Here is a 113,889-nt window from a genome sequence, read left to right as displayed (position 1 = left end):
GCCAGCATCACCCCGGCGAGGCTGGCGAGGACGGAGCACAGGACGAAGGCCAGGATGGTCACCCGCCGCGTCCGGATGCCCGAGAGATAAGCCGCGGCCTCCGAATTGCCCATCCCGTAGAGCGCCTTGCCGAAGGCGGTGCGGGACAGCAGCCCGGCGGTCAGCAGCGACACCGCCGCCCAGACCAGCACCGCCACCGGCATGCCGGCGATCCGCTCCGCGCCCAGGAAGCGCATGGCGTCGGTGGCGGCGGTCTGCGGAGCGAAGCCGCCGGTCTGGGCGACCATCAGTCCGCGCAGCACGGCGTTGACGCCCAGTGTGAAGATCATGGACGGCACGCGCAGGTAGGCGACGCCGATCCCGTTCAGAAGCCCGACCGCCACGCCCACGGCCAGCCCCGCCGGCAAGGCCAGCGGCCCGCCCACCGCCGTGGCGGTCATGGCCGCGGCGGCCAGGGTCCAGGCCACGGACAGGTCGATGTGGCCGATCAGGATGACCAGCATCATCCCCGCCGCCACCAGCCCCAGGAAGGCACCGGTCTGCAACTGCTGGATCAGGTAGGCGGGGGACAGCAGCGTCGCCGCCCCTTGCGTCGCCAGCGTGTAGGCGGTGCCGACCGCCAGGATCACCAGCACGAAGCCGGCGGCGATCAGGATCGGCTTGGTGTCGGCCCTGAGGGCCAGGGGCGCGCCGGCGATCATCGGAACAGCTCCAGCCGGTTCCGGGTGCGGAGCGCCCGCAGCGCGCCCAGGCTGACCGCCGCCAGCAGCACCAGCCCCTCGACCAACGGCTGCATCAGCGGCGGGATGTCGAAGATGCGGAAGTTGAAGGAGATCGCCCGCAGCACCAGCGCCCCGATCACCGAGGCGACGGCCCCGCCCGTGCCGCCCAGCAGCGACGTCCCGCCGATCACCACCGCGGCGATGGAGTTCAGCGTGTAGGCCCCGGCCTGCGGGATGTCGGCGTTGCCGGTGGAGGTCTGGATCGCCAGGAACAGCCCGCCGACCCCGGCGAAGAAGCCCGCCATCGTGAAGGCCGCCAGCTTCGCCCGCGCGATCGGCAGCCCGGACATGAAGGCCGCCCCCTCCGCCGATCCCACGGCGTAGACCGTACGCCCGGTCAGCGTTCGCCGGAACGGCATCCAGACGCCGACCGCCACCAGGACCAGCAGCACCAGAGGCACCGGGATCCCGGCGATGGGCTGGAACCAGGGCGCCTGCCCGCCCCCAGATCCATCGCCAAAGAGGCCGTAGGTCTCCGCGAAGTCTCCGAGCGAATTGGTCATCGCCCAGGACAGGTCGGCGTCCAGCTTGCCGCCCGGCTTCGGCCGCAGGAACAGGGCGAGCCCGATGGCTATGGCCCCGGTCGCCAGCGTCGCAATGATCGGCTGGATGCGCCCGTAGACTACGACGCAGCCGTTGAGGAAGCCGAACGCCGTCCCGGCGGCGAGGCAGGCGAGAATGCCCAGCCCGATCTCCCCCGGTCCTCCCGCCACGAGGTGGCTGGCGAGGCAGTTCACCAGCGTCATGACCGCGCCCACCGACAGGTCGAGCCCGCCCAGGATCACCGGCACCGTCTGCGCCATGGCGACCAGCGCGATGGTGAAGACCTCATTGGCGTTCTGGATCAGCACCTGCTGGCTGAAGCCGCGGGGGTGGTACAGGTTGTAGACACCGTAGAAAAGGACGAAGAGCCCGATCGCCCCCAGCAGCCCCGCATTCTGCCGCAGCCGCAACGCGAGGGTGCCGCCACGGGCCGCGCGAGGAGCGGTGGAGAGCGCGGCGTCAGCCATGATGGGGCACCCTATTTCCCATGTTCAGCGCGCTTGCGACGATGGCCCGTTCGGTGATGGCGTCACCCTCCAGCTCGCGCACGATGCGCCCGTCGTACATCACGCTGACCCGGTCGCAGCAGCCGATCAGCTCGTCATAGTCCGTGGAGTAGAAGAGGATGGCCGCGCCGCCGTCGGCGAGGTCGCGCAGCAGCCGGTAAATCTCCTGCTTCGTGCCCACGTCGATGCCGCGCGTCGGGTCGTTCAGCAGGATCAGCCCCGGCCCCGTCATCAGCCACTTGGCGATGACGACCTTCTGCTGGTTGCCGCCGGACAGGGTGGAGACGGCGTCGTCCGCGTTGCCGATCTTGATCTGAAGCCGCCGCACCGCGTCGGCCACCGCCGCGCGTTCCTTCGCCCGGTCGATGACAAAGCCCTTGGACAGGGGCTTCAGCGAGGCCGCGACAAGATTGTCGGCAATGGACATGGGCAGCATCAGCCCTTCCGTCTTGCGGTCCTCCGGGATCAGGGCGAGCCCGCCGTCCTTGGCCTCCGCCGGGGATCCCGGGCGATGCGGGCGCCCGTCCACGGTCACCGTCCCGCCCACCCCCTTCAGCACGCCGAACAGGGCCAGCAGCACCTCCTTCTGCCCCTGCCCGTCCAGCCCGCCGAGCCCGACGATCTCGCCCGAACCGACGGAGAAGGACAGGCCCCTCAGCCGCTCGCCCCAGGACAGGTCGCGCACCTCCAGCCGCGGCTTCGGGCGGGAGCGGCGAGGCTTCGGCGGGTACTGGGCGGTGATCTCGCGGCCGATCATCAGCTCCACGATGCGGTCGGGGGAGCGGGCGCCCTTCGCGAAGGTCTCGATGTGGCGGCCGTTGCGGAAGACCGACAGCGTGTCGGCCAGCGCGTCGATCTCGTGCATGCGGTGGGAGATGTAGAGGATCGCCACGCCGTCGGCCTTCAGCCGCCGCAGCATGGCGTAGACCCGCTCCACATCAGCCGCGGTCAGGGCGGAGGTCGCCTCGTCCAGGATCAGCAGCCGCGGCTTCTTCGCCAACGCCTTGGCGATCTCCACCATCTGCCGCCGCGACAGCGGCAGGTCGCGCACGCGCAGCCGCGGATCCACATCCGCGCAGCCGATGGAGGCCAGCAACTCCTCCGCCCGGCGGCGCTGCGCCCGCCCGTCGATCAGGCCGAAGCGGCGCGGCGGGTCGGCCGCCAGAATGTTGTCCGCGACCGTCAGGTCGGGCATCAGCGACAGTTCCTGGAACACGCAAACCACGCCCGCCCGGTTGGCGGCGGCGGGGTTGGGAAAGGCGACCTCCCGTCCGTCCAGCCGCATCACGCCCTCGTCCGGCTGCACGACGCCGGAGACGATCTTGATCAGCGTGGACTTCCCGGCCCCGTTCTCCCCCAGCACGGCGTGGATCGACCCGCGCCCGCAGGCGAACGTCACCCCATCCAGCGCCCGCACGCCGCCGTAGCGCTTGGAAATGCCGGTGAGTGTGAGGAAGGGAGCGCGGGAGTCGGTTTGGATCACAGGGTGCACCGCTCACATTCGTGAAAGTCCCCTCTCCCCCCTGGGAAGAGGGTTAGGGTGAGGGGGTTGCGCTTTTGCCGGACGTCCCAGAGTCGCGAGACCCCCTCACCCTCCCCTCTCCCCAGGGGGGAGAGGGTTAAAAGCGCGCACCCGCTCACCGCACCGCCGCTATTTCACGTTCTGTGCATCCTTCGCCATGATCTCCGGCGCGGAGATGTTCACGCCGCAGGCCGGGAAGGCGTTGGCCGTGAAGAAGTTGTCGGTCAGGTCGGGCCAGTAGTTCACCCCCGCCTTCAGCGACGTGTAATCCTCCACCGGGATCGGGACGGAGATCAGCTGGGGCATCGGGTTGCCCTCCAGCGCCGCGAGCGCCGCCTTCATGGAGATGGCGACGAGGCCGGCCGACTGGCCGTAGGACAGGCCCTTCAGCCCGTCCTTGGCGTGCTCGGCGATCAGCTTGCGGTAGCCGTTCTCGGACTCGCCGGCCATGGGCACGAAGGGGTGCTTGGCGTCCATCATGGCGCGCACGGTGCCGGTGGAGCCGCCCTGGGTGAAGACCGCGTCGAACCGCCCGTGCACGGCCAGCGCGTCGGCGGTCGCCTTCTGGGAGGTGCCGTCGTCCCAGTTTCCGACGATCTCGATGATCTGGAACTTGGGTGCTTCCTTCTCCACCACCTCGCGGAAGCCCAGGTGGCGGTCACGGTCGACGGAGTTGCCGGGCAAGCCACGCACCTCCAGGATCTTGCCCTCGCGCTTGGACCCCAGCTCCTTCAGGATGTGGCGGCCGGCAATGCGGCCGATCTCCAGCTGGTCCTCGTTGACCTGCATCACCTTGTCGGTGTCCAGCACGTTGTCGAAGGGCACCACGACGACGTTGTTGCGGTCGGCCAACCGGATCACCCGGTCAAAGCCGTCGGGGGCGACCGCGATGGTGACGATGGCGTCGTAGCCCTGGTTGATGAAATCCTCCATGGCGCCCAGCTGCGCCGCCACGTCGGTGCCGGTGGAGACGACCTTCAGCTCCTTGATGCGCTCCTTCATGCCGGGCTGCTCGGCGTAGGCCTTGGCGGTCTGGATCATCTGGATGCGCCAGGTGTTGCCGACGAAGCCGTTGACGATGGCGACCCGGTAGGGTCCATCCTTCTTCGGCCACTGCATGTACTTCGTGTCCGCCTTCCACGGCTTGAAGCATTGCGGCTCCGGCCCCGGCCCGGAGGCCGTCTTGGGCGCGGCGACCGCGGCGGCGGTGGACAGCAGCAGGCCGGCAACCACGGCCGCCGGCAGACGCAGGCTGCGCATCATGGTGACTCCTCCCCGATTGAATGCCCTGATTGGATGGCCCTTTCCAGGCCTTTTCGTCCGCCCGGCGACGGCCGGTCCACTCCGGCGGTGCGCGGCGGATACAGGGGCAGTCTTCCAAATGTTAGACCGTCTATCAATCAGCCAATCGGATAGTTACGTTCTGGACCAACACCCATGTAAGCTGCGCGCACCGCCATCGCGTGAGGATGCCATGGGCCCGTTGACCGAGATTTTGGATCCGCGTTTCCGCCGGCTGGTCAACTCCAACGCGCGGCTCGACCTGCTCCACACCGGCTGCCGCTGGGCGGAGGGGCCGGCCTATTTCCCGGCGGGCCGTTATCTCGTCTGGAGCGACATCCCCAACGACCGCATGCTGCGCTACGACGAGACGACGGAGACGGTCGGGGTCTTCCGCTCCCCGTCCGGCTATTCCAACGGCAACACGGTGGACCGCGGGGGGAGGCTGGTGACCTGCGAGCACGGCAATCGGCGCGTCACCCGGACGGAGCATGACGGGACCGTCACCGTGCTGGCCGACCGGTACGAGGGCAAGCGGCTGAACAGCCCCAACGACGTCGTTGTCCGCTCCGACGGGACGATCTACTTCACCGACCCGGCCTACGGCATCGACAGCGACTATGAAGGGCACAAGGCGAAGAGCGAGATAGGCGCCTGCCACGTCTACCGGATCGACCCGCGCAGCGGTGCGGTGACCATCGCCGCGGACGACTTCGTGCGGCCGAACGGCCTCGCCTTCTCCGCGGACGAACGGACGCTCTACATCGCCGACACCGGGGCGACCCACGTCGCGGACGGGCCGCGGCACATCCGAACCTTCGCGGTTTCAGACAATGGCGGCCTGTCCGGCGGGGAGGTCTTCGCCACTTGCACCGCCGGCCTGTTCGACGGCTTCCGCCTGGACGAGGACGGGCGTATCTGGACCAGCGCCGGCGACGGCGTCCACTGCTACCACCCCGACGGCACGCTGATCGGCAGGGTCCGCGTGCCGGAGGTCGTGGCCAACGTCGTCTTCGGCGGTCCGAAGCGGAACCGCCTGTACATCTGCGCCACGACCTCCCTCTACGCCGTGCTGACCTGCGTCAACGGCGTGAAGACGTTTTAGGCGTCCGGGAAATCCGCCCCCAGGGAGGTGTCCTTCCAGGACTCAATCTCCTCCAAGGTCGTCTTCAGCTTGCCGGTCACGCCCTCGAAGGCCATGCGGCCGAGCACGAGGCGCAGTGGCGGCTTGTCCGACTGCACCGCCTTGATGATCGCTTCCGCCGCGCGCACCGGGTCGCCGGGCTGCTTGCCGCTGTAGCCGGAGATCTGCTTGCGCCGCGATCCCGCCGTCGCGTCATAGTCGTCGATGAAGGTCGCGGACTGCTTCAGCGAGCGGCCGGCCCAGTCGGTGCGGAACGGCCCGGGCTCGACGATCAGCACGCGCAGGCCGAGCGGCCCGACCTCCTTCGACAGCGATTCCGACAGGCCCTCCACCGCGAACTTGGTGGCGGCGTAGTAGCCGGAGCCGGGGAAGCCGATCATCCCGCCCTGGGAGGAAATGTTGACGATGCACCCCGTCCGTCGCGCGCGCATGCCCGGCAGCACGGCGCGGGTGACGGCGGCCAACCCGAAGACGTTGGTGTCGAACATGGCGCGGATTTCCGCGTCCTCGCCTTCCTCCACCGCCGACAGGTAGCCGTAGCCGGCGTTGTTCACCAGCACGTCGATGCGGCCGAAGGCCTGCTCCGCCGCGCGCACCGCGCCGTCGACTTGGCCCTGGTCCGTGACGTCCAGCCGGACGGCGAGGCCGCGGCCATCGTGCCCGGCCACGAGATCCTTCAGGGTGTCCGGATTGCGCGCGGTCGCCACGACCCGCCAGCCGCGCTCCAGCACGAGACGGGCGAGTTCCCGGCCGAAGCCGGTGGAACAGCCGGTGATGAACCAGACGGGGGTATCCGACCCGGTCGACGCCATGGGCTTTCTCCTGAAATCGGGATTGGAACGGGGGAATTGTCCGCTCAACCCGCCGAACGGCCAACCGTTGCAAAACCACAGCGGGCGCATCCCACCGCTGCGGTCTGCGCACGGCTGGAACTCGCCCACGCTGAATCGGAAGCGTTGCTTTATTCGTCGGTACGCCCATGATGCGCGCCGCAACGCAACACGCTGCAACGCAACACTAGGAGGGGGTTCGTGCTTTCCATCAAGGCCCAGAGCTTGGCCGGTCGGCGTAGCCGCGCCTTATGGCTTCAGCGAAGGCTGGACACCGGCCCGAACCAGCCGAGCCTTATCCTTGAGGAACCGCGCGCGCCACGCCGGTTCGACGCTTCCATCGGGTAACCCATGGCCGAAAGCCCTTCCCCCGCCACCCACGGCACGGCGAAGCTCCGCGCGCTGACACTCGGCGCTTTGGGGGTCGTGTACGGGGACATCGGCACCAGCCCGCTCTACACCCTGCGGGAATGCTTCACCCAGGGCGGTTTCGCGACGGACCCCGAAAGCACGCTGGGCATCCTGTCGCTGATCTTCTGGGCGCTGGTCGTCGTGGTGACGGTCAAGTACGTCATCTTCATCATGCGCGCCGACAACCAGGGCGAGGGCGGCATCCTGGCCCTGACCGCGCTGGCCTTGCGCGGCATGCGCCCCGGTCACCGCAAGACACGGGCGGTGATGGCCGCCGGCATCATCGGGGCGGCGCTGTTCTACGGCGACGCGGTCATCACCCCGGCCATCTCGGTGCTGAGCGCGGTGGAGGGGCTGACCGTCGTGACCCCGGTGTTCGACCGTTTCGTCCTGCCGATCACGCTGACCATCCTGGTGCTGCTGTTCGTCGTGCAGCGCTACGGCACCGCGCGGGTGGGCGCCCTGTTCGGGCCGGTGATGGTCGTCTGGTTCCTCGTGCTGGCGGCGCTCGGCCTCGCCCAGATCGTGCAGGAGCCGCAGGTGCTGGAGGCGCTGCTGCCGACCCACGCCGTCCGCATGCTGGCCGACCACGGCTGGCACGGATTCCTGCTGCTGGGCGCCGTCGTGCTGGCGGTCACGGGGGGCGAGGCGCTCTACGCCGACATGGGGCATTTCGGGCGCTTCCCGATCCGGATCGCCTGGTTCGGGCTGGTGCTGCCGTCGCTGCTGCTCTGCTACTTCGGCCAGGGCGCCCTGATCCTGCGCGAGCCGATCGCCATCGAGAACCCCTTCTTCCACCTCGCCCCGGACTGGGCGCAGCTGCCGCTCGTCGTGCTGGCGACCGCGGCCACGGTGATCGCCAGCCAAGCGGTGATCTCCGGCGCCTTCTCCATGACGCGGCAGGCCATGCACCTGCGCTACCTGCCGCGCATGCAGGTGCAGCACACGTCGGCCCACGAGATCGGGCAGATCTACCTGCCGGCGATCAACTGGTTCCTGCTGGTCGGCGTGGTGCTGCTGGTGATCATCTTCCAGTCCTCCACCAACCTCGCCGCCGCCTACGGCATCGCGGTGACCGGCACGATGGTGGCGACCACGGCGCTGGCCTACAAGGTGGCGCGCCGGCTCGGCCGCTGGCCGCTGGTCCCGGCGATCCTGGCGCTGGTCGGCTTCCTCAGCGTCGACCTCGCCTTCTTCGGGGCGAACCTGCTGAAGGTGGCCGACGGCGGCTGGTTCCCGCTGCTCGTCGCGGCGGCGGTGTTCGGGCTGATGATGACGTGGCGGCGCGGCCGCGTGGTGCTGCGCGAACGGCTGGCCGAGAGCGGCATGCCGATGGACCTGTTCCTCGACCGGGTCAAGGGCGGCTCCGTCCCCCGCGTTCCCGGCACCGCGGTGTTCCTGACCAGCAACACGCGCGGCCTGCCGCCGTCGCTTCTGCACAACCTGAAGCACAACAAGGTGCTGCACGAGCGGGTGGTCCTGCTGACCGTGGAGACGGAGGACGTGCCCTACGTCCCGGCGCCCGACCGTTTCCAGGTCACGCCCTACACGGCGGGCTTCTTCCGGGTGATCGCCCATTACGGCTTCATGGACGAGCCGGACATCCACAACGCCCTGCTGGAGCGCCGCATCCCCGGCCTGCCCTTCGACCCCATGGACACGACCTATTTCGTCAGCCGCGAGACGTTGATCCCCTCCAGCCAGCCGGACCTGCCGCGTTGGCAGGAGCTGGTCTTCATCGCCCTGTCCAAGCTGTCGGGCAGCGCGTCGGAGTATTTCCGCATCCCGCCCGGCCGCGTGGTCGAGCTGGGCATGCAGATCGAGATCTGACGGGCGATCCAACAAGAGTGAGGGGGTGGCCGGCGGTTCTTCCTAGTCCCCGGCCCTCCCCCGCCGGCTATCACCTTTTGCGAGTTGGTGCGCCGCCCCGCGATCGGCTAAATGGACGGGAATTGCCGCTTCGCGAATGGGGTTAGCCGACGATGTCCAAGCCTTTCCATGTGATCGTCGCCGAAGACGACCCGCTGATCGCGGTGACGATCGCGGAGACGCTGGAAGCCCGCGGCCACCGCGTCACCATCGGACGCAACGGTTTCGACGCCTACAAGATCGACGAGAAGGACCCGGCCGACATTCTGATCACCGACATCCGGATGCCGCACTTCGACGGGACCAGCCTGATCAACCGCATGCGCGAGCAGCGGCCCGAGCTGCCGATCCTGGTGACCACCGGCTACAGCGAGCAGCTTCCGGAGGAAGAGCCGGGCCAGCTTGCCGTCGTTCAGAAGCCCTTCACCGAGGACGCGCTGCTGCGCGCCTTCCAATCCCTGCTGGGCACTGCGTAGGCGCGACGGCTCGCCGGCCATCACCGCCGGCCGGCGAACTCCCCCGTCCGTTCGACCAGATCGTCGAGGTTGCGGCGGAACTGTTCCAGGGCGAATCCGGTGCCGAACAGCCGCCAGAGCGTTTCGGTCGGCAGATCCCGGGTCTGCTGCGCCCGCCGCATCGCGTCGATCGTCACCCGGTACTCGCCGATCGCGTCACCCATGGCACCCGCCATTTCACCGGACGGGCCGGCCGTGCTTCCCGCCGGCAGCGACTCGGACAAGCGCCGCAGCACGGCGGCGCCTGTGCGCGCCGCGGACACCCAGCTTTCCGCCGGTCCGGCGGGCAGGGCCTGATCGCCCAACTCCCCCACCGCGCGGCGGAGCATGACGACGTCGTGCCGCAGGCGCATCAGCGTGCGCAAAAGCGGTTCCGGGTCGGGCATGTCGGTCAGGCGGCTCCGCCGCTCGCGCGCCGCCTCCCCCACCAGCACCTCCAGCCGGTTCAGGCTCTGGCGCGTCCGGACCACCAGCGCGGTCATGCCGGCCTGGTCGCCGGGTGCTGCCAGCGTCTCCAGCTGGTCGGCCAGCAGCCCTGCAACCTCGCCCGCCGTGTCGAGGACCGACCGCGACGCGCGGGCCGGCACGACCAGCACCGACACGAGGATGGCGACCGCGCAGCCGAGCCCGACCTCCAGGATGCGGTCGGTCGCGAAGCCCAGCGGTCCCAGCGTCGTGCCGCTGGCGGACAGGAGGACGATGATGGCGGTGATCGGCGCGATCCGGAAACCGGCGGAGAAGGCGGCCATGAAGGACAGCGGCGCCACGGACAGGATCAGGGCCGCGGCCTGGGCCGGGGTGTCGTTGTGCGGGACCAGGAAGGCAACCGCGCTGCCGTAGACGGCGCCGAGCAGCGACCCCACGAACCGGTCGATCGCCGCCTTCAGCGACCCGCCGACGTTGCTTTGCGTGACGATCAGCGCCGTGATCACGGCCCAGAATCCCTGTGGCAGGCCGAACGCCTCGGCCAGCACGAAGGCCGCCAGGCTGGACGCCGTCATCCGCAGGGCATGCACCAGCTTTGAACGATTGCGGGACAGCCAGCGCGCCACCGGACCTCCGTCTTCCTGCAGTCCGCCTGCAGAGTGCCCGTGCGCCCCGTCCGGCGACAATGACTTTTGCGGAGGACTACTCCGCGTCGACTCTTGCGGAGGACTATTCCGCGTCGGCCATCAGGCGCCGGCCGGACGCGACGAAGCCGCCGCTGACGGTCGCCGCGACCGCGTCCCACAGCAGGCCCGGCTTGTCCAGGGCGATGTCGCACAGCCCCAGATAGATCGCCGCCGCAAGACCGATGTGCCCGCAGACGACCAGGCCCAGCCCGCAGCCCATGGCGGCGAGCAGCGGGGAGTTGGGCAAGGAAGGCTTGAACCGCGTTTCCAGCATGTCTGTTTCCCGTGTGCGCCTGTGAATGAGACTCCGCAAGTCCTCCTGATCCTGCGCTTGGCCTGTAACGGGATTGTGTCCGGCACCCCGGCCGTCGGTAACGAACTGTTACAGACGGGCCGGGACGGACGGGGTCGGCTCCGCTCAGCGGTTGGTCAGTTGCTCCAGCCGCTCCGGGTAGCGGTCGCCCTGCACGGGAATGGCGGACAGGGACTCCCCGATGGCGCGGAGGTCGTCGGCGGTTAGCGCGACGGTGGCGGCGCCCAGGTTCTCTTCCAGCCGGTGACGCTTCGTGGTGCCGGGGATCGGCACGATCCAGGGCTTTTGCGCCAGCAGCCAGGCGATGGCGATCTGGGCCGGCGTCGCCCCCTTGGCCGCCGCGATGGCGCCCAGCCGGTCGACGAGCGCCTGGTTCGCCTTGCGAGCCTCCGGCGAGAAGCGCGGGACGAGGTTGCGGAAGTCGTCACCGGCGAAGGTCGTCGTCTCGGTGATGGCGCCGGTGAGGAAGCCCTTGCCCAGCGGGCTGAAGGGGACGAAGCCGATCCCCAGTTCCTCCAGCACCGGCAGCACCTCTTCCTCCGGGCGGCGCCACCACAGCGAATACTCGCTCTGCACCGCGGTCACCGGCTGGACGGCGTGGGCGCGGCGGATCGTCGCCACGCCGGGCTCCGACAGGCCGAAATGCCGGACCTTGCCCGCCTGGATCAGGTCCTTCACCGCGCCCGCGACGTCCTCGATCGGAACGTTGGGATCCACGCGGTGCTGGTAGAACAGGTCGATGGTCTCGGTCCGCAGCCGCTTCAGCGAAGCCTCCGCCACCCGACGGATGCGCTCCGGCCGGCTGTCCAGGCCGCGTTGCGCGCCGCTGTCCGGGTCGATGTCGAAGCCGAACTTGGTCGCGATCACGACCCGGTCGCGGACGGGGGCCAGCGCCTCCCCCACCAGTTCCTCATTGGTGAAGGGGCCGTACACCTCCGCGGTGTCGAAGAAGGTGACGCCTCGCTCCACGGCCGCCCGGATCAGCGCGGTCATCTCCCGCCTGTCGCCGGCGGGGCCGTAGCCGAAGCTCATCCCCATGCAGCCGAGGCCGATGGCGGAGACCTCAAGGCCGCTTGTCCCAAGTGTGCGCTTTTGCATGTGTTCAACGTCCTTCAGGCGCGTCACTGCGCCGAATACTGTTCATCGGTGACTTGTTCCAGCCAGTCCACGGCCTTGCCGTCGAGCCGTTCCTGGATGGCGATGTGCGTCATGGCGGTGGTCGGCGCCGCGCCGTGCCAGTGCTTCTCGCCCGGCGGGAACCAGACCACGTCGCCCGGCCGGATCTCCTCGATGGGGCCGCCCCAGCGTTGCACCCGTCCGCAGCCGGCGGTGACGATCAGGGTCTGGCCCAGCGGGTGGGTGTGCCAAGCGGTGCGGGCGCCCGGCTCGAAGGTCACGCTGGCGCCGGCCACGCGGGCCGGGTCGTCCGCCTGGAACAGCGGGTCGATGCGGACGGTGCCGGTGAAATACTCGGCCGGACCTTTTCCGGACGGCTGCGAGCCACTTCTTTTGATGTCCATGATCGGAAACCCCTTTCCCGGCGGCGTCCGCCGCCCCTGTGTTCCTGCCGTGTGATCCTGGTTTCGCGATGGCCGTATCCCAAGGATTAACAGCCGCGGCATCCTGCGTTTAGATGCTAAAGTCGGCATGATCTTATAAGCAGAGCTAATGAATGCCCCGCGAGAACATCAACGACCTGTTGGCCTTCCTCGCCGTGGCGCGGGAGCGGAGTTTCACCCGCGCCGCGGCCAAGCTCGGCGTGTCGCAGTCGGCGCTCAGCCAGACCGTCCGCGGGCTGGAGGAGCGGCTGGGCCTGCGGCTGCTGACCCGCTCCACCCGCAGCGTCGCACCGACGGAGGCGGGGGAGCGCCTGCTGCTGAACGTGGGGCCGCGGTTCGAGGAGATTGAGGCCGAACTGGCCGCCCTCAGCGAACTGCGCGAGAAGCCCGCGGGCACCATCCGCATCACCACGGCGGAGCACGCCGCCGACACGATTCTCTGGCCGGCTCTGGAACGGCTGTTGCCGGAATACCCGGACATCAAGGTGGAGCTGATCATCGACTATGGCCTGACCGACATCGTCGCCGAGCGCTACGACGCCGGCGTTCGCCTCGGCGAACAGGTCGCAAAGGACATGATCGCGGTGCGCATCGGGCCGGACATGCGCATGGCGGTGGTCGGCGCGCCGTCCTATTTCGCCGCCCGCCCGCCGCCGAAGACCCCGCAGGATCTGATCGCGCACAACTGCATCAACCTGCGCCTGCCCACCTACGGCGGGCTGATGCCCTGGGAGTTCGAGAAGGGCGGCCGCGAGGTGAAGGTGCGCGTCGACGGGCAGCTGGTGCTGAACAACGCGTCGCGGATCCTCGGCGCCGCGCTGGGCGGCTTCGGCCTCGCCTACGTCCCGGAAGACCTCGCCGCACCTTATGTGGACACCGGGCGGCTGACGCGGGTCCTGGAGGGCTGGTGCGCGCCGTTTGCCGGCTACCACCTCTATTACCCGAGCCGCCGCCAGCCATCCCCCGCCTTCGCCCTGCTGGTCGAGGCCCTGCGCCACCGGGGGTGATGGGCGCGGTCAGCCGGGGTGCCACCCGCCGGCCTGCCGCCCTTTGAGTTCCCGCACCACCGACCCGAAGCAGGAGCGCACCTGGTCGCGGTCGTGCCTGAGTTCGATCGGGCGCAGCGTGAACAGGACGCTCGCCATCGCTTGGTAGAAGCGCATGTAGGACCAGTTGAGTCCGGCGCCCAGAACCGCGCCGGTGACCGGCACCGCCTGCACCGCGACCTTCGGCAGGATGGCGCCGGCGTAGCGCACGGCGACCCGCGCGACGATTTCCGCCAGTTCAGGCGCGCCGACGCGGGCTGCGAAGAAGGCGAGATCGGCATCGTCGTCGTTGTCCAGGGGTCCGCCGTAGGCGAAGGTTTCGATGCAGGTCGCCTGAACGCCGGGATCGCTGAGGTCGGCGCCCTTGGACCGGGCGACGTCGGCGATCGACCGCAGGATGGTGACCGTCGTCACCGGCAGTTCCACGAGGATCGCCGGCAGGCCGAGAAAGCCGCTGATGCCGCCCGACGCCGCGGCGGCGAGGCTGTACAGCCCTTGCGACGCATGGCGGCCGGCGTGGTTGTCCATGCCGCTGAGCGACACCCGCTGGGCGTAGTCGAGCGTGTCGCGGACCTTGCCGACGATGCCGTCCTTGACGCCCTCCGGGAGGCGGTTCAGCCCCTTCTCGATGGTGCCCCCCAGCGTGGCCATCACCCCCATCAGCGCGCCCTGGGCCGCCAGATACTCGGCCGCCGCCCGCTCCAGCGTTTCGTAGTCCGCGGGACTCAGCAAGGCGCAGGCGTTGGTCTGACGCGAAACGACGGCGCGTTCCAGCATGTGGTGTCTCCCCCGGTTCGTGACGCTGCACGTGTCCTGTGGTTAACAGCGCCGCCCGCCGGGCGGATCGCACGCCGTCCTATGTGGGGCTTTTGCTGGAGTTACGCACTGTTGGGGCGGCCGTAATTTTCCCGGCATCCTGCCCTGCGAGGATTGCGTATCTTGTATTTGGTATACCAGACTATAGTCACGCCATCAGATCAACGGAGACACATCATGACGACCACCACCCTCTCGCACGGCACCGTCCCGGCCTCCTCGCAGACGGGCCACTCCATCCGCGAGTTCCTGACCGCCTGGTTCAAGGCCACCCCGGTCTACATCGTCTACAGCATCCTCGCCCACTGATCCGCCTACAAACCGACGCTGTTCCGGCGCCGCGCACGCGGCGCGGGCCGACACCGAAAAACGGGCTGCGCTTCTGGCGCGGCCTGTTTTCGTTTTTGGATCAGCGACAATTCGCCGGTCGCCCGGTTCTTGCCGACGGCTCCGCACACCGCTAACATTTCGACAATTCTGGAAACGTCAACGCCGTCGCCGCAAGGACACCGTCATGGAACAGAAGCCCCTCCTGCCGGCGCCGACCGTAACACCCCTGATTGCGGAAGACCTGCCGTCGCTGGCCGAACTCCTCGCCGCGAATGGACTTCCCACCGGCGACCTCACGGCAGCGGGGCGGCGCTTCTGGCGTGTGGCGGACCGGGACGGGCTGCTCGGGTACGGCGGGCTGGAGGCCTATGGCGCGGACGGCCTGCTGCGCTCCGTCGTGGTTCCGGCCGAGCGGCGCGGCGGCGGTGCCGGACGCGCCGTCGCCGCCGCGGTGAGCGAGGAGGCCCGGCGCCTGGGCGTGGCGCGGCTCTGGCTGCTGACGATCGGTGCCGCCGGCTTCTTCGAAGGCCTGGGCTTCCGGCGCACCGACCGCAAGTCCGCCCCCGCGGACATCGCGTCAAGCGCGCAGTTCGCCGGCCTGTGTCCGGGCAGCGCCGTCTGCCTGCGCCGCGACTTGGTCCCGCCCGCTACGGCGATGTCCGGCCATCCAGCCGGTCGAGAATGACCTGAGCCTCCTTCAGGAGGGCGTCGCGCACCAGGGTGAGTTGCTGCACCGCGGATTGCGCTCTCCTAGCCCGGTCCTCCTCCAGCGCGATCCGTTCATCGATCCGCGTGATGTCCCGTTCGATGAACCGCAGGGATTCCCGGGCTTTTTCCTCGTCCTGGGTGTTCATGACGCTCCCCCCTGGAACGTTCAGCATTCTTATGCGGACAGTGTCCGCCACTTTGGACACCCGGACCAGATCCTGGGAGGGCTATCCCCTGCCCCCAATGGGCGGAGCGCGCCACAGAAGTGCGGCTACGGCCGTATGTTGACAGGCCGCCGGAATCGGTTTCTGATCGTTGAAAACACGCCAAGCCTTTAGCGCACGGCGATAAAGCACCATCGAAGTCAGGGACCGAAGTCACGGGCAACCCAATCAGTTTCGGACAAGACCCGGACACGATGGCGGGGGTTTTTCGTCACATGCCAGACAGACACTGCATGGGGGACATGGGACACTATGGTCTTTCGGCTCCTTGGACTTGCGACGGCCGCGGCGATCCTCGCCGGCGCCGGGTCGGCACCGGCCGCCACACTCACGATCGGAACCTCGGCTGAGCCCAGCTCGCTCGACCCGCACTACCACAACCTCGGCCCCAACACGCGCGCCCGCAAACATGTGTTCGAGTCGCTGGTGGGATTTGACGCCAAGATGCGGCTCCAGCCCGAACTGGCCGAAAGCTGGCGGGCAGTGGACGACACCACCTGGGAGTTCAAGCTGCGCAAGGATGTGAAGTTCCACGACGGCAGCCCCTTCACCGCGCAGGACTTCGTCTACACGGTCTGCCGCATCCCGAACGTCGCCAACAGCCCGTCCTCCTTCACGGTCTACACCAAGGGCATCGCCGCCATCGAGGTGCCGGACCCGCACACGCTGGTCATCAAGACCGGCAAGCCCTACCCGCTGCTGCCAGCGGAGCTGGCGACCTTCGGCATCATCTCCGCCAAGGCGGCGGGCGGCGAGCAGGTCACCTTCGACAAGGCGGGCTGCAAGGCCGACAGCTGGCCGACCTCGCAGGCCTTCAACGACGGCACGCTGATGATCGGCACTGGGCCGTTCAAGCACAAGGAATACGTCAAAGGCGGCCGGCAGGTGCTGGAGCGCAACCCCGATTACTGGGGACCGAAGCCCGCTTGGGATACGGTCGTCTTCCGCCCGATCACCAGCGATGGGCCGCGCGTCGCCGCCCTTCTGGCCGGCGACGTGGACATGATCGAAACGCCGCCGGTCCAGGACATGGAGCGGCTGAAGGGCACGCCCTCCGTCACGCTGGCCCAGGCGCAGTCGGCCCGCGTCATCTATCTGGCGCTAGGCGTGCAGGACACGCCGCCGACCATCACCGGCACCGACGGCAAGAACCCGCTGAAGGACGCCCGCGTGCGCGAGGCGCTGTCGCTGGCGGTGGACCGCGACGCCATCGTCAAGCGCGTGATGCAGGGCGTGGCGGAGCCGGCGAACCAGTTCCTGCCCGCCGGCTTCTTCGGCAACAACCCCGACGTCAAGGTCCACACCGACGCCGCCAAGGCCAAGAAGCTGCTGGAGGAGGCCGGCTACCCCAAGGGCTTCCAGCTGACGCTCGGCACGCCCAACGACCGCTACATCAACGACGACAAGGTCGCCCAGGCCGTCGCGCAGATGTTCACCCGCATCGGCGTGCAGACGAAGGTCGACGCGACCACCGCGAACGTCTTCTTCTCCAAGCGCAACAAGCAGGAATACAGCGTTTTCCTGGCCGGCTGGCAGGCGGATTCGGGCGAGATGTCGTCCCCGCTGAAGGCCCTGGTCGCCACGCCGATCAAGGACAAGGGCTACGGCACCACCAACTACACCAGCTGGTCCGACCCGGAATTCGACGGGATGCTGGACACGGCACTCGCCACCGTGGACGACGCCCAGCGCGAGAAGCTGCTTCAGGCGGCGGTGAAGCGCGCCATGGACGCCACCATCATTGTGCCGCTGCATTACGAGGTGACCGTCTGGGCCATGAAGAAGGGCCTGAGTTATGAGCCCCGCGCCGACCAGTACACGCTGGCCGCCAAGGTCGTCCCGGCGCAGCCATAGGGCTGCGCGGGATCCCCGTCCATGATCGTGTTCATCCTCCGGCGGCTGACGCAGAGCGCGGTCGTCATCGCGGCCATGGCGGTGCTGGTCTTCACCGGCATCTTCGCCATCGGCAACCCCATCGACGTGCTGATCAGCCCCGAGGCGGACGAGGTGGAGCGCGCGGCGGCCATCGCGCGCCTCGGCCTCGACCAGCCCATGCACGTGCAGTTCGCCCGCTTCGTGGAGAGCGCGGTGGGCGGCGACCTGGGCACCTCCTTCGTGCATGGGGTGCCGGCGCTCGGCCTCGTCCTGCAACGCTTCCCGGCGACGCTGGAGCTGGCGTTGGCCGCCATGCTGCTGGCGGTTCTGCTGGGCATCCCGCTTGGCCTGTGGGCCGGGCTGAAGCCGGACAGCGTGGCGGGGCGGGTCATCATGACCGGCTCGATCCTCGGCTTCTCGCTGCCCACCTTCTGGGTCGGCATGATGCTGATCATGGCCTTCGCCGTGCAGCTCGGCTGGCTGCCGGCGGGCGGGCGCGGCCAGACGGCGAGCCTGTTCGGCATCCAATGGAGCTTCCTGACCCGCGACGGACTGGCCCACCTGATCCTGCCGGCGATCAACCTCGCCACCTTCAAGCTGTCGCTGGTCATCCGGCTGGCGCGCGCCGGCACGCGGGAGGTCGCCTTGCAGGACTACGTGAAGTTCGCCCGCGCCAAGGGGCTGTCGCCCGCCCGCGTGGTCGGCGTGCACATCCTGAAGAACATCATGATCCCGGTCGTCACCGTGCTCGGCCTCGAACTCGGCAGCGTCATCGCCTTCTCGGTGGTGACGGAGTCGGTCTTCGCGTGGCCCGGCATGGGCAAGCTGCTGATCGAAAGCATCCTCCAGCTCGACCGGCCGGTGGTGGTCGCCTACCTGCTGCTGACGGTGCTGCTGTTCGTGGTGATCAACCTCGTGGTCGACCTGATCTACTCGATGCTCGACCCGCGCATCCGGCTGGGCGGGGGCCGGGCATGAGCGCCGCGCGGGAGGAATCCCCCCTCCGGCGGCTGGCGCGCGACTTCGCGCGCTCCCGCGTTGCGGTGGTTGGGCTTGCCGTGCTGGTGCTGGTGATGCTGGCCGCCGTCTTCGCCCAGCTCGTGGCGCCGCAGGATCCCTACGACCTCGCCCAGCTGGACATCATGGACAGCCTGCAGCCGCCGGGCACGGCTGGCGGGGCGGGCTGGACCTATTGGCTGGGCACCGACGACCAGGGGCGCGACCTGTGGTCGGCCATCGTCTTCGGCCTGCGCACCAGCCTGGAGGTGGGCATCCTGGCGACGCTGATCGCGCTGGCGGTCGGAGTGGCGGTCGGAATGCTCGCGGCCTACGCCGGGGGTGCGGTGGACGGCGCCATCATGCGGCTGGTCGACATCCAGCTGTCCTTCCCGGCGATCCTGATCGCACTGATCCTGCTGGCCCTGCTGGGCAAGGGGGTGGACAAGGTGATCGTCGCGCTGGCCGCCGTGCAGTGGGCCTATTACGCCCGCACGGTGCGCGGCTCCGCCCTGGTGGAGCGGCGCAAGGAGTATGTGGAGGCCGCGCGCTGCCTGGCATTGCCGCATTCCCGCATCATGCTGCGCCACCTGCTGCCCAACTGCCTGCCGCCGCTGATCGTGGTGGCGACCGTGCAGGTGGCCCACGCCATCGCGCTGGAGGCGACGCTGAGCTTCCTCGGCGTCGGCGTGCCGGTGACGGAGCCGTCGCTCGGCATGCTGATCGCGTCCGGCTACGGCTTCATGCTGTCCGGAAACTATTGGGTCAGCCTGTTCCCCGGCGTCGCCCTGCTGGTCGTCATCGTCGCGATCAATCTGGTCGGTGACCGGCTGCGCGACGTCCTGAACCCGCGCCTGAGCCATTGAGGGAGGGGAGGAAGCGCATGACCCAGCCCTTGCTGCGCGTCGAAAACCTGCAAACCCATTTCGCCACCCGCGCCGGCACTGTGAAGGCGGTGAACGGCGTCAGCTTCGACCTCAGGCGCGGCGAGATCCTGGGCCTCGTCGGCGAATCCGGGTCGGGCAAGTCGGTCACCGGCCAGTCGATCCTCGGCCTCGTCGATCTGCCCGGCCGGATCGTCGGCGGGCGCGTGCTGTTCGATGGGGAGGATCTGGTCACCGCCGGGGAGAAGCGGCTGCGCGCCATCCGCGGCCGGCGCATCGCCATGATCTTCCAGGACCCGATGATGACGCTGAACCCGGTGCTCAGCGTCGAGACCCAGATGGTCGAGGCGGTGCTGGCCCACGACAAGGTCGGGCGGGCCGAGGCGCGACGGCGGTCACGCGACGCGCTGGGCCGCGTCGGCATCGCGTCACCCGACGAACGGCTGGCCGCCTACCCGCACCAGTTCTCCGGCGGCATGCGCCAGCGCGTGGCCATCGCCATCGCCCTGCTGCATTCGCCGGACCTGATCCTGGCCGACGAGCCGACCACCGCGCTGGACGTCACGATCCAGGCGCAGATCCTGTTCGAGGTGCAGACCCTGTGCCGGGAGACCGGCACGGCGCTGCTGTGGGTCACCCACGACCTCGCCGTGGTGTCGGCGCTGGCCGACCGGGTGGCGGTGATGTACGCCGGCCGCATCGTGGAGACCGGGCCGATCGCCGACGTGATCCAGGCGCCGCGCCATCCCTACACCCGCGGCCTGCTGGATTCCGTGCCCAGCCGCAACCGGCGCGGCGTGCCGCTGCGCTCCATCCCCGGCATGGCGCCGTCTGCACTCGATCTGCCCCAGGGTTGCGCCTTCCAGCCGCGCTGCGGGCGCGCCGACGCCGCCTGCTCTGTGATGCCGGACCTTGCGCCGGACGCCCACGCGTGGCGCTGCTGGCACCCCCACGACGCGGACGCGCAGGGGGCTGCGGCATGACCCAGCCCATCCTCGCGGTCTCCGGCCTGTCCAAGCGGTTCGAACGGAAGCTGGACGTGGTCGAACGGTTCGCCCGCCGTCTCGGCGCCGCGGTGGACGACAGCGTGCTGCACGCGGTCAGCGGGGTTGACCTCACCGTCGCGGAGGGCGAGGTGGTCGGGTTGGTTGGCGAATCCGGCTGCGGCAAGAGCACGCTCGGCCGCATGGTCGCCGGCCTGCTGACGCCGAGCGACGGCGCGATCCACTGGCGCGGCACGGACCTGCGCGACCTCCCGCCCGCCGGACGGCACGAGGCGAACCTGAAGATCCAAATGGTCTTCCAGGATCCCATGGCCTCCCTCAACCCCCGCCTGCGCGTCGCCGACATCATCGGGGAGGCGCCGGTCGTGCACAGGCTGGTTCCGCGCCGGAATGCAGCCGAGGCGGTCGCGGAGATGATGCGCACGGTCGGGCTCGACCCCGGCTATATGCGCCGCTACCCGCACCAGTTCTCCGGCGGGCAGCGCCAGCGCATCGGCATCGCCCGCGCGCTGGCGGTGAAGCCGGACTTCCTGGTGTGCGACGAGTCCGTGGCGGCGCTCGACGTCTCGATCCAGGCGCAGATCATCAACCTGTTCATGCGCCTGCGCGAGGAACTGCGCCTCACCTACCTGTTCATCAGCCACGACCTGGGCGTCGTCCAGCACATCTCCGACCGCACGGCGATCATGTATCTCGGCCGCATCGTGGAGCTGGCCCCGACGCCGGAGCTGTTCGCGGCCCCCAACCACCCCTACGCCAAGGCCCTGCTCGACGAGGCGCCGCGCGTGACGCTGGAGAAGCGCCGCTTCGCCCCGATCCGCGGCGAGATCCCGTCCCCCCTGAACCCGCCGGCCGGTTGTCCCTTCCACCCGCGCTGCCCCCACGCTATGCCACGCTGCTCGCAGGAGCGGCCGGACTTGCGCGAGGTGGCGCCCGGGCGCTGGTCGGCCTGCCACTTGAACGACGCATTTTGAGGTATAGTCAGAGGATCATGAGCGACTGTTCCCCACGCACGCTGGCATTGCTCCGCGACCTCATCGCGTTCGACACGACCAGCCGCAACTCCAACCTCGACCTCATCCACTACATCCGCGACCACCTCGCGGCGCTGGGGGTGGAGAGCACGCTGGTCTTCGACGACACGCGGACCAAGGCCAACCTCTACGCCACCATCGGCCCGACCGACCGCGGCGGCATCTGCCTGTCCGGCCACACCGACGTGGTGCCGGTGGACGACCAGGACTGGTCGAGCGACCCCTTCACCCTGACGGAGCGCGACGGCAAGCTGTACGGGCGCGGCACCGCCGACATGAAGGGCTTCGTCGCCACCGCACTCGCCATGGCGCCGGACTTCCTGGCCGCCGAACTGAAGACCCCGATCCACTACGCTTTCTCCTACGACGAGGAGCTGGGCTGCATCGGCGTGCGTGGCCTGCTGGAGCGGCTGGCCGGCATGGCGGTCAAGCCGCGCTTCTGCATCGTGGGCGAGCCGACCAGCATGCAGGTGGTGGTCGGGCACAAGGGCAAGCTGTCGATGCGCTGCCACGTCCATGGGCACGCCTGCCATTCCTCCCTGGCGCCGCGCGGCGTGAACGCCGTGGAGTACGCGTCGGAGGTCGTCGCCTACCTGCGCCGCATGGGCCGCCGCTTCGCGCTGGAGGGGCCGTTCGACCCCGACTACGACGTGCCGCACACCACCGTGCACACCGGGGTGATCCAGGGCGGCACGGCGCGCAACATCGTCCCCACCGACTGCGCCTTCGAGTTCGAGTTCCGCCACATCGCCACCCACCCCGTCGCGCCCATGCTGGCCGAGGTGCAGGACTTCGCCCACAAGACGCTGGAGCCGGAGATGCGGGCGGTCCAGCCCGGCACCGGCTTCTCCTGGGCGCCCCTGTCGGAGGCCCCGGCGCTCGACACGCCGCCGGATCTGGACGACGTGGCGCTGGTCAAGCACCTCGTGGAGCGCAACGACCACGGCAAGGTCGCCTTCGGGACGGAAGGCGCGCTCTACACCAGCATGGCCGGCATCCCGGCGGTCGTCTGCGGCCCCGGCGACATCGACCAGGCCCACAAACCGGACGAGTTCGTGTCGCTCGACCAGCTGGCGAGGGCGGAACGGTTCCTGACGCGGCTGAAGGCGGCGGTGGTGGCCTGAGGTGTGGTTGGGGGACTGAGGGGAGTGGTTGCACTGAGCCCCCACCCCCCTTCACCCCAAATGCGCCAGCGCGCAGCGCCCCGCGGCCAGATCCCAAGCCGCACACCCCACGCTCTTGAACAAACGCGGCGCATCGGGGTCCACACGCCCCTCCAACGCATCGATCAGCGAACGCCCCTTGGCCCAGTCGAAGCCGGCCTGGATCAGGTCGCCGGCCTCATGCCGCCCGCCGGCGGGGTCGTCCAGGAACACTTCGCTTCCATGCACGGCGGTCGGGCCGTATTCCGCCATCTCCGGCTTGAAGGCACCGACGCCGACCAGCAGCCGGTCCGGGCGCGGGGTCTCGTCATAGACGGGCGTCAGGCTGGTGGTCAGCGTGATGACGACCTCGGCCGCCGGATCGACCGGGCCGGACGCCGGGCGCAGATCCAGCTCCAGCCCGGCATGATCGCGCACGAAGGCCTCCGCCCGGTCCAGCGCGCGGGTGTGCACGTCCACCCGGATGCCGGGATGAAGGGCGGCCAGCGCCTTGGCATGGTCGGAGGCCTGCTTACCGGCACCGATCAGCGCGACATGGCGCGGCGCGCTGCGGGCCAGAGTCCGGATCGCCAGCATCGACACCGCCGCGGTGCGCCGCCCGGTGACCGTCGGGCCGTCGAGGATCGCGCGCGGCGCGCCCGTCGCCGCGTCGTAGACGGCGACCACGCCGTGGATGGTCGGCAGTCCCAGCGCGCCGTTGCCCGGGCAGACGTTGACCAGCTTGTGGATGCCGATGTCCGACGCGGTGGCCGGCATGGACAGCAGAACGCCGTTGTTCGGCAACGGCAGCACCTGCCGTTCCGGGCTGGTGATCCGCCCGGCGGCGTAGTCGCGGGCTGCCTGGGCGACGGCGTCGCACAGCGGGCCGAAGGGCAGGCAGTCGGCGGTTTGCTCGGCGCTCAGCATGGACAGGGCGGCCGTGGCCATCGCGGTGAGTCTCCTGGAACGGACGATGCGGGAGGGGCGATTTAACGGGAAGGGAGGGATGATGTCGACCATCCCTTCCCTCATACCCGCCCCTCAGCTCATCGCGACGAGGCTGGCGTTGCCGCCGGCCGCGGCGGTGTTGACGCTGACCGAGCGCTCGTCCAGCAGCCAGTCGAGGACATAGTCCTCGGCACCGCCGCGCAGACCCTCGCTGGTGGCGGACTGGGCCAGCACGATCGGGCCGGGCAGCTCCGCCAGCCGGCGGTTGGCCGTCACGACCCGTTCCCCATCGCCTTCCACCAGCGCGGCGGCGAGCGGCCCGGCGGCGGTCCAGTCGCCGGTTACGGTCACGCGGCGAGCCAAAGCGGCGGGCAGGCCGCGCAGGATTCCAGCCAGGGCGGCCGGGACGTCCACCACCGCGTCGTTCCCCGTGGCGAAGACGGCGCCCAGTTGGAGCAGAAGGCCTGTTTCCGTCTGCGGCAGCAGCAGGACACGGCCACGCGGGTGCAGTTCGTAGAGGTTCCGCTCGCCGACCGGGCCGACCAGTTCCACGTTGGTGCCAAGCGCGCTGCGGTTCCGGTATTCGGAGCAGCGCTTGGCCTCCGCCGTCCGGCCCTGCTTGCGCAGCCAGTCGCTGTAGGCCTGGGCCGGGGCCAATTCGGCGTCGGCGCCGCGCGTCTCCAGCACCGCCTTCGGGCGGCGGCTGAGCAGGCGGGTCAGGTAGAGCGGGCCACCGGCCTTGGGGCCGGTGCCCGACAGGCCATGGCCGCCGAAGGGCTGCACGCCGACCACCGCGCCGATGGTGTTGCGGTTGACGTAGACGTTGCCGACCGCGATGCGCTCCGTCACACGCTCGATCGTCGCGTCGATGCGCGTGTGCAGGCCGAAGGTCAGGCCGTAACCGGTGGCGTTGATGGCGTCCACCAGACGGTCCAGGTCGTCGCGGCGGAAGCGGACGACGTGCAGCACCGGGCCGAAGACCTCGCGCTCCAGCTCCGCGATGCCGCCGATCTCGATCAGCGTCGGCGGGACGAAAGTGCCGTGCGCGGTTTCCGCCGGCAAGGGCAGCGCCTCGACCCGGCGGCCCTTGGCGCGCATCGCCGCGATGTGGCGCTCAATGCCGGCCTTGGCTTCCTCGGTGATCACCGGGCCGACGTCGGTCGCCAGACGGTCGGGGTTGCCGACGCGCAGCTCCTTCATGGCGCCCTTCAGCATGGCGAGCATGCGGTTGGCCACATCCTCCTGCAAACACAGCACGCGCAGGGCGGAGCAGCGCTGGCCGGCGCTGTCGAAGGCCGACGCGAGCACGTCGCCAACCACCTGCTCGGCGAGCGCGGAGCTGTCGACGATCATGGCGTTTTGCCCGCCCGTCTCCGCGATCAGCGGAATGGGCGCACCCTGCGGGGACAGGCGCCCGGCCAACTGCTTCTGGATCAGCCGCGCCACCTCGGTGGAGCCGGTGAACATCACCGCCCGCGTCCCGGCGTTCCCGACCAGGGCCGCGCCCACCTCCCCCGCGCCGGGCAGAAGCTGGAGCGCGCCGGCTGGCACGCCAGCGGCGTGCAGCAGGCGCACCGCCTCCGCCGCGATCAGGGGGGTTTCCTCCGCCGGCTTGGCGAGCACCGGGTTGCCGGCGGCCAGCGCCGCGGCGACCTGCCCCGCGAAAATGGCCAGCGGGAAGTTCCACGGGCTGATGCAGACCACCGGCCCGACCGGGCGGTGGGTGGCGTTGTCGAAGCGGTCACGGACCTGCGCGCCGTAGTAGCGCAGGAAGTCGATGGCCTCCCGCACCTCCGCGATGGCGTTGGGCAGGGACTTGCCGGCCTCCCGCACGATCAGGCCAAGCAGGGTCGGCATGCGCGCCTGCAACGCGTCGGCGGCGCGGAACAGGCAGGCGGCGCGCTCCGCCGGGGGCGTGGCGGCCCAAGCCGCGGCTGCGGCTTCGGCGTGGCGGAAGGCGACCTCGACCACCTCCGGCGTCGCCTCGATGACGGAGCCGACAACGTCGCGGCGGTCGGCCGGGTTCAGCACCGCCTTGGCCTCTCCGGCGCGCTCGCCGTCGGCCAGCAGGGGGGCGGCGGTCCAGGCGACGGCGGCGCTGGCGGTCAGGGCGTTGCCCAGCCGCTCCAGTTCCTGCTCGTTGGACAGGTCGAGGCCGGCGGAGTTCGCCCGCTCCGGCGCGTAGAGGTCGCGCGGGTTGGCGATCAGCGCGTGCGGCGCGCCCAGCGGCTGGATGGCGCGCGCCACCTCCACCGGGTCGGCGATCAGCTCCTCGACCGGCACGGCCTTGTCGGCGATGCGGTTGACGAAGGAGCTGTTGGCCCCGTTCTCCAGCAGGCGGCGGACCAGATAGGCCAGCAGAGTCTCGTGCGTGCCGACCGGCGCGTAGATGCGGCAGGGCCGCTTCAGCGGGCCGACCACCTCCGAGTAGAGCGGCTCACCCATGCCGTGCAGGCACTGGAACTCGTACTTGCCGACCTGGAAATCCGGTCCGGCCAACTCATAGATAGTGGCAAGCGTCTGGGCGTTGTGGGTGGCGAACTGCGGGAACACCGCGTCCGGGGCGCCCAGCAGCTTGCGCGCGCAGGCGACGTAGGACACGTCGGTGTAGACCTTGCGGGTGTAGACTGGGAAGTCGTCCAGACCGTCCAGCTGGGCGCGCTTGATCTCGGCGTCCCAATAGGCGCCCTTGACCAGCCGGACCATCAGCCGGTGGCCGCTGCGCCGCGCCAGGTCGATCAGGAAATCGATGACGTACGGGCAGCGCTTGCCGTAGGCTTGCACGACGAAACCGATGCCGTTCCACCCCGCCAGATCGGCGTCGAAGCACAGCGATTCCATCAGGTCGAGCGAGAGTTCCAGCCGGTCGGCCTCCTCCGCGTCGATGTTCAGGCCGATGTCGTAGCCCTTCGCCAGCAATGCCAGCGCCTTCACCCGCGGCAGCAGCTCGGCCATCACACGGTCGGCCTGCGCGCGCGAATATCGGGGGTGGATCGCCGACAGCTTGATGGAGATGCCCGGCCCCTCGTACACGCCGCGCCCGGCCGAGGCGTTGCCGATGGCGTGGATGGCGCGTTCGTAGTCGGCGTAGTAGCGGTCGGCGTCCGCGGCGGTCATCGCCGCCTCGCCCAGCATGTCGTAGGAGTAGCGGAAGCCTTCCGATTCCATCTTGCGGCTGTTGGCCAGCGCCTCCTGGATCGTCTGGCCGGTGACGAACTGCTCCCCCATCATGCGCATGGCGAAATCGACGCCGCGCCGGATCAGCGGTTCGCCACCCCTGGCGAGCATGCGGGTCAGCGCGGAGGACAGCGCCGGCTCGTCGACCGAGGCGGTCAGCCGGCCGGTGATCAGCAGGCCCCAGGTGGCGGCGTTGACGAACAGCGACGGGCTGTTGCCCAGATGCGCCTGCCAGTCGCCGCCCGCCAGCTTGTCGCGGATCAGGGCGTCGCGCGTGCCGGCGTCGGGGATGCGCAGCAGCGCCTCCGCCAGGCACATCAGCGCCAGCCCTTCCTGGCTCGACAGGCTGTATTCGTGGATCAGCCCCTCCACGCCGCGGCCGGGCGGCTTGGCGCGCAGCGCGGTGATCAGCTTGCGGGCCGTCTTCCGGGCCGCTTCGGCGACCGCGGGGGGAGGCGTCGCCTGGTCGAGCAGGAACGGCAGGCACTCGCCCTCCGGCCGGCGGTAGGCCGCCGTGATCGCGGCGCGCAGGTCGCTGGCCGGGCGGATCGGCGGCGCGAAGAGCGCGAAGGGCGGCGAACCGGCGATTGGGGTGCCGGCCTCCGCGCTCGTGGCCGAGGTCGTGGTCTGCGAGGGGGTCGTCATGCTGGTCATGGAGGTCGTTCGCCCTGTTCGGCAAGCCCGCATCAAGCCGGGGGAACGGCCGCCGGAACAGGCGCCGGTGACCCCCGAACGTCACAACAGAAGGCTAACGGCAAAGTTTCCGTGCTTCCATAACGACTTTCGCCGATTTTCCGTTATAACCGCGGACAACAATGTATTGAGGCGTCGGAATGACGGAGCTTGATAAATTCGACCGGCGGATCCTCGCGATCCTGCAGGTCGATGGCCGCGTATCGACGGTGGAGCTTGCCGAACGCGTCGGCCTGTCGCCAACCACGACGGGTGAACGCCTGCGGCGGTTGCAAAAAGATGGCTACATCACCGGTTTCGGCGCGCGGCTGGACCCGCACCGCCTGGGCTTCGGGCTGCTGGTCTTTGTCGAGGTGCTGCTCGACAAGACGACGCCGGACGTCTTCGACAAGTTCGCCCAGGCGGTGCGCGACATGCCGGAGGTGCTGGAATGCCACATGGTCGCCGGCGGGTTTGACTATCTGGTGAAGACCCGCGTGGCCGACATGGCCTCCTACCGGCGCTTCCTGGGCGACATCCTGCTGTCCCTGCCCGGCGTGCGGGAGACGCGCACCTACGCCGTGATGGAGGAGGTCAAGAACGACAGTCCCCTGCCGCTGTGATGCCCACGGTCCCGCACCGAGGGCATACCAAAGTGCTCTGGCCAAAGCGCTCCGGCCAAAGCACGCCGGCGAGTCCCTTGCTGTGTGCAACGAAGGGCTGGCACAGTGTCGGCCCCCATCGCGCAGAGGGTTTGGTGATGCAGCTTTCAGACGCCCTGAACCGGTTTCCCCGGGTTCCCCTGCTGGACGGACCGACGCCGATCCAGCGCCTGCACCGGCTTGAACAGGCGCTCGGGCCAGCCCTCGCGGGCGTCCGGCTGTCCATCAAGCGCGACGACCTGACGGCGCTTGGCGGCGGCGGCAACAAGCTTCGGAAGCTGGAATTCCTGGTCGGCGACGCCCGTGCCCAGGGGGCCGACACGATCATCGCCGTGGGCGGCGTGCAGTCCAACTTCGCGCGCCTCGCGGCGGCGACGGCGGCCACGCAGGGCATGGATTGCGAACTCGTCCTCGCGCCGCTCGTCCCACGGGCCGGCGACGAGTATGAGCGGAACGGCAACGTCCTGCTCGACAGCCTGTTCGGCGCGCGCATGCACACCCTCGCCCCGGGGATCGACGCCGCCGCCTTCGCGCAGGACCGGGCGGAGACGCTGCGCCGGGCCGGGCGGGTGCCCTATGTGGCGACGTTGGGGGGCTCCACGCCGGTCGGCTGCTTTGGATACGCGGCCTGTGCGCTGGAGGTGCAGGAGCAGTCCCGCGCGCTCGGCGAAACGTTCGCGGGCATCGTCCTTCCCAACGGCAGTTCGGGGACCCACGCCGGATTGGCGGCCGGCTTGAAGGCGCTCGGCGAAAATCCCGCCCTGGTCCGGGCGCACACCGTGCTCGCACCGGCGGAGGCCGCGCGGCAGGCCACCATCGACAAGGGCAACGCCACGCTCGACCTCCTGGGCGTTGGCGCACGCCTGGACGCGTCGGACATCGACGTGTCCGGCGGCCAGCGCGGGGAGGGCTATGGGGTGGTGACGGACGCGATGGTGGAGGCTGTCCGCCTCATGGCGGGGCGGGAGGGGGTGTTGCTCGACCCCGTGTACAGCGGCAAGGCGTTCGCCGGATTGCTGGCCGATGTCCGGTCGGGCCACTACCGGCCGGGCGACCATGTGCTGTTCCTTGCGACGGGCGGCGCGCCCGGCCTCTACGCCTACGCGAGCGCGTTCCTGAATGGCTGAACCTATGGAAGACAAATCCCGGCGGGAATGGACCGGCCGGTGCCTGGTCGAGGGCTACGCGCTGGGCCCGGTGATCCATTCCGACACCCCTCTCAGCTTCTGGGGCGGGGTCGATTCCTTCACGGGCACGGTCATCGACCGTCACCATCCGCTGAGCGGCCGATCCCTTGCCGGCGCGGTGCTGGCCATTCCCAGCGGGCGGGGGTCCTGCTCCGGAAGCGGCGTGATGCTGGAGCTGATCCTGAACGGGCATGGCCCGGCCGCGCTGGTGCTGGAGCGGCCGGACGACATCCTGACGCTCGGCGTGTTCGTCGCGGAGGAGATGTTCGGACGGTCCATTCCCGTCGTCGTGGCCGGACCCGACCAGTTCCCGCGGCTGGCCCAGGCGGGCTGGGTCGAGGTGGCGGGCGACACCCTGCGCCCATTGTCCGGGCCGGACGACGCGGCCGGGGCGCCGGCCGGAGCGGCCGTTCCGCTGGGCGCTCCGCCTGATGTCGCGCTGACGGAGGCCGATTGGGCGCTGCTGGAGGGGGTGGGCGGCCGGGCGGCACAGGTCGCCATGCGGATCATCCTGCGCATGGCCGCCTTCCACCGCGCCGCAGAACTGATCGACGTGCGCCAAGCCCACATCGACGGCTGCCTCTACACCGGGCCGGGCGGGCTGCGCTTCGCCCAACAGCTGCGCGACTGGGGCGGCCGGGTGCGCATCCCCACCAGCCTGAACGCCATCTCGGTCGATCGCCGCAACTGGCGCGACCAGGGTGTGGAGGCGGCGGTCGGCGAGCCGGCGAGCGCGCTGGCCGACGCCTATATCGCGATGGGCGCACGGCCGACCTTCACCTGCGCGCCCTATCAGCTGGACAGCGCCCCCCGCCGTGGCGACCAGATTGTCTGGGCGGAATCGAACGCGGTGGTCTACGCCAACAGCGTGCTGGGCGCTCGCACCATGAAATACCCGGACTATCTGGACATCTGCGTCGCCCTGACCGGCCGGGCGCCGCTGTCCGGATGCCATGTGGAGGGCAACCGCCGGGCGACGGTGCGGATCGACGTTCCGTTCCGCGCGGACTTCGACGAATCCTTCTACCCCTTGCTGGGGTATCAGGTCGGAGCGATGGCCGGCGACCGGATCCCGGTGATCGTCGGGCTGGAGACGGCCGGGCCGACCACCGACGACCTGAAGGCCTTCGGGGCGGCCTTCGCCACCACGTCGAGCGCGCCGATGTTCCACATCCTCGGCGTGACGCCCGAAGCGACGGCGCTGGACGCTGTGGTGGAGGACGCGGCCCCGACCTGCGCCGTGAGCCTTGCGGACCTGCGGGAGCGCTGGGCGGAGCTGAACAGCACGGCCGACTTGGGTGTCGATCTGGTGTCCCTCGGCAACCCGCATTTCTCGGACACGGAATTCGAACGGCTCGCCGCGCTCTGCCGGGGCCGGGCGAAGCATCCCGACGTTCAGCTCGTGGTCACCTGCGGCCGCGCCACGCAGGAGACGGTTGCCGCCCGCGGCCTCATCGCGGAGTTGGAGCGCTTCGGCGCCCGCACCGTCACGGACGTCTGCTGGTGCACAATCAGCGAGCCTCTGTTCCCCGCCGCGGCGCGCGTGGTGATGACGAACTCCGCGAAATACGCCCACTACGGGCCGGGCTTGAGCGGGCGCCCGGTCCGTTTCGGCAGTCTGGCGGCGTGCGTGGAGGCGGCTTGCACGGGACAGGCCACCGCACAGCCGCCGTCCTGGCTGTCGGTCAGCCGCCCCTCGGTACCGGAGTAGACGGGACCCGCTCAGCCTTCCGGCGTTTCGGCGGGTGTGGTCGGTTGCCAGGGGAAGGCGCCCATCGGGCCGATGCCGAGACGGTCGCGGGGAACGGCCACGTCGCTCTGCATGTACAGCGCGATCAGTTCGGCAAGCGAGCGCAGCGCGTCCTTGTGGATGCGCTCGTAGCCGTGGGAGCTGTCGATCCCGAAGCAGACGAGCGCGGTGCGGATGTCGTTGCCCGCCTCGATGGCTGCGGCGCTGTCGCACCGGTAGTAGCGGAAGACGTCGCGCTGGTGGTCGATGCCGTGGTCGCGGCACAGTTCCAACAGCTTGTGCGTCAGATGATAGTCGAACGGGCCGGAGCTGTCGGCCATGGCGACGGTCACGCCGAACTCGCGGCTGTTCTGGCCGGGCGCGGTGGTGCCGTTGTCGATGGTCACCATCTCCGCCACGTCCTGGTGCAGCACGGACGATGCGCCCGACCCGACCTCCTCGGAGATGGTCAGCAGCAGGTGGCAGTCCACCGGCAGCAGCGCCTGGCTGTCCAGGATGGACTTGGCGGCGCCGAACATCACAGCCACGCCGGCCTTGTCGTCCAGATGGCGGGAGTTGATGAAGCCGTTCGGGTTGAATTCCGGCTGCGGGTCGATGGCGACGAAGTCACCGACGTTGAAGCCGTGGACCAGCAGGTCCTCCTCCGTCGCGCAGCAGGCGTCGACGCGGATTTCCAGGTTGGTCCAGTCGACCGGCTGGGTATCGATTTCCGTGTTGAAGGTGTGGCCGGACGCCTTCAGCGGCAGGATGGTGCCGCGGTAGCTGCCCCGGTCGGTGAAGACGGTGCAGCGCGCCCCTTCGGCGAAGCGCGCCGACCAGGTGCCGATCGGCACCAGTTCCAGCCGGCCGTTGGCCTTCAGCATCTTGACCATGGCGCCCAGCGTGTCGACGTGGGCGACAATGGCGCGGTCCGGGCTTCGCCGGGCCCCGATCAGATCGGCGCGGATGGCCCCCCGTCGGGTCAGCTCGAAGGGGATGCCCAGGCGGCGGAACTCGTCGCCGCAGAAATGCACGATCTGGTCGGTGTAGCCGGTCGGGCTGGGGATTTCGAGCAGGCGGCGCAGGATGTCCGTGACGTAGTCCATGTCGATGACCGGGCGCGCGCCCGGCTCGGTTCCAGCCAAGGCCGTGGTCCGCGTCAAGCTTGACTGCTCCATGCCTGCTCCTTGAAGATCCATCTGAAAATCAGGGCGCCGAATAGGGGAAGAGAAGGTCGAGGAAGCGTTCGGCGGTGGGCTGGGGTTCGTGGTTGGCCAGGCCCGGCCGTTCGTTCGCCTCGATGATCACGTAGTCCGGACCCATCAGGTCCGGCACCAGCAGATCCAGCCCGACCACCGGGATGTCCAGCGCTCGGGCGGCTTCGACGGAGGCTTCTACCACGCGGTGGTGCAGGCGGTCGGTGATATCGTGGAGCGTACCTCCTGTGTGCAGGTTTGCCGTCTTGCGCACGGCCAGAACCTGTCCTTCCGGTAGAACGTCGTCCATGGAAAAGCCGGCGTCGCGCACGCAGCGCTCCGTCTCCTGGTCCATCGGGATGCGGCTTTCCCCGCCCGTGGCGGCAGCACGGCGGCGGCTCTGCGCTTCGATCAGCTGGGCGATGGTCCGGTCCCCGGTGCCCACCACCTCCGCCGGGCGGCGGACCGCGGCGGCGACCACGCGGTAGTCGATGACCAGGACGCGCACGTCGTGCCCGCGCACGAACTGCTCCATCAGCACCGTCTCGCAGATCGTTCGCGCCTTGTCGATCGCCCAGGACAGCGTGTTCGCGTCGCGCACGTCCACGGTGATGCCCTGCCCCTGCTCGCCGCGCGCCGGCTTCACGACAACGCTGCCGTGGCGTTCCAGGAAGGCGACGTTGTCGTCCATGCCGTTGGCGACCATCTGGTCCGGCACCGACAGGCCGGCCTTGACCATGGCGCGCCGCGTCACCGACTTGTCGTCGCAGCGGTAGAGCGCCACCGCCGAGGTCAGCTCGCTCAGGCTCTCCCGGCACAGGATGCTGCGCCCGCCGAAGCTGAGGCGGAACAGGTTCGCCTCCGCGTCCACGACCTCCACCCCGATGCCGCGGCGGCGCGCCTCGTTGATGATGATCATGGCGTAGGGGTTGAAGCCGGCGTCCACCGCCGGGCCGGCGTACAGCTTCTCGTTGATCGGGTTCTTGGTCTTCAGCGCGAAGACCGGCACCCGCTTGAAGCCCAGCTTTTCATAAAGTGCGATGGCGTTCTGGTTGTCGTGCAGGACGGACAAATCCATGAAGCTGCGGCCGCGCGCCCGGAAATGCTCGGCCAGCGCGCGCACCAGCGCCTCGCCAATGCCGGGATAGGCCGCCTGCGGGTCGACCGCGAGGCACCAGAGGGAGGAGCCGTTCTGCGGGTCCTTGAAGGCCCGCACATGGTCAACCCCGGTAACCGATCCGATGACGGCACCACTGACCGGGTCGGTGGCGATCAGGTGAGTCAGCACGCGGCTGTCGCGCTCCGCCCAATAGAATTCCGGATCCAGCGTGACCATGCCGCGCGCCGCGTAGATGCGGTTCACGGCGTCGGCGTCCTGCCGCCCGCGCGGCGCCTCGATGGTGAAGCCGCGGAGATCCTGGCTCGGCCGGAAGCCCGCCAGACGCAGGCGGTAGGTGTGCGAGGGGTCGAGGAACAGCTCGTTCGGCGCCTGGGACAGCGCGACGTGCGGATCCTCCAGGTAGAGCGCGATGTCCCGCCGCCCCGGCCGCTCCTGCCGCATGGCCTCGATCAGCGCCTGCACGTCCCCGAAGGTGTGCGCGAACAGAAGCCGGCCCCAGCCGCAGTCCACCGTCGCGCAGGGCATCGGCCCGGTGGCCCGCTGGCCGCGCGCCTTGTGCATCTCCGCGCCCTGCAACGCGGCCACGAGGACACGTTCGATGCGATAATTCGGACGAATGTGATTGTGCATCATCGTATGGCTTCAGATCCCATGGGTTTGCAGCCAGAACTCCAGCAAGGCGACCTGCCAGAGCTTCGACCCGCGCAAAGGCGTGATGTGGGTTTCCGGATCGGCCAGAAGACGGTCCAGGTAAGCCGGATTGAACAGCGCCCGTTCGCGCGCGGCCGGCTGGTTCAGCACGTCGCGCACCAGCTCCAGGTAGGGCCCGCGCAGGTATTTCAGCGCGGGCACGGGGAAATAGCCCTTGGGACGGTCGATGACTTCCGACGGAACGACCTTCCGGGCGGCTTCCTTCAGCACGTATTTGCCGCCGTCGCGCAGCTTCAGCTCCGCCGGCACGCGCGCCGCCAGTTCCACCAGATCGTGGTCCAGGAAGGGCACGCGGCCTTCCAGCCCCCAGGCCATGGTCATGTTGTCCACCCGCTTCACCGGGTCGTCGACCAGCATGACCGTGGTGTCGAGCCGCAACGCCTTGTCCACCGCGCGGTCCGCGCCCGGCCGGTTGAAATGGGCGGCGACGAAGGCGCGGCTGGCGTCCTCCCCGGCGAGGAAGCGCGGGTTCAGCGCCTCCGCCATCTCCGCGTGGTCGCGGTCGAAGAAGACCTTGGCGTAGGCGGACACAGGGTCCGTTGCGTCCATCATCGGCGGGTACCAGTGGTAGCCGGCGAAGATCTCGTCGGCGCCCTGCCCGCTCTGCACGACCTTCACGTGCTTGGACACCTCCTGCGACAGCAGGTAGAAGCCGATGGCGTCGTGGCTGACCATCGGTTCCGCCATGGCGCGGACGCAGTCGGCCAGCGCCGGCAGCGCGCGGCCGCTGTCGATGAACAGCTTGTGATGGTCGGTCCCGAAGCGTTCGGCGATCAGGTCGGAGTATTGGAACTCGTCGCCCTTCTCCTGCCCGACCGTCTCGAAGCCGATGGAGAAGGTTTGCAGGCCGCTCTGCCCCGCTTCCGCCAGCAGGGCCACGATGACGGAGCTGTCCAGGCCGCCCGACAACAGCACGCCGACCGGCACGTCGGCCACCAGCCGCCGCTCCACCGCCTTGCGCAGCGTGGCGAGCACGGCGTCCTGCCAATCCTGTTCGGACATGCGCTCGTCGCCGGGTTGCGGGGCGAAGACCGGCGCCCAGTAGGTCTCCTCCGTCCGCCGGCCATCCGGCTCCAGCGTCAGCAGCGTGGCCGGCGGCAGCTTGCGCACGCCCTTCAGGATGGTCAGCGGTGCCGGCACCACGGCGTGGAAGCTCATGTAATGGTGCAGCGCCACCGGGTCGATGTCGGTGTCCACGTCGCCGCCCGCGAGCAGCGCCGGCAGGGAGGAGGCGAAGCGCAGCCGTCCCGGCGTCTCGCTGAGGTACAGCGGCTTGATGCCCAGCCGGTCGCGGCACAGCACGACCTTTCCGCTGTCGCGTTCCCAGATCGCAAAGGCGAACATGCCGTACAGCCGCTCGACGAAGCGCGGGCCCCAGGCATGGTAGGCCTTCAGCAACACCTCGGTGTCGCCGTGCGAGAAGAACCGGTAGCCCCGGCCCTCCAGCTCCGCCCGCAGTTCGGGGTAGTTGTAGATGCAGCCGTTGAACACGATGCCGAGGCCGAGCGCCGGGTCGAGCATCGGCTGCTGCGAGGCCTCGGACAGGTCGATGATGCTGAGGCGCCGGTGACCGAAGGCGACGCGCCCGTGCGCGAAAACACCTTGTCCGTCCGGACCGCGCAGGGCCAGGGCTTCGGTCATGGAGCCGACCGCGGACGCCGAGGCCGGCCGTGAATCAAAGCGGATTTCCCCGCTGATGCCGCACATTGTGGGACTGGTCTCCGTCTTGGGGCTGGTGCCGGAGTGAAGGGGGGCGCCGCAACATCGAGAGAGGGCGGGCGGACGAACGGTGCCCTTCAAACAAGCGTCAGCGGCAATGGTTGCAGCCGCAGCAAAAGGCGGGCATAGCCGAAAAACAAAGAGGGGCCGCCGTTTCCGGCAGCCCCTCCATTGTCGATCCGCAATCCATCGGACTACGGCGCGTCTTTATCAGACGAGGGAACCCTTCGCGATGAAGGAGAACCCGGTCACAGCGCCCGACGGCAGCAGAGAAAGACAATGAGACACGAGATCACCTCCTTTCGGTTGTTGACGACTAACAGGCATATGGACAGCGGTGCGGCGGGCTACAAGCCTTTTTGCAGAAAAATACTGCCGTGATATTTTTGCGGCCCGCGCCGGTTTGAAAACATATCAGGCCACGGCCCGTTCTTCCCGCTGGTGGCGCAGGCGGGCGAGCGTCGCCGGCTCGATCGCGATCTGAAGGTGAGTGTGCCCTTCATCCTCGCGGCGGTCCAGCACCTCGCCATGGGCATAGAGCCAGGCGAGCGTCGCGCCGTCGGCGTGCGCCACGTCCATCTCCACCACCGCCCGGCCGGCGGTCATGCGGCGGTCGAGGATGCCGAACAGGTCGTCCAACCGCTCCCCGGTCGCCGCCGACACCGCGCAGGCGCTGTCGGACCGGTCGGTCCGGGCGAGGACGGAGGCGCGCTCCTCCCCATCCAGCCGGTCGATCTTGTTGGCGACCTCGATCACCCGCGGGTCGCGCTCGGGGTCGATGCCGAGGTCGCGCAGGATGGCCTCCACGTCGGCCTTTTGCGCCTCGCTGTCGGGATGCGCGATGTCGCGGACGTGCAGGATGATGTCCGCCGCCTGCACCTCTTCCAGCGTCGCGCGGAAGGCGGCGACCAGATGGGTCGGCAGGTCGGAGACGAAGCCCACCGTGTCGGACAGGATCACCTTGCGGCCCGACGGCAGAACCACCTGCCGCATGGTCGGGTCGAGCGTGGCGAACAGCAGGTCCTTGGCGAATACGTCCGCGCCGGCCATCCGGTTGAACAGCGTGGACTTGCCGGCGTTGGTGTAGCCGACCAGCGCCACGACCGGGTACGGCACCTTGGCGCGCGCCTTGCGGTGCAGGCCCCGGGTGCGGCGGACGTCCTCCAGCTCCTTTTTGATCTTGACGATTCGGTCGCCGATCATCCGGCGGTCCATTTCCAGCTGGCTTTCGCCGGGACCGCCGAGAAAGCCGAAGCCGCCGCGCTGCCGTTCCAAGTGGGTCCAGGACCGCACGAGGCGCGACTTCTGGTAGCTCAGCGCCGCCAGCTCAACCTGAAGCTGGCCTTCGTGGGTGCGGGCGCGGTCGCCGAAGATCTCCAGGATCAGGCCAGTCCGGTCGATGACCTTCGCCTCGAACGCCTTTTCCAGGTTGCGCTGCTGGACCGGGGTCAGCGCGTGGTCGACGATGACCAGATCGATGGCTTCGCCGGCTGCGCGCGCCTGCTCCAGCGCTTGCGCGTACTGCTCGATCGCCCCGCCGCCCAGGAGGGTGGCCGGGCGCGGCTGGTTGACCTTGACGACCGCGGCCTGAGCCACGTCCAGGTCGATGGCCGACGCGAGGCCCACCGCCTCCTCCAGCGAGGATTCGGGGCTGCGGTCCGACTCGGTCCCGCGCAGGACCGGGTGAAGAACAAGGGCGCGGCCCGAGGTGGACCGCGAGGTTTCGGTGTTCAGATGCGTGCCCATAAGGTTCCTTGGTCGTGCCCGCGCGTCAGGCGCGGGCCAGTTCGCGGCCCTTACCGGCCGCAGCAATCTGTTGCTCCCTGGCGCTCGCCACGACGGCCTTCTGGACCTTCTCGAAGGCGCGCACCTCCAACTGGCGGACGCGCTCGCGCGAGACATGGAAGTGCTGGCTCAGCTCCTCCAGGGTCAGCGGTTCCTCGCGCAGGCGGCGGGCGACCAGGATCTGCCGCTCGCGGTCGTCGAGCACGCCGAGGCCCAGCTTCAGGAACTGCTGGCGCCGCTGGCGCTCTTCCGCCTCGGCCAGATTGGCTTCCTGGTCCGGTCGGTCGTCGGCCAGCTGATCCTGCCACTCGCTGTCGCCGTCCTCCGCCAGGGTGGCGTTCAGCGAGCGGTCCATGCCCAGGCGGCGGTTCATCTCCACCACCTCGGCGGCCGGCACGTTCAGCTCCGTCGCGATGCTCTCCACCGCCTCCGGCGTCAGATCCCCGTTGTCGAGGTCGTTCATGCGGGCCTTCAGGCGGCGCAGGCTGAAGAACAGCTTCTTCTGCGCGCCGGTGGTGCCGATCTTCACCAGCGACCAGTTGTGCAGCACGTATTCCTGGATCGCCGCGCGGACCCACCAGCTGGCGTAGGTGGCGAAGCGGAAGCCCTTGTCGGGGTCGAACTTCTGTGCCGCCTGCATGACGCCGACGTTGCCCTCGGCGACCAAGTCCGACAGCGGCAGGCCATAGCCCTGGTAGCCCCGCGCCATCTTGAAGACGAGGCGCAGGTGGCTGCCGACCAGTTTGTCGAGCGCCGCCCGGTCCTGCCGATCGCGCCAGCGGATGGCGAGGTCGCGTTCCTGGTCGGGCGTCAGGTAGTCGTACTTCCGGGCTTCCTGCAGGTGCTGCTGCATCGGCTCGGTGAAAGCGATGTGGGATGCCATCGTTCTGTCTCTCCAAGCCGACCGGAAGGACGCCGCCGGGCTTTCCCGGCGGCGTCCTTCCGTATCGGTCTTCGTTGTGGTTGGTGCAGTGGGGTCGGTTCTCAAGGCCGGCATTCGACGCTGCCGGTGGGCGTGCATCGCGTGGATGCGGAAAACTGGTCTGCAGGAGCAGGGAACCTCCCCGGCCCCGCGGGCAGCGCCATGACCCGGGAGGAGATCACGGCTGCCGGCACGCCACGGGGCCGGAGAGGAGGGGAAAGGCGCGCTGTCCTCAGCGCCGCCGAACCGGAAATTTCTGGTCCTGGGTTGTAACTTTGAAGCGAAGCGTCGTCATTTGACCGCCGCAACAACTCTTATATAGAGCCAGCGCAACATCTTTCAAGACCCTGAGAAGCACAGGACTTCGATGCTTCTTGTGTTCCTGGCGCCGCGCACTTGACTTAAATAGGTGTTCGAAGGTCGCTTTTCAAGATCACGGCGCCCGAATTCAAGCCTTTCGGCCCTTGGCGGCTCAGCTCTTGTCGGCAGAATCCCGGGGGGAACGCGGAGATGGTGACAGGGCTGGGCGTGCGCAAGAGGGTGCCCGCCGAAAATTGATGCCCTCAGGGAGAATGGGCGGCCTGCCCCACTGTCGGAGCTTGGTTCGCTCGGGCCGGCCGCAAGCCCGCTTCAATGAGCCCTGACGATGCCATCACCCGCCGGTTTCCCGCAATCGCACATGCGGCTGGCGTCCACGCCCCGACGGGTGGCGCCGGCGCCATGTGGACTCCGCGCTTGGGGCAACAGTCGCCTCGACAGGGCCGCCCCGAGTGGCGATCCTCGTCCACCGAAAGTGGGGGATCAAACCACCAGCGTCGCGGCGATCGTGCACATGACCACACCGATGCCGACGTCCAGCACCCGCCACGCGCCGGGCCGCGCGAAGACGGGGCGCAGCAACCGCGCGCCGTAGCCCAGCGAAAAGAAGAACAGGAAGGAGGCCGTCATCGCGCCCAGCGCGAAGGCGTGCTTCCCCGCCGCGAACTGCGTGGATACGGAACCGACCAGCACCACCGTGTCGAGGTAAACGTGCGGGTTGAGCCAGGTCAGCGCCAGGCACGTCAGCAGCGTCGCGCCGAGCCCGGCTGGGACGGCCGCCGCCGGCGTCAGCGCTCCGCCCGAGCGAACGGCCGCCCGGAAGCTGCGCAGGCCGTAGACGAGGAGGAAGGCCGCACCCGCATAGCGGATCGCCGTTTCCAGCCACGGCACCCAGGCGCCGGCCTGGGCGAAACCACCGACCCCCGCCAGGATCAGCACGGCGTCGGACAGCGCACAGGTCAGGCAAACCGCCAGGACATGCTCGCCACGCAATCCCTGGCGGAGCACGAAGGCGTTCTGCGCCCCGATGGCGACGATCAGGCTGAGGCCCAGCAGCAGGCCGGGAACGAAGGCGGACAGCATGGCGGCCCTTTCCGGTTGCGAAGGCCATTCCGCTACCACGGCGGGCTGGATTAGAGTGCTTAAAGTATTTTCTGCGCGTTAAGGAGCGCTAATCCATGCTGGACTACGCCCTGCTCACCGCCCTGGCGGCGGTGATCCGCACCGGCAGCTTCGAACGGGCGGCTCAGCTGCTCCACGTCACCCCCTCGGCCGTGTCCCAGCGCGTGAAGCTTCTGGAGGAGCGGCTGGGGACGATCCTGGTGGTGCGAGGATCCCCCTGCACCGGCACGCCGGCCGGGCAACGGCTGTGCCAGCATGTGGAGCAGGTGTCGCTGCTGGAAAGCGAACTGCGCGACGAACTTCCCGGCATCCCACACGCCGGTCCGCCGGTGACGGTGCGCCTCGCGGTGAACGCGGACAGCCTCGCGACCTGGTTCGTCGCCGCCATGGCCGAAACGCCGGACTGCCTGTTCGACCTCGTCCTGGACGACCAGGAGCACAGCGCCGACTGGCTGCGCCGGGGCGAGGTCCTGGCCGCGGTGACCGCCAGCGCCAAGCCGGTGCAAGGCTGCGACAGCACGCCGCTCGGCGCCCTGCGCTACGTCGCGACCGCCAGCCCAGCCTTCGTCCGCCGGCACTTCCCCGAGGGGGTGGACTCCACATCGCTCGCCCGCGCGCCGCGCCTGACCTTCAACAGCAAGGACCGGCTGCAGGCGCTGTGGACGGAACGGGCGTTCGGAGCGGAGATCGCGTCGCCGACACACTGGCTTCCCTCGTCCCAGGCTTTTATCGACGCGGCGCTGGCCGGGCTCGGCTGGGGCATGAATCCGGAGATGCTGGTCACCGGGCACCTGCGCGACGGGCGGCTGGTCGCCCTGGTCCCGGACCAGCCGCTGGACGTGCCGCTGTTCTGGCAACGAAGCCGCATCGCAAGCCGGACGCTGGCCGACATCACGCGCGCTGTCCTCCGTACGGCCACCGCCTTGCTGCACCAGCCGGAGGGATAGAGGCTTGGCGGATTCAGCGCGATTCCAGAAAACGCTCTCGTCCGAGAATCATGCCTGAATTTAATAATATTACCCCTTATGGCGCCCAGATGTCTTTCAGCAACCCCAGCCGAACTAGCCTTTGATTGTAAGTGAAGCCAACGGCCGTTCGCACTATATGGAACGCCCATCAATCATCCGCATCGGCATAATCTTCGTGCGGATGAAAATTGGCCACTCACATACACGTCAGAGGAAGGGATATGGCCACCACTATCACTGGAAATACTGAAAAATATCAAAATGGCTCGTGGGTGGCCACCAACAACGTCTGGGACCCAGGAAACCTGGTCAACGGGAAGGATTTCAACCAAAGCATCACGTTCAACACCCCGGGATCGCCCAACGATACGGTAATGTCCTGGAGTTGGCCGTACGATTCGAGCAAGCCGCTCACCTACAATAATTTTCCCGTGAAATCCTACCCGACCCTGATCGTCGGCAAGAGCCCCTGGGAAAACACGCCTTCGACGTCGCAGAATTTCCCGGCGAAAGTCAGCGGCATCGACGATTTCAAGGTCAGCTACAGCTTCGGCCTCGTCGGCAACCAGAACCTCTACAACGTAGCGTTCAGCTTCTGGGTCGGACCGGATCCCTCCTCGGGCACGCAGGGCGTGGCCGACGAGATCATGGTCTGGGTGCACACCGGATTCTTCACGCCGGACGGCTCCGTGATCGGAAGCTTCAAGGATTCCAACGGCACCGCCCAGATCACCAACTCTTCGTCGGAAAAGCGGGGGTGGGAATACACCGCCTATCAATACAGCAAGGACGCGTTGAGCGGGACGATCGACGTCGGGGCCATCCTGAAGGACCTGACGGCGCGCGGCATCGTGGACAAGAACCAGTACCTGCTGGACATGGAGGTCGGCTCTGAAGTCGCGGCCGGCCGCGGCGGGTTGACGGTAAACTCGCTCAGCTACACCCTGAACAACCACTCGGACACGTCCAACCCCGGGACCGGGAGCGGCGGGACCGGGAGCGGGGGAACCACGCCGAACACCGGCACCGGTGGCACGACGCCCAGCACCGGGACGGGCGGAACCACGCCGGACACTGGAACCGGCGGGACCACGCCCAACACCGGAACGGGCGGCACCACGCCCAGCACGGGAACGGGCGGGACCACTCCGGACACCGGAACCGGCGGGACCACGCCCAACACCGGGACCGGCGGCACCAAACCGGACACCGGAACGGGTGGCACCGGGACGGGCTCCACGCCGAACACCGGTGGCGGTCCGGGAACGGGGACGGGAACGGGCACGCCCCCTGGGGATAGCCAGCCGAGCACAACGGGTGGCGATACGGGCGGGAATGCGGGCGGAACGCCGACATCCCCGATGTTTTCCATCACCGACCAGACGACCGGAACGCACAGGACGGCGCAGGCCGAAGCCTATAAGGGCCCGGTCGCGTCGCTCAAGAACCAGTTCATGGGCTCCGACGACAACGAGGCCGTGGTCGGCACCGCCGACAACGACTTCATCAACGCCAAGAGCGGCATGGACGCCATCGACGCCAAGGAAGGCGATGACGTGCTCGACGGGGGCACTGGGTCGAACTTCCTGACCGGCGGCGCCGGCACGGACACCTTCTTCGTCGATGGCCGCGGCGGCGACGTCACCTGGTCCACCATCACGGACCTGCAGCAGGGCGAGTGGGTCATCGCCTGGGGTTGGAAACCGGACGTGTCGACGCTGTCCTGGGCGGAGATGGAGGGAACCGGCGCGTCCAAGGGCGCCACGGCCCACATCGACCTCGACGGCAACGGCAGCGTCGATATGAGCATCACCTTCTCCGGCATGGCCTCGGGCGCCCTGATCCACCTCCCCGGCCAGACGGGCGATGCCAACTATCTCGCCTTCCAGGTTTCCTGATCCATGTGGTGGTCCGGCGTCGGCGCTCGCTCCGACGCCGGACCACGGCTGAGCGGCTTCATCGACTGAGAACGACTGGCAGAAGAGTCGCGTGTTGAGCTTGACCTGAGCCGTACGCCGACTATTCTTGTCGATGCGAAGACTTTCTAACCGATGCTCAAGCATTTCCAATCGATGGCCAGAGCTACTTTATGTCACGGCTATTTACATCGCTAACTTTATGTTAACCAAACATCTTATGACCTGATTAAGCATGTCGGCCCAACCTCCGGATGAACAGAGCCGAAGGTGGTACGAGGTCTGACATGGCAACCGACACAACTGGCCTTATGGACGTGACCTTTGCTGTGAACGCCTGGGGCGTTCCAGCGGGTGGCAAGTGGCCGCATTTCGTGCTGCGCCTCGACGGTGTGCAGATCGGGGAAGCAACGGTCGCATCGGCCAGCCAAACCCGATACACCTTCACAGCCCGCGTTCCGGCCGACCAAGCCCACAAGCTGCAATTGCAGTACGACAACGATGGTGCGGTGAACGGAGAGGACCGCAACCTTTTCATCAAGTCGTTCGAGGTGAACGGCGCCCCGATCCTCAGCATCGACCCGTCCGTCACTTACGACACCGGCGACATCGACGGTAAGAACGTCATCGCCGGGCAGACGGAAATGTACTGGCGCGGCGCACTGAACGTGGACATGCCCAAGACGCTGTTCGCCTCCGCCCCGCCCACCACGACGCCGGCTCCGGCCACCATGACCAGCACGATCGTGGTCAACGCGTCGGGCGTGTCGGCGAACGGCACCCCGCCGCACTTCAAGCTGCTGGTGGACGACAAGGTGGTCGGCGACGCCTGGGTGAACGCCAGCAGTTCCACGCCCTACAGCTTCAAGGTCGACGTGGACCCGAACGAGGCCCACAAGATCCAGGTCTGGTACGACAACGACGCCACGGTGAACGGCCAGGACCGCAACCTGTTCGTCCAGGGCATCAAGATCGACGGGCAGACGATCAAGTCGACCGACGCCATGGCCTCCTACGACAAGGGGCCGGTGGACGGCAAATTCGTGGTCGCCGGGCAGGAAGGCCTGTACTGGGGCGGCGCCCTGACCTTCGGCGTGCCGGAGGATTACTTCGGCGGCACCTACGTGCCCCCGCCCCCGCCGCCCCCGCCGCCGGTCCTGACCACGACGGACATCACCGTCACTGCCTGGGGCCAGTCAGCCGGCGGCGTGGCGCCGCACTTCAAGGTGCTGGTCGACGGCAAGATGATCGGCGACGGCCGCGCCACCTCCGGCAACCCGACCGCTTTCACCTTCAAGACCGACCTCGACGCGACGCAGGCGCACAAGGTCCAGATCTGGTACGACAACGACAGCACCGTGAACGGCCAGGACCGCAACCTGTACGTCAAGTCGGTGTCGATCAACGGCCACACCGTCAACGCGACCGACAGCATCGTCACCTACGACAAGGGTGCCGTGGACGGAAAGGACGTGGTCAAGGGGCAGGAAGGCCTGTACTGGGGCGGCGCGCTGAACGTCAACGCGTCGGCCGACCTGTTCAAGCCCGCCCCGCCGCCGCCGCCCGCACCGCCGAGCGCCCCGGCCTTCTACGTGGCCACCAACGGCAAGGACACGTGGTCGGGCAAGCTGGCCCAGCCGAACGCCGACGGCACCGACGGCCCCTTCGCCTCGCTGGAACACGCCCGCGACGCCATGCGGTCGAGCAACATCGACACGACCTACGTGCGCGAGGGCACCTACCACCTGATCAAGACGCTGGAACTGACGTCCCTCGACAACGGGCACAGCTTCCGCAACTACCCCGGTGAGACGCCCACCCTCAGCGGCGGGGAGGTCGTCAAGTCCTTCACCAACGAGGGCAACGGGATCTATTCGGCCAAGCTGTCCAGCCCGACCGACCTGGACCTGACCATCGGCGGCGTGCGCCAGCATCTGGCGGAAAAGGGCGCGTTCGACAACGCCGACCCGACGTCCGGCTGGTACTTCGCCGACGCCGGCAGCGGCGGCCCCAGTGGCTGGGCCATTCGCTACCACAGCGGCGACATCTCGTCAGCCGACCTGGCGCCCGGCACCAAGATTCAGGTGATGGACGCGGAACGGCTGTCCGACACGCTGACCGACGTGGTCAGCATCGACAACGCCAGCCGCCAGATCATCCTGAAGAACGGCGCCTCCCTGCCCTTCACCGAGGGCACGACCTACAAGCTGCTGAACAACGCGGCCTTCGTCAACCAGGCGGGCGAGTTCGCCTGGCGGTCGTCCGACGGCAAGCTGGTCTTCAAGCCGGCCGACGCGGCGCATTTCGCGCAGGACGGGGTCGAGGTCGCGCGGCTCGGCACGCTGATCCGCCTGAACGGGGCCAGCGGCGTGACGGTCGAGGGGCTGGGGTTCACCAACACCACGACCGGCGGCAACGCGCTGGAGCTGACCGGCGCCTCCAACAACCACATCGGCAACAACAGCTTCCTCAACGTCGGCACGGCGATCAAGCTGACGGCCGGGTCGTCGCACAACCTGATCGGCGGCAACGTCCTGGACCATCTGGCGGTCAACGGCATCGACCTGGACGGCCGCAGCAACGCCAACACCGTCTACGCCAACGACATCTCCCACATCGGCGAGGTGCGCAAGGCGGTGGCCGGCATCATCGGCACCGGCGTGGACGACAACCTGATCACCAACAACGACGTGGACGGCAGCGCGCGCTACGGCATCTCGCTGAAGAACTGGGACTCCACGAACATCAACCACAACAACGTCATCCAGTACAACCACGTCACCAACACCGGTCTGGAGACGGCGGACGGCGGGGGCATCGAGGTGCTGGGCCGGTCCGGCGTGGACACCGGCACCATCATTAAAGGCAACTGGGTGGAGAACGCCGGCGGCCTCGCCACCAGCAACACCGACCAGTGGCTGTACGGCCAGAAGGGCTTCGGCATCTACCTGGACGACATGACCGGCGGCGTCACCGTCACCGACAACTTCCTGAAGAACACCGGCTGGGCCGCGGTGCAGATCCACGGCGGCGACAACAACCTGGTGTCCAACAACGTCTCCATCATCGACGCCAACAACCACGACTTCATCCGCGTGGAGTGGGCGCCGGTGCACGGCGACGCGGGCCTGCCGCGCAACAACACCATCACCGGAAACATCATCAGCGGCACGCTGCCGCTCGACGACTACATGGAGCTGCTGACCGCCGGTGACCCGGTGATCGACAACAACCTGATCTTCAACCTGCCGAAATACGGCGACCACGACGTGATCGGAAAGCCGCTGTTCACCAACGCCTACTACGGCGACTATTCGCTGCAGGCGGGCTCCCCGGCGTTCGGCATGGGCATCCATGACCTGTCCTGGGCCAGGATGGGGCTGGGCGGCTACAGCGCGTCCGACGCGATGCCGCACTTCTGGGACGCGTAAGCTCTAACAGGATGCGGAAAAACGGGCCGATGCAGCGCCTTCGCCTCTGCTGAGGCTTGAAGATGGCGTTTTGAACGCCCGTTTTGGTCGGGATGGAGCGTTTTTCCTCGCTCCGAGGCTCCCGGAGCCGCCGTTCAGGCGGACTCCGGGCACGATTACGCTGCAGCCAGCAGCTTGGGCAGGCGGATCAGGTTGTAGGCGGCAGCGGTCAGGGTGAACATCCAGCCGACGCGAGCCGTGCCTCGGTGACGGGTCTTGCGCAGCCCGGCCGCTTTGATCCAACCGAACACCTCTTCGATCCGCTTGCGGATCCGAAGGCTGACGGCGTAGCCGGGGTGACGGGTGGTCCGGCCGTCGATCGCCGAGCGGCGGTTGCTGGTGTTCTGCGCGACATGCGGGGCGGCGCCCAACTCGCGCAGGTTCGCCACGAAATCCTTGGTGTCATAGGCCTTGTCGGCGGCCACCGTGATGCGGTGGCGCCCGGGAATGGCCTCGACCATGGAGACCGCCGCCTCGCGTTCGGCCAAGCCGGTGGCCGCGGTGAGCCGGACATCGACCACCAGGGCGTGGCGGTTCTCCATCAGCGCGTGGCCCATGAAGGCCAGTTTCGCCGGCTGCCCGTGGCCCTTGCGGTACAGCCGCGCCTCGGGATCGCTGGTCGAGGCGTGCGTTTCGTTGGACCGCTTCTCGCCATGGAAGTCGCGTTCACCGTTGCGCCCCGGGCCCGGCGGCTCGCCGCTGCCGTCCTTGGGCCGGAAGCTCTTCACCGAGGCCCACGCTTCGATCAACGTGCCGTCCACCGAGAAGTGCTCGTCCGACAACAACGCCTTGACCTTCGGCTGGCCCAGCACGGTGGCCAGGAACTTGGCCGCCACATCGCCGGCCAGCAGACGCTCACGGTTCTTGGTGAAGACCGTCACGTCCCACACCGGGGCATCCATCGACAGGCCGACGAACCAGCGGAACAGCAGATTGTAGTCCAACTGCTCCATCAACTGGCGTTCCGAACGCACCGAGTAGAAGGCCTGGAGCAGCAGCGCACGCAGCAGCTTCTCCGGCGGGATCGAAGGCCGTCCGATCTTCGAGTACAGACCCTCGAAGGCTGGCGACATCACCTCCAGCGCTTCATCCACGATGGCCCGGATCGCTCGCAGCGGGTGGGTGGCCGGAACCCGCGCCTCGCAACTTACGTAGCTGAACAGACCCTCGCTGCGTTCGTCCGAACCCCGCATCGTCCCCTCGCCGGCCGCTTTCTCCACGACCGGAGGGAATCACGACCGCCCGGCCGGGCAAAGCCTTTTTCCGCGTCCTGCTAAAGGAATACGGATCAAAGCACGGGCGGACTCTGTTCTTATGGGGTATCCCCCAGGGAAGGAGGTTCCGCCCGTGTTCCGTTGCCGCTCCCTGATCCGTCTTTCCTTGACTCTGTCGGCCCTGCTGGCCCTGACCACCGCTTGCGCCGATCCCGGCGCCGACGAGGCGCTCGCAGCGCAAAGCGCGCTGGTCGGCATGCCCAAGGGGACGCTGATGTCCTGCGCCGGCGTCCCGCAGCGCGAGACCGCCAGCGGCGCGCTGGAGTTCCTGACCTACCAGGCGGGTTCCGTCAGCTACTACGCCCCGCCGCCGCCCATCGGCTATCCATGGGGGGCGCCGGGTTGGCGGCACCGCGCGCTGGACTACGACCCATGGGACTATTACCCGCCGGTTCCCGGCGACGTGGTGGACCGGCGCTGCGAGGCGACCTTCACGCTGGACGGCGGCGTGGTCCGGCAGTTGGTCTACCGCGCATCGTCACAAGGCGCCTGCGCCGCCATCGTGCAGAATTGCTTGGCCCTCGTGCCGCAGCGCACCATATCGAGGGGCACCCCGCCGGGGTAAGGCACCGGAGCCGAGCCCGCATCGAACCCGACCGCATGAACCCGACCGCGATGAACCGTCTGAGACCCATGATGCGAGGCGCGCTGGTCGCGCTCGTCGCCGCCCTCGCCGTTCCGGCCGTCCTTCCCGCGCCAGCTGCGCGTGCGCAGGACGCGACCCTGTCGGACAACAAGCCGAAATTCGGACCGGACGCCGCGCCGATCACCCAGGACCGCGACTATCTGCGCCGGGCGGAGGCGCCGGACTTCTGGGCGCTGATGCCCTACTACGTGCCGCAGCAGACGGGCAGCGCCTGCTCCGTCGCCAGCGTGGCGATGATGATCAACGCGTTGCGCGGGCTGCCCACCTCCTCCACCGAGCGGCTGGTCACCCAGAACCGCGTGCTGAACGAAGTGGACGACGACGTCTGGAAGGCCGCCGTCGGGGAGAACGGCGACGGCGTGTCCTTCGCTGATTTTGAAACCTACGTTCGCCGCTCCGTCGCCGCCTTCGGCATGGACGCGGAGGTGGAGGTGTTCCGGCCCAAGGACAGCTCCCCGGAAACGCTGGCGGAGCTGCGCCGGATCCTGACCGAGAACGAGCGCAGCAGCCGCGACATCATCCTTTTGGCCTACGACCAGGGAACGCTGACGGGCGATGCCACCGTCGGACACATCGCGCCGCTCGGCGCCTACGATCCCCAGAGCCGCCGCGTGCTGGTCATGGACGTCGACCGGCTGTGGTACGTGCCCTATTGGTCCAGCGACGAGAAGCTGTTGGAGGCCATGGTGAAGCCGGACCGCTCCGACCCCACCGGCAGCGGCATGATCCGCGTGCGCCTGCGCGGCGGAATCGCCGAGCGCACCACACCCTGAGGGAACGCCGAGCGGCCCGCGACCAGTTGTCGCAATAAAATCAAGCGTTTGTCTCTGAGCGAACCGGAATCCGGCTAATCCTTAACCGGATTTCGGTTAAAGATCGACGTTGCGTGCACGGATAATCCGCGCGACGCACCGAACGGCTCATTTAATTTCGCTTTTTGCTGATATGCACCGGGGGTATTGCTGCATTGCGCAATACCAAGGCACTGCAAGAAGCGAAACGACCATGCCCGATGAACTCTACGAACGGGTGCTGACCCACCCCAAGTTCGCCGAGATGACGAAAAGCCGCGCGCGCTTCAGCTGGAGGCTCGCCCTGATCGTCCTGGCCGTCTATTACACCTTCGTCCTGGCCTCCGCCCTGGCCCCCGACCTGCTGGGGCGCCCGATCGCGGAGGGTATGACCTTTTCGGTCGGCCTGACCGCGGGCATCGTCATCACGATCTTCTGCTCCCTGATGACCGGCGTGTACGTGCTGCGCGCCAACGGGCGCTACGACGCCATGAACCGCGACCTGATCGAGGAGGTCAGCCGATGATCTCTCGCCTGATCATGCGCGGCGTCCCCGCCCTGCTCGCGGCCCTATTCGCCCCGGCGGCCTTCGCGGCCGGCGCCATCGACGGCGCCGTGGAGCAGCAGCCGGTGAACGTGACGGCCATCGTCATGTTCCTGACCTTCGTCGCCGGCACGCTGGGCATCACCTACTGGGCGTCCAAGCGGACCCGGTCGGCGTCGGACTTCTACACCGCCGGCGGCGGCATCAGCGGCTTCCAGAACGGGCTGGCCATCGCCGGCGACTACATGTCGGCGGCGGCCTTCCTCGGCCTGTCCGGCATGGTCTTCGCCAAGGGCTTCGACGGCGTGATCTACACGGTCGGCTTCCTGGTCGGCTGGCCGCTGATGCTGTTCCTGGTGGCGGAGCGGCTGCGCAACCTGGGCCGCTTCACCTTCGCCGACGTCGCCTCCTACCGGCTGGGCCAGACGCCCATCCGCTCGCTGGCTGCCGTCGGGTCGCTGACCGTCGTCTGCTTCTACCTGATCGCCCAGATGGTGGGCGCGGGCAAGCTGATCCAGCTGCTGTTCGGGCTGGACTACGCCTACGCGGTGGTGCTGGTCGGCGTGCTGATGATCCTCTACGTCACCTTCGGCGGCATGCTGGCCACGACCTGGGTGCAGATCATCAAGGCGGTGATGCTGCTGGGCGGCTGCACCGTGCTGGTCGGTCTGGCGCTGGCTCAGTTCGGCTTCAACCCGGAACTGCTGCTGCAGAAGGCCGTCGCCGCGCACAAGTCGGGCGTCGCCATCCTGCGCCCCAGCGCCGCCATGGCCGACCCGGTCGCCGCCATCTCGCTCAGCCTCGCACTGATGTGCGGACCGGCCGGACTGCCGCACATCCTGATGCGCTTCTTCACCGTTCCGGACGCCAGGGAAGCGCGCAAGTCGGTCGTCTACGCCACCGGCTTCATCGGCTATTTCTTCATCCTGACGGTGACCATCGGCCTGCTGGCCATCGTGATCGTCGGCTCCAACCCGGAATTCCTGGACAAGGCCGGCAAGATCCTGGGCGGCGGCAACATGGCGGCCATCCACCTGTCCAAGGCCATCGGCGGCAACATCTTCCTGGGCTTCATCTCGGCGGTCGCCTTCGCCACCATCCTGGCGGTGGTGTCGGGCCTGACCCTGGCCGGCGCGTCGGCGGTCAGCCACGACCTCTACGCCCGCGTCATTAAGAAGGGCAACGCGACCGAGGCGTCGGAGATGCGGGTGTCCCGCTTCGCCACGCTGGCGCTGGGCGTGATCGCCATCACGCTGGGCCTTGCGTTCGAGAACCAGAACATCGCCTTCATGGTCGGCTTGGCCTTCGGCCTCGCCTCCTCGGTGAACTTCCCGGTTCTGATCCTGTCGATCTTCTGGAAGGGCCTGACGACGCGCGGCGCCTTCATCGGCGGCTTCGCCGGGCTGGTCAGCTGCGTGTCCTTCGTGGTGCTGGGCCCGACCGTGTGGGTCAGCGTCTTCGGCTTCCCGCAGCCGATCTTCCCCTACGAGCACCCGGCCCTGTTCTCCATGGTGATCGCCTTCACCTCGACCTGGCTGTTCTCCGTCACCGACCGCAGCCCGCGCGCCGCGGCGGAGGCGAAGGCCTACGAGTATCAGCACATCCGCTCCGAAACCGGCCTCGGCGCCGCCCAGGCGGTCTCGCACTAAGCAGAAACTGTCCAGGCCCGCCGCACCTCGAAAGGGGAGCGGCGGGTTTGTCTTTTGCCCATCCCTCATTCGATCAGCATCGTTGAACCCAACCGGACGCCGCGCTGTTCAAGTGGGCACGGCTGTCCGGGAACCCCTTCGATGCATCGCCTTCGTCATCGCCTCGCGGCGACGTGCCTTTTCTCCGTTCTCCTTCCGGCCAATTTTTTTCCAGTGGCCGCCGGTGCCCAACAGCCACCCAATGCGCCGCCGCCCACGGTGATGACCGAGGTGGTGCGCGAGCGGGAGGTCACCCCGACGAGCGAGTTCATCGGCCGCGTCCAGGCGATCCAGGACTTCGACGCCCGCGCCCGCGTGGAGGGCTTCATCGAGCAGGTGGCCTTCCAGGAAGGGCAGAACGTCACCAAGGACACCCTGCTCTACGTCATCGAGCAGGCTCCCTACCAGGCGGCGGTGGACAGCGCCAAGGCCGACCTCGCCCGCGCCCAGGCCTCCCAGCGCGAGGCGCAGCGCGCCTTCCAGCGCGCGGAGGAGCTGCGGACCCGCGGCAACATCTCCCAGGCGGACGTCGATCAGGCCAGGGCCGCGCAGGAAACGGCGGAGGCCGACATCATGCAGGCCCAGGCCAAGTTGCGGCAGGCGGAGCTGAACCTCGGCTACACCCGCGTCACCTCGCCCATCGACGGGCGCATCGGCGCCACCGCGGTGACCGCGGGCGACCTCGTCAACCCGTCCAGCGGGTCGCTCGCCACCGTCGTGCAGCTCGACCCCATCTGGGTGGTCTTCTCGGTCAGCGACCGCGACCTGCTGAAGACGCAGCGTGCCTTCCCCGACCTGTCCCCCGCCCAGGCCGTCGACAAGTTCGTGCCCGCCCTGCGATTGGCCGACGGGTCGGAGTATGAGCAGAAGGGCAAGGTCTCTTTCGCCAGCAACCGCATCGACCCGCAGACCAGCACCATCCCGGTCTACGCCGACTTCGCCAATCCGAAGGCGCTGCTGCTGCCGGGCCAGTATGTGACGGTGCTGATCCGCCCGGCCGAGACCGAACGGCAGCCCGTGGTGCCCGTCGCCGCCATCCAGCAGGACCAGCAGGGCAGCTACGTCCTGGTGCTCGACCAGCAGAACCGGGTGCAGCGGCGGCCCATCGAGCCCGGGCCGCAGCTCGACCAGCAGATCGCCGTGCCCAAGGGGCTCCAGGCCGGGGAGACCATCGTGGTGGGCGGCGTGCAGAAGGTCCGCCCGGGCATGACCGTGCAGCCGGAGCCCGCAACGCAAAATCCGACGACTCAGGCCGCCGAACAGCCGAAGGGATAAGCCTCCATGTTCTCCGGCCTGTTCATCCGGCGCCCGAACCTTGCCATCGTCATCGCGCTGGTGGTGACCATCGCGGGCGCGCTGGCGATCCTGTTCATCCCCGTCGCGCAGTTCCCGCCGATCACGCCGCCGTCCGTGCAGGTCTCCGCCACCTACCCCGGCGCCAACGCGCAGGTCGTCGCCGACAGCGTCGCCGCCCCGATCGAGGCGCAGGTGAACGGCGTGGAGGGCATGCTCTACATGTCCTCCACCAGCACCGACACCGGCACCTACACCCTGTCGGTCACCTTCGCGCCGGGCACCGACCCGGACCTTGCCCAGATCAACGTGCAGAACCGCATGTCGCTGGCCACGCCGACCCTGCCGGTGGAGGTGTCGCGCCAGGGCGTGACGGTGCGCAAACAGTCGTCCAACATGCTGATGGCGGTGAACGTCTATTCAACCGGCGGCCAGTTCGACCCGATCTTCATCTCCAACTACGCCAGCATCAACCTGCGCGACGCCATCGCGCGCGTGCCCGGCGTCGGCGACGCGCAGGTGATGGGCGCCCTGACCTACGCCATGCGCGTCTGGATGGACCCGAACCGCATGGCCGCGCTGGGCATCGCCGCGACGGACGTGGTCACCGCGATCCAGAACCAGAACCTCCAGGCCTCGGCCGGGCAGATCGGCGCGCCGCCGGTGCCCGACGGGCAACAGCAGCAGCTGACCATCCTGGCCCGCGGCCGGCTGGACGACCCCAAGCAGTTCGCGAACATCATCGTCCGCACCAACGCGAACGGCGGCATCGTGCGGCTGGGCGACATCGGGCGGGTGGAACTGGGGGCGCAGAGCTACAGCTCCACCGCCAAGCTGGACGGCAACCCGGCGGCGACCCTGGTCGTCTACCAGTCGCCGGACGCCAACGCACTGGACGTCGCCAAGGCCGTGCGGGCGGAGCTGGATCGGCTGTCCGGCCGCTTCCCACAGGGGCTGGAATACGCGGTCGTCTTCGACACCACCAGCTTCGTCAGCGCGACCATCGAGGAGATCGTGCTGACGCTGGGCATCACATTCCTGCTGGTCGTGGTGGTCATCTACGTCTTCCTGCAGGACTGGCGGGCGACGATGATCCCGACTCTGGCGATCCCCGTGTCGATCATTGGCGTCTTCGCCGTGCTGCTGGCGCTCGGCTACAGCGCCAACACCATCACGCTGTTCGCGCTGGTGCTGGCCATCGGCCTGGTGGTGGACGACGCCATCGTGGTGGTGGAGAACGTCCGCCGCGTGATGGAGGAGCATCCGGACCAGCCCGCCCCATCCGCCAGCCGCCTCGCCATGGAGCAGGTGACCGGCGCCATCGTCGCCTCCACCCTGGTGCTGGCGGCGGTGTTCCTGCCGGTGGCCTTCCTGCCGGGCATCACCGGGCAGCTGTACCGGCAGTTCGCCGTGACCATCACCGCGTCCTTCCTGATCTCCGGCATGGTGTCGCTGACCCTGACGCCGGCGCTGTGCGGCCTGCTGCTGCGCCCGCCGGGCCGACCCTGGCGCCCGCTGGCCGCCTTCAACACGGGGCTGGACCGGGTGCGTGACCGTTACGGCAGTCTCGTCGGCTGGTTGTCGCGCAAGCTGGTGGTCGGGCTCGCCGTCTTCGCCCTGCTGACCGCCGGCGCCTTCCTGCTGCTGCGGTCCTTGCCCACCGCCTTCCTGCCGTCGGAGGACCAGGGATACTTCTTCGTCAACGTCCAGCTGCCGAGCGCCGCCTCGCTCGGCCGGACGGAGACGGTGATGGGCGACGTGTCCGACCGGCTGCGTGCGACGCCGGGTGTCGCCCACGTCATCACCATCGCCGGCTACAGCATCCTCAGCGGGGCCGCGTCCAACGTCGGCTTGCAGATCGTCGTGCTGAAGCCCTGGAGCGAGCGGCCGGCCGGCCAGTCGGTGGACGCGATCCTTGGCCGGCTGAGGCCACAATTCGCGGCCGTGCCGCAGGCGACCATCGCCGCCTTCAACCCGCCCTCCATCCCCGGCTTGGGCAGCACCGGCGGCTTCGACCTGCGCGTGCAGGCGCTGGGCGGGCAGACGCCGCAGCAGCTGGGCGCGGTTCTGCGCGGCCTGCTGGTCGCCGCCAACCAGGAGCCGCAACTGTCGGCGGTCTTCAGCACCTTCAGCCCCGACGTGCCGCACCTGTTCGTGGACCTGGACCGCACCAAGGCGGCGCTGCTCGGCGTCTCCCCCGGTGACGTCTTCACGACCTTGCAGGCGCACCTGGGGTCCCGCTACGTCAACGACTTCAACCTGTACGGCCGCGTCTTCCAGGTGCAGGTGCAGGACGCCGCGGAGTACCGGGACGAGGTGGCGGCCATCGACCAGCTCTACGTCCGCAGCGCGTCGGGGGAGATGGTGCCGCTGCGCAGCATCGTCAGCGTCCGCACCACGCTCGCCCCGGACAGCCTGATCCGTTACAACCAGTTCCTCTCCGCCTCGGTCAACGGCAACGCCGCACCCGGCGGCAGCTCCGGCCAGGCGCTGGCGGCGATGCAGGAGGTGGCGGGCCGCACCCTGCCCGCCGGCTACGCCACGGAATGGACCGGCCTGTCCTACCAGGAAAGCCGCATCGGCAACCAGACCATCGTCATCTTCGGGCTGGCGGTGATGTTCGGCTACCTGTTCCTAGTGGCGCAGTACGAGAACTGGCTGATCCCGCTGGCCGTGCTGCTGTCGGTCGCCATCGCGGTGCTGGGCGCCGGCATCGGCCTGACCATCGCCCGCATCGCCAACGACATCTACGCGCAGATCGGCCTGGTCCTGCTGGTCGGCCTTGCCGCCAAGAACGCCATCCTGATCGTCGAGTTCGCGCGGGAGCAGCGCGCCGCCGGCCATCCGGTCATCGAATCCGCCGTGATGGGCGCCCGCCAGCGCTTCCGCGCCGTGCTGATGACGGCGCTGGCCTTCATCCTGGGGGCGGTGCCCCTACTGATCGCCTCCGGCGCCGGCGGGGCGAGCCGCCGGTCCATCGGCACCACGGTGTTCAGCGGCATGACCGCGGCGACCCTGGTCGGCATCATCTTCGTGCCGGTCCTGTTCGTCGCCTTCCAACGTCTGACCGAACGCATCCGGCCAAGCCAGCACCGGCCGGAAGGCCGTGTGGAACCGACGCCTGCGGAGTGAGGCTTATCCCCTCTCCCCTCCGGGGAGAAGGAACTTAGGCGCCTACTTCACCTCCTGGCTGCTCAGGTCCGACGGGTTCTGCGAGCGCGTCGGCTCGTTCGGCTGGTCGGGTTCGCTGGCCAGCCAGTTCGGGCGGGGCATCTTGTTGCCCTGGAGGTCCGGCGGCGCGGCGCGCACGGCGGACAGCGCCTGCTGGAGTTCCGAGGACTGCGTCTCGCCGCTGGTGGTGGCTTTCGGCGTACGGACGCCCTGGGCGTTGGGCTCCGGCTCCTGGCTCTGCTTGACGGCGGGATCGTTGGCGAGCGCCCCCTTGGTCGCGTCCTGCGCAAAAGCTCCGAAGGGGGCGACGGACAGGGTGGCAGCGACCATCAGGACGGCCGCAATGGAAGGAATGGCACGCACTGGGGATCTCCTTAGGGCGACGGCGACGCTCTCCCTTCCCACAACACCGCAGGGCACCAAGTCTCTCAGCGAAGCGTTTCCATCATTATGCACATGTTTGACAGACCGACCCTGCCGCCCGTCTTCCACCCGCAGCCCGTCACCGACCGCGGTCCCTTCGACGCGGCCGTCGCGGAGGCCGCTGTTGGCGGCGAACCGGGCACGCTGTTCTGGACACCGCGCCGCGACCGGCTGGAGGCGGCGGTGGTGCTGGCCCCGGACCGGCCGCTGGCCGACACGCGCCACGTCGCCGCCGTGACCCTGGTCGCGCTGGCCGACGCGCTGGAGGCGCTGGGGCCGCCGAACCTCGCCATCGCCTTCGACCTCAACAGCCGGATCCTGGTCAACGGCGCCGCCGTGGGCGAGGTGGCCTTCGCCGCACCCCCCGGTGCCGCGGAGGAGGCCGTGCCGGACTGGGCTGTGGTCGGCGTCCGCGTCGACGTGCAGGGCGATCCCGACGACCCCGACCCCGGCCTGCACCCCGACCGCACCGCGCTGCGTGAGGAAGGATTTGGCGACCTGGACGCGCCCCGACTCCTGGAGAGCTTCGCGCACCACACGCTGTTCTGGATGGACGTGTGGGAGAACGACGGCTTCGAGCCCGTGCGGCGCGCTTGGCAAAACCGCGCGCCCGACCGGAGGGCGTCATGACGGCCGACCGTTCCGAAAAGCGCGCCATCGGCGTCGTCGTGGAGCGCCAGCGCATCGACAACCCCTGGGTGGACGCGCGCTGGCGGGTGATCGGCCTGCTTCCGGCCCTGCCCGACCGCGCGCCGTGGAGCGTGCTGCGGCAGGGGCCGGAGCGGACCGAGTTCTACGCCGGGGCGGCGGAGGTCGCCCTCCATCCGACGGAGGCCGAGAACTACCGCGACAACCTCGCCGGATCGCGCCCGTCGCTCTACGTCATCCTGCGGCGCTGTTCGGAGGAACCGGGGCTGCGGCTTCTCGCCGCCACGGTCGATCCCGGAGAGGTGGACGCCCATTCCGACGCGGGCGACGACCTGATCGAGGCGGTGCCCCTGCCCCCGGACATCGCGGCCTGGATGCAGGACTTCGTCACTGGGCATCTCGTCGAGCGCCCCTTCTACAAGCGGCAGCGCGACCGCCCCGACCCCGAGGCGATGGCCCGCCGAGTCCCCGTTACCTGCCAGAAGGACGACCGTCGCCATGAGCATGGCCAAGAGCATGGATGAGTCCGAAGGCTTCCTGTCCCGCTGGTCACGCCGGAAGCGCGAAGCGCGCGAGGAGGCACCGCCGCCTCTTCCCGCCGAGGATCCCGAAGACGTCGCGGAGCCAGCCGACGAAGACGCGCCCGCGGACAGCGCCGAACCGGTCTTCGACCCGGCCAGCCTTCCGCCGGTGGAAAGCCTGGGCGCCGACAGCGACTACACCGCCTTCCTCGCCCCGGAGGTGCCACAGGCGCTTCGGCTCCAGGCCCTGCGCAAGGCCTGGGTCAGCGACCCGGTCATCGCGAATTTCCGCGGCTTCGCCGAATATGACTGGGACTGCAACGCCCCCGGCTACGGCGCGCTGCTGCCCACCGACCGCATCCTGGACATGGTCGACAACATCCTGGGCAAGGACGAGCCCAAGGAGGACGAGTCTCCCTCTCCCCTCCGGGGAGAGGGTAGGGGTGAGGGGGTTGCGCGTTTGCCGGACGAACCAAACAGTCGGGACCCCCCTCACCCCGGCCCTCTCCCCAGGGGGGAGAGGGAGAGAGTCCCTTTCCGACGTACCACCAACGCCCAGCGCAAGCCGGGCTGCGCAACAATCGTCTCCGCCTTCTGTTGACGAGACATGAGCCGGGGCCAACCGGCCGCAAAAGGCGGTGCGATGCGGGGAGACGGCATGGCGGAACACGCCGAACACGGTCCTATGGACGACGTGGATGACGCGGACCGACTGCGCGCGCAGGTCTACACCCTGCTGGCGCAGCTTTTGGCGCGCCCGCCGTCGCGCGCGCTTCTCAACACCGTCGCCGGGTTGTCCGGGGACGGCACTTCGTTCGGCCGCGCCATCGGCGACCTCGCCACGCGCGCCGCGTCCATCGACGAACAGCAGGCCGGCCGCGAGTATTTCGACCTGCTCGTCGGCGTGACGCGGGGAGAACTGGTCCCCTTCGCCTCCTACTACCGCACCGGATTCCTGAACGATCGCCCGCTGGCCCGCCTGCGCGAGGACATGCAGGCGCTGGGCATCGAGCGCGCCGCAGATGTAGTGGAGCCGGAAGACCACATCGCCTCCATCGCGGAGATGATGGCGGCGCTGATCGACGGTTCCCTCGGGCCGCCGGACCTGCACCGGCAGAAACGCTTCTTCGACCGCCATCTCGCCCCTTGGGCCGGCCGCTTCTTCGCCGACCTGGAGACCGCGGAGGCGGCGAACCTCTACCGGCCGGTCGGGACGATCGGCCGTCTGTTCCTGGACATTGAAGCCGACGCCTTCGCGATGCTTGCGCACGCGGCCGGCGCACTTGACGAGCGGGAGGGCACCAGCCATGCGCCGTGACGACACCCCAAAACCCAACACGAGCAAAACGGAAAAGCCCGGAATCGAACGCCGCAACCTGCTGAAAGGGCTGGGCATCGGCGCGGCGGGCGTGGCCGCGGCCACGCTCGCGAACACGACCGCCCCGGCCGAGGCGGCGACGGAGTCCCGGCAGGACCAGCTGAAGTCCCGCTACCAGGACAACGCCCACGTCGAGCGCTTCTACGCCCTGAATCGCCTTTAGTAACCGCCTGTTCCAAACGCCGCCTGTTCCAAACGAGGGTCCCGCCATGCTCGTCAAGCGCTCCACCGGAAAGCCCGCCCGCGGTTCGCTCGCCCGCAGCCTCGCGTCCGGACTGGCGGCCGGTCTCGGCGCGACCGTGGACCGCCGCGGCTTCCTCAAAAGCTCCGGCCTTGCGGCGGGCGGCATGGCAGCGCTGAGCGCGCTGCCGGCCACCATGATCCGCAAGGCGGAGGCCGGGCCGATGGTCCCCAATGTGGAGGTCGTCACCCGCAAGAACGTCTGCACCCACTGCTCCGTCGGCTGCACGGTGATTGCGGAGGTGCAGAACGGCGTCTGGACCGGGCAGGAGCCGGGCTGGGAAAGCCCGATCAGCCAGGGCGCCCACTGCGCCAAGGGTGCGTCGGTGCGCGAACTGACCAAGGGCGAGCGGCGGCTGAAATACCCGCTGAAGCTGGTGGACGGGCAGTGGCAGCGCATCTCCTGGGATCAGGCGGTCGAGGAGATCGGCAACCAGCTTCTGGACATCCGCAAGCAGTCGGGGCCGGACGCCGTCTTTTGGCTGGGGTCGGCCAAGTTCACCAACGAGGCGTCCTACCTGTTCCGCAAGCTGGCGGCCTTCTGGGGGACCAACAACGTCGATCACCAGGCGCGCATCTGCCACAGCACCACGGTCGCCGGCGTGGCGAACACCTGGGGCTACGGCGCCATGACCAACAGCTACAACGACATCCAGAACGCCAAGGCGCTGCTGTTCATCGGCGGCAACCCGGCGGAGGCGCACCCCGTCTCCATGCCGCACGCGCTGCGCGGAAAGGAGCGCAACCGCGCCCCCTACATCGTCATCGACCCGCGCTTCACCCGCACCGCCGCCCACGCAACCGAATACGTCCGCATCCGCCCGGGCACGGACATCCCCATGACCTGGGGCATCCTGTGGCACATCTTCGAGAACGGCTGGGAGGACAAGGAGTTCATCCGCCAACGCGTCTACGGCATGGACGAGGTCCGTGCCGAAGTGAAGAAGTGGGACCCCGCGACGGTGGAACGCGTCACCGGCGTGCCCGGCGAGCAGGTCAAGCGGGTGGCGGAGCTGATCTCCAAGAACCGGCCCTCCACGGTGATCTGGTGCATGGGCATCACGCAGAAGACGACCGGCACGGCCAACGTGCGCGCGCTGTCGATCCTCCAGCTGGCGCTCGGCAACATCGGCGTGGCCGGCGGCGGGGCCAACATTTACCGCGGCCACTGCAACGTGCAGGGCGCCACGGACCTTGGGCTCGACGTCTCCACCCTTCCCTCCTACTACGGGCTGGCCGAGGGGGCATGGAAGCATTTCTGCCGCGCCTGGGACGTGGACTACGACTGGATGAAGGCCCGTTTCACCTCCAAGGAGCTGATGGAGGCCAAAGGCATCCCGACCACCCGCTGGTTCGACGCCGTCACCTACAAGCCGGAGGACATCGAGCAGCCCTCCCCGCTGAAGGCGATGTTCGTCATGGGCCACGGCGGCAACACCGTCACCCGCATGCCGGAGATGCTGAAGGGGCTGGAGAAGCTGTCGCTGCTGGTCGTCGCCGACCCGCACCCGACGACCTTCGCCTCCTTCAAGCAGCGGCGCAACGGCACCTACCTGCTGCCGGCCTGCACGTCGTTTGAGACCGACGGGTCGCGCACCTGCTCCAACCGCTCCCTCCAGTGGGGCGAGAAGGTGGTGGAGCCGATCTTCGAATCGAAGGACGACTACACCATCATGTACCTGATGGCGAAGAAGTTCGGCTTCGCCGACGAGATGTTCAAGCACATCTCGGTCGAGAACACACGCCCCGTGCCGGAGGACATCCTGCGGGAGATCAACCGCAGCTGCATCTCCACCGGCTACACCGGCCAGTCGCCGGAGCGGCTGAAAATGCACATGAAGCAGCAGGCCGACTTCGACAAGATCACCATGCGGGCGTCCGATGGTCCCTGCAAAGGCGACTATTACGGCCTGCCCTGGCCCAGTTGGGGCCATCCGGAGCTGCGGCATCCGGGCTGCGGCATCCTTTACGACACGTCCAAGCATGTGATGGACGGCGGCGGCGTGTTCCGCGCCCGCTTCGGCGTGGAGCGCAACGGCGTCAGCCTGCTGGCCGACGGTTCCTATTCCCAGGGGTCGGAGATCCAGGACGGCTATCCGGAATTCACCATGGCCATGCTGAAGAAGCTGGGCTGGGACAAGGACCTGACGCCGGAAGAGGCGCGCGTCATCCAGGCCATCGGCGGCGACAAGCCGGACGAGGTGAGCTGGCAGACGGACCTGTCCATGGGCATCATTCGCGTGGCGATGAAGCACGGCTGCGTGCCGCACGGCAACGCCAAGGCGCGCTGCGTGGCCTGGAACCTGCCCGACCCGGTTCCGGTGCACCGCGAGCCGATCTATTCCCCGCGGCCGGAGCTGGTGAAGGAGTACCCGGCCATTCCGGACCGGCGCGACTTCCGCCTGCCGCAACTCGCCCGTTCGCTCCAGTCCAAGATCGCCGAGAGCGACCTGCGCCAGCGCTTCCCCTTCATCCTCACCTCCGGCCGTCTGGTCGAGTATGAGGGCGGCGGCGAGGAGACACGGTCCAACCCGTGGCTGGCCGAGTTGCAACAGACCATGTTTGCGGAGATCAACCCGAAGGACGCCGAACGGCTGGGCATCCGCAACGGCGCGATGGTCTGGGTCTACGGGCCGGAGAACGACGCCAAGGCGAAGGTCATGGCCCAGGTCACCGAACGGATCGGCGTCGGCACCGTCTTCATGCCCTTCCATTTCTCCGGCTACTGGCAGGGAGAAAGTTTGCGCGGGAACTACCCGCCGGGCACGGACCCCATTGTCCTGGGCGAGGCCGCCAACAGCGTGACGACCTACGGCTACGACCCTGTGACCTTCATGCAGGAAACCAAGGTGACGCTGTGCCGCGTTGAACCAGCGTGAGCGGATGGCCGGCGTAAGCGGACGGGAGGAGAAGGACAGACCATGGCCCGCATGAAGTTCCTGTGCGACGCGGAACGCTGCATCGAGTGCAACGCCTGCGTCACCGCCTGCAAGAACGAACACGAGATCCCCTGGGGCATGAACCGGCGCCGGTTGATCACGCTGAAGGACGGCGTGCCCGGCGAGCGGTCCATCTCCATGGCCTGCATGCACTGCAACGACCCGCCCTGCGCCGGCGTCTGCCCGGTGGATTGCTTCTACCAGACGGCGGACGGGGTGGTGCTGCACAACAAGGACCTGTGCATCGGCTGCGGCTACTGCTTCTACGCCTGCCCCTTCGGCGCGCCGCAGTACCCGCAGACCACCAATTTCGGCAGCCGCGGCAAGATGGACAAATGCACCTTCTGCACCGGCGGCCCGGAGGTCGACAACTCGCCGGAGGAATACCAGAAATACGGCTCCAACCGGCTGGCCGAGGGCAAGCTGCCGCTGTGCGCCGAGATGTGCTCCACCCGCGCGCTGATGGCCGGCGACGGCGACGTCCTGGCCGACATCTACCAGGAACGCTCACTCCGCCGCGGCTACGGCTCCGGCGCCTACGGCTGGTCGACGGCCTACGGCAACGCCGATAAAGGCCGCGCCTTCGGCCCCGGCGCATCGGGCACCAAGGGCAGCTGACCTCAAATCCCCTCTCCCCTCCGGGGAGAGGGTTAGGGTGAGGGGGCGCCCGCAGGGCGTCAACGCAGCCTCTTTGCAGGGCTTTTCCGGCCTACGGCCGCCCCCTCGTCCCAACCCTTCTCCCACACGGGGGAGAAGGGCTCAAAGAACAGGGAAGGACGCGACATGACGAGGCACCACCGCCACCTTCTGATCCACCTGCTCGTCCTGGCGGTGCTGGTGCTGGCCGCGCCCGCGGTCCGGGCGCAGCTGTACCAGAATCCGGTCAACCCGCCGGCCACCAAGGAGCAGGTCCCGCTCTACCAGCCGCAGGAAAAGCTGGTCGGCACGGTCAGCATCCCCGACGAGAAGCTGTCCGTGCTCGTCCAGCCGGAGGGGCGGGAGTGGCGCGAGTTCCGGTCCTACTGGCTGCGGGTCGTCGCCGGCACGCTGGCGCTGGGCATGCTGGCGGCGCTGACGCTGTTCTACCTGTTCCGCGGCACCATCCGCATCTCCAAGGGGCGGTCCGGCCGCTGGGTGCCGCGCTTCGGCGGGTTCGACCGGTTCGCCCACTGGACGACGGCGGTCAGCTTCCTGATCATGGCGATCACCGGCCTGATCATCACCTTCGGGCGGCCGTTGCTGATCCCGTTGATCGGGCATGAGGCCTTCACCAGCACGGCCTACGCCAGCACCTTCCTGCACAACTTCTTCGCCATCCCCTTCACGCTGGGGCTGATCCTGATCTTCGTCATCTGGATTCGCGACAACCTGCCGGAAAAGGCCGACCTCGTCTGGCTGCGGACCCTGGGCGGCGTCCTGAACAAGGCCGGCGAGCATCCGGAGGCCGGGCGCTTCAACGCCGGGCAGAAGCTGATCTTCTGGGCGGTCGTGTTCGGCGGCTTCGCCCTGGCGGTCAGCGGCGTGCTGCTGATGCTGCCCTTCTCGGTCACCGGAATCGGCGGCATGCAGATCCTGCACGTGCTGCACGGCCTGATCGCATCGCTGATGATCGCGGTGATCATCGCGCACATCTACATCGGCACGATCGGGATGGAAGGCGCCTTCGACGCCATGGGCCGCGGCGTGGTCGACGAGAACTGGGCCAAGGAGCACCACAGCCGCTGGTACGAGGAGCAGATCCTTGCCATGCGCGCCAACGACGGTCGTCCGGTCCACCACCGCGCGGCGGAGTAAAGCGGTGGAGTGACGCAGCGGAGAAACAAAACAACCACAGAGGCACGGAGACACAGAGAAAACAAACTCTGTGTCTCCGTGCCTCTGTGGTGAATTTTCTAGCCGTTTTTGGGCTTTTCCGCCAGCCGCTCCTCGTTCGGCGGACCCATGAAGTCGCGGTATTCGACGGTGTTTTCCTTGCCGATCCGCGCGCTGGGGGTGGCGAAGGCGTTCTCCGCCATGCGGCTGAAGCCCCCTTGCAGCACCACGCTGGCGCCAATGGCCAGCACGACGGCGAAAATGACGGCGATTCCGAACGCTTTCATCGCTTCTCCTCCTGCCCCGGTCAGAGCAACGGTTTTCTCGTCAACACGCCGGACCGGGGACAGGTTTCAAAGCGACGTTCACGCCTCCGGGGCGGCCGTCGTCCGGGCCGGGGCGCCGGCCCCGGCGCCGATGCCGGACATGCCGCGCGCCGCCTCGGTCGTGGCGCCCTCGCCCCTGGCGATGCGGGTGTAGAGCGCCAGCGCCTGCCCCACGACCTGGTCCATGTTGTAGTAACGATAGGTCGCCAGCCGCCCGACGAATTGAACGTTCGGCGTGGCGTCGGCGAGCGCCTGGTATTTCCGGTAGAGTTCCGCGTTCTCCGGCTTCGGCACGGGGTAGTAGGGATCGCCCTCGGCCGAGGGGAACTCGTAGGTCAGGCTGGTCTTGGCGTGGGTCTGCCCGGTCAGGTGCTTGTATTCGGTGATGCGGGTGTAGGGCACGTCCTCGCCGGGGTAGTTCACCACGCCCACGGGCTGGAACCATTCCCGGTCCACCGTCTCGTGCTGGAACTTCAGGGAGCGGTAGGGCAGCTTGCCGAAGCGGTAATCGAAATACTCGTCCACTGGGCCGCTGAAGATCAGGTTGCGGTGTTGCACCTCGCGCGCGACGTCGCGGTAGTCGGCGTTCAGCATGATTGTAATGTTGGGATGGTCCAGCATGTTCTCGAACATGCGCGTGTAGCCGTGCAGCGGCATGTTCTGGAAGCTGTCGCCGAAATAGCGGTCGTCGTCGTTGGTGCGCGTCGGCACGCGGGAGGTCACCGACTTGTCGAGATCCGACGGGTCGAGACCCCATTGCTTGCGCGTGTAGCCGCGGAAGAACTTCTCGTACAGCTCCCGCCCCACGGCACCCACCACCACGTCTTCCGACGTGCGGATCTCCGCCACCGGTTCGGCGCGCGCCTTCAGGAAGGCGGCCACGCCCGCCTCGTCCAGGTCGAGACCATAGAGGCGATTGACGGTCGTCCGGTTGATCGGGATGGGGACCAGCTGTTCGTCCACCCGCGCCAGAACCCGGTGCTCGTAGGGCCGCCACTTGGTGAAACGCGACAGGTAGTCCACGACCTGCTGGGCGTTGGTGTGGAAGATGTGCGGGCCGTAGCGGTGAATCAGCAGGCCGTCGTCGTTGTGGTGGTCGTAGGCGTTGCCGCCGATGTGCGGGCGCCGGTCGATCAGAAGCACCCGCTTGCCCAGCCCCGCCGCCAGCCGTTCGGCCAGCACGCTGCCGGCGAAGCCCGCCCCGACGATCAGGTAATCGAACCCCGCCGGCCCTTCCGGACGGCGCACGTAAGCCGGAGCGGCGGCCGGTACCGGCGTCCCGGCCCCGGTGTCGAAATCGCGCATTCGGTCTGCCCTCTTCTGCGAGCCAAGCTCGGCATCGGGGCAAACCGTGCGGCGCCCCGTTCATTCGCATGCGCAGCGAACGGCGGAAGGCGGCGGAGGGTTCCGGTCGGAAGGCGCGTCGTCTCGGGGTACTCCCCCGCGGGAAAAACCTCTTACGGAGTAGTTGAGGCCGTTGCTTCGGCCGGCCGGGTGCTGTCCCGGACCACCAGCTCGCAGTCCAGGCGGTGATGCGGCTGCGCCGGGTCCCCGCCGTCGAGGCGGCGGAGGATCTGCGCGGCGGCCAACTGCCCGATCTCCCGCTGGGGCGGGCGGACGGTGGACAGCGGCGGGATGCAGGCGGCGCTGAAGGTCAGGTCGCCGAAGCCGATCACCGCGATGTCGTCCGGCACGCTGAGCCCGCGCCGGTTCGCCTCGAACAGCACGCCGAGCGCCATGGCGTCGTTGGAACAGACCACCCCGTCGATGTCCGGATGGAGCGCGAACACCTCGTCGATCAGCCAGATGCCCACGGGGGTGGAAGCGGTGTCGGGCGCCGTGAAGGAGATGGGCTCGTGCAGGCCGCGACGGCGCACCTCGTCCTCATAGCCGTCGGTGCGGCTGCGCACGCGCATGTCCTGGTGCACGGCGGCGCCGATGTAGGCGACCTTGCGGCTGCCCTGGTCATAGAGGTGGCTGGCCTGCCGCCGCCCGACCTCGAAGTGGGAGAAGCCGACGGTCATGTCCACTGCCGGGAACTGGGCGGAGGGGATGTCCCACATCTCCACCACCGGGATGCCGCTGGAGCGCAGCATGGCCCGGGTGCGGTCGGTGTGGTGCAGGCCGGTGGAGACCACCGCGGCCGGCGACCAGGCGAGGAAGGCGCGGATCAGCTCCTCCTCCCGCTCCGGGTCAAACTCGCTGACGCCCAGCAGGGTCTGGTAGTGCGCCGCCTGGAAGGCGCTCTGCAGCGTGTTGTAGGTCTCCGCGAAGAAGGAGTTGGTGATGGAGGGCAGGATGACGCCGACCGTGCGGCTCTTGGCGGCGGCGAGGCTGCCGGCGACGAGGTTCGGCACATAGCCCAGCTCGTCGATCACAGCGCGGACGCGGGTCGCCAGCTCCTCCGACACGGCTTCCGGCTTGCGCAGGTAGAGCGACACGGTGCTGGGCGACACGCCGGCGGCGTTCGCCACGTCGGTCATGGTCAGGCGCTGGGTCGCGCGGCGCGTCTTCTTGCGCTGAGGCCGGAGCGGCGAATGCGGCGGTGTCTTGGGCGGAGGTGGAGCCATTCTCGTCCTTCCCTGCGGCGGGCGGTGCCGCTTGGCGAAACAGTATGATAGCACAGCCTTGGCGCCAAAGGGGAATTCGCCCCGGTTGCAATCCTGACCATCATAAAACCGCGTCAGGACTCCGCCGGATCAGGTCGTTGCGGACATTGTCCACGAAGAAGTCGATGAAGGCGCGGATCTTCGCCGGCAACAGGTTGCGGTGCGGGTAGAGCACGGCCAGCGCCACCGGCTCCGGCGGCAGGTGGGGCAGCACGACGCGCAGGTCGCCGCTGCGCAGGTGGTCGGCCACCTCCCACACCGGCTTCAGCGCGATCCCCTCCCCCGCCAGCGCCCAGGCGGTCAGCACATCGCCGTCGTCGGCGTCGAACTGGCCGGACACCGGCAGGGTCATCGGCCCGTGCGGGGTCTGCAAGGTCCACTGGAACTGCTGGGATCCGGGGAAGCGCAGCAGCAGGCAATGGTGGGACAGCAGATCCTCCGCCCGTTCCGGCACGCCGCGCCGCTCCAGATAGGCGGGGGCGGCGCAGAGCACGCGGGGCAGGTCGCAGACCTTGCGCGCCATGAAGCTGCTGTCCTTCAGCACCGCCATGCGGATGGCGACGTCCGTCGCCTCGCGCAGCAGGTCCAGCAGATGGTCGGACAGGCGAAGCCGAACCTCCACCTGCGGATGCAGCGCGCGGAAGCGCGGCACCATCGGCGCCAGGATGTGTCGCCCGAAGCCCAACGGCGCCGTCACGCGCAGGCTGCCCACCGGCGCCCCGCCGATGGCGGCGACGCTGCTCTCCGCCCGCTCCGCGGCGTCCAGCACCTCCAGGCAATGCTCGAAGAAGACCTTGCCGGCCTCGGTGAACTGCACCTGCCGGGTGGTGCGGTTCAGCAGCCGGGCGTTCAGATGCTCCTCCAGGCTTTGCAGCCGGTGGCTGACCACCGCCGGCGACAGGCGTAGGCTGCGCCCGGCCGCCGACAGGCTGCCCAGCTCCACCACCCGCACGAACACCCGCATGTTCTCCAGCAGAGCCACGGCACGTCCCTATACAAAGTCCCTTCTCCCCCCTGGGGAGAAGGTTAGGATGAGGGGGCGGCCGTAGGCCGGAAACGCACGCTCATTGCAGTGCTTGGACGCCCTTGCAGGGCGCCCCCTCACCCTGACCCTCTCCCCGCTTTCGGCGGACCAGAGGTCCGCCTGTCGCGTCAGCGCAAACTTCGTTTGCGCGTGAGCAGGGAGGAGTGGGGAATTCCACCGACCATCCCACCTTTGCGTTTTTTTTGAAAGTGCTGGTGCGCGCATCCGCTTCCCTGCCGCACCGCCGCAACCGTACAGTTTGCGATGGACACCAACGCGCATGAGGGGGCCGGGACGCGATGGAGCTGATCGTCTGGGAATGGGTCAACTTTCTGGTGCGCTGGCTGCACGTGGTCACGGCCATCGCGTGGATCGGCTCAAGCTTCTACTTCATCCATCTGGACGCCAGCTTGCGCAAGCGCGAGGGCCTGCCGCCCGGCGTGGCGGGGGAGGCGTGGCAGGTGCATGGCGGCGGCTTCTACCACATGGCCAAATACATGGTCGCCCCAGCGGAGCTGCCGGAGAAGCTGACCTGGTTCAAGTGGGAAAGCTACGCCACCTGGCTCAGCGGCTTTTGCCTGCTGGCGGTTCTGTACTACCACGGGGCCAACCTGTTCCTCGTCGACCCGGCGGTGCTGGACATCCCCTGGTGGGGCGCGATCCTGATCAGCCTGGGCGCGTTGGGGCTCGGCTGGCACGTCTACGACCGGCTGTGCAAGTCGCCGCTGGGCAAGGACGACGTGAAGCTGGCGGCGGCGGGCTTCGTCTTCCTGGTGTTGGTCGCCTGGGGTCTCAGCCACGTCTTCAGCGGGCGGGCGGCCATGCTGCACGTCGGCGCGCTGATCGGCACCATCATGTCGGCCAACGTCTTCCGGCTGATCATCCCGAACCAGCGCAAAGCGGTGGCCGCCATGCTGCGGGGGGAGACACCCGACCCGGCGCTCGGCAAGCAGGCCAAGCAGCGGTCGCTGCACAACAACTACCTGACCTTGCCGGTCGTCTTCCTGATGATCAGCAACCACTACCCGCTGGCCTTCGGCACGCGCTTCAGCTGGCTGATCGTCGCCATCGTGCTGGTGGTGGGGGCGGTCATCCGCCACTTCTTCAATTCCCGCCACGCCGGCAAGCCGACCCCCTGGTGGACCTGGGGCGTGGCCGCCGCGGGCATGGCCGCCGTGGTGGCGCTGAGCACGCTGGGCCCCAAGGACGGCAGCGACACCGCCGCGGTGCCGGCCCGCGCCGACTTCGCCCAGGTGGAGGAGGTGGTCGCCAGCCGGTGCAGCATGTGCCACGCCGCGACGCCGGTGTGGGAGGGCATCGGCGAGGCGCCGCGAGGCGTCCGGCTCGACAGCCCGGAGGACATCCGCCGCCACGCCGGCCAGATCCGCGCCTGGGCGGTGCTGTCCAACGCCATGCCGCCCGGCAACGTCACCCAGATCACGCCGGAGGAGCGCAGGCTCCTCGCGGCCTGGACCGAACAGACCGCCGATCAGCTGCCCCGGTAGGTGGAGTAGCTGTAGGGGGAGATCAGCAGCGGCACGTGATAGTGCTGGTCCGTCCGGGCGATGCCGAAGCGGATCGGCACCACGTCGAGGAAGGCGGGCTCCCCCAGGTCGACGCCCAGCCCGCGGAAATAGGCGCCGGCTTCGAACACCAGCTCGTAGACGCCGGGCGTCAGGTCGGCCCCGGCGAGCAACGGCCCGTCGCAGCGGCCGTCGGCGTTGGTGCGGACCTGAAGCAGCCGGTCGCGCCGGTCGCCCTCCAGCCGGTACAGCGTCACGGCCATCCCGGCCCCCGGCCGCCCATGCGTCGTGTCGAGAACATGCGTCGTCAAACGCCCGCCATCCGCCATGATGCCCCTCCTAGTTCTTGTGCCGTCATGATCTCACCACAGAGACACGGAGACACAGAGGGGTGGTTTCTCTGTGTCTCCGTGTCTCTGTGGTGATCCCCCTCGCCTTTATACCCCCCACCCCGCCTGCCCCGAACCGGTCCTGCCCAAAAAGACTTTCAAACGGATCGAAAAAGCGGAACGCCGCGATTGCGGGTATGCTGCGCAGGATGGGCGTAACAGGGAACCGATGATGCGACCAAGCGAGATGGACCGGGCGGCCTTCGTCGCCCGCTTCGGCGGCGTGTTCGAGCACGCGCCCTGGATCGCCGAACAGGCATGGGAACAGCGGGCGAACACCGCCGAGGGCCTGCACGCCGCCATGGTGAAGGTGCTGCGCGCCGCCGACCACGACACGAAGCTCGCCTTGCTGAACGGCCACCCCGACCTCGCCGGAAAGCTGGCGGTAACCGGCGGCATGACCGCCGACAGCACGGCGGAGCAGGCCAGCGCCGGGCTCGACCGCTGCACGCCGGAGGAGTTCCAGCGCTTCACCGCGCTGAACGACGCCTACAAGGCGCGCTTCGGCTTCCCCTTCATCATGGCGGTCAAGGGCCGCAGCCGCGCCGAAATCCTGGAGGCGTTCGAACGCCGCATCCACAACAGCCCGGAGGAGGAGTTCGAAACCGCCCTGGCCCAGGTCGAGCGCATCACCCTCCTCCGCCTCAAGGACCTGCTTCCATGACCGAACTCGGAACCGCCCTGATGGAGCGGCTGGACGCGCTCGCCGCCCACAGCCAGGACTCTTCAGACCAGGGTGGGCGCGCGCTGACCCGCCTGTTCCTGTCGGCGCAGCACAAGGCTGCCGCCGATCAGGTCGCGGCCTGGATGAAGGACGCCGGCATGGCCGTCCACCTCGATCCCATCGCCACGGTGGTCGGCCGCTACGAGGGCGCCACGCCCGGCGCGCCGGCGCTGCTGCTGGGGTCGCACATCGACACGGTGCGCAACGCCGGCAAGTATGACGGGAACCTGGGCGTGCTCGCCGCCATCGCCGCGGTGGCGGAGCTGAACCGGCTGGGCGAGCGTCTGCCCTTCGCGATCGAGGTGCTGGCCTTCGGCGACGAGGAGGGCGTGCGCTTCCCCCACACCCTGACCGGCAGCCGCGCCATCGTCGGCCGCTTCGACGCCGATGCGCTGGAGGGCCGCGACCGCGAGGGCGTGCGCATGGCCGACGCGCTGCGCGCCTTCGGCGGCGACCCGGACTCCATCGCCTCCGTCACGCGCAAGCCGGGCGAGGCGCTGGCCTTCGTCGAGCTGCACATCGAGCAGGGCCCGGTGCTGGAGGCGGAAGGCCTGCCCATCGGCATCGTCACGGCGATCAACGGCGCGTCGCGCTTCTCCGTCCGGGTGCGCGGCGTGGCCGGCCACGCCGGGACGGTGCCCATGGGTCACCGCCGCGACGCGCTGGTCGCCGCGGCGGAAATGGTGCTGGCGGTGGAGCGCATTGCCTCCTCCATCGCCAACCTCGTCGCCACGGTCGGCCGGATCGAGGCAAAGCCCGGCGCCGTCAACGTCATCCCCGGCGAGGTCGTCTTCACCATGGACGTCCGCGCGCCGGAGGATTTCGTCCGCGACGCCGCCTGCACCGCCATCCGCACGGAGCTGGAGGGCATCGCCGCACGACGCGGCGTGGCCATGACCATCGAAGGCACCCACAACGATGCGGCCGCCGTCTGCTCCCCCGCCATCATCGAGCGGATCGAGGCCGCCATCCGCCGCGCCGGCATCCGCCCGCTGCATCTGCCGAGCGGTGCCGGGCACGACGCCATGTCGTTCGCAGGCGCGCTGCCGATGGGCATGCTGTTCGTCCGCTGCAAGGGCGGCATCAGCCACAACCCCGCCGAATCCATCACCGTGGAGGACGCCGACCTGTCGGTGCGCATCCTCCTCGACCTCCTCCGCCACTTCGACCACGAGACCCTCCGAGCATGACCGAGTCCTCCCAACAGGCCGTCCGCGACTTTCTGGCCCACACCCGCGAGGACCAGGTCCGCTTCCTGGCCGAGCTGGTCAAGGTGCCCTCCGACAACCCGGCCGGCGACTGCGCCCCCCACGCGGAGCGCGCCGCGGAGCTGCTGGAAGCCATGGGCCTGACCGTGGAGCGGCACCCCGTCCCCGCCGACCTCGTGCGCGCCAACGGCATGGTCAGTGCCACCAACCTGATCGTCCGCCGCCGTTTCGGCGACGGCCCCACCGTGGCGCTGAACGCGCATGGCGACGTGGTCCCGCCGGGCGAGGGCTGGACCCGCGATCCCTACGGGGCGGAGGTGGTGGACGGCTGGATGTACGGCCGCGGCGTCGCCGTGTCGAAGTCCGATTTCGTCACCTACACCTACGCCCTGCTGGCGCTGGAGAAGGCCGGGCTGGACCGCGGCACGGTGGAACTGCACCTGACCTACGATGAGGAGGCGGGCGGCGAGATCGGGCCGAAGTGGCTGCTGGACGAGGGGCTGACCAAGCCCGACTATGCCCTCGCCGCCGGCTTCAGCTACGCCGTGGTCACCGCGCACAACGGCTGCCTCCACCTGGAAATCGAGGTCACCGGCAAGTCCGCCCACGCCGCCCTGCCGATGACCGGCATCGACGCACTGGAGGCGACCACCGCTATCCTGAACGCGCTGTACGAGCACCGCAAGGCGTTCCCCGCCACGGTGTCGGCGGTGGCCGGCATCGGCTCCCCCCAGCTGACCGTTGGGCTGATCAAGGGCGGCATCAACACCAACGTGGTCCCCGACCGCGTCACCCTGCGGCTCGACCGCCGCATGATCCCGGAGGAGAACCCGGAGACGGTGGAGGCGTCCTTGCGCGCCGTCATCGCCGAGGCAGCCAAGGCCTTTCCCAAGGCCCGCGTTGAGGTGCGCCGCATCCTGCTGGCCCGCCCGCTGACTCCGCTGGCGGGCACGGACCGGATCGCTGGCGTGCTCTGCGCCCACGCCAGCCGGATCATGGGGGAGCCGGTGGAAACCAAAGGTGTGCCGCTCTACACCGACGCGCGCCACTATTCCGACGCGGGCGTTCCCATCGCCCTGTTTGGCGCCGGCCCGCACACGATCGAGGAAGCCAACGCCCACCGCGCCGACGAGCGCCTGCCCCTGTCCGACCTGCACAAGGCGACGGAGGTGGTGGCCCTGTCGCTGCTGGACCTGTTGGCGCAGGGCTGACGTTCCCACCTTATAAGAATGTTGCGCTCCCTCGCGGGGGCGCCAAACCAGGATGTCCGAACGGTGATCATCGAAAGCGATCTGAAGCTCGACTTCAAGGACGTGCTGATCCGCCCGAAACGCAGCACGCTGCAAAGCCGCAGCGAGGTGGACGTCGACCGCACGTTCAAGTTCCTGCACACCGGCGGGGAATGGACGGGCTTCCCGCTGATCGCGGCCAACATGGACGTGGTCGGCACCATGGCGATGGCGAAGGCGTTGTCGCGCTTCGGCGCCATGACGGCGCTGCACAAGCACTACCCGGCCGAGGATCTCGTCGCCTTCTTCCGCGACACGGATACGACGAACGTCTTCTATTCGCTGGGCACGACAGAGGCCGACTACGACAAGTTCCAGCACGTGAAGGCCAAGGCCCCGGTGGGCAAGGTCTGCCTGGACGTCGCCAACGGCTACACGGAGCGCTTCGTGCGCTTCATCGGCCGCATGCGGACGGAGAACCCGGATCTCGTCATCATGGCCGGCAACGTCGTCACCGGCGACATGACGGAGGCGCTGCTGCTGGCCGGGGCCGACATCGTGAAGGTCGGCATCGGGCCGGGGTCGGTCTGCACCACCCGCAAGATGACCGGCGTCGGCTACCCGCAGCTGTCCGCCATCATCGAATGCGCCGACGCTGCGCACGGGCTGAAGGGCCAGGTCTGCGGCGATGGCGGCTGCACGGTGCCGGGCGACGTGTCCAAGGCCTATGGCGCTGGCGCGGACTTCGTCATGCTCGGCGGCATGCTGGCCGGCCACGACGAGTGCGAGGGCGACCTCCGCTACGAGGAGCGCGACGGCCAGCGCGTGCCCGTCGCCATGACCTTCTACGGCATGTCGTCGGACACGGCGATGAAGAAGTACGCGGGCGGCGTCGCCGCCTACCGCGCGTCGGAGGGCAAGACCGTCGACGTCCCCTACCACGGCCCGGTGGAAGGCACGATGCAGGAGATCATGGGCGGCGTGCGCAGCATGATGACCTACATCGGCGCCACCAAGCTGAAGGAAGTCGCCAAGCGCACCACCTTCATCCGCGTCGGAGCCCAGCTGAACACGGTCTTCGGGGGGTAGGATCTTCCAAACCCTCTCCCGCCCCCGGCGGGAGAGGGAGCTTCAGCGGAATTTCATTCGAAAATCCCAACATTGTCGCTGGTCCACGTTTCGTTCCCTTGCTTCCTTGCGCCCCTTCCTGGTTGATGCAGCAGGAGAAGGCTCATGGACGGAACGGCGGTCATCCGCGCCACCCTGCCGACGCTGCCGGCGACCCCCGGCGTCTACCGGATGATCGGGGCGGACGGGCGCATCCTCTACGTCGGCAAGGCGAAGAACTTGAAACGCCGGGTGGCCAGCTACACCCGGACCGAGGGGCTGCCCCACCGCACCCGGCGCATGGTCGGGCTGACCCGCTCCATGGAGTTCGTCACCACCCACACGGAGGCCGAGGCGCTTCTGCTGGAGGCGAACCTGATCCGCACGCTGCTGCCGCCCTTCAACGTGCTGGTGAAGGACGACCGCTCCTTCTCCTACATCGTTCTGGGCCAAGGGCACGAGTATCCGCGGCTGATGCACCATCGCGGCAGCGCGAACCGCAACGGCAGCCGCCGCAAGGGCGACCTGTTCGGCCCATATGCCTCCCCCGCGCTGGTCGGCATGACCATCGCGGCGCTTCAGCGCGCCTTCCTGTTGCGCACCTGCGACGACGTCACCTTCACCTCGCGCACCCGCCCCTGCCTGCAGCACCAGATCAAGCGCTGCTCAGCCCCTTGCGTCGGGCGCGTCTCGCCGGAGGACTACGCCGCTCAGATGCAGGGCGTGCGCGACGTGCTGAGCGGGCGCAGCGCCGCCGTGCAGGAGGAGTTCGCCCGCCACATGATGGACTGCGCCGACCGGCTGGCCTATGAGGACGCCGCGCGCTGGCGCGACCGCATCCGCGCGCTGACCGCGCTGCAAAGCCGCCAGGACATCAACCTGGAAAACGTGCTGGAGGACGCCGACGTGCTGGCCGTGCATGCGGAGGGCGGGACCGCCTGCGTGCAGGCCTTCTTCTTCCGCGGCGGGCGCAACCAGGGCACCCGCGCCTTCTTCCCGAAACATGACCACGATGAAGTTGACGCGGCGATCCTGACCGCCTTCGCCGCGCAGCTCTACGAGGACACGCCGCCCCCGGCCCGAGTCCTGCTCAGCCACGACATCCCCGACCGCGCGCTGCTGGCGGAGGCGCTGACGCTGGGCGCCGGCCATCGGGTGGAGGTGGAGGTTCCGCAGCGCGGCCCCAAGCGCCGCGTCGTGGAGCACGCCCTGACCAACGCCCGCGAGGCACACGGCCGCCGCATGGCGGAGCGCTCCGCCCAGGGGAAGCTGCTGGCCGGGGTGGCGCGCGCCTTCGGCCTGCCCGGCCTGCCCGCCCGTATCGAGATCTACGATAACTCCCACATCCAGGGCGCCTTTCCGGTCGGCGCCATGGTCGTGGCGGGGCCGGAGGGCTTCCAGCGCAACGCCTATCGCCGCTTCCACATCAAGGACCCGGCCGCCGCGGGCGACGATTTCGCCATGCTGCGGGAGGTGCTGACCCGCCGCTTCGGCCGCGCGCTGAAGGAGGATCCGGAGCGCAAGGACGGCCAGTGGCCCGACCTCGTGCTGATCGACGGCGGCCTGGGCCAGTTGAACGCCGCGCGCGCGGTGCTGGCGGAGCTGGGCGTCGAGGGCGTGGCGCTGGCCGCCATCGCCAAGGGGCCGGACCGCGACGCCGGCCGCGAGCGCTTCTTCCTGCCCGACCGCGAGCCCTTCCGGCTGGAGCCCAACGACCCGGTCCTCTACTTCCTGCAACGGCTGCGCGACGAGGCGCACAAGACCGCCATCGACGCCCACCGCACCCGCCGCCTGAAGGCGATGGAGCACACCCGCATCGACGGCATCCCCGGCATCGGCCCGGCGCGCAAGAAGGCCCTGCTGCACCATTTCGGCAGCTCCACTGCGGTGGCCGCCGCCGGCCTGAAGGATCTGGAACTGGCCCCCGGCATCAGCGCCGCCGTGGCGCGGCGGGTGTATGAGTTCTTTCACGGATAGGCTCCGGTTGCCCCCACCCTAACCCTCCCCCGCTTCGCAGGGGAGGGAACTGCCGCCGCTTTCCCCGCAAGTCTTTCTACCTCCCCTGCGAAGCGGGGGAGGGTCGGGGTGGGGGCGCCCGCTCAACCACTTCCCACAAATCACCCCACCCTGTGACCCAGTCCACAGCGCCCCGCGCCCTGTCCGCTTATTGTCTCTTCATCGAACACATGGAGCCCGACGCCGACACCAGCATCCAGACTTTCCGATCCGTCTTCTTTGCCTCCCGTCCCCGCAACTTCCGGTCGGCAGTTTCCTGCCGGCCGGCTTCTTTTTTGCGCACCGGCGATATTCCGCAGACACCGATGCGGGTGACGCGCGGCAGGGCTGCGTCGGCGGCAAACATGCTTAGCGTTTCCTTAACCGGCCGCGCCCATCTTGCGCCGCACCGCAACAGACCGACACCGAGCAAGGCGCCTGACCATGGGCCAGAAGACCATCAAGCTTTCCGACAAGACCGGCTACCGCGAGATCGAACTCGAGAGCCTGCCGCGCAACGTTCGTGCCGCCGTCGCCGACATGGCCGACAAGAACCCGGTCGCGAACATCCTCGTGGACCAGATGGGCATGCTCTACCGCATCCACCTGTCCGAGCCGGCCAACATTTACCTGGACGTGCTCGCGGTCGCCTGACCGACGCTTCCTCCGGTGACGAAAGAACGGCGGCGCACGGGTTGCGCCGCCGTTTCCGTTCCGGTAGGATGGCCGTTATGAGAACAAAAGCAGAACTTTTGAAGACGCCGGATCCCGAGGCGCCACCGCCCGGCATCCGGATCACCAGCGGCCGGACCAAGGACGAGATCGGGCGCGTCCACCACGCCGACGGCGTCTGGACCGCCTTTGCGCGCGACGCGGATGGATGCTATCGCGCGCTCGGCGGCCATCCGGACTTCGCCGCAGCGCTGTCCGCCATTCCCGACGCGCCTGCTCCGGAGGAGCGGGAGGTGCCCAAGGCGGCCGCTCCCAAGCTCCGGCGCCCGACCGCGTCCGCGGCACCCCAGCCCGAAGCCAAGCGGCCCGCAGCCAAACGCGCTCCCACGCCCGCCCAGCCGGTCGCGGCTCCTGCGCCCGCAGTCCAAGCGAACAAGGTCCAAGCGAGCAAGGTCCAGGCGAGCACGCTTCAGGTGGGCAAGGCTCAGTCCGGCAAGCCGAAAGCGGTGCGGTCCAGGGCGGCCTGAGGCACCGTTTCCCCGAAGCCGGACAGGATCGCACGGGCGTGCCCCGGCGGCAGGCCGGTCAGGCGGGCGATGTCGCCGGCGTCGAGACCGTGCTGGTCGGCGGCGCGGCGGATGCGGCTGATGGTGTCGAGCTTGCTGCGGCGGCGCTGGTCACGGGATTCGCTGTGCATGATGTGCTCCGTTCCAAGGTCTGGCATTCCAAGGTCGGGGAAGGCGGAACTCAGTGCGGGCGCCCTTCCAGGCGGCGCAGCGCCTGGTCGAGCGTGGTCAGTGGCAGCAGGAAGACGGTGCCGCCCAGGATCGCCCGGACGTCTTCGACGTCGAGGCTGGTGATCTCGGCGATGCGGCGCTCATCCAGGCCGCGGTCTTCGGCGATCAGCGTAATCCAGCCCGCGAGCGTCCGGGCCTGCGCCATTTGCGCGCGGTCCATCAGCGTCGAAAAGCCCCCGGAAATGGGAGTGGCTTTGTCGCAAGGGGTCAGCATGGGCTCCTCCCAAAGAGCGGTGTCTGCTTTTTTGGGATATGGTGCCCCTCCTCCGCCAGCCGCACAATCAGGCCAACGGCCTACAGCCCATCGGTAGAAAGACCGAGTGGCGCGCCGTCCCACCCGTTGCGTCACGCCCCCACCCAGCGCCGCGTCGGGCCGGTGTCCACGTGGATGAAGTTGCGCTGCGGATAGCAGCCCGCCCCGCCGTCGCCGAAGGACAGGGCGCAGCGGTACAGGTCCGCCGTCCGCCGCCCGGACAGCCGCAGGTCCACGGCCTTGCCTTGCAGATGAAGGCTGGCCGCCGCGGCCCCCTTGGTGTGGCGGTTGGTGTCCAGGGACCGGAAGGCCGACAGCACCTCGAAGGGCTTGCTGCTGTCCAGCTTCTCCTGCATTTCCCAAAGCCGATGGAGCAGGGCCAGGTCGATGCGCCGGCAGACGTCGCTGTTGTGGTCGCGCAGAACCCAGTCGATGCGCGCCAGTGCCTCGGCCACCGGACGCCCCTCGGCCCAGTACACGCCGCTGAAACTCTCGCCGGTCTGGCAGTGGTAGAGCCGCACGGTCCGTTCCGGCTCAGGCTCCCAGGCGGCGGCCGGACGGCTGCGCGTCACACCCAGCGCGACCATGGCGCCGAGCCCCAGAATTCCGCGGCGCGAGAGGCCCGGTTGGGGGACGCCGGCGGGTGGACAGGCGGGCCTGAGGGGGGGAATACGGGAAAGGTCTTCGAACGACATGTCCTCACCAGCCAATTGGTTCACGGATGCCGCAACAGGGAAAAGCGCGAATCGTCGGCGTCCGTCCCAAATCCTTCCCCATCACCGCCACGCGTGGTTGACCGATGAGCCATGCGTGCCTCCCAACCATGTGGCGGGTGCCGGTCCGACGGTCATAAGGATTGAATGGGTGGCAGCTGCACCGTCACGCGGCGTTTCCGACCTGTGGTGTCGGCCAACGCTCATCACCCGCAAGGGGCCTGTCCAGCAAGGTATGTACGGTAGCTTACCACCCGACCGATCAAGGGGGATTTTACCACGCACAGGTGGGTATTAGCTATTTTGGATGGGTTGAAAACTCATACAAATGGATAGGTCAGCTTTTTTCGCAGTAACGGTCAGCATAGACGCAGACGAATGGTAGACAGCCAGCATGCGTGATGGAAGAATGCCGCCCGTCCGACACAAACCACATCGGCCGAAGGGTTTCCTGAATCTTGCCCTGAATCATGACTTGTCTTCGGGAGATGACCGGATGATCGAGGGCGCGCCCCCTGCGCAGGATTGGACCCCGGAAGAAGCCGCCATCCGTGCGCAGCTCGCCCGCATTCTCGCCAGCGACCGTTTCGACGCCTCAGAGCGCAACCGCCGCTTCCTGCGCTACGTGGTCGAGGAGTGCCTGGCCGGCCGCACCCAGCAGATCAAGGCCTACAGCATTGCGGTCAGCGTCTTCAACCGCGAGCCCAGCTTCGACCCGCAATCCGATCCCATCGTGCGGCTTGAGGCCGGACGCCTGCGGCGCAGCCTGGAGCACTATTACCTGACGGCCGGGCGTAACGACTCGATCCGCATCGTCGTTCCGAAGGGCGGCTACGTCCCCCACTTCGAGCCCACCGGCCTGACGCCGGAGGAGGAGCCGCCGGCCCCCCAGCCCTCCCCGCCCCCCGCCGGCAACCCCGCGCCATCGGCCATGGAGGATGTACCGCGGCGCTGGCCGGCGAAGCAGCCGTTGTTCGCCGCTGGCCTGACCGCCGGACTTGCCGTCCTGGCGGTGCTTGGTGCGGGCGCGCTGTACGGCGTTGCCACACCGTCCGGCACAGGAACCGACGAAGCTGTGGCGCTAGCCGCGGCCAAACACCCTGTGGCCGACCGCGCCTTCGTCGCAGTGGGAGCGCAGCACGGCACCGGTGTCACCATCGCGCCGTTCCGCACGATCGGCTCGCCCACCGAAGCGAACGCCCTGGCGTCGGTGCTGACCGACGAGATCGTGCGCAGCCTGACCGCGCAGACCGAGCTTCCCGTCCGCCTGGAACCGGCGCGGCCCGATGGCACCGCTGCGGCGGCTACCGGCCAGGATCTCCGCCTCGCCGGCAGTTTGCAGGACGGGGACGGACACACCCGCGTCATCGTCCACCTGACGGACGAGGCGACCGGCGACGTCCTGTGGTCGGAACGGTTCGAACAGCCCCCGCCCCACCGGGCATCCGCTCTCGTCCAGGCGCTCGCCGCCGGCATCACCGCTCCATTGACCGACCCGCAGGGTCCGCTGATCCAGGCGGTGTCCGCCCGCCTGAGGACGAAACCCGCGGCGGCCTTGGTGCCCCGCGAATGCGCCTTCCTGGCGACCGAGCGGCGGAACCACAGCCCGGAGGAGCGCCGGGTCCTGGGTGCGTGCCTGGAAAAGGGCGCATCCGAACGGAGCCTGAGCACCAACGAGGCGGCGCGGCTCTGGTCCGCCCTCTCCTACCTCTACGCCGACGAACATCGCTTCGAAGCGGAGGCGGTCCGCGGCGGGAAAGGGAACCCCGCCGCAGACCGGGCGCTCGACCGCGCCCTGGCCGCCGCGACGCGGGCGACGGAACTGGCGCCGAACGGCCTGCGCCCCCTGACCGCGCTCTACACGGCCTATTGTCTGCGGCGGCAATACGACCTGTGCTTCGCCGCGGGCGACAAGGCGCTGAAGCTGGCGCCGGATGACCCCAAGGTGCTGGGCGACCTCGGCCTCTGGCATGTGGAAGCCGGCGATCCGCTCCGCGGCATGGCGCTGATGGACCACGCGATGGAGCGCGATCCGTCGCAGGCCGGTCGCCTGCTGCCCGCCTACGGCGTCGCGCGCCAGCGCGTGGGTGGCCCGGATGGCAATCCGGATGGCGGCAACACCGATCACACGAGCGCCATGCGCGGCGACGTGACGAGCGCGGCGCCGGCGCAGGTGGCCCTGGCGGTGGCCTTCGTGCAGTCCGGCCGGATCGACGAGGCGCGGGAGGCCGCGACCAAGGCACTGGCCGCCGACCCGGATTTTGCCGAGCGCTCCGCCCGCGACCAACGCAACCGTCCCCTGCCCCCGGACCTGGACGCCACCATCCGCAACAGCTTCGCGGTGCTAGGCTTGGCTCGCTGAACCGTACCGTGGAACCAACGAAAAAGCCCGGCGACCGCGTGTCGCCGGGCTTTTTCGTTGGAGCCTTGTTTTCTCATACGACGTCGTATGAGACCGAAGCGTCGCAACGACGGTCAGCCAGTGCCCGGCTGGGCGGAGCTGTCATCCTCCTCCGCACGCTTGCGCAACTCCTCGGCCGACAGGCCAGCCGGGGTGGCATCCTGGAGCGTGCCGTCGCCGGGAGTCTTGGTCTTGTCCTCGCGCGGGGAGTCGGCCTGGGGCTTGTCGCTCATTCAATCCCTCCGCTTTTGCTTTGTGGAATGACAACGCTCACGCGGCGCGCAGGGTCCGCATCACCGTTTCAAGGGCGACCCGCCCGGCGCCTTCCACCGCGTCGGCGGTGGTGCCGTGGAAGCGGGAGAAGGCGTTGGCCATCATCCCGACTATCGTGTCGGACCCACAGCCCATCACGTCCAGCGCGTCGCGCGCCCAGGCGTAGTGCCGCGCTTCGTCGTCGGCGTGACGGCGGAGCACGGCGGCCACGTCCGGACCGTGCGGGCGGGCGGCGTGGCGGGCGTATTTTTCCTGCGACTGCCATTCGTTCGACAGGAAGGCCAACAGCACGGCGCGGTCACCGCCGGGGGCACCCGCTGCCTGCACCGCCAGCTTGAAGAAGCCCGTGGGCACATGCGGCAACAGCAGCGGAATGCCGTTGCGGTCGCGGATCAGCGCCGACAACGCCTCCACATGCCGCTCATGGTCGGCCCGGTGGGCGCGCAGGTCGTCCCGCAGCACCGGGTCGCGCAGCGACGCGATGGCGATGGAGTAGGCGGGCAGGGCGTCGTGTTCCAGCTGCAGCAGGTCGGTCAACTCCGCCTGCAACGCTGCGGGGTCCGGAACGTTCAGGTCATTCACCGCAGAGCCGGGCATCAGGCGCATCATGTCCGGTCATTCCGCTGCTTGCCGGCGTTGGTCGTCGGCGCGTGGACGCTGCCGGTGGTCGCGGAGTCCACACCGGGGCCGACATCGAGATCCTCCGGTTCCTCGTTCCCAGCGTCGAGTGCGCGGGCCTCCGGGCTACCTTCGCCGACCGACAGGCTCCGCTCGCCGGGGCGGGCGCCCGGCCCCTCGACGTTCTGGAAGCCGGCCTTCTCCTCGTCAACGGAAAGGCCTTCGCGCGTGGATCGAATGTCGAGCGGTTCGTCGCGCTGATCGCCGTGTCGCTTGTCGGAACTCATACCGGGCCTCCTCGCTTGTGGTCGAAACAAGTGCCTGCCCGTCCCAACAGGACGTTGCATCGGCGCGTTCCGCCGAAAGGACATGGCGGGCCTTGTCGGCACCGCCCCGCCTGCACACATAGTCGCGTTCATAGGGGGCCTCGTTCGTAGCGCCGCGCAGAATGTTGACCCCGCCGCTCAGGCAATCCTTGACCGCACCCGGGCGGTTCCGTAGGGACTGAGGGCCAAAGGCGGGACATCGCGGATGCCCCCGCTACGACCGACACCCCTTCACGCAGCACGGCCGCCCCGGCGGCCCGAACGGACAGCGTCATGCTCAACGCCACTCTCCCCACCGACGCCCAAGCAGACACCGTCATGCCGACGGCGGCGGACATCTTCTCCCACCCAAAGTTCCGGGCCCCGGAATTTCGGACGGGGGAGCGCGAGCCGGCGCCCTTCCTGCCGATGTCGCGGGCGGAGATGGACCGGCTGGGCTGGGACAGCTGCGACATTATCGTGGTGACGGGCGACGCCTACATCGACCACCCCAGCTTCGGCATGGCGATCATCGGCCGCCTGCTGGAGGCGCAGGGCTACCGCGTCGGCATCATCGCCCAGCCGGACTGGAGCAGCGCGGAACCGTTCAAGGCGCTGGGCAAGCCGAACCTGTTCTTCGGGGTGACCGGCGGCAACATGGACAGCATGGTGAACCGCTACACCTCGGACCGCCGCCTGCGCCACAACGACAGCTACACCCCGAACGACGAGGGCGGGAAGCGCCCGGACCGCGCGGTGATCGTCTACAGCCAGCGCTGCCGCGAGGCCTACAAGGACGTGCCCATCGTGCTGGGCGGCATCGAGGCATCCCTGCGCCGCATCGCCCAGTACGACCATTGGAGCGAGAAGGTCCGCCGTTCCGTCCTGGTGGACGCCAAGGCCGACATCCTCTGCTACGGCAACGCGGAGCGCGCCATCGTCGACGTCGCCCGCCGCATCGCCGCCGGGGACAAGGCCCGGGAGATCGACGACATCCGCGGCACGGCCATCATCCGCAACGCGGTGCCCGAGGGCTGGGCGGTCATCGATAGCAGCAGCATCGACGAGCTGACCCCGGCCACGCCGCGCGCCGCCGGTGCCGACCACACCGTCGTGCGCCTGCCCGCCTACGAGCAGGTCAGCGCCGACAAGCTGCTCTACGCCCATGCGTCGCGCGTGCTGCACCAGGAAAGCAACCCCGGCAACGCCCGCGCGCTGGTCCAGCGCCACGGCGACAAGGACCTATGGCTGACCCCGCCGCCGATCCCGCTGACCACGGCGGAGATGGACGGCGTCTATGGCCTGCCCTACGCCCGCGCGCCGCACCCGTCCTACGGCGACGCGCGCATCCCTGCGTGGGAGATGATCCGCTTCTCGGTCAACATCATGCGCGGCTGCTTCGGCGGCTGCTCCTTCTGCTCCATCACCGAGCATGAGGGCCGCATCATCCAGAGCCGGTCGGAGGGGTCGATCCTCAAGGAGATCGAGGAGATGCGCGACAAGGTGAAGGGCTTCACCGGCGTCGTCTCCGACCTGGGCGGGCCGACCGCCAACATGTACCGCATGGCCTGCAAGGACAAGGCGATCGAGGCGGTCTGCCGCCGCCCGTCCTGCGTCTATCCGGACATCTGCAAGAACCTGAACACCGACCACAGCTCGCTGATCCAGCTGTACCGCAAGGCGCGCGCCATCCCCGGCGTGCGGAAGATCAACATCGCCTCGGGCCTGCGCTACGACCTCGCCGTCCGCAGCCCGGAGTATGTGAAGGAACTGGTGACCCACCACGTCGGCGGCTACCTGAAGATCGCGCCGGAGCACACCGAGACTGGCCCGCTGTCCAAGATGATGAAGCCGGGCATCGGTACCTACGACCGCTTCAAGGAGATGTTCGAGAAGGCGGCGAAGGCGGCCGGCAAGAAGCTGTACCTGATCCCTTACTTCATCGCCGCCCACCCCGGCACCACGGACGAGGACATGATGAACCTCGCCCTGTGGCTGAAGCGGAACGGCTTCAAGGCCGACCAGGTGCAGACCTTCCTGCCCACGCCCATGGCCCAGGCAACGGCCATGTACCACAGCGACCGCAACCCGCTGCGCCCGATCCGCCGCGAGGGCTCGGAGGAGGTCTTCTCGGCCAAGGGCCTGAAGCAGCGCCGTCTGCACAAGGCCTTCCTGCGCTACCACGACCCGGAGAACTGGCCGGTCCTGCGCGACGCCCTGAAGCGCATGGGCCGCACCGACCTGATCGGCCCGGCCGAGCATCAACTGGTCCCGGCATGGCAGCCCACGGGCGGGGCCGCACGGGCGGCGAAGCCGGCGCCGGGCAAAACCTTCTACACGCAACAGGCCGGCAAGGGCCGGCGGACGGCGCCGGGGGGCGGGAAGCCGGGACCAGGGAAGACGGGCGCGCGGCGAGGCTGAGCTTCTGTTACGCTTGCCCCCACCCCGACCGTCCCCCGCTGGGCAGGGGAGGGAGCTAAGCTTCGCGGGAAAGCGGCGGCAGTCCCCTCCCCCGCCCAGCGGGGGAGGGTTAGGGTGGGGGAAACCGTGACCGACTCAAAGACCTCTCACCACCCCGGCGCCCTCATGCGCGCCGAAGCCCTCTCCACCCCCGACCGCATCGCGGCGCAGCTCCGCGCGAACGGCCAAGCCTACGCTGATCTTGCAACGCTCCTCCGCAACCGCCCGCCGGCCTTTGCGGTCTCCGTCGCGCGTGGAAGCTCCGGCCATGCCGCGGGCTACGCCCGCGCCCTGTTCGAGACGGCGCTCGGCCTTGTCACCGCACCGGCGGCTCCGTCGGCGGTCACGCTGTACGGGGCGCGGCTGCGCCTGAAGGACGCCCTCGTCCTCGCCATCTCTCAATCCGGCGAAAGCCCCGACCTCGTCACCGTGGTCGAGCGGGCGCGCGCCGACGGTGCCCTGACGCTGGCGCTGGTCAACGAGGTGGAGTCTCCCCTCACCCAGGCCGCCGAACATTGCCTGGCCTTGTACGCTGGGCCGGAGCAGTCCGTCGCCGCGACCAAAAGCTTCCTGTGCAGCCTGTCCGCCGCCGCGTCCCTGGTGGCCGCCTGGAAGCCCGACGCAGAGCTTGAAACGGCGCTGACCGCCTTGCCCGACCGGTTGCGCGAGGCCGCCGCACGCGACTGGTCGGTGGCGTTACCAATTCTGCGTGACGCGCGGTCGCTGCTGGTGGTCGGGCGCGGCTACGGCTTTCCCGTGGCGCAGGAGATGGCGACCAAGCTGAAGGAAACCTGCACGCTGCACGCCGAGGCGCTGAGCGCGGCGGACCTATTGCACGGACCCGTGGCGCTGGTCCACGACGCCTTGCCGGTGCTGCTGGTCGCCCTGCCGGACGCGACCTTGCCCGGTGTTCTGGAGTTGGCAAAGCGCCTGCGCGGGCAGGGCGCCCACCTGCTGGTGGCCTCGCCGGTGGCCGACGCGCTGGACCTCGCCCACACGCCGCTGCCCTTGCCGGCCCCGCTGCACCCGATGCTGGACCCGCTGGCAGCGGTGCAGGCCTTCTACCCGCTGGCCGCGGATGCAGCGCTCGCCCGCGGCCTTGACCCCGACCGTCCACCCAGCCTGAGCAAGGTCACGCGGACGGTCTAGCGGACGTCGTCAGCAGCCGTACTCAGCAACCGTTCAGCGCGCGGATGCGCTCGATCAGCGGACGCCCGCCGTCGCGGCGGGAAAGGGACACCTCGGCCGCACCTTCGCAGACCCGGCCGTTGGCGTAGACGTAGTGGTAGCGCACGCGGGCGGCGTCGGTGCCCATCGGCTCGGCGGCGATCAGGCGCAGCGGCTCGCGCATGTTGGCGTAATAGCGGCTCATGGAGCCGACCTCGTAGGCGCCGCTGTTGCGCTTTTCCGGAACCAGGAAGCCGTTGGCCCGCGCGCCGTCGGCCTGGGCCAGCGCCTCGTAGAAGCCGCGCACCGTGTCCATTCCGTCGCCCGGAGCGGAGCGGGGAGGGGCCGTCACCGCCGCGGGAACTGGCGCCGGGGCCGGGGCAGGGCGTACGGCCTTGAGCGCCTCCGCGGGCGGACGCGGCGGCTGGGGAATTTGGGCCGGGTCAGCCTTCGCGGTCGGCTGCGGGATGGGCGCAGGCGCGGTCGCGGCGGGCGGCTGACCCGGCCGCACCACCACCGGAGGAGCCGCCTGGGTCCGGACCGGAGCCGGAACCGGGGGCTGCGCCTGCGGCGGGGGTGATGGCGGGGGCGTGACCGGCGTCGGAGCGGCCACGGCCGGAGCGGCGGGAACGGGAGCCGGGGCGGGGGCGGGGGCGACCTTGGCCGGTGGGGTCCCGGCGTTCGGCGTCAGGCGGATCGGACCGTTCGCAGCACCGGCCTCTGCCGCCTTCTGGCTGCGGCCGCGATAGCAGTCGTCCCGCTCGGCGGCCGACTTCAGCGGCTCGCAGCGGGCGACGCGCTCGATGCAGGCTTGGCGCAGGTCGTCGACGGTAATGTTCTCGCAGTGGGGCGGCGCCGCCTGGGCCACGCCGGTCACCCAAACGCCGGTCATGCCAGCAAGCCCCATCAGCACCATTCGCATCGAACGGTTCGCCATAGCCTCCTCCTGTCGTGCAGGAACAAGTCCATAGCAAAGCTGAGGCTTCGGGAGGGTTGCGGTGATTGGCCCCCAGGCTTGCTTTAAGACCATGCCGGAACTAGCGTATCACCCATGATCCGCCAGATTAAGATCCCCCACGCCGTTCTCCTGGAAGAACCACGGGACGGCGTTCCCCAGACCAGCGAATTGCTGTTCGGCGAGACCTTCACCATTCTCGACCGCGACGGCGACTGGTTGAAGGCCGAATGCCGGATCGACGGCTACACCGGCTGGCTTGCGCCCGGCGTCGCGCACGCCGAGCCGACCGCCCCGACCCACCGCGTCCGCGGCCGGACGGCCAACCTGCACCCGGCCCCCACCCACAAGGCGGTGCCGGTCGCGACCCTCAGCTTCGGCAGCCTCGTAACGGTGGCGGAGGAGAACGAGGCCGGCTGGTGCCGCCTTAATGACGGGCTGTGGGTCTTCAGCAAGCAGCTGGAGCCGGTCGCCCGCCCGCTGGACACCGTCCCCGTGGAGACCGCCCTGCGCTTCCTGGAGACGCCCTACGTCTGGGGCGGGCGGAGCGGGTTCGGCATCGACTGCTCGGGCCTCGTGAAGGTGGCGCTGCAGGCCTCCGGGATCGTTACCCGGCATTCCAGCGGCTTCCAGCGCAACGACGACCGGCTGGGGCCGATGCTGTCGGAAGACGGTCAAGGTGTCGATTACCAGCGCGGCGACATCGTGTTCTTCCCCGGCCATGTCGGGATCATGCTGGACGGCAGCACGCTGCTGCACGCCACCGTCTTCACCATGTCCGTGGTGATCGAGCCGCTGTCCGACGTCGCCGCCCGTGCCGAGCGCATCACCGGGGTCCGCCGGCCGGCTTTGTAACGCAACAGCCGGGGGATCACCACAGAGACACGGAGACACAGGGCGGATTCAAGCGGTCGTCGCAACAGCCTCTTCCCGTCCTCCCTTATCGATGGATTGGAGCAGTTCGTCCAGCGCCTCGGCTGGAGTTTTCCAGCCAAGGGTTTTGCGGGGTCTGGTGTTCAGGGCAAGTGCGATGGCCGCCAGGGTGTCGGCGTCATGCACGGCGAGGTCGGTGCCCTTGGGGAAGTACTGACGCAGCAGCCCATTGGTGTTCTCGTTCGTGCCGCGCTGCCACGGACTGCGCGGATCGCAGAAGTAGACGCAAAGCCCGGTGTCGATCCGGATATGGGCGTGTTGGGCCATCTCCGCCCCCTGATCCCAAGTCAGCGACCGGCGGAGCTGTGCGGGCAAGGTTGCGATCGTGCGCGCGATGGCGTCGCGGACGGCCTCGGCACCATGGCCGGCAAGCGCCGGCCCATTCTTGACCCGTGGTCCACTGGCGTGCCCCGGCATCGGGGGCAGATGCAGCAGCATCGTGAACCGTGTCGTCCGTTCCACCAAGGTGCCGATCGCCGAGCCGCCCAGGCCGATGATGAGATCGCCCTCCCAGTGTCCCGGCACCGCCCGATCCGCCACCTCCGTCGGGCGTTGGCTGATCATGATCTCCGGCGTGATGAAGGATTTGCCCCGTTTGCGGGTCCGCGCCATCGGAACGCGCAGGGTCCGTCCGGTCCGCAGGCAGGCGGTAAGCTCGCGACGCAATGCTCCTCGGCCTTGAATGAACAGGGCCTGATAAATGGCCTCATGGCTGATGCGCATCGTCGGGTCCTCCGGAAAATCGAGCCGCAGGCGTCGGGCGATCTGTTCGGGGCTCCACGCCTTGGCCCACCGCCGGTCCTGCCGACGCCCATGGCGGCGAGCTTTCCAGGTCACGGCCGGCCCAGGGATCGCCACGCCGTCCGGGGCAACCACCGTGCCGGCCAGACGCTCTTGCACGTAGTCGCGCAGGACTGGATTGACTACGAGCTTGGCCGGTTTGGGCCGGCGCGCCGAACGGTCGGCGTGCCACTGCGCGGTCGTCGCCCGATACTCCAACCCGCCCGAGCGGGTGGCGGCATTGCGCCGCAGTTCCCGGGAAATGGTCGAGGCCGCTCGCCCCAGCTGGCGAGCGATCTCCCGCACGCCGAGCCCCTGGGCACGCCGCAACGCGATCTCCTCCCGCTCCGCAAACTGCAAGTACCGTCCCGACGGCGGCTTCGCCGATGACGCAAACTTCGCTGGTGGCATACCCCCGGCCTCTCGGAACCACCGTGTTCCCACCGCGGGCGACACGCTTGCCAGAGATGCCGCATCCTCGCTCGCTTGTCCCGTCGCGATCGCCGCCCAGAACCGCCGACAATCCTCCCGCCGTGCCGAAGGGGGCCGGCCAGGTGACCGCAGAGGAGCCCGCCCAGATCGATCCGATCGCCGCTTCTGCTTCTTCATCGCAACCTCCTTCACCAGGCTGTTGCGACGACCGCTTGAATCCGCCCAGAGTTTTCCGGTCAATGGGACGCAACAATCCTCTGTGTCTCTGTGCCTCTGTGGTGAATCCCCCCGCCGGATCGCGCGTCCTCCGGCATCCGCACGCCCAGGGCGTCGCCCACCATCAGCAGGGTCGGGCCGTCGCCCGCCGGGACGCCGTGTTCCGCCATGGCGCCCAAGGTGGTCCAGTGGTGGCGCTCGTCGGGGCGGCAGCCGTTCTCCACAGCCAGCACCGGCGTTTCGGCGGACAGGCCGCCCGCCGTCAGCCCTCGCCCGACGCGCCGGGCTTGGTCGCGCCCCATGTAGATCGCCAGCGTCCCCTTCGGGTCGGCCAGCCGCGCCCAGTCGGGCTCGGTCGCGTCGCCCTCCCGCGCGTGGGCGGTGACGAAGGTGACGGCGCGCGAGACGCCGCGCTTCGTCAGCGAGATGCCGGCGCTGGAGGCGCAGCCGAGCGCCGCGGTTATGCCGGGGATGACGGAGACGGTTATGCCTGCCGCCTCCAAATGCTCGATCTCCTCGCCGGCGCGGCCGAAGATCATCGGGTCGCCGCCCTTCAGCCGGACGACGCGCCGCCCGGTGCGGGCGTGGGACTCGATCAGTGCGTTGATCGCCTCCTGCCCGTGCGAATGCTTGCCGGATCGCTTGCCGACGCAGACCAGCTCCGCCCTCGGCCGCGCCAGGGCGAGGATCCCAACGCCGACGAGGTGGTCGTAGAGGATCACCTCCGCCTGGGCGATGGCTTTGGCCGCGGCGACGGTCAGCAGGTCCGGGTCGCCCGGCCCGGCGCCGACCAGCGTGACGTGCGGCCGGCGCGCCGTCACCTCTGGAATCGCGCGGGTGACGCGCCGGGCGGTGTGCGGGCGAAGGACGGACTCGATCCGTTCGCGCAAGGCCACGATGAAGTTGAAACGCTTTCCCTCGGACGAGGAGGCGAGTCCGTCAAGCCACGTGGCAACGCTGGGCATCGGCGATGATCTCCTTGATCTCGGGAATGCAGGATCCGCAGTTGGTCCCGGCCTTCAGGGCCTGCCCGACCTCCTGAACGGTGGTCAGCCGCTGGCTCTGGAGCGCCGCTATGATGCGGGTGATGCCCACACCGAAGCAGGAGCAGACCGTCCGCCCCTCGTCCAGCACCGGCACCGGGGACCGGCCGGAGAGCAGGGCGCGGCGGGCGGGCGCGTCCATCGCCTCCGCCGACAGCAGGTCGACCAGCCAGCCTCGGCCGGGCAGCCCGCCCGACGCGGACAGGAACAGGCAAGCCTCCAGCCGGTCGTGGGTCAGCCAGGCGCGGCGGAGCACGCCGCGCGCGCCGTCGCTGTAGTCGACCGTCGCCCCTTTGAGGTCGAAGGTGAACTCGTCGGGGGAGGGGAGGGCGCCGTCACCGGCCAGCTCAATCAGGTGGCCGCCGGGAACGGCGCGGCGCGCCCAGTAGCCCCCGTGGGTGGGCTCCACCGGCTGCCGGGCGATCAGGAAACCGGTCCAGGCGGTGGCCCCGGCTGTGATGTAGGGCTCCACCGTCACGGGCATGCGCTTCAGGTCGGGCTGGCCGGAGAACGGATCCACCGCGTTGTCGTCGATCAGCCGACCGATGACGCAGGATCCGGTGAAACGGTCGGTCCAGTGCATGGGCAGGAAGGCCTCGCCCGGGCGCTGCGCCTCCGTCACGCGGACGCGGGCCAGCGCGGTGCCCACCGGCGTCGTGGCGCGGGCCAAGCCGCCGTCGGTCAGCCCGCGCGCCTCCGCGTCACGCGGGTGGACGTCCAGGACGGGCTCCGGCGCGTTGGAGGACAGGCGCGGCGACAGGCCGGTGCGGGTCATGGTGTGCCACTGGTCGCGCGAGCGGCCGGTGTTCAAAATCAGCGAACCGGGCGCCACGGCACGGGGCAGGGCGCGCGTGGTCACCGGCACGAAGCGCGCCCGCCCGTCCGCCGTGAAGAAGCGCCCGTCGGTGTAGAGGCGCCGCGTCGGCTCGCTTCCAACCCGCCGCGGCCACGGCGCGGGGGACAGCGTTTCAAATTCAGCGTCGGAAATCCCGGCGAGACCGCCGATGTCGAAGGCGCGGCTTCCGTCGTTCTCGAAGCCGGACAGGGCGGCGTGCTCGCGGAACACGTCGGCCGGTGTCTCGTAGGGGAAAGCGTCGCCAAAGCCCATGGCGCGGGCGACCTGGGTCATGATCCACCAGTCGGGCTTCGCCTCGCCGCTGAAGGGCCGGAAAGGCCGCTGGCGGGAGATCGTGCGATCGGAGTTGGTGACCGTGCCGTCCTTCTCGCTCCAGCCCGCCGCAGGCAGGCGGATGTGGGCGAGGCGCCCGGTGTCGGTGTCGGCGATGCAGTCGGAAACGATGACCGTCTCGCATTTGGCCAGCGCCCGGCGCACGCGGGCAGCGTCGGGCATGCTGACGGCGGGGTTGGTCGCCATCACCCACACAGCGTGCACCGTGCCGTCCTCGACAGCACGGAACAGGTCCACAGCCTTCAGACCGGGCTTGGCGGCCATGTTCGGCGCGTTCCAGAAGCGGCGGACGCGGTCCACCGACTCCGGCTCGAACCCCATATGCGCGGCCAGCTGGTTGGCGAGCCCGCCGACCTCGCGCCCACCCATGGCGTTGGGCTGGCCGGTGACGGAGAAGGGGCCCATGCCCGGCGCGCCGATGCGGCCGGTCAGGAAATGCGCGTTCAGGATCGTGTTGACCGTGTCCGTCCCCTGGGACGACTGGTTCACGCCCTGGGAATAGACCGTGACGACGCGGCTGGTCGTTGCGAATTCAGCGTAGAAGGCGGCGACCTCCTCGACCGACAGGCCGCAGACGGCGGCGACATGCTCCGGCGAGGGTGCGTCGGCGCGGGCGGCGTCCAGCGCGTCCTTCAGGCCGGAGGTGTGCTCCGCGACGAAGCGGGCGTCCAGCGTGCCGGTGTCGGCCAGATGGACCAGCAGGCCGTTGAACAGCGTGGCGTCGGTGCCGGGCTTCAGCGCCAAGTGCCGGTCGGCGCCGTCCACCGCCGCGGTGCGGCGCGGGTCCACCACGACGATGCGCGTTCCGCGCGCTTTTTTTCCTGCGAGCACACGTTGATGGAGAATCGGGTGGCACCACGCGAGATTGGATCCGACCAGCACGATCAGGTCGGCAAGCTCGACATCCTCGTAGGTTACCGGGACCGCGTCCGCCCCGAAGCCGCGCTTGTGCCCCGCCACGCTCGACGCCATACATAGGCGTGAATTCGTATCGATGTTGGCGGTTCCTAGGAATCCCTTCACCAACTTGTTGGCGACGTAATAATCCTCGGTCAAGAGCTGACCGGAGACGTAGAAGGCGACCGAGTCCGGCCCGTGCCGCCGGATGGTGTCGGACAGCCGCCCGGCCACCGCCGCGATCGCCTCCTCCCAGCCGACGCGCCGGCCATTGATGGTGGGGTGGAGCAGGCGTTCCCCCAGCCCCAGCGTATCCGGCAGGTTCGCCCCCTTGGAGCAGAGGCGCCCCCGGTTGGCGGGATGCTCCGGGTCACCGCGCACGGCGACGGAGCCATCCTCCGCCACCATCGCCAGCACCCCGCAGCCCACCCCGCAATAAGGGCAGGTGGTGCGCACGGTTTGTCCCCTCTCCCCCCCGGGGAGAGGGTTAGGGTGAGGGGGTCCGGCGTTTGCCGAACTCTCATGTCCCCCGACATCCCCCTCACCCCGACCCTCTCCCCGGGGGGGAAAGGGAGATTGGTGCAGTCCCTCACTCATGCGCGCAGCCTCCGCTCCGGAAGCCCGCCAGCCCGAGCTGGACCACGCCGTTCACGACGCGCACCGGGCAATGGCCGGCGCAGCCCTCGTCTGGGCCGACCGCTTCGCCGCTGGCGAGGTCGATCACCCAGTTGTGCAACGGGCAGGTGACGCGGGCGCCGTGCACGATGCCCTGCGACAGGGGGCCGCCGCTGTGCGGGCAGCGGTCCTCCAGCGCGAAGACCTCGTCCTTCAGCGTGCGGAACAGGGCGATCTCGCCGGCCGGCGTGCGCACCACGCGCGAGCCCTGGCGCGGAATGTCCTCGACCGACCCAACCGAAACCCAAGAAATCTGCTGGTCCATGGTTCGTTACCCCACCTGAGCGAGCGGCGTGAATTCGTGACGGTCGACCGCCCCGCTGGCCCGCTCGGCCCAGGGGTCGTCCTGCGAGAAGCTCTGCGAGAAGAGGAAGCGCGCGTTCAGCGCCTTGCGGCCTTCCGGGTCGTCCACGAGGCGCGTCTTGACGTAGTCGAGCCCAACCCGCTCCAGCCACGGCGCGGTGCGCTCCAGGTAGCGCGCCTCCTCGCGGTACAGCTGCATGTAGGCCCCGGTGTATTCCATCACCTCGGCCTCCGTTTCGACCTTGCACAGCAGGTCGCAGGCCCGGACGTGCATGCCGCCGTTGCCGCCGACGTGCAGCTCGTAGCCGCTGTCGACGCACACCACGCCGAGGTCCTTGATCGTGGCCTCCGCGCAGTTGCGCGGGCAGCCCGAGACGGCCAGCTTCACCTTGTGCGGCGTCCAGGTGCCCCAGGTCAGCCGCTCCAGCTGCACCCCCAGGCCGGTCGAGTCCTGTGTGCCGAAGCGGCACCATTCGGAGCCGACGCAGGTCTTCACCGTGCGCAGCCCCTTGGCGTAGGCGTGGCCCGACACCATGCCCGCCGCGTTCAGGTCCGCCCACACCGCGGGCAGGTCCTCCTTCTTCACGCCGAACAGGTCGATGCGCTGCCCGCCGGTCACCTTCACCGTGGGGATGGCGAACTTGTCCACCACGTCGGCGATGGCGCGGAGTTCTTGGGCGGTGGTCAGCCCGCCCCACATGCGCGGCACCACCGAGTAGGTGCCGTCCTTCTGGATGTTGGCGTGCATCCGCTCGTTGACGAAGCGCGAGCGACCGTCGTCCTTGTAGTCCCCCGGCCACTGGCACAGCAGGTAGTAGTTCAGGGCCGGGCGGCAGTGGTGGCAGCCGTCGGGCGTGCGCCACTCCAGCCGCTGCATCACGTCGGGGATGCTCTTCAGCTCCAGCGTGGCGATGGCCCGGCGCACCTCGTCGTGGGTGCGGTCGGTGCACTTGCACAGCGGCTTGGCCTTGCTCTCACCCGCGTAGCCGTCGCCCAGCGTCAGGGCGAGGATCTGCTCGACCTGCCCGGTGCAGCTGCCGCAGGACGCCGAGGCCTTGGTGTGGGCGCGCACCTCGTCCAGGCTCGACAGGCCCTTCTCGGTGATCGCCTTGACGATGGTGCCCTTGCACACGCCGTTGCAGCCGCAGATCTCCGCCGTGTCGGGGAGTGCTGCAACGGCGGCATTAGGGTTTGCCGCACCGTCCGCGCCGAAGCCCTGGCCGAAGATGAGGGTGTCGCGGACGGCGGTGACGTCCTCGCCGTCCTTGAGCATCTGGAAGTACCAGGCGCCGTCCTTGGTGTCGCCGTACAGCACCGCGCCGAGGATGCGGCTGTCCTTGACCACGATGCGCTTGTAGACGCCGCGCGCGGCGTCGCGGAACACGATGTCCTCGCAGTCCTTGCCGCCGGAGAAATCACCGGCCGAAAACACGTCCACGCCGGTGACCTTCAGCTTGGTCGAGGTGACCGAGCCGGTGTAGGCGCTGTCCACACCGCCCGCGAGGCGGTCGGCGGCGACCTTGGCCATCTCGAACAGCGGGGCGACGAGGCCGTAGGTCAGGCCGCGGTGCTCCACGCACTCGCCCACGGCCAGGATGGCCGGGTCCGACGTGGTCATGGCGTCGTCGACCTGCACGCCGCGGCCGCAGGCGAGACCGGCCGCCTTGCCGAGTTCGGTGTTGGGGCGGATGCCCACGGCCATGACCACGAGGTCGGCCGGCAGCTCCTGCCCATCTTTTAGGCGTACGCCGGTCACGCAGGAATTGCCCAGAATTTCGGCAGTGTCGGCGCCGGTCAGCACGGTGATGCCGCGACGCTCCAGTTCGTGCTGCAGCAGCGCCCCGGCCGAGCGGTCGAGCTGGCGTTCCATCAGCGTGGGCATCAGGTGCACCACGGTGACCTCCATGCCTTTGACCTTCAGGCCGTTCGCGGCCTCCAGCCCGAGCAGGCCGCCGCCGATGACCACCGCACGCCCGCCCTTGCCGGCGGCCTCCAGCATCATCTCTACGTCGGCGAGGTCGCGGAAGCCGACGACGCCGGGCAGGTCGGCGCCGGGCACCGGGATGATGAAGGGGGTCGAGCCGGTGGCGAGCAGCAGCTTGTCATACCCGACGGTGCGGCCGGACATGGCGGTGACCGTGCGCTTGGCGCGGTCGATGGTTTCGACCTTGTCGCCGGTCAGCAGCGTAATGCCGTTGGCCTCATACCAGGCGCGGTCGTTGAGGACGATCTGCTCAAACGTCTTTTCCCCGGCCAGCACGGGGGAGAGCATGATGCGGTTGTAGTTGGGGTGCGGCTCGGCGCCGAAGACGGTGATCTCAAAGCGGCTCGGCGCCTTGGCCAGCAGATCCTCCAGCGTGCGGATGCCGGCCATCCCGTTGCCGACGACGACCAGACGCTCGCGCAGTCCCTGTGATGCGTGGTTCTCTTGCATGCTCGTGCCCTTGCAGGATGGCCGAAAAAGAAAGGCGCCCGAAACCGCCGGGACCCGCTGAGGATCCCAAGGTCTCGGACGCCGTTGTCCGGGGTGGTTCGTCGGTGAACCGGCAGGCGACGCCGTTGCCGCTGCCCTGATCTGCCCTCCTTCTGGCAAGCCGCGTGCCAAATCCGGCACCAAGGTATGAAGAAAGTATGAGAGTGGCGGATTGCCTGGGCTTTGCCGGCACCGCTCACGGTATGGGCCGGGTGGTGTGTCAGGTTTCCGACACACGCGTTTGGCTCTGATCGAACAAAAAGCAGTCCAAAAGCCGACAAATTGTGCAGCGCATTACGACCATGGTCTTGACCTTGGCTTTTTGCCGATTCCGGCCGCGCCCATGAAAGGCAAGCCTTTGGGACCGCTTTCTGCCCCGGCTATGGCCTTTGGCATGGTCCTTGCGAGACGAACGGCGGGACGCGTCGACGGTGGTGCGTTCCACTCCCACGCCCAAGGTTGGGCCCCACGGCAACGTCGCTGATCCGGTTCCGACAGCCCCTTGATCCGGCTGGAGGCCCTTCACGGCGCATCGCTGAAAGGGGCTCGGAATCGCGGTCGGCGTGGCCCCTGGGGCTCGGAAGAGAGATGGAGCGACCGACGTGATCCGACTTTCCGCCTCCCACCGCACTGCCTGTTTTTTCACCGCTGCTGCCATTGCCCTTTCCTTGGGCAGCGTGCAGGCCGCTCCGCTGAACGTTGAGAAGGACCAGCTGAAGCTGGGCTTCATCAAGCTGACCGACATGGCCCCGCTGGCCATCGCCGCCGAAAAGGGCTTCTTCGAGGACGAAGGCCTGTCGGTGACGCTGGAGCCGCAGGCCAACTGGAAGGTCCTGCTGGACCGCGTCATCTCCGGCGAGCTGGACGGCGCCCACATGCTGGCCGGCCAGCCGCTGGGTGCGACCATCGGTTACGGCACCCAGGCCAACGTGGTCACCGCCTTCTCCATGGACCTGAACGGCAACGGCATCACCGTGTCGAACGAGGTGTGGGAACGAATGAAGGCCGGCCTGCCGAAGGGCGCGGACGGCAAGCCCGCCCACCCGATCAAGGCCGACGCGCTGAAGCCGGTCATCGCCCAGTACCGGGCGGAGGGCAAGCCCTTCACCATGGGCATGGTCTTCCCGGTCTCCACCCACAATTACGAGCTTCGCTACTGGCTGGCCGCCGGGGGCATCAATCCGGGCTTCTACGCGCCGACCGACGTGTCCGGGCAGATCCAGGCCGACGCGCTGCTGTCCGTGACCCCGCCGCCGCAGATGCCGGCGACGCTGGAGGCCGGGACCATCTTCGGCTACGCGGTGGGCGAGCCGTGGAACCAGGCGGCCGTCATGAAGGGCATCGGCGTCCCCGTGATCGCCGACCCCGACATTTGGAAGAACAAGCCGGAGAAGGTCTTCGGCGTGACCGAGGGCTGGGCCGCCAAGAACCCGAACACCCATCTGGCGGTCGTCAAGGCGCTGATCCGCGCCGCCCAGTGGCTGGACGAGAACAACAACGCCAACCGCGCCGAGGCGGTGAAGATCCTGGCGAAGTCCGAATATGTCGGCGCCGACGCCAAGGTCATCGCCAACTCCATGACCGGCACCTTCGAGTATGAGAAGGGCGACAAGCGGTCGGTCCCCGACTTCAACGTCTTCTTCCGCTACAACGCCACCTATCCCTTCTATTCGGACGCCATCTGGTACCTGACGCAGATGCGCCGCTGGGGCCAGATCGCCGAGGCCAAGCCGGACGGCTGGTACGCGGAGATGGCCCGCAAGGTCTACAAGCCCGACGTCTACCTGAAGGCCGCCAAGCTGCTGGTCGAGGAAGGCAAGGCGAAGGAGGCCGATTTCCCCTGGACCAGCGACGGCTACAAGCCGGTGGACAGCGGCTTCATCGACGGCATCGCCTACGACGGCCGCAAGCCCAACGACTACCTGTCGAAGCTGAGCATCGGCCTGAAGGGCGCCCAGAAGGTCGAAGGCGGCCAGGTGGTCGGCGCCGCCCAGGTTGGCGGTTGAGGCACGGACGGACGGAAAGGACAACCATCATGACCAGCGTTTCCGAAGCCGCCGCCCTGTCCTCCGCCGAGGCGCTGCGCGCCCAGCGCAAGGCCCGCCGGGCGCACGCCCTCAACCGCGCCGCATCGACGCTCCAGATCGTCGGGCTCGGCTGGCTCAGCCCGCTGCTGCGTCTGGCGGCTGGCGAGAACCCACGCCAGCAGGGGCTGGAGCTGTGGCGCCAGGCCGGCGTGCCGATGACCGCTCTGTTCCTGTTCGTCGCCGCCTGGGCTTGGCTGGCGCCACAGGTGCACACCAGCCTGGGCGCCGTCCCCGGCCCGGCCGAAGTGTGGGAGCAGGCGGGCAACCTCGCCGCCGACCACCGCACCGAACGCGCCAAGGAGGCCGCCTTCTACGACCGGCAAGCCAAGCGCAACGCCGAAATCCTGGCGAAGGACCCGAAGGCGGAGGTGAAGACCCGCCCCTACGCCGGCAAGCCCACCTACCTGGACCAGATCCTGACCAGCCTGAAGACGGTCTTCACCGGCTTCCTGCTGGGCGCCCTGGTGGCGGTGCCGCTGGGTGTGGCCTGCGGCCTGTCGCGCACGGTGAACGCGGCCATGAACCCGCTGATCCAGATCTTCAAGCCGGTGTCGCCGCTCGCCTGGCTGCCGCTGGTCACCATGGTGGTCAGCGCCACCATCTCCAGCGACAACCCGACCTTCGAGAAGTCCTTCCTGACCTCGGCCATCACGGTCACGCTCTGCTCGCTGTGGCCGACGCTGATCAACACGGCGGTCGGCGTGTCGTCCATCGACAAGGACCTGATGAACGTCGGGAAGGTGCTTCAGCTCTCCGCTCCGACGATGGTGCGGCGCCTCGTGCTGCCGTCGGCGCTGCCCTACATCTTCACCGGCCTGCGGCTTTCGCTGGGCGTGGGCTGGATGGTGCTGATCGCGGCGGAGATGCTGGCCCAGAACCCCGGCCTGGGCAAGTTCGTGTGGGACGAGTTCCAGAACGGGTCCTCCACCTCGCTCGCCAAGATCATGGTCGCGGTGTTCACCATCGGCCTGATCGGCTTCCTGCTCGACCGCGTCATGCTGGCCTTCCAGGCCGCCGTGTCGCACAGCAGCACCCGCTGAGGAGGAACCGGCCATGGCGACCACCGGTAAGGCGATCCTCGAACTGAAGAACGTCTCCAAGTCCTACGGCACGACGAACGTGCTCCGCGCCATCGACCTGTCCATCGCGGAGGGGGAGTTCGTCGCCATCGTCGGCTTCTCCGGCTCCGGCAAGACCACGCTGGTCAACCTGATGGGCGGCCTCGCCGAAGCTGATACGGGCGAGGTGCTGTTCCGCGGCAAGCCGGTGCGCGGGCCGGGGCCGGAGCGTGGCATCGTGTTCCAGAACTATTCCCTCATGCCTTGGCTCAGCGTGAAGGACAACGTGGCGCTGGCCGTGGACAGCGTGCACAAGGCGAAGGCCGGGGCGGAGCGCGGGGCGCTGACCCGCCGCGCGGTGGAGACGGTCGGCCTCGGCCACGCCACCGACCGCCGGCCGAAGGAGCTGTCGGGCGGCATGCGGCAGCGCGTCGGTTTCGCGCGCGCGCTGGCCATGACGCCGGATATGCTGCTGCTGGACGAGCCGCTGTCGGCGCTGGACGCGCTGACCCGCGCCAAGCTGCAGGACGAGATCGAGGCGATCTGGCGCAAGGACCGCAAGACGGTCGTGCTGATCACCAACGACGTGGACGAGGCCATCCTGCTGGCCGACCGCATCATCCCGCTGACGCCGGGCCCGGGCGCCACGCTCGGCCCCGCCTTCACGGTGGAGCTGCCGCGGCCGCGCGACCGCACCGCCGTCAACCACGACCCGGACTTCAAGCGCTTGCGCGCCGAGGTCACCGCCTATCTGATGGAGGCCGGCGTCGCCCGCGCCGCCGCCGCCACGGACGACGATTTCTCGCTGCCCGCGCTGAAGCCGGTCACCGCCTCCCCGGCGCCGAAGGCCTATCTGGCCTCGCTGACCCAGGGCCTTGTCGACGACCGCTACGTCGAGTTCAGCCGCGTCACCAAGACCTACCCGACGCCGAAGGGGCCGCTGACCGTCGTCGACGGCTTCGACCTGAAGATGCGCAAGGGGGAGTTCATCTCGCTGATCGGCCATTCCGGCTGCGGCAAGTCCACCGTGCTGTCCATGGTCGCCGGCCTGACCGAACTGTCCAGCGGCGGCATCATCCTGGACGGCAAGGAGGTGACCGGCGCCGGCCCCGACCGCGCGGTGGTGTTCCAGGCGCCCAGCCTGTTCCCCTGGCTGACGGCGGCGGAGAACGTCATGCTGGGCGTCGACCGCGTCTACCCCCACGCCAGCAAGGCGGAGCGCAACGACATCGTCCGCTACTACCTGTCGCGCGTCGGCCTCGGCAACGCCATGGACAAGAAGGCGGCAGAGCTGTCCAACGGCATGAAGCAGCGCGTGGGCATCGCGCGGGCTTTCGCCCTGTCGCCGAAACTGCTGCTTTTGGACGAGCCTTTCGGCATGCTGGACAGCCTGACCCGCTGGGAGCTGCAGGAGGTGCTGATGGAGGTGTGGGCGCGCACCCAGGTCACCGCCATCTGCGTCACCCACGACGTGGACGAGGCGATTCTGCTGGCCGACCGGGTGGTGATGATGTCGAACGGGCCGAACGCCCGCATCGGCCACATCCTCAACGTGGACATACCGCAGCCGCGGACCCGGCAGGCCCTGCTGGAGCATCCCCGCTACTACGCCTACCGGGAAGAGCTGCTGAACTTCCTGGAAGGCGGTCACCACGGCACGGCGAAGGCGGCGTAACGAGAAGGCGGCGATCCCACATGGCGAACAAGACCCTGAGCATCCTGGTGGCCGGCCCCGACTCCGCGAGCACGCGCCCGCTCGTGGAGGGGCTGACGGAGGGGGTGTCGGGAACCGGTAACATCAGGGTCACCGCCGTGGAGGGATTCGCCGACCTGACCGCCCGCGCGGCGGCGCTGGCCCCGGACGCGGTCGTCGCAGCACTGGGCGACGCCGACCGCACCACGCTGGACGGTCTGTTCCGGCTGGCCCGGTCCGGCGGCTGCGCCGTCGTCCTGTTCGCCGACCGGGCCGAGCCCGGGGTCACGGCCGCGGCGGTGGAGGCCGGCGTCGCCTCCTTCGTGGTGGACGGGCTGCGCCCCGACCGCGTGCGGCCCATCGTCGACACCGCCCTGTCGCGCTTCGCTGCTTTTGAAACGCTGAAACGCGAACGCGACGAAGCGCGCACCCAGCTCGCCGAGCGCAAGCTGATCGAGCGCGCCAAGGGCATCCTGATGCAGCAGAAGTCCCTGACCGAGGAGCAGGCCTACACTGCGCTCCGCAAGGCCGCGATGCGCCAGGGCCGCCGCATCGCCGACATCGCCCAGAGCATCATAACGGCGTCTCAGATCGAGTTCTGACGCCGGGGGCGTACGGCGAAGCCTTTTGTTTCAGGGGCTTACGCTGAAGATGATACGGAATGGTAAGTTTGCTTCCGACACCTGTAAGGCATCATCTGTGCGCCACGCACCGGACATTGCTTTAGGGGTTTGAAGCCACAACAGTGTGCCAGACCCCCAGACTCGCCACAAGCGGCTCTCTTCAAGCCCTCTCCCCGGAGGGGAGAAGGAATGGGCCTCACAATCCTCCTGCCCCGGGTCGGCCTGCGTCGGTTATGATTCTCGACCACCAGGGCAGAGGGGATGCAAAGCCAGGATGCTGATCCGACAGGGTGAACACCGGGGGACCGCGGCGGACCGCAAGCTCGCTTGGTCGCTGGCCGGCATCGCCGGCGCGCTCAACGCCGCGGGCTTTTACGCCGCTGGGCTCTATTCGTCGCACATGACCGGCACCGTCTCGACCATGGCCGACCATCTGGCGCTCGGCAACCTCGGCGCCTTCGGCGTCGCGCTGGCGGTGGTGGGCACCTTCGTCGCCGGGGCGGTCGTCTCCACCCTGCTGATCAACGCCGGCCACCGCCGCGGCCTGTCGGCCATCTACGCCTACAGCGTGTTCCTGGAAGCGGTGCTGCTGGCCGGGCTGGGCGCCGCCGATTTGTGGCTGCACGAGTTGCGCGGCCCGACGCTGGTCATGGGTCTGAGCTTCCTGATGGGCTTGCAGAACGCGGTGGTGACGCGCATCTCCAACGCCCGCGTCCGCACCACCCACGTCACGGGCATGATCACCGACATCGGCATCGAACTCGGCAACCTGCTGGACGTCCCCGGCCACCGGACCGACCCGGAGCTGGTTCGAAGCACGATCGACAAGCTGAAGACCCATGTGCCGACTGTCCTGTCCTTCTTCGGCGGCGGCGTGTTCGGCGTGCTGGGCTACAGCGTCGGCGGGCCGATGCTGTTCGTGACGTTGGCGCTCATCCTCGCCGGCTTCGCCGCGCCAGTGATCGTGACCCAGTGGCGGGCCGCCGCGTAACCTCCGGCGTTTCAAATTCAGCGTTGCCCTGCGAGCGTCCATGGAACCCAGCGAAGGCCCCATTCCCGATATCGTCGCACCGAACCTCGACGTGCTGTTCGTCGGCTTCAACCCCGGCACGCGCTCCGGCGCGCTTGGGCACAATTACGCCGGCCGCGGCAACCAATTCTGGCGCCTGCTCGCCGAGGCCGGGCTGACGCCGCGCCTTCTCCGGCCGGAGGAGGACCGGCTGCTTCCGGAATTCGGGCTTGGATCGACCAACCTCGTCGCGCGGGCCACGACGAGCGCGGCCGATCTCAGCCGGGCGGAACTGCGCGGCGGCGTGCCGCGCCTGCGCGCCCTGGTCGCCGAGCTGCGGCCGCGCGTCATCGCCTACACAGGAAAAGGCGTCTATCTGGCCGCCGCGGATGTGGACTGGGCGGAGTGGGGCATGCAGCCGACCAGCCTGTTCAACGGCCCGATCGACGTCGTGCTGCCGTCGCCAAGCGGGCTCGCCCGGCTGCCCTTCGCCGAGAAGCTGCGCTGGTTCTGTGAGGTGCGGCGGGTGATCGACGGCGCCCGCGCTTGACGCCCGCTATTGACGTTCAGCGCTGACGTCAGCGGGCGCCGTTACAAATTCAGCGTTGCCAAAAGTTCAGGCCAACAGCTCGTCCAACAGGGCGTGGAGGCGGCGCAGTTCCTGCCATTGCGCCTCGTCAAGTTGCTTACGGTGGGCGCGCAGGTCCCCGACGTCGACGGATGAGAAGTCCTTGGCGATCTTGTGCACCGCCGACACGAGGCGGACGACGGGCGGCGGCGCGTCCTTGGCCTCCGCCTTCGCGGGCTCAGCGCCGCCGGCCTGCGCCTTCTTCGCCTCGCGCAGCGCCTTGACGGTGCCGCCGTCCTTCACGGCGTCCCACAAGCGGCGTTGCGTGGCGGCGTCGTCCACCGCGGCGATCTCCGTCAGGATGCTTTTGGGCACCGAACGGTAGCGCGTTTCAAATTCAGCGATGATTTCGGTGGGCAGGCGGAGCAGCGACAGGGTGCGCGTCACCTCCGCCTGGCTGCGGCCGATCACCTGCCCCAGCGCTTCGTGCGTGTACTCGTGCCGCTCGATCAGCCGGGCGAAGGCGCGGGCAAGCTCCATGGCGTCAAGGTCGACGCGCTGGATGTTCTCGATCAGCGCCAGCTCGTCCGGGTCGCCGTCGGTAACGATGGCGAAGACGGTCTGGCGCCCGGCCAGCCCGCAGGCGCGCAAGCGCCGCTCCCCGGCGATCAGGCGGTAGTCGCCGTCGCCGATGTCCTGCACCAGGACCGGCTGCTTCAGCCCGTGCCGGGCGATGGAGTTCGCCAGTTCCTGCAGCGCCTGCTCGTCGAAATGACGGCGCGGCTGGTCCGGGTTCGGGTGCACACGGTCGAGATCGACCTCGATCAGGCGCGGGAAATCGGCCGACAGCCCGAACAGGGCGTCGCCGCCGCGCTGCGCCGCCTTGTCGAAAATGCGGGTGCTGGTCCGTTCGAGCTTACGAGACATGGGCGGTTTCCGCAGTCTGAAGGTGGGCGGCCAGTTCGCGGGCGAGTTCGCCGTAGGCCTGCACGCTGTTGGAGTTCGGGTCGGCCTCGATGGCCGGGCGGCCGGCGCCCGACGCCTGGGCGAAGAGCGTGGCGCGGGGCACGGCCGGCAGCACACGGGTGCGCCCCTCGTAATGCTCCTGGATCTCGCGCAGGCTCGCCTGATCTTGCGTCAAGCGGGAGGAGAACATGGTCGGCAGGATGCCGAAGATGTTCAGCGACGGGTTGGAACGCCGCCGGATCTTGGCAATCGTTTCCAGCAGCAGCGGCACGCCCAGCCCGGCGAACACCTCTGTCTGCACCGGGATCAGCACGAGGTCGCTGGCGGCGAGCGCGTTGATGGTCAGAAGGCCGAGGTTGGGCGGGCAGTCGATCACGATGACGTCGTAACGGTTCCGCACCTCGGCCAGCTTCTCCTTCAAGACCAGGGAGTTGTCCGGCTCCGCCACCAGCTCCGTCTCTGCCGCGGCGAGCCCGATGCTGGAGGGTGCCAGCATCACCATTCCGCCGCACACCGGCTGGAGGATGCTGTCGAAGGACGCGCCGCCGCGCACCACATTATAGAGACCCTTGCGGTGCGTCTCGATCTCACCGGGGTCGAGGCCCATGTGGACGGTCGCGTTGCCCTGGGGGTCGCTGTCCAGCAGCATGACCTTCAGCCCCAGCGTCGACAGCGCGTAGGACAGGTTGACCGCCGTCGTCGTCTTGCCGACGCCACCCTTCTGATTCGCCACGGCCACCACCGCCCGCCGCAGCTTCGGCCCGGCGGCGAGCCCGCCGGCGGTTTGGGGCACTGCGGCCATGCCACCCTGGCCGGCCAGGAATCCGGCGACCTGCTGGGGGATTCGCTCCGCCCCGCTTTCCCACCGGCTGATTCGCGACCGGTCGTAGCGACGGTTCAGCGCGCCATTGAGCCATGTCGCAAAGCTCAACTGATCCTCACCGCGCCGTTCGCGGATGGCGCGCAGTTCTTCCCCGTTCATCGGGCCTCCGGCTTCGATCTGGTTCATTCCTTTTTACTGACGTGACGCAACTGGTCAAGACGAAGCGTGTCGGCTTGCGTCAATTGCACCGCAGCCCAGTGCTCATGCGACGTCGTATGGGACGCAAGTCATAGGAGTTGCCCGATCACCGGCGGTCGGCGGTGTCCGGTTTATCCGTTGCTGAATCGCTCCGATTAGGGTGGTGGTGTGCCCATATTCGCCCGCGTTACCAATTCAGCGTTGGTTCGGGTGGACCATCCCGAGTCGGGCCTTGATGCGCCTGGATTCTCATGTTGCAAATTCTGCGCGCTGTCCCGATTCGCTGAATTTCGGGCCTGTTTCAAAATCAGCGCGAGACTCGGCGAGTCGCCTAAGCCCTGGAAAACCAACCACTTTCGAGTCGAGCGTTACCAATTCTGCGTTGGATCCGAGTCGTCGTCGTTTCAAACTCAGCGACGGAATCGGCGGAATTAGGACTGCCCTGTGACAGCCCGAAAAGCCCCTTGGACCTCCGATCGCTGGTCCGTGACCGGCAAACGTTGCGTTTTCAGCGAAAGAGGGTCGCGCCAACGCCCGTGCGACTGGTCTAACAGGGGAATCTATCGGGACTCATATAGGACATGGTTGCGAGTTCAGCGTGGATAACCGCCTTTTGCGACTCATCTTCAGCGAGGATGAGCGAGTCCCCGTTGCGACTTCGGCGCGCCCTTCGTTGCGGAGTCAGCGAGCCGTTCCGGCTGGAATCGTCCGGCGCGATTCCAACTCAGCGTGGAAAACGCCGTGGACCTGTGGACAGACGCCGATCCGCGGGCCGGTTCCAGGCAGGGTTGGCGGAGCCAACGCTGATTTTGAAACGCCGGCGGACCGTCCGGCGGGCGCGTTGCGGGCTGGACGACCAATCCGGCCCTGCTGTCCGCTCGGGGCGGGAGAGGCTCCGACGGCCCTTCCCCGGGGCTCATCGCTGAAGTTGAATCGGAATCTGCACGTTCCGTTGCGACTTCAGCGATTCTTGGGATGGACGCGCTTCACAGCCACCACATTTTGTGTTCTCTGGAATGACGGGAACGTGACAGAAAGAGGCCGGAGGGTGTCCATGGCGAAAATCCACGAGCAGCTGACCTTGGAAGGGTTCGAGGCGGTTCTGGCCCGCACCGAAGACCCCAAGGAGCGCCGCCGTGTGATCATGGCTCACGAGGCGCTGTCCAACGAGATGGACGCGATCGGGTACCTGCACGCCGGTTTCTGCCAAGCGTCGCTGCCGCACCGCAAGCCGAAGGACGAGACGGCCCCCTGGGTCCGCAACAACGGCAAGTACCAGCTGGTCGTGCGCCCTGGTATCCTGCCGCTGCGCGACGGCACCGTGCTGGACGTCGGCGTTCCCTATGGCGCCAAGGCGCGCCTGATCATGATCTACCTGCAGACCGAGGCGCGCAAGACCCGCAGCGCCCACGTCGACTTGGGGCCGAGCATGAGCGCGTGGCTGCGCCGGCTGGGCTTGGCGCCGACGGGTGGGGAGCGCGGCAACTACAAGCCGGTGCGCGAGCAGGTGCTGCGAATCGCCCGAAGCGAGTTCACGCTGCGCACGACCACCGGCCCGTCCACGGCGGAGATCTCCGACCAGCGCCTGATCGACGGCATCAAGCTGTGGCGCGACGAGGAGGACACGCCCGACCTCTTCCGCACCGGTGGCGAATGGGTGCGGTTCGTGCGCTTGACCCAGAGCTTCTTCGAGCACCTGATGGAGCATGCCGTTCCGCTGGACGAGCACGCCATCGCCAAGCTGAAGAACTCGGCGCTGGCGCTCGACGCCTATGTCTGGCTGGTGCACCGCCTGCATCGCCTGGACAAGCAGACGCTGGTGCCCTGGCACGCCCTGTCGCAGCATTTCGGCTCGGTCAGCGAACACCGCGTGCTCGCCTTCCGCCTGAAGGAAGCGCTGAAGGACGTCATGGCCGTCTATCCGGACGCCAACATCGAGCCCACCTCCAAGGGCCTCGTGCTGCGCCCGTCGGCCCCGGCCGTTCCCTCCAACAAGCATCTGGTGCTGCGCCCCGTCCGAGGCTGAGGCCGTACGGGAGCCGGCAGGGCGGTGGAGAGCCGCCACCCTGCCAATGCCCTGTCGCTGATCGCTTCCGCCGCTGTGGTCAGCGCCCCGATCAGCGCCGCGTGATCGAATCGGTGTCGGCGGTGCGCAGGGTCGCCGGCGCGTTCATGTCGCCCACCACACCGGTCGTCCGCGTGTCGTACGCATCCCGCGAGCCCGCTCCGGACATGGATCCCGATACCCCCGCCGAACTGGTCCTGGTGGTGGAAGCGGCGGACCCCAGTGCGGCGTCGGGGACGCCCGACTCCATCATTCCACCCATCATCTGGCGGACGCGCAGGTTGTTCTGCACGTGGCGGGCACCGGACACGGATTCGGCGAGGTCCTCGGCCCGATGCTTCGCGCGCCGGTCCTCGACGCTGCCGGACAGGGTGACCTCGGAACCGCTGACCGTCACCTCGATGTCGGAGGCGTCGAGGTAGGGATCGTCGGTCAGGCGATCGTTGATGTCCTCGCGGATGCGCTCGTCGGACCGGGTGTAGCCCTTGGGTCCGCGGCCCCGATGGTGCTGGGCACCCGAATCGCCGCGCCAGGCGTCCATGCGCCGCCGCCGCTCCGCATCGTCGTCCCCGAACCAGGACGCCATCTCGTCGCCGGCCCGTTCCAGGAAGCCCCGGTCGCCACTGCGCTGGTTGCCGCCGTAATGGCCACCGCGGCCGTAGTCGTAGTCGGACCGGTCGTAGCCCATGCGGCCGAAATCACCGCGTCCCCAGCCTTCCCGCCTGTTGTCGTCGCGCCCCCGATCGTCGCGCTGCCACTCGTCCTGACCCCAGCGGTCGCGGTCTCCGCGCGCGTACTGGCGCATGTCGTTCAGCATGTCGCGCCCATAATCGCGGTGCCGGCCGAGGTCGCGCACGTCGCGCTCTCCCCGGTTCCAGCCGCGCTCCTCAACGTCGTTCCTCCACCAGCGTTCGTCGCGTGCCATGTGACACCCCCTCCAAAAGGTGCGAAGGCCGCCCCGTTCGGCGACCATCCGGTCAACATGCTTTCGGCGAGGGCGGTTCCTTCACCGCGCCGCCGTTACCCAGCCCGCCGGCCCCGAGAACACACATACACTCGTCGCGGAATTGAGTTGTCCGACGGCGGTTCAACCGCGCATTATACGCGCCGCGCAGAAGGCAACGTTTCAGGCGGGGCGCCGATGACAAGCTCGATCGATGATGACAAGTTTCCGGCGCGCGCCGTCGTCTACATCGAAGCGACCTGGGGGAAGGTCACCTACACGGGATCCGGCTTCCTGGTCGGGCGCAACGATGTCGTCACGGCGTCGCACGTCGTGTACAACGCGAGCCTGGGCGGCAAGCCCAGCAGCATCAAGATCTACCCGTCCTACAACCCCACGAAATCGGACAACAAATCCTACGGCGTCGCCAAGGCGCAGTTCTTCACGAACTTCGACCCGGACTCCGACGGCAAGCTGATCAGCGGTGATTTCTACCGGAACACGCAGGCCGGGTCGGAGATCGACGCGGCGCTGCTGACCCTGTCGGACCCGATCGGCGACACCTACGGATATTTCGGCATCGATTGGAATTTCGCCGGCGGCAGCGTGGGCGTCCTTGGGTTTCCGGCGAAGTACGGCCGGCACGAGACTTTCGACGCCGGAACCGTCCGCAAATCGAGCGTCGATTCCGTCTACTACGTGAACGCGGATCTGGAGATCAATCCCGGCAACTCCGGCGGGCCGATCTTCTACGACAATGGCAGCGGACCCTTCGCCATCGGCATCGTGTCCACCGCGATCGCGGCGACCTCGCTCGGCGGGCAGGCCAGCTGGCTGAAGGCGGCGATCACGGCGAACGACAGCTTCATCAACGCCAGCGTGCCTGCGCAGACCAACGGACGGACGGCGCTGGTGAGCGACATCGTCTCGTCGCGGGAGGTCCAGATGGACCTCTATGTCGGCACGGTGACCACGCTCAAGAACCAGTACATCGGGTCAAAGTCGGACGAGTCGGTCAGCGGAACTGACAACGGCGACTTCATGAACCTCCTCGACGGCAACGACGCGGCCGATGGGAAGGGTGGCAACGATGTCCTTGACGGCGGCCTGGGCTCGAACTTCCTGACCGGAGGGGCCGGAACCGACACCTTCTTCGTCGACGGACGCGGCAGCGGCGTGACTTGGTCGACGATCACCGATTTCGAACCGAACGAGTGGGCCACCGCCTGGGGCTGGCGCCCAGGCGTCTCGACGATCACCTGGGAAGCCATGAAGGGAACCCCCGGCTTCGAGGGCGCCACCGCGCACATCGATTTCGACCGGAACGGGACCATCGACGCCAGCATCACATTCACCGGAAAGGCGGTCGGGTCGATCGTCACCATGCCGGGCCAAGTCGGCACCGACAGCTATCTGGCCTTCCGCCTAGCCTGAGGGCGGCGGCCGTCCGGGACCGGCCGGCACCGCGCCGAAGGGGCCCGCTATGGGCGCGGTTGCGCGGCCGCGTCCCTCAGGTTGCTTTCCGACAGGGGGATGACGGTGCGGGCAAGCTCCGTGCTGGTCATCCAGTTCGGGTGCTCCCGGGACTCGCAGGACGCGGACCGCAGGCGGACGACGAGATCCTGGGTGAGCGGACGATCCCAGTTGAAGACGACGCAGCGCTCCCCAGAGGAGCCGCGCGTCTCGCCGTCCCGTTCCGCGGCGTAGTTTCCATGCTCGCTGCCGGCACCGTTGCCGTAGTTCAGCGGCAGGCCGGCCCGTGGTGCGGTCATGCACCCAGGCAACGCCAGCGCAAGCCCGGCAATGCCGCACGCGACCACACGTTTCATGGCGCATTCCCCGATTCGTCGACGTCCTGCGCCCAGCGTCGGAGGCGAGTGCGGCATTTCTGCGGCGAATGGTTGCGCAAATTCCGGCGCATCAACGAAACTGGCCATGACGATCGCCACCGGCACGCCATGATTGACGCGTCGGCGGTGAGTGCGCCCGTGCCGATCACAGCGGCAGAAGCGCCTCCCGCTCCATGGGCCCGGATGCCGTGCCGTCCGTCGCCACCGCGGCGCCGGCCATGGTCCCGTTCGTCACCGAAACGCTGCTGCGCCCGCCGCCGAGCGGCATCACCCGGACCTGGACGCCGATCCGCTCCACCAGCGCTGGCACGTGGCTGATCACCCCGACCTGCCGCCCCGTCGCCTGCAAGGCTTCCAGGCAGGACAAAGCGAGGTCCAGGCTGTCGGGGTCGAGCGTGCCGAACCCCTCATCAATGAACAGCGTGCCGATCCCGCCGCCGCCGCTGCCTCCGGCCATGGCCGACAGGCCGAGCGCCAGGGCGAGCGATACCAGGAACATCTCGCCGCCCGACAGGCTGTGCACGCCGCGGCGTTCGTCGCCCATCTCGCCGTCCACCACCTGAATCTCCAGGTCGGCCCCGGCCACCCGTTCCAGCCGGTAGCGCCGGGCGAGATCCCCCAGGTAGCGGTTGGCTTGCACCAGCAGCAGGTCGAGGCTGAGGCTCTGCGCGAAGTTGCGGAACTTCATGCCGTCGCGGGACCCGATGAGCTGGGCCATCGTCGCCCACAGGGCGTGCGTCTTGCGCTGCGCCTCCACCCTGTGGAGCACGTCGACGAGCCGCGCCCGGTTCTCCGTGTCGGCGCGCAGCCGCGCCTGCGCCTCGCCCAGCCGCCCGCGCGCCTCCTGCAGGACGGAGGAGGTTACGGCGACGGCCATCGCGGCCTCCTCAGCGGTGCCGGCGGGAGCGCTGGTCGCCCGGTGCTCCTCCCGCAGGCGGGTCCGCTCCGCCGCCAGCAACGCCGCGTCGCGTTGCGCCGTGCCGAGGTCGGCGAGCGCCTTTTCCTCGGCCGTCAGCCACTCCTCGCCGCGGGCGAGGTGTGCGCGGGCCTCTTCCACCGTCATCGAGCGCGTCGTCGCCGCATCGGCCAGGGCCGCCGCTGCGGCACCTGCCGCGTCGGCGCACCGCCGTGCGGTCTCGCTGCGCGTGGCGTGGTCCTGCCGGGCGGCCGACAGCCGGCCCACCGCGTCCTGCCGGGCGATGGTGGCCTTGTTCACCAGAGCGTCAGCCCGCACGCGCGCGTCGGCCAGCTCCTTCTTCACGTCCGCCACCGCCCGGCCGCCGAGCAGGCCGGCACGGGCTTCACGCAGGGCGCGGAGTTCGCCGGCCAAGCCGTCGGCGCGCCGACGGGCGGTGTCCTCCGCGTGCCGGGCGCCGTCGGACTCCACCGTTTTGGCGGCGACTTGCCGGTCCAGGGCTTCGCCGTCGCGGACGGCCTTGGCGTGCGCCTCGCGCTGGGCCAGGAAGCCCACCACCCGTGCGCCGGTTGCAACCCGCAGCGCCTGCGGATCGGTGCGGAGCGCCGCCTCCCACCCCTCAAGCGCCGCGAAGGGCACCGCAAGTTCCGTCCGAGCGTCCTCCAGGCCGCGCGCGGCTTGGTCGCGCGCGGCGGTGGCGAGATCCACGGCGTGGCGGGCCGCGTCGCGCTGCCGGGTCAGCGCCTCGATGGCTTGGTTGACGTCGGCCAGGGCGGCGTCCTGCGCCCGGCACTCCTCAATGGCGGCGTCGAACCGTCCCTTGTGGTCGAGCGCCACGGCCTCGTCGCGGCCGACCTCGGCCCGTTCGGCGTCCACCGTGGCCAGCCGCGTGACGACCTCCTCCACCGCCGGTTCGACGGGCAGATCCGCTTCGCTTGCACGGTTCGTCCAGCGGTCCAAAAGGTCCCGCCGTTCCCGCCGCAGCGACTCGAGAGTCCGCTCCAGACCGGCGACCCGCTCGCGCGCGGACCGTGCGGAGGCCTCTTGGGCGCCATGGGCCTTCACCAGATCGGTCACTTCCGTGCGCAGGGCGGCGACGCGATCCTCCTGGTCGTCGGCTAGCTGGGCGAGTGGAGAGGCGTCCGCCCAAGGATGCTGAGTCGATCCGCAGACCGGGCAGGCGTCGCCCTCCACCAGCTGCGCCCGCAGGGTCCTCACATCCTCGCGGCGCGCCAGGTGCAGGCGGCGCAAGGTGGCCTCGGCCTCCCCCAGCACGGCCCTGGTCCGGTCCAGCGCCGCCCGGGCCTCTCCGGCCAGGGCGTCGGACTGGGCCGCCGCGTCCCCGTGCCGGCTGTGTTCCGCCTCCGCCTCGGCGATCTGCGTCGCGACGCGGCCAGCGCCCTCGGCCAAGCGCGCAAGCGCCGCCAGCGCGTCGCGGCGCTCCGACAACGCGGTGCGGCGGCGGCGGATGTCGTCGAGCGCGACCACCGGTTCGGCGCGCAGCGCGGCCACGCGCGCCTGCGCCGCATCGCGCTTCGCCTGCGCCTCCGTGCGCGCCTCGCCCTTCCGGACAAGTGCGTCCTCATGCGCTGCGGCATCCTTCGTGCAGCGGCGTTGCCGGTCCTCCGCGTCGCGGTGTGCCCGCAGCGTGTCGCCGCAGCGGGCCAGAAGCGCGTCCCACCGCGCCCACTGCTCGGCCACCGGCGCGAACGGCGCCTGATCGGCCAGCCAGCGCTCCCGATCCGCGGCGTCCCGCCGGGCGGCGTCCAGCGCCACCTGCAACGCCGAACCCTCCTTCGCCAGGACGGCGACCCGCTCCTTGGCCCGCTCGACGTCGGCCAGCGCCTCCCCGGTCTGCGACGATAGGGTGGCGATCTGGGCGTCCAGCGCGGCGGCGCGCTCGATGTCCGGGTCCGCCTCCTCTTGGGCGAGGCAGGCCGACTCGAAGGCCGCCCGCGCCTCCGCGTGCCGTTCGGCGGCCTGTTCCAGCGCTTGCTGCGTCTCCGCGGCCGTGGCCTCGGCGCGCGCCAGGGCGTCCCGCGCGTCCACGGACTCCCGCGCGCACCGGTCGGCCTCGGCCAGCAGGGCGCGCAAGGGCTGCAACCCGCGCAGCAGGGCGGCCTCCCGCCGGCGGGGTTCGGCCTCCTGCCAGACCCGGTCGGCCTCCACTGCTTGGGCCGTGGCCGCCGCCTCCGAGGCAGCCAGTTGGCCGTCGCGCTCGTGCCACGCCACGGCGGCGCGCGCGACGTCCAGCGCCGCTTCCTCCCGGTGGACGGCTACGGTCGCGGCGATGGCCTCGGTCTCCAGGGTTGCGCGCTCGGTCTCGCCCAGCACGCCGATGCCGTCGCACTGCGCCTCCAGCGCCTCCAGCGCGCGCTGCTCCGCGACGTTGCGCTCGTGCGCGGCGATGGACAGGCGCGAGTAGATCTCGGTTCCCGTCAACAGCTCCAGGAGCGCCGACCGCTCCCTCGCTGGCGCCTTGAGGAAGGTCGCGAAGTCGCCCTGCGCCAGCAGCACGGCGCGCCGGAATTGCTCGAAGCTGAGGCCCAGCCGGGTGGCGATCTCCTCCAGCACGCTGGTCTTGCCGTCGCCGAACCGCTTGGTGCCGTCCAGGCTCGACAGGCTCATCGCCTGCTTCTGAAGCTGCCCGCGCGCGTTCTGCCGCGCCCGCCGCAACTCCCAGCGCGCCCGGTAGGCGGAACCATCGATGCCGACAAAGTCCACCTCGGCCCAGCCCGACCCGGCGCCGCGCCGCAGGATGGTGCGGACGTCCGTGGTCAGGATGGCGTCCGGGTCGCCGTCGCGGCCCAACTGCACGCCCCGCCCGTCCGGCAGGCGCGGCATCTTGTCGAACAGGGCGAGGCACAGTGCGTCGAGGATGGTGCTCTTGCCCGCCCCGGTCGGGCCGGTGATGGCGAACAGGCCGGCGTTCCGCAAGGGGCCGTGGTCGAGGTCGACGGCGAAGCTGCCGTCCAGGCTGGCCAGGTTGCAGCCGCGCACCGCGAGGATTCGCATCACGCACCCTCCTGCACGGTGGTCACCAACTCTTGGAACGCGGCGAGCAGTGCCGGGTCGGGGTCTCCGTCGTGGCTGCGTCGGTAGAGGCGTTGGAAGACGTCCTCCGGGGCAAGGTCCGCCAACTCCATCTGCGGGGCCGTCTCGGCCAGCGCTTCGCCATGGCCGGTCAGGCGCACCGCCAGCTTCACCAGCCGCGCGGGACGCCCGGCCAGCGCCGCCGCGACCTCCTCGCGGAGCGCCGGGCGCGGTTCCGCCAGCTCCACCGACACTTCCACGAACGGCCAAGCCTCGCGCGGCAGGCCATCTTCCAGCTCCAGTGCGCGCAAGGCAGCCAGAGCCTCCTCCGGCGGAGCGAATCGGCCGCCGCCGGGCACGCGTTGCACGGTGACGAAGCGCGGCACCCGCAAAGCCTCCTGCGCGACCAGACGCCCGTCGGCGATCTCGGCGAGCACGACTTGGTGCGGATAGGACTCCTCGTCGATCGCCAGCGGAAGCGGCGACCCGCTGTAGCGCACCCCCTCGCGCCCGCCCACCGCCTGCGCGCGGTGCAGATGGCCCAGCGCCACATAGGCGGCGTCCTCCGGAAAGACGTCCACCGGCAGGGCGTGCAGGTTGCCGCCGAGGATCTTGCGCTCGCTCAGCTCCGACAGCGCCCCGTCGCGCATATAGCAGTGACCGGTCAGGACCAGCGCCTCTCCCGGCCGGCACCGCTGCCGGCCAGCGTCGATGGCCGCGGCGTAAATACGGCGAACGCCCTCGATCAAAGGATCGGTAGCGTCCTCGGTCTCCGCGGGCGGCAAATCGGCGGGGCGGAGGTAAGGCACCGCCACGCAATGGGCTGCGACGCGTCCCGCCTCATCACGCAGGGGAAACAGCAGGCGGTCTGGCGTGAAGGCGCCGTCCTCCCCGAACGGCAACCCACCGACCACATGCACCCCCAGTTCCCT

At 68.9% G+C, this 113,889-nt stretch carries 97 protein-coding genes (2 of these 97 running past the window's edge); 52 read left to right on the top strand and 45 right to left on the bottom strand.

The features are described 5' to 3' along the window. The 4 genes from M2351_RS44305 to M2351_RS44290 form a co-directional block, all read right to left on the bottom strand. A protein-coding gene (locus M2351_RS44305; protein ID WP_264662302.1) for an ABC transporter permease crosses the window boundary here: on the bottom strand, positions 1–701 show its 5' portion. 262 nt of this gene lie to the left of the window's left edge; 701 of the gene's 963 nt are visible here — the first part of the coding sequence; the start codon lies at positions 699–701; its stop codon lies off the left edge, out of view. After that, positions 698–1,792, bottom strand: a complete 1,095-nt coding sequence (locus M2351_RS44300; RefSeq protein ID WP_264662301.1) for an ABC transporter permease — start codon at positions 1,790–1,792, stop codon at positions 698–700. The genes M2351_RS44305 and M2351_RS44300 overlap by 4 nt, the downstream gene beginning before the upstream one ends. Next, positions 1,785–3,314, bottom strand: a complete 1,530-nt coding sequence (locus tag M2351_RS44295; protein WP_264662300.1) for a sugar ABC transporter ATP-binding protein — start codon at positions 3,312–3,314, stop codon at positions 1,785–1,787. The genes M2351_RS44300 and M2351_RS44295 overlap by 8 nt, the downstream gene beginning before the upstream one ends. 168 nt (positions 3,315–3,482) lie before the next feature. Then, positions 3,483–4,616: a sugar ABC transporter substrate-binding protein gene (locus tag M2351_RS44290; RefSeq protein ID WP_264662299.1), complete on the bottom strand. Its 1,134-nt coding sequence runs from the start codon at positions 4,614–4,616 to the stop codon at positions 3,483–3,485. A gap of 211 nt (positions 4,617–4,827) precedes the next feature. On the opposite strand from M2351_RS44290, the gene M2351_RS44285 reads away from it, so the two are divergent. Next, positions 4,828–5,739, top strand: coding sequence for an SMP-30/gluconolactonase/LRE family protein (locus M2351_RS44285; RefSeq protein WP_264662298.1), 912 nt, complete (start codon positions 4,828–4,830; stop codon positions 5,737–5,739). Here M2351_RS44285 and M2351_RS44280 read toward each other — a convergent pair. After that, positions 5,736–6,590: an oxidoreductase gene (locus tag M2351_RS44280; protein WP_264662297.1), complete on the bottom strand. Its 855-nt coding sequence runs from the start codon at positions 6,588–6,590 to the stop codon at positions 5,736–5,738. The two genes, M2351_RS44285 and M2351_RS44280, sit on opposite strands and share 4 nt — an antisense overlap. Positions 6,591–6,959: 369 nt before the next feature. Here M2351_RS44280 and M2351_RS44275 point away from each other — a divergent pair, with 369 nt between their 5' ends. Continuing rightward, positions 6,960–8,849, top strand: a complete 1,890-nt coding sequence (locus M2351_RS44275) for a potassium transporter Kup (protein ID WP_264662296.1) — start codon at positions 6,960–6,962, stop codon at positions 8,847–8,849. A 152-nt stretch (positions 8,850–9,001) separates the two neighbouring features. Next, positions 9,002–9,364, top strand: a complete 363-nt coding sequence (locus M2351_RS44270) for a response regulator (RefSeq protein ID WP_264662295.1) — start codon at positions 9,002–9,004, stop codon at positions 9,362–9,364. A gap of 20 nt (positions 9,365–9,384) precedes the next feature. Here the strand turns inward: M2351_RS44270 and M2351_RS44265 are convergent, their stop codons facing one another. From M2351_RS44265 to M2351_RS44250, 4 genes are all read right to left on the bottom strand, one after another. Next, a complete protein-coding gene (locus M2351_RS44265) occupies positions 9,385–10,419 on the bottom strand; it encodes an FUSC family protein (protein WP_264662462.1) in 1,035 nt (344 codons plus the stop codon). 139 nt (positions 10,420–10,558) lie between these two features. Further along, complete coding sequence (locus tag M2351_RS44260; protein WP_264662294.1) at positions 10,559–10,789, bottom strand: hypothetical protein; 231 nt, start codon at positions 10,787–10,789, stop codon at positions 10,559–10,561. Positions 10,790–10,933: 144 nt separating this feature from the next. Continuing rightward, on the bottom strand, positions 10,934–11,926 hold the full coding sequence (locus tag M2351_RS44255; protein ID WP_264662293.1) for an aldo/keto reductase: 993 nt from the start codon (positions 11,924–11,926) through the stop codon (positions 10,934–10,936). Positions 11,927–11,949: 23 nt separating this feature from the next. Then, on the bottom strand, positions 11,950–12,348 hold the full coding sequence (locus M2351_RS44250; protein WP_264662292.1) for a (R)-mandelonitrile lyase: 399 nt from the start codon (positions 12,346–12,348) through the stop codon (positions 11,950–11,952). Between the two features lie 152 nt (positions 12,349–12,500). Here M2351_RS44250 and M2351_RS44245 point away from each other — a divergent pair, with 152 nt between their 5' ends. After that, positions 12,501–13,394: a LysR family transcriptional regulator gene (locus M2351_RS44245; protein WP_264662291.1), complete on the top strand. Its 894-nt coding sequence runs from the start codon at positions 12,501–12,503 to the stop codon at positions 13,392–13,394. Between the two features lie 9 nt (positions 13,395–13,403). Here M2351_RS44245 and M2351_RS44240 read toward each other — a convergent pair whose 3' ends face one another. Next, positions 13,404–14,210 (bottom strand): EcsC family protein, encoded by an 807-nt coding sequence (locus tag M2351_RS44240; RefSeq protein WP_264662290.1) that lies wholly within the window; start codon positions 14,208–14,210, stop codon positions 13,404–13,406. A gap of 216 nt (positions 14,211–14,426) precedes the next feature. Here M2351_RS44240 and M2351_RS44235 point away from each other — a divergent pair, with 216 nt between their 5' ends. Together M2351_RS44235 and arsN2 are read left to right on the top strand one after the other, a co-directional pair. After that, positions 14,427–14,558, top strand: a complete 132-nt coding sequence (locus M2351_RS44235) for a hypothetical protein (protein ID WP_264662289.1) — start codon at positions 14,427–14,429, stop codon at positions 14,556–14,558. 205 nt (positions 14,559–14,763) lie between these two features. After that, entirely contained in the window at positions 14,764–15,264 is a 501-nt protein-coding gene (gene arsN2, locus M2351_RS44230; RefSeq protein ID WP_264662288.1) for an arsenic resistance N-acetyltransferase ArsN2, read from the top strand. On the opposite strand, the gene M2351_RS44225 is transcribed toward arsN2, so the two are convergent. Further along, entirely contained in the window at positions 15,227–15,433 is a 207-nt protein-coding gene (locus M2351_RS44225; protein ID WP_264662287.1) for a hypothetical protein, read from the bottom strand. The genes arsN2 and M2351_RS44225 overlap by 38 nt on opposite strands. Positions 15,434–15,763: 330 nt before the next feature. On the opposite strand from M2351_RS44225, the gene M2351_RS44220 reads away from it, so the two are divergent. Genes M2351_RS44220 through argE form a run of 6 tightly spaced genes read left to right on the top strand, consistent with a single transcriptional unit; the run spans position 15,764 to position 22,428 of the window. Next, entirely contained in the window at positions 15,764–17,365 is a 1,602-nt protein-coding gene (locus M2351_RS44220; protein ID WP_264662286.1) for an ABC transporter substrate-binding protein, read from the top strand. Between the two features lie 21 nt (positions 17,366–17,386). Then, positions 17,387–18,364, top strand: coding sequence for an ABC transporter permease (locus tag M2351_RS44215; RefSeq protein ID WP_264662285.1), 978 nt, complete (start codon positions 17,387–17,389; stop codon positions 18,362–18,364). Further along, the gene (locus M2351_RS44210) at positions 18,361–19,248 is read left to right on the top strand and encodes an ABC transporter permease (protein WP_264662284.1); all 888 of its coding nucleotides are present in this window, start codon (positions 18,361–18,363) and stop codon (positions 19,246–19,248) included. Before M2351_RS44215 ends, M2351_RS44210 begins: the two co-directional genes overlap by 4 nt. A gap of 17 nt (positions 19,249–19,265) precedes the next feature. Further along, complete coding sequence (locus tag M2351_RS44205) at positions 19,266–20,249, top strand: ABC transporter ATP-binding protein (protein ID WP_264662283.1); 984 nt, start codon at positions 19,266–19,268, stop codon at positions 20,247–20,249. Beyond that, positions 20,246–21,244, top strand: coding sequence for an ABC transporter ATP-binding protein (locus tag M2351_RS44200; protein WP_264662282.1), 999 nt, complete (start codon positions 20,246–20,248; stop codon positions 21,242–21,244). The genes M2351_RS44205 and M2351_RS44200 overlap by 4 nt, the downstream gene beginning before the upstream one ends. A 17-nt stretch (positions 21,245–21,261) precedes the next feature. Beyond that, positions 21,262–22,428, top strand: coding sequence for an acetylornithine deacetylase (argE, locus tag M2351_RS44195; protein ID WP_264662281.1), 1,167 nt, complete (start codon positions 21,262–21,264; stop codon positions 22,426–22,428). 51 nt (positions 22,429–22,479) lie between these two features. Here the strand turns inward: argE and lhpI (M2351_RS44190) are convergent, their stop codons facing one another. Both lhpI (M2351_RS44190) and putA read right to left on the bottom strand, forming a co-directional pair. Further along, on the bottom strand, positions 22,480–23,394 hold the full coding sequence (gene lhpI / locus M2351_RS44190) for a bifunctional Delta(1)-pyrroline-2-carboxylate/Delta(1)-piperideine-2-carboxylate reductase (RefSeq protein ID WP_264662280.1): 915 nt from the start codon (positions 23,392–23,394) through the stop codon (positions 22,480–22,482). 93 nt (positions 23,395–23,487) lie between these two features. After that, positions 23,488–27,225 (bottom strand): trifunctional transcriptional regulator/proline dehydrogenase/L-glutamate gamma-semialdehyde dehydrogenase, encoded by a 3,738-nt coding sequence (putA, locus tag M2351_RS44185; RefSeq protein WP_264662279.1) that lies wholly within the window; start codon positions 27,223–27,225, stop codon positions 23,488–23,490. 179 nt (positions 27,226–27,404) lie between these two features. Between putA and M2351_RS44180 the strand changes: the two genes are divergently transcribed. The 3 genes from M2351_RS44180 (at position 27,405) to lhpI (M2351_RS44170) (ending at position 30,803) form a co-directional block, all read left to right on the top strand. Continuing rightward, entirely contained in the window at positions 27,405–27,866 is a 462-nt protein-coding gene (locus M2351_RS44180; protein WP_209770032.1) for an Lrp/AsnC ligand binding domain-containing protein, read from the top strand. Between the two features lie 137 nt (positions 27,867–28,003). Further along, positions 28,004–29,032 carry a D-cysteine desulfhydrase family protein gene (locus M2351_RS44175; RefSeq protein ID WP_264662278.1) on the top strand — a complete coding sequence of 343 codons (1,029 nt, stop codon included), beginning with the start codon at positions 28,004–28,006 and terminating at the stop codon, positions 29,030–29,032. 4 nt (positions 29,033–29,036) lie between these two features. Continuing rightward, complete coding sequence (gene lhpI / locus M2351_RS44170; protein WP_264662277.1) at positions 29,037–30,803, top strand: cis-3-hydroxy-L-proline dehydratase; 1,767 nt, start codon at positions 29,037–29,039, stop codon at positions 30,801–30,803. 11 nt (positions 30,804–30,814) lie between these two features. On the opposite strand, the gene M2351_RS44165 is transcribed toward lhpI (M2351_RS44170), so the two are convergent. The 6 genes from M2351_RS44165 to M2351_RS44140 form a co-directional block, all read right to left on the bottom strand. After that, entirely contained in the window at positions 30,815–31,999 is a 1,185-nt protein-coding gene (locus tag M2351_RS44165; RefSeq protein WP_264662276.1) for an osmoprotectant NAGGN system M42 family peptidase, read from the bottom strand. A gap of 28 nt (positions 32,000–32,027) precedes the next feature. Further along, positions 32,028–33,770, bottom strand: a complete 1,743-nt coding sequence (gene ngg, locus M2351_RS44160; RefSeq protein ID WP_264662275.1) for an N-acetylglutaminylglutamine synthetase — start codon at positions 33,768–33,770, stop codon at positions 32,028–32,030. Positions 33,771–33,779: 9 nt separating this feature from the next. Then, positions 33,780–35,555 carry an N-acetylglutaminylglutamine amidotransferase gene (locus M2351_RS44155; RefSeq protein WP_264662274.1) on the bottom strand — a complete coding sequence of 592 codons (1,776 nt, stop codon included), beginning with the start codon at positions 35,553–35,555 and terminating at the stop codon, positions 33,780–33,782. Positions 35,556–35,981: 426 nt separating this feature from the next. Further along, on the bottom strand, positions 35,982–37,313 hold the full coding sequence (hflX, locus tag M2351_RS44150; protein WP_264662273.1) for a GTPase HflX: 1,332 nt from the start codon (positions 37,311–37,313) through the stop codon (positions 35,982–35,984). Between the two features lie 25 nt (positions 37,314–37,338). Then, the gene (locus M2351_RS44145) at positions 37,339–38,235 is read right to left on the bottom strand and encodes an RNA polymerase factor sigma-32 (RefSeq protein WP_264662272.1); all 897 of its coding nucleotides are present in this window, start codon (positions 38,233–38,235) and stop codon (positions 37,339–37,341) included. An 840-nt stretch (positions 38,236–39,075) separates the two neighbouring features. Further along, the gene (locus M2351_RS44140; RefSeq protein WP_264662271.1) at positions 39,076–39,675 is read right to left on the bottom strand and encodes a LysE/ArgO family amino acid transporter; all 600 of its coding nucleotides are present in this window, start codon (positions 39,673–39,675) and stop codon (positions 39,076–39,078) included. A 95-nt stretch (positions 39,676–39,770) separates the two neighbouring features. Between M2351_RS44140 and M2351_RS44135 the strand changes: the two genes are divergently transcribed. From M2351_RS44135 to M2351_RS44125, 3 genes are all read left to right on the top strand, one after another. Then, positions 39,771–40,661, top strand: coding sequence for a LysR family transcriptional regulator ArgP (locus M2351_RS44135; protein WP_264662270.1), 891 nt, complete (start codon positions 39,771–39,773; stop codon positions 40,659–40,661). 395 nt (positions 40,662–41,056) lie between these two features. After that, a complete protein-coding gene (locus tag M2351_RS44130) occupies positions 41,057–42,580 on the top strand; it encodes a GH12 family glycosyl hydrolase domain-containing protein (RefSeq protein WP_264662269.1) in 1,524 nt (507 codons plus the stop codon). Positions 42,581–42,885: 305 nt separating this feature from the next. Next, positions 42,886–46,029 carry a carbohydrate-binding domain-containing protein gene (locus M2351_RS44125; protein WP_264662268.1) on the top strand — a complete coding sequence of 1,048 codons (3,144 nt, stop codon included), beginning with the start codon at positions 42,886–42,888 and terminating at the stop codon, positions 46,027–46,029. A gap of 155 nt (positions 46,030–46,184) precedes the next feature. Here the strand turns inward: M2351_RS44125 and M2351_RS44120 are convergent, their stop codons facing one another. Then, complete coding sequence (locus tag M2351_RS44120) at positions 46,185–47,261, bottom strand: IS5 family transposase (RefSeq protein WP_264656639.1); 1,077 nt, start codon at positions 47,259–47,261, stop codon at positions 46,185–46,187. A 154-nt stretch (positions 47,262–47,415) separates the two neighbouring features. On the opposite strand from M2351_RS44120, the gene M2351_RS44115 reads away from it, so the two are divergent. From M2351_RS44115 to M2351_RS44090, 6 genes are all read left to right on the top strand, one after another. Further along, a complete protein-coding gene (locus M2351_RS44115) occupies positions 47,416–47,907 on the top strand; it encodes a hypothetical protein (protein ID WP_264662267.1) in 492 nt (163 codons plus the stop codon). 68 nt (positions 47,908–47,975) lie between these two features. Then, positions 47,976–48,761, top strand: a complete 786-nt coding sequence (locus M2351_RS44110; RefSeq protein WP_264662266.1) for a phytochelatin synthase family protein — start codon at positions 47,976–47,978, stop codon at positions 48,759–48,761. Positions 48,762–48,993: 232 nt separating this feature from the next. Further along, on the top strand, positions 48,994–49,305 hold the full coding sequence (locus tag M2351_RS44105; protein ID WP_264662265.1) for a DUF485 domain-containing protein: 312 nt from the start codon (positions 48,994–48,996) through the stop codon (positions 49,303–49,305). Beyond that, positions 49,302–50,972: a cation acetate symporter gene (locus M2351_RS44100; RefSeq protein ID WP_406567506.1), complete on the top strand. Its 1,671-nt coding sequence runs from the start codon at positions 49,302–49,304 to the stop codon at positions 50,970–50,972. The genes M2351_RS44105 and M2351_RS44100 overlap by 4 nt, the downstream gene beginning before the upstream one ends. Before the next feature lie 261 nt (positions 50,973–51,233). Continuing rightward, positions 51,234–52,286: an efflux RND transporter periplasmic adaptor subunit gene (locus M2351_RS44095; RefSeq protein ID WP_264662264.1), complete on the top strand. Its 1,053-nt coding sequence runs from the start codon at positions 51,234–51,236 to the stop codon at positions 52,284–52,286. A 6-nt stretch (positions 52,287–52,292) separates the two neighbouring features. After that, entirely contained in the window at positions 52,293–55,436 is a 3,144-nt protein-coding gene (locus tag M2351_RS44090) for an efflux RND transporter permease subunit (RefSeq protein WP_264662263.1), read from the top strand. Between the two features lie 42 nt (positions 55,437–55,478). Here M2351_RS44090 and M2351_RS44085 read toward each other — a convergent pair whose 3' ends face one another. Beyond that, a complete protein-coding gene (locus M2351_RS44085; RefSeq protein WP_264662262.1) occupies positions 55,479–55,838 on the bottom strand; it encodes a hypothetical protein in 360 nt (119 codons plus the stop codon). 93 nt (positions 55,839–55,931) lie between these two features. Here M2351_RS44085 and M2351_RS44080 point away from each other — a divergent pair, with 93 nt between their 5' ends. The 8 genes from M2351_RS44080 to M2351_RS44045 all read left to right on the top strand — a co-directional run bounded on the left by M2351_RS44080 (position 55,932) and on the right by M2351_RS44045 (position 63,418). Beyond that, complete coding sequence (locus tag M2351_RS44080; protein ID WP_264662261.1) at positions 55,932–56,528, top strand: biotin/lipoate--protein ligase family protein; 597 nt, start codon at positions 55,932–55,934, stop codon at positions 56,526–56,528. Then, positions 56,525–57,070, top strand: a complete 546-nt coding sequence (locus tag M2351_RS44075) for a DUF3305 domain-containing protein (protein ID WP_264662260.1) — start codon at positions 56,525–56,527, stop codon at positions 57,068–57,070. Before M2351_RS44080 ends, M2351_RS44075 begins: the two co-directional genes overlap by 4 nt. Then, positions 57,045–57,668, top strand: a complete 624-nt coding sequence (locus M2351_RS44070; RefSeq protein WP_264662259.1) for a DUF3306 domain-containing protein — start codon at positions 57,045–57,047, stop codon at positions 57,666–57,668. The genes M2351_RS44075 and M2351_RS44070 overlap by 26 nt, the downstream gene beginning before the upstream one ends. Positions 57,669–57,725: 57 nt before the next feature. Beyond that, the gene (locus M2351_RS44065; protein ID WP_264662258.1) at positions 57,726–58,385 is read left to right on the top strand and encodes a TorD/DmsD family molecular chaperone; all 660 of its coding nucleotides are present in this window, start codon (positions 57,726–57,728) and stop codon (positions 58,383–58,385) included. Beyond that, positions 58,375–58,608: a twin-arginine translocation signal domain-containing protein gene (locus tag M2351_RS44060; RefSeq protein WP_264662257.1), complete on the top strand. Its 234-nt coding sequence runs from the start codon at positions 58,375–58,377 to the stop codon at positions 58,606–58,608. The genes M2351_RS44065 and M2351_RS44060 overlap by 11 nt, the downstream gene beginning before the upstream one ends. Before the next feature lie 46 nt (positions 58,609–58,654). Beyond that, positions 58,655–61,564, top strand: coding sequence for a formate dehydrogenase subunit alpha (locus tag M2351_RS44055; protein ID WP_264662256.1), 2,910 nt, complete (start codon positions 58,655–58,657; stop codon positions 61,562–61,564). Between the two features lie 42 nt (positions 61,565–61,606). Further along, positions 61,607–62,242 (top strand): formate dehydrogenase FDH3 subunit beta, encoded by a 636-nt coding sequence (fdh3B, locus tag M2351_RS44050; RefSeq protein WP_264662255.1) that lies wholly within the window; start codon positions 61,607–61,609, stop codon positions 62,240–62,242. Positions 62,243–62,407: 165 nt separating this feature from the next. Beyond that, entirely contained in the window at positions 62,408–63,418 is a 1,011-nt protein-coding gene (locus tag M2351_RS44045; RefSeq protein WP_264662254.1) for a formate dehydrogenase subunit gamma, read from the top strand. A gap of 98 nt (positions 63,419–63,516) precedes the next feature. On the opposite strand, the gene M2351_RS44040 is transcribed toward M2351_RS44045, so the two are convergent. The 4 genes from M2351_RS44040 to M2351_RS44025 all read right to left on the bottom strand — a co-directional run bounded on the left by M2351_RS44040 (position 63,517) and on the right by M2351_RS44025 (position 67,353). Then, the gene (locus tag M2351_RS44040; protein WP_264662253.1) at positions 63,517–63,723 is read right to left on the bottom strand and encodes a hypothetical protein; all 207 of its coding nucleotides are present in this window, start codon (positions 63,721–63,723) and stop codon (positions 63,517–63,519) included. Positions 63,724–63,801: 78 nt separating this feature from the next. Further along, entirely contained in the window at positions 63,802–65,067 is a 1,266-nt protein-coding gene (gene glf, locus M2351_RS44035) for a UDP-galactopyranose mutase (protein ID WP_264662252.1), read from the bottom strand. 152 nt (positions 65,068–65,219) lie between these two features. After that, entirely contained in the window at positions 65,220–66,332 is a 1,113-nt protein-coding gene (locus tag M2351_RS44030) for a LacI family DNA-binding transcriptional regulator (RefSeq protein WP_264662251.1), read from the bottom strand. A 100-nt stretch (positions 66,333–66,432) separates the two neighbouring features. Next, entirely contained in the window at positions 66,433–67,353 is a 921-nt protein-coding gene (locus tag M2351_RS44025) for a LysR family transcriptional regulator (protein WP_264662250.1), read from the bottom strand. A 341-nt stretch (positions 67,354–67,694) separates the two neighbouring features. Between M2351_RS44025 and M2351_RS44020 the strand changes: the two genes are divergently transcribed. Then, positions 67,695–68,900 carry a urate hydroxylase PuuD gene (locus M2351_RS44020; protein ID WP_264662249.1) on the top strand — a complete coding sequence of 402 codons (1,206 nt, stop codon included), beginning with the start codon at positions 67,695–67,697 and terminating at the stop codon, positions 68,898–68,900. On the opposite strand, the gene uraH is transcribed toward M2351_RS44020, so the two are convergent. After that, positions 68,885–69,229 (bottom strand): hydroxyisourate hydrolase, encoded by a 345-nt coding sequence (uraH, locus tag M2351_RS44015; RefSeq protein ID WP_454464611.1) that lies wholly within the window; start codon positions 69,227–69,229, stop codon positions 68,885–68,887. The genes M2351_RS44020 and uraH overlap by 16 nt on opposite strands. Before the next feature lie 247 nt (positions 69,230–69,476). Between uraH and uraD the strand changes: the two genes are divergently transcribed. The 5 genes from uraD (at position 69,477) to uvrC (ending at position 75,552) form a co-directional block, all read left to right on the top strand. Then, positions 69,477–69,971 carry a 2-oxo-4-hydroxy-4-carboxy-5-ureidoimidazoline decarboxylase gene (uraD, locus tag M2351_RS44010; protein ID WP_264662247.1) on the top strand — a complete coding sequence of 165 codons (495 nt, stop codon included), beginning with the start codon at positions 69,477–69,479 and terminating at the stop codon, positions 69,969–69,971. Next, positions 69,968–71,221, top strand: coding sequence for an allantoate amidohydrolase (locus M2351_RS44005; protein WP_264662246.1), 1,254 nt, complete (start codon positions 69,968–69,970; stop codon positions 71,219–71,221). The genes uraD and M2351_RS44005 overlap by 4 nt, the downstream gene beginning before the upstream one ends. Further along, the gene (locus tag M2351_RS44000; RefSeq protein WP_264662245.1) at positions 71,218–72,450 is read left to right on the top strand and encodes a M20/M25/M40 family metallo-hydrolase; all 1,233 of its coding nucleotides are present in this window, start codon (positions 71,218–71,220) and stop codon (positions 72,448–72,450) included. The genes M2351_RS44005 and M2351_RS44000 overlap by 4 nt, the downstream gene beginning before the upstream one ends. Positions 72,451–72,513: 63 nt before the next feature. Beyond that, complete coding sequence (locus M2351_RS43995) at positions 72,514–73,557, top strand: GMP reductase (protein WP_264662244.1); 1,044 nt, start codon at positions 72,514–72,516, stop codon at positions 73,555–73,557. A gap of 144 nt (positions 73,558–73,701) precedes the next feature. Then, the gene (gene uvrC / locus M2351_RS43990) at positions 73,702–75,552 is read left to right on the top strand and encodes an excinuclease ABC subunit UvrC (RefSeq protein ID WP_264662243.1); all 1,851 of its coding nucleotides are present in this window, start codon (positions 73,702–73,704) and stop codon (positions 75,550–75,552) included. Positions 75,553–75,739: 187 nt separating this feature from the next. Here the strand turns inward: uvrC and M2351_RS43985 are convergent, their stop codons facing one another. Beyond that, the gene (locus M2351_RS43985) at positions 75,740–75,937 is read right to left on the bottom strand and encodes a hypothetical protein (protein WP_264662242.1); all 198 of its coding nucleotides are present in this window, start codon (positions 75,935–75,937) and stop codon (positions 75,740–75,742) included. Positions 75,938–76,014: 77 nt separating this feature from the next. On the opposite strand from M2351_RS43985, the gene M2351_RS43980 reads away from it, so the two are divergent. Together M2351_RS43980 and M2351_RS43975 are read left to right on the top strand one after the other, a co-directional pair. Beyond that, a complete protein-coding gene (locus M2351_RS43980; protein ID WP_264662241.1) occupies positions 76,015–76,224 on the top strand; it encodes a hypothetical protein in 210 nt (69 codons plus the stop codon). Positions 76,225–76,301: 77 nt separating this feature from the next. Beyond that, positions 76,302–76,769, top strand: coding sequence for a hypothetical protein (locus M2351_RS43975; protein WP_264662240.1), 468 nt, complete (start codon positions 76,302–76,304; stop codon positions 76,767–76,769). Here M2351_RS43975 and M2351_RS43970 read toward each other — a convergent pair. The 3 genes from M2351_RS43970 to M2351_RS43960 all read right to left on the bottom strand — a co-directional run bounded on the left by M2351_RS43970 (position 76,727) and on the right by M2351_RS43960 (position 77,879). Next, a complete protein-coding gene (locus M2351_RS43970) occupies positions 76,727–76,939 on the bottom strand; it encodes a hypothetical protein (protein WP_264662239.1) in 213 nt (70 codons plus the stop codon). The genes M2351_RS43975 and M2351_RS43970 overlap by 43 nt on opposite strands. Before the next feature lie 50 nt (positions 76,940–76,989). Continuing rightward, positions 76,990–77,253: a hypothetical protein gene (locus M2351_RS43965; protein ID WP_264662238.1), complete on the bottom strand. Its 264-nt coding sequence runs from the start codon at positions 77,251–77,253 to the stop codon at positions 76,990–76,992. A gap of 131 nt (positions 77,254–77,384) precedes the next feature. Continuing rightward, positions 77,385–77,879, bottom strand: a complete 495-nt coding sequence (locus M2351_RS43960; protein WP_264662237.1) for a YcbK family protein — start codon at positions 77,877–77,879, stop codon at positions 77,385–77,387. Positions 77,880–78,501: 622 nt separating this feature from the next. Between M2351_RS43960 and M2351_RS43955 the strand changes: the two genes are divergently transcribed. After that, the gene (locus M2351_RS43955; RefSeq protein WP_264662236.1) at positions 78,502–80,367 is read left to right on the top strand and encodes a tetratricopeptide repeat protein; all 1,866 of its coding nucleotides are present in this window, start codon (positions 78,502–78,504) and stop codon (positions 80,365–80,367) included. Positions 80,368–80,480: 113 nt separating this feature from the next. On the opposite strand, the gene M2351_RS43950 is transcribed toward M2351_RS43955, so the two are convergent. From M2351_RS43950 to M2351_RS43940, 3 genes are read right to left on the bottom strand one after another with little or no spacing between them, the layout of a single operon-like run. After that, positions 80,481–80,639 (bottom strand): hypothetical protein, encoded by a 159-nt coding sequence (locus M2351_RS43950; RefSeq protein WP_264662235.1) that lies wholly within the window; start codon positions 80,637–80,639, stop codon positions 80,481–80,483. 37 nt (positions 80,640–80,676) lie between these two features. Next, positions 80,677–81,288 (bottom strand): ferritin-like domain-containing protein, encoded by a 612-nt coding sequence (locus M2351_RS43945; RefSeq protein ID WP_264662234.1) that lies wholly within the window; start codon positions 81,286–81,288, stop codon positions 80,677–80,679. Next, on the bottom strand, positions 81,285–81,584 hold the full coding sequence (locus tag M2351_RS43940; RefSeq protein WP_264662233.1) for a hypothetical protein: 300 nt from the start codon (positions 81,582–81,584) through the stop codon (positions 81,285–81,287). Before M2351_RS43940 ends, M2351_RS43945 begins: the two co-directional genes overlap by 4 nt. A 357-nt stretch (positions 81,585–81,941) precedes the next feature. Here M2351_RS43940 and M2351_RS43935 point away from each other — a divergent pair, with 357 nt between their 5' ends. Beyond that, on the top strand, positions 81,942–84,023 hold the full coding sequence (locus tag M2351_RS43935; RefSeq protein WP_264662460.1) for a YgiQ family radical SAM protein: 2,082 nt from the start codon (positions 81,942–81,944) through the stop codon (positions 84,021–84,023). Between the two features lie 126 nt (positions 84,024–84,149). Next, positions 84,150–85,211, top strand: coding sequence for an SIS domain-containing protein (locus tag M2351_RS43930; RefSeq protein WP_264662232.1), 1,062 nt, complete (start codon positions 84,150–84,152; stop codon positions 85,209–85,211). Between the two features lie 22 nt (positions 85,212–85,233). Here the strand turns inward: M2351_RS43930 and M2351_RS43925 are convergent, their stop codons facing one another. Next, on the bottom strand, positions 85,234–86,166 hold the full coding sequence (locus M2351_RS43925; protein WP_264662231.1) for a hypothetical protein: 933 nt from the start codon (positions 86,164–86,166) through the stop codon (positions 85,234–85,236). Between the two features lie 114 nt (positions 86,167–86,280). Here M2351_RS43925 and M2351_RS43920 point away from each other — a divergent pair, with 114 nt between their 5' ends. Then, positions 86,281–87,039 (top strand): C40 family peptidase, encoded by a 759-nt coding sequence (locus M2351_RS43920; RefSeq protein WP_264662230.1) that lies wholly within the window; start codon positions 86,281–86,283, stop codon positions 87,037–87,039. 48 nt (positions 87,040–87,087) lie between these two features. On the opposite strand, the gene M2351_RS43915 is transcribed toward M2351_RS43920, so the two are convergent. From M2351_RS43915 to nirB, 5 genes are all read right to left on the bottom strand, one after another. Then, positions 87,088–88,506, bottom strand: a complete 1,419-nt coding sequence (locus M2351_RS43915; protein ID WP_264662229.1) for an IS30 family transposase — start codon at positions 88,504–88,506, stop codon at positions 87,088–87,090. Between the two features lie 59 nt (positions 88,507–88,565). Next, positions 88,566–89,510, bottom strand: a complete 945-nt coding sequence (gene cobA / locus M2351_RS43910) for a uroporphyrinogen-III C-methyltransferase (RefSeq protein WP_264662228.1) — start codon at positions 89,508–89,510, stop codon at positions 88,566–88,568. Continuing rightward, the gene (locus M2351_RS43905; RefSeq protein WP_319801975.1) at positions 89,485–92,130 is read right to left on the bottom strand and encodes a molybdopterin-dependent oxidoreductase; all 2,646 of its coding nucleotides are present in this window, start codon (positions 92,128–92,130) and stop codon (positions 89,485–89,487) included. Before M2351_RS43905 ends, cobA begins: the two co-directional genes overlap by 26 nt. Positions 92,131–92,263: 133 nt before the next feature. Continuing rightward, complete coding sequence (nirD, locus tag M2351_RS43900; RefSeq protein WP_264662227.1) at positions 92,264–92,614, bottom strand: nitrite reductase small subunit NirD; 351 nt, start codon at positions 92,612–92,614, stop codon at positions 92,264–92,266. A gap of 6 nt (positions 92,615–92,620) precedes the next feature. Further along, positions 92,621–95,086: a nitrite reductase large subunit NirB gene (nirB, locus tag M2351_RS43895; RefSeq protein ID WP_264662226.1), complete on the bottom strand. Its 2,466-nt coding sequence runs from the start codon at positions 95,084–95,086 to the stop codon at positions 92,621–92,623. A 641-nt stretch (positions 95,087–95,727) separates the two neighbouring features. Between nirB and M2351_RS43890 the strand changes: the two genes are divergently transcribed. From M2351_RS43890 to M2351_RS43865, 6 genes are all read left to right on the top strand, one after another. Beyond that, on the top strand, positions 95,728–97,131 hold the full coding sequence (locus M2351_RS43890; RefSeq protein WP_264662225.1) for a CmpA/NrtA family ABC transporter substrate-binding protein: 1,404 nt from the start codon (positions 95,728–95,730) through the stop codon (positions 97,129–97,131). A 29-nt stretch (positions 97,132–97,160) separates the two neighbouring features. Continuing rightward, positions 97,161–98,252, top strand: a complete 1,092-nt coding sequence (locus tag M2351_RS43885) for an ABC transporter permease (RefSeq protein ID WP_264662224.1) — start codon at positions 97,161–97,163, stop codon at positions 98,250–98,252. A gap of 13 nt (positions 98,253–98,265) precedes the next feature. Beyond that, a complete protein-coding gene (locus tag M2351_RS43880) occupies positions 98,266–99,945 on the top strand; it encodes an ABC transporter ATP-binding protein (RefSeq protein WP_264662223.1) in 1,680 nt (559 codons plus the stop codon). Between the two features lie 20 nt (positions 99,946–99,965). Further along, the gene (locus tag M2351_RS43875) at positions 99,966–100,565 is read left to right on the top strand and encodes an ANTAR domain-containing response regulator (RefSeq protein WP_264662222.1); all 600 of its coding nucleotides are present in this window, start codon (positions 99,966–99,968) and stop codon (positions 100,563–100,565) included. 295 nt (positions 100,566–100,860) lie between these two features. Continuing rightward, positions 100,861–101,577 carry a YoaK family protein gene (locus M2351_RS43870; protein ID WP_264662221.1) on the top strand — a complete coding sequence of 239 codons (717 nt, stop codon included), beginning with the start codon at positions 100,861–100,863 and terminating at the stop codon, positions 101,575–101,577. Positions 101,578–101,617: 40 nt separating this feature from the next. After that, entirely contained in the window at positions 101,618–102,145 is a 528-nt protein-coding gene (locus M2351_RS43865) for a mismatch-specific DNA-glycosylase (RefSeq protein ID WP_264662220.1), read from the top strand. Between the two features lie 66 nt (positions 102,146–102,211). Here M2351_RS43865 and M2351_RS43860 read toward each other — a convergent pair whose 3' ends face one another. Together M2351_RS43860 and M2351_RS43855 are read right to left on the bottom strand one after the other, a co-directional pair. Beyond that, complete coding sequence (locus M2351_RS43860; RefSeq protein WP_264662219.1) at positions 102,212–103,090, bottom strand: ParB/RepB/Spo0J family partition protein; 879 nt, start codon at positions 103,088–103,090, stop codon at positions 102,212–102,214. After that, a complete protein-coding gene (locus tag M2351_RS43855) occupies positions 103,080–104,111 on the bottom strand; it encodes an AAA family ATPase (protein WP_264662218.1) in 1,032 nt (343 codons plus the stop codon). The genes M2351_RS43860 and M2351_RS43855 overlap by 11 nt, the downstream gene beginning before the upstream one ends. Before the next feature lie 1,093 nt (positions 104,112–105,204). Here M2351_RS43855 and M2351_RS43850 point away from each other — a divergent pair. Beyond that, positions 105,205–106,176, top strand: coding sequence for a replication protein RepA (locus M2351_RS43850; protein WP_149472271.1), 972 nt, complete (start codon positions 105,205–105,207; stop codon positions 106,174–106,176). A gap of 91 nt (positions 106,177–106,267) precedes the next feature. Here M2351_RS43850 and M2351_RS43845 read toward each other — a convergent pair whose 3' ends face one another. After that, positions 106,268–107,140 carry a BON domain-containing protein gene (locus M2351_RS43845; RefSeq protein WP_264662217.1) on the bottom strand — a complete coding sequence of 291 codons (873 nt, stop codon included), beginning with the start codon at positions 107,138–107,140 and terminating at the stop codon, positions 106,268–106,270. Positions 107,141–107,356: 216 nt separating this feature from the next. On the opposite strand from M2351_RS43845, the gene M2351_RS43840 reads away from it, so the two are divergent. Then, entirely contained in the window at positions 107,357–108,592 is a 1,236-nt protein-coding gene (locus M2351_RS43840) for a trypsin-like peptidase domain-containing protein (RefSeq protein WP_264662216.1), read from the top strand. A 47-nt stretch (positions 108,593–108,639) separates the two neighbouring features. On the opposite strand, the gene M2351_RS43835 is transcribed toward M2351_RS43840, so the two are convergent. The 3 genes from M2351_RS43835 to M2351_RS43825 form a co-directional block, all read right to left on the bottom strand. After that, positions 108,640–108,987: a hypothetical protein gene (locus tag M2351_RS43835; RefSeq protein WP_264662215.1), complete on the bottom strand. Its 348-nt coding sequence runs from the start codon at positions 108,985–108,987 to the stop codon at positions 108,640–108,642. Between the two features lie 166 nt (positions 108,988–109,153). Next, the gene (locus M2351_RS43830; protein WP_264662214.1) at positions 109,154–112,939 is read right to left on the bottom strand and encodes an AAA family ATPase; all 3,786 of its coding nucleotides are present in this window, start codon (positions 112,937–112,939) and stop codon (positions 109,154–109,156) included. After that, on the bottom strand, positions 112,939–113,889 hold the 3' portion of the coding sequence (locus tag M2351_RS43825; RefSeq protein ID WP_264662213.1) for an exonuclease SbcCD subunit D. It continues 297 nt past the right edge of the window; only the last 951 of its 1,248 coding nucleotides appear in the window; the start codon falls outside the window, past its right edge; the stop codon is at positions 112,939–112,941. Before M2351_RS43825 ends, M2351_RS43830 begins: the two co-directional genes overlap by 1 nt.

The sequence above is a fragment of the Azospirillum canadense genome (assembly GCF_025961225.1).
GTDB lineage: Bacteria > Pseudomonadota > Alphaproteobacteria > Azospirillales > Azospirillaceae > Azospirillum > Azospirillum canadense.
The sequence above is the reverse complement of the archived record's forward strand: the minus strand, read 5'-3'. Positions and strand labels throughout refer to the sequence as shown.

What these genes read in the sequence shown, in the direction of transcription:
- M2351_RS44030 (WP_264662251.1), bottom strand. Translation starts at nt 66,332, where the DNA reads ATGGCTCCACCTCCGCCCAAGACACCGCCGCATTCGCCGCTCCGGCCT.
- M2351_RS44280 (WP_264662297.1), bottom strand. Translation starts at nt 6,590, where the DNA reads ATGGCGTCGACCGGGTCGGATACCCCCGTCTGGTTCATCACCGGCTGT.
- M2351_RS43865 (WP_264662220.1), top strand. Translation starts at nt 101,618, where the DNA reads ATGGAACCCAGCGAAGGCCCCATTCCCGATATCGTCGCACCGAACCTC.
- M2351_RS44275 (WP_264662296.1), top strand. Translation starts at nt 6,960, where the DNA reads ATGGCCGAAAGCCCTTCCCCCGCCACCCACGGCACGGCGAAGCTCCGC.
- M2351_RS44260 (WP_264662294.1), bottom strand. Translation starts at nt 10,789, where the DNA reads ATGCTGGAAACGCGGTTCAAGCCTTCCTTGCCCAACTCCCCGCTGCTC.
- M2351_RS43950 (WP_264662235.1), bottom strand. Translation starts at nt 80,639, where the DNA reads ATGAGCGACAAGCCCCAGGCCGACTCCCCGCGCGAGGACAAGACCAAG.
- M2351_RS44000 (WP_264662245.1), top strand. Translation starts at nt 71,218, where the DNA reads ATGACCGAGTCCTCCCAACAGGCCGTCCGCGACTTTCTGGCCCACACC.
- M2351_RS44080 (WP_264662261.1), top strand. Translation starts at nt 55,932, where the DNA reads ATGTTTGACAGACCGACCCTGCCGCCCGTCTTCCACCCGCAGCCCGTC.
- M2351_RS44055 (WP_264662256.1), top strand. Translation starts at nt 58,655, where the DNA reads ATGCTCGTCAAGCGCTCCACCGGAAAGCCCGCCCGCGGTTCGCTCGCC.
- lhpI (WP_264662280.1), bottom strand. Translation starts at nt 23,394, where the DNA reads ATGGCCACGGCCGCCCTGTCCATGCTGAGCGCCGAGCAAACCGCCGAC.
- M2351_RS44120 (WP_264656639.1), bottom strand. Translation starts at nt 47,261, where the DNA reads ATGCGGGGTTCGGACGAACGCAGCGAGGGTCTGTTCAGCTACGTAAGT.
- M2351_RS44165 (WP_264662276.1), bottom strand. Translation starts at nt 31,999, where the DNA reads ATGGAGCAGTCAAGCTTGACGCGGACCACGGCCTTGGCTGGAACCGAG.
- M2351_RS44090 (WP_264662263.1), top strand. Translation starts at nt 52,293, where the DNA reads ATGTTCTCCGGCCTGTTCATCCGGCGCCCGAACCTTGCCATCGTCATC.
- M2351_RS44100 (WP_406567506.1), top strand. Translation starts at nt 49,302, where the DNA reads ATGATCTCTCGCCTGATCATGCGCGGCGTCCCCGCCCTGCTCGCGGCC.
- M2351_RS43870 (WP_264662221.1), top strand. Translation starts at nt 100,861, where the DNA reads ATGCTGATCCGACAGGGTGAACACCGGGGGACCGCGGCGGACCGCAAG.
- M2351_RS43955 (WP_264662236.1), top strand. Translation starts at nt 78,502, where the DNA reads ATGATCGAGGGCGCGCCCCCTGCGCAGGATTGGACCCCGGAAGAAGCC.
- M2351_RS43965 (WP_264662238.1), bottom strand. Translation starts at nt 77,253, where the DNA reads ATGCTGACCCCTTGCGACAAAGCCACTCCCATTTCCGGGGGCTTTTCG.
- M2351_RS44225 (WP_264662287.1), bottom strand. Translation starts at nt 15,433, where the DNA reads ATGAACACCCAGGACGAGGAAAAAGCCCGGGAATCCCTGCGGTTCATC.
- M2351_RS44155 (WP_264662274.1), bottom strand. Translation starts at nt 35,555, where the DNA reads ATGTGCGGCATCAGCGGGGAAATCCGCTTTGATTCACGGCCGGCCTCG.
- M2351_RS44285 (WP_264662298.1), top strand. Translation starts at nt 4,828, where the DNA reads ATGGGCCCGTTGACCGAGATTTTGGATCCGCGTTTCCGCCGGCTGGTC.
- M2351_RS44180 (WP_209770032.1), top strand. Translation starts at nt 27,405, where the DNA reads ATGACGGAGCTTGATAAATTCGACCGGCGGATCCTCGCGATCCTGCAG.
- M2351_RS44070 (WP_264662259.1), top strand. Translation starts at nt 57,045, where the DNA reads ATGAGCATGGCCAAGAGCATGGATGAGTCCGAAGGCTTCCTGTCCCGC.
- M2351_RS44240 (WP_264662290.1), bottom strand. Translation starts at nt 14,210, where the DNA reads ATGCTGGAACGCGCCGTCGTTTCGCGTCAGACCAACGCCTGCGCCTTG.
- M2351_RS43970 (WP_264662239.1), bottom strand. Translation starts at nt 76,939, where the DNA reads ATGCACAGCGAATCCCGTGACCAGCGCCGCCGCAGCAAGCTCGACACC.
- M2351_RS44065 (WP_264662258.1), top strand. Translation starts at nt 57,726, where the DNA reads ATGGCGGAACACGCCGAACACGGTCCTATGGACGACGTGGATGACGCG.
- lhpI (WP_264662277.1), top strand. Translation starts at nt 29,037, where the DNA reads ATGGAAGACAAATCCCGGCGGGAATGGACCGGCCGGTGCCTGGTCGAG.
- M2351_RS43985 (WP_264662242.1), bottom strand. Translation starts at nt 75,937, where the DNA reads ATGTTTGCCGCCGACGCAGCCCTGCCGCGCGTCACCCGCATCGGTGTC.
- M2351_RS44200 (WP_264662282.1), top strand. Translation starts at nt 20,246, where the DNA reads ATGACCCAGCCCATCCTCGCGGTCTCCGGCCTGTCCAAGCGGTTCGAA.
- M2351_RS43935 (WP_264662460.1), top strand. Translation starts at nt 81,942, where the DNA reads ATGCCGACGGCGGCGGACATCTTCTCCCACCCAAAGTTCCGGGCCCCG.
- putA (WP_264662279.1), bottom strand. Translation starts at nt 27,225, where the DNA reads ATGACCAGCATGACGACCCCCTCGCAGACCACGACCTCGGCCACGAGC.
- M2351_RS44105 (WP_264662265.1), top strand. Translation starts at nt 48,994, where the DNA reads ATGCCCGATGAACTCTACGAACGGGTGCTGACCCACCCCAAGTTCGCC.
- M2351_RS44250 (WP_264662292.1), bottom strand. Translation starts at nt 12,348, where the DNA reads ATGGACATCAAAAGAAGTGGCTCGCAGCCGTCCGGAAAAGGTCCGGCC.
- M2351_RS44205 (WP_264662283.1), top strand. Translation starts at nt 19,266, where the DNA reads ATGACCCAGCCCTTGCTGCGCGTCGAAAACCTGCAAACCCATTTCGCC.
- M2351_RS44210 (WP_264662284.1), top strand. Translation starts at nt 18,361, where the DNA reads ATGAGCGCCGCGCGGGAGGAATCCCCCCTCCGGCGGCTGGCGCGCGAC.
- M2351_RS44175 (WP_264662278.1), top strand. Translation starts at nt 28,004, where the DNA reads ATGCAGCTTTCAGACGCCCTGAACCGGTTTCCCCGGGTTCCCCTGCTG.
- M2351_RS44095 (WP_264662264.1), top strand. Translation starts at nt 51,234, where the DNA reads ATGACCGAGGTGGTGCGCGAGCGGGAGGTCACCCCGACGAGCGAGTTC.
- fdh3B (WP_264662255.1), top strand. Translation starts at nt 61,607, where the DNA reads ATGGCCCGCATGAAGTTCCTGTGCGACGCGGAACGCTGCATCGAGTGC.
- M2351_RS43920 (WP_264662230.1), top strand. Translation starts at nt 86,281, where the DNA reads ATGATCCGCCAGATTAAGATCCCCCACGCCGTTCTCCTGGAAGAACCA.
- argE (WP_264662281.1), top strand. Translation starts at nt 21,262, where the DNA reads ATGAGCGACTGTTCCCCACGCACGCTGGCATTGCTCCGCGACCTCATC.
- M2351_RS43975 (WP_264662240.1), top strand. Translation starts at nt 76,302, where the DNA reads ATGAGAACAAAAGCAGAACTTTTGAAGACGCCGGATCCCGAGGCGCCA.
- glf (WP_264662252.1), bottom strand. Translation starts at nt 65,067, where the DNA reads ATGCGCGATTTCGACACCGGGGCCGGGACGCCGGTACCGGCCGCCGCT.
- M2351_RS43945 (WP_264662234.1), bottom strand. Translation starts at nt 81,288, where the DNA reads ATGATGCGCCTGATGCCCGGCTCTGCGGTGAATGACCTGAACGTTCCG.
- M2351_RS43885 (WP_264662224.1), top strand. Translation starts at nt 97,161, where the DNA reads ATGACCAGCGTTTCCGAAGCCGCCGCCCTGTCCTCCGCCGAGGCGCTG.
- M2351_RS43840 (WP_264662216.1), top strand. Translation starts at nt 107,357, where the DNA reads ATGACAAGCTCGATCGATGATGACAAGTTTCCGGCGCGCGCCGTCGTC.
- M2351_RS43835 (WP_264662215.1), bottom strand. Translation starts at nt 108,987, where the DNA reads ATGAAACGTGTGGTCGCGTGCGGCATTGCCGGGCTTGCGCTGGCGTTG.
- M2351_RS43925 (WP_264662231.1), bottom strand. Translation starts at nt 86,166, where the DNA reads ATGGCGAACCGTTCGATGCGAATGGTGCTGATGGGGCTTGCTGGCATG.
- hflX (WP_264662273.1), bottom strand. Translation starts at nt 37,313, where the DNA reads ATGGGCACGCATCTGAACACCGAAACCTCGCGGTCCACCTCGGGCCGC.
- M2351_RS43960 (WP_264662237.1), bottom strand. Translation starts at nt 77,879, where the DNA reads ATGGTCGCGCTGGGTGTGACGCGCAGCCGTCCGGCCGCCGCCTGGGAG.
- M2351_RS44045 (WP_264662254.1), top strand. Translation starts at nt 62,408, where the DNA reads ATGACGAGGCACCACCGCCACCTTCTGATCCACCTGCTCGTCCTGGCG.
- M2351_RS44075 (WP_264662260.1), top strand. Translation starts at nt 56,525, where the DNA reads ATGACGGCCGACCGTTCCGAAAAGCGCGCCATCGGCGTCGTCGTGGAG.
- M2351_RS44300 (WP_264662301.1), bottom strand. Translation starts at nt 1,792, where the DNA reads ATGGCTGACGCCGCGCTCTCCACCGCTCCTCGCGCGGCCCGTGGCGGC.
- cobA (WP_264662228.1), bottom strand. Translation starts at nt 89,510, where the DNA reads ATGCCCAGCGTTGCCACGTGGCTTGACGGACTCGCCTCCTCGTCCGAG.
- M2351_RS43875 (WP_264662222.1), top strand. Translation starts at nt 99,966, where the DNA reads ATGGCGAACAAGACCCTGAGCATCCTGGTGGCCGGCCCCGACTCCGCG.
- M2351_RS43880 (WP_264662223.1), top strand. Translation starts at nt 98,266, where the DNA reads ATGGCGACCACCGGTAAGGCGATCCTCGAACTGAAGAACGTCTCCAAG.
- M2351_RS43860 (WP_264662219.1), bottom strand. Translation starts at nt 103,090, where the DNA reads ATGTCTCGTAAGCTCGAACGGACCAGCACCCGCATTTTCGACAAGGCG.
- M2351_RS44060 (WP_264662257.1), top strand. Translation starts at nt 58,375, where the DNA reads ATGCGCCGTGACGACACCCCAAAACCCAACACGAGCAAAACGGAAAAG.
- nirB (WP_264662226.1), bottom strand. Translation starts at nt 95,086, where the DNA reads ATGCAAGAGAACCACGCATCACAGGGACTGCGCGAGCGTCTGGTCGTC.
- uraD (WP_264662247.1), top strand. Translation starts at nt 69,477, where the DNA reads ATGATGCGACCAAGCGAGATGGACCGGGCGGCCTTCGTCGCCCGCTTC.
- M2351_RS44005 (WP_264662246.1), top strand. Translation starts at nt 69,968, where the DNA reads ATGACCGAACTCGGAACCGCCCTGATGGAGCGGCTGGACGCGCTCGCC.
- M2351_RS44140 (WP_264662271.1), bottom strand. Translation starts at nt 39,675, where the DNA reads ATGCTGTCCGCCTTCGTTCCCGGCCTGCTGCTGGGCCTCAGCCTGATC.
- M2351_RS44020 (WP_264662249.1), top strand. Translation starts at nt 67,695, where the DNA reads ATGGAGCTGATCGTCTGGGAATGGGTCAACTTTCTGGTGCGCTGGCTG.
- arsN2 (WP_264662288.1), top strand. Translation starts at nt 14,764, where the DNA reads ATGGAACAGAAGCCCCTCCTGCCGGCGCCGACCGTAACACCCCTGATT.
- M2351_RS43980 (WP_264662241.1), top strand. Translation starts at nt 76,015, where the DNA reads ATGGGCCAGAAGACCATCAAGCTTTCCGACAAGACCGGCTACCGCGAG.
- M2351_RS44125 (WP_264662268.1), top strand. Translation starts at nt 42,886, where the DNA reads ATGGCAACCGACACAACTGGCCTTATGGACGTGACCTTTGCTGTGAAC.
- M2351_RS44145 (WP_264662272.1), bottom strand. Translation starts at nt 38,235, where the DNA reads ATGGCATCCCACATCGCTTTCACCGAGCCGATGCAGCAGCACCTGCAG.
- M2351_RS44255 (WP_264662293.1), bottom strand. Translation starts at nt 11,926, where the DNA reads ATGCAAAAGCGCACACTTGGGACAAGCGGCCTTGAGGTCTCCGCCATC.
- M2351_RS44270 (WP_264662295.1), top strand. Translation starts at nt 9,002, where the DNA reads ATGTCCAAGCCTTTCCATGTGATCGTCGCCGAAGACGACCCGCTGATC.
- M2351_RS43845 (WP_264662217.1), bottom strand. Translation starts at nt 107,140, where the DNA reads ATGGCACGCGACGAACGCTGGTGGAGGAACGACGTTGAGGAGCGCGGC.
- M2351_RS44135 (WP_264662270.1), top strand. Translation starts at nt 39,771, where the DNA reads ATGCTGGACTACGCCCTGCTCACCGCCCTGGCGGCGGTGATCCGCACC.
- nirD (WP_264662227.1), bottom strand. Translation starts at nt 92,614, where the DNA reads ATGGACCAGCAGATTTCTTGGGTTTCGGTTGGGTCGGTCGAGGACATT.
- M2351_RS44110 (WP_264662266.1), top strand. Translation starts at nt 47,976, where the DNA reads ATGATGCGAGGCGCGCTGGTCGCGCTCGTCGCCGCCCTCGCCGTTCCG.
- M2351_RS44220 (WP_264662286.1), top strand. Translation starts at nt 15,764, where the DNA reads ATGGTCTTTCGGCTCCTTGGACTTGCGACGGCCGCGGCGATCCTCGCC.
- M2351_RS44215 (WP_264662285.1), top strand. Translation starts at nt 17,387, where the DNA reads ATGATCGTGTTCATCCTCCGGCGGCTGACGCAGAGCGCGGTCGTCATC.
- M2351_RS44245 (WP_264662291.1), top strand. Translation starts at nt 12,501, where the DNA reads ATGCCCCGCGAGAACATCAACGACCTGTTGGCCTTCCTCGCCGTGGCG.
- M2351_RS43940 (WP_264662233.1), bottom strand. Translation starts at nt 81,584, where the DNA reads ATGAGTTCCGACAAGCGACACGGCGATCAGCGCGACGAACCGCTCGAC.
- M2351_RS44130 (WP_264662269.1), top strand. Translation starts at nt 41,057, where the DNA reads ATGTCCTGGAGTTGGCCGTACGATTCGAGCAAGCCGCTCACCTACAAT.
- M2351_RS44235 (WP_264662289.1), top strand. Translation starts at nt 14,427, where the DNA reads ATGACGACCACCACCCTCTCGCACGGCACCGTCCCGGCCTCCTCGCAG.
- M2351_RS44040 (WP_264662253.1), bottom strand. Translation starts at nt 63,723, where the DNA reads ATGAAAGCGTTCGGAATCGCCGTCATTTTCGCCGTCGTGCTGGCCATT.
- ngg (WP_264662275.1), bottom strand. Translation starts at nt 33,770, where the DNA reads ATGATGCACAATCACATTCGTCCGAATTATCGCATCGAACGTGTCCTC.
- M2351_RS43855 (WP_264662218.1), bottom strand. Translation starts at nt 104,111, where the DNA reads ATGAACGGGGAAGAACTGCGCGCCATCCGCGAACGGCGCGGTGAGGAT.
- M2351_RS43830 (WP_264662214.1), bottom strand. Translation starts at nt 112,939, where the DNA reads ATGCGAATCCTCGCGGTGCGCGGCTGCAACCTGGCCAGCCTGGACGGC.
- uvrC (WP_264662243.1), top strand. Translation starts at nt 73,702, where the DNA reads ATGGACGGAACGGCGGTCATCCGCGCCACCCTGCCGACGCTGCCGGCG.
- M2351_RS43850 (WP_149472271.1), top strand. Translation starts at nt 105,205, where the DNA reads ATGGCGAAAATCCACGAGCAGCTGACCTTGGAAGGGTTCGAGGCGGTT.
- M2351_RS44290 (WP_264662299.1), bottom strand. Translation starts at nt 4,616, where the DNA reads ATGATGCGCAGCCTGCGTCTGCCGGCGGCCGTGGTTGCCGGCCTGCTG.
- M2351_RS43915 (WP_264662229.1), bottom strand. Translation starts at nt 88,506, where the DNA reads ATGAAGAAGCAGAAGCGGCGATCGGATCGATCTGGGCGGGCTCCTCTG.